At 41.3% G+C, this 115,343-nt stretch carries 89 protein-coding genes and 1 pseudogene (2 of these 90 running past the window's edge); 39 read left to right on the top strand and 51 right to left on the bottom strand.

The annotated features are described in order from the left end of the window. On the top strand, positions 1–1,521 hold the 3' portion of the coding sequence (locus tag A7968_RS00490; protein WP_064664623.1) for a serine/threonine-protein kinase. 450 nt of this gene lie to the left of the window's left edge; 1,521 of the gene's 1,971 nt are visible here — the last part of the coding sequence; its start codon lies off the left edge, out of view; it ends in the stop codon at positions 1,519–1,521. Positions 1,522–1,763: 242 nt separating this feature from the next. Further along, positions 1,764–2,108 carry a PEGA domain-containing protein gene (locus A7968_RS00495; RefSeq protein WP_064664624.1) on the top strand — a complete coding sequence of 115 codons (345 nt, stop codon included), beginning with the start codon at positions 1,764–1,766 and terminating at the stop codon, positions 2,106–2,108. Positions 2,109–2,193: 85 nt separating this feature from the next. Here the strand turns inward: A7968_RS00495 and A7968_RS00500 are convergent, their stop codons facing one another. Continuing rightward, a complete protein-coding gene (locus tag A7968_RS00500) occupies positions 2,194–4,314 on the bottom strand; it encodes a methyl-accepting chemotaxis protein (protein ID WP_064664625.1) in 2,121 nt (706 codons plus the stop codon). Between the two features lie 180 nt (positions 4,315–4,494). Further along, entirely contained in the window at positions 4,495–4,923 is a 429-nt protein-coding gene (locus A7968_RS00505; protein WP_064664626.1) for an organic hydroperoxide resistance protein, read from the bottom strand. A gap of 124 nt (positions 4,924–5,047) precedes the next feature. Between A7968_RS00505 and A7968_RS00510 the strand changes: the two genes are divergently transcribed. Both A7968_RS00510 and A7968_RS00515 read left to right on the top strand, forming a co-directional pair. After that, entirely contained in the window at positions 5,048–5,479 is a 432-nt protein-coding gene (locus tag A7968_RS00510) for a MarR family winged helix-turn-helix transcriptional regulator (RefSeq protein WP_064664627.1), read from the top strand. A 112-nt stretch (positions 5,480–5,591) separates the two neighbouring features. Further along, positions 5,592–6,602, top strand: coding sequence for a zinc-binding alcohol dehydrogenase family protein (locus A7968_RS00515; RefSeq protein ID WP_064664628.1), 1,011 nt, complete (start codon positions 5,592–5,594; stop codon positions 6,600–6,602). 73 nt (positions 6,603–6,675) lie between these two features. Here A7968_RS00515 and A7968_RS00520 read toward each other — a convergent pair whose 3' ends face one another. Both A7968_RS00520 and A7968_RS00525 read right to left on the bottom strand, forming a co-directional pair. Further along, positions 6,676–7,611 carry an acyltransferase family protein gene (locus A7968_RS00520; protein ID WP_371850139.1) on the bottom strand — a complete coding sequence of 312 codons (936 nt, stop codon included), beginning with the start codon at positions 7,609–7,611 and terminating at the stop codon, positions 6,676–6,678. Positions 7,612–7,765: 154 nt separating this feature from the next. Further along, positions 7,766–8,431: a hypothetical protein gene (locus tag A7968_RS00525; RefSeq protein WP_064664629.1), complete on the bottom strand. Its 666-nt coding sequence runs from the start codon at positions 8,429–8,431 to the stop codon at positions 7,766–7,768. Between the two features lie 489 nt (positions 8,432–8,920). On the opposite strand from A7968_RS00525, the gene A7968_RS00530 reads away from it, so the two are divergent. The 3 genes from A7968_RS00530 to A7968_RS00540 all read left to right on the top strand — a co-directional run bounded on the left by A7968_RS00530 (position 8,921) and on the right by A7968_RS00540 (position 11,908). After that, positions 8,921–9,151, top strand: coding sequence for a helix-turn-helix domain-containing protein (locus A7968_RS00530; RefSeq protein WP_064664630.1), 231 nt, complete (start codon positions 8,921–8,923; stop codon positions 9,149–9,151). A gap of 62 nt (positions 9,152–9,213) precedes the next feature. Beyond that, a complete protein-coding gene (astB, locus tag A7968_RS00535) occupies positions 9,214–10,554 on the top strand; it encodes an N-succinylarginine dihydrolase (protein WP_064664631.1) in 1,341 nt (446 codons plus the stop codon). A gap of 358 nt (positions 10,555–10,912) precedes the next feature. Beyond that, positions 10,913–11,908, top strand: a complete 996-nt coding sequence (locus tag A7968_RS00540; protein ID WP_064664632.1) for a DUF4382 domain-containing protein — start codon at positions 10,913–10,915, stop codon at positions 11,906–11,908. 76 nt (positions 11,909–11,984) lie between these two features. On the opposite strand, the gene A7968_RS00545 is transcribed toward A7968_RS00540, so the two are convergent. Then, a complete protein-coding gene (locus tag A7968_RS00545; protein ID WP_064664633.1) occupies positions 11,985–12,839 on the bottom strand; it encodes a mechanosensitive ion channel family protein in 855 nt (284 codons plus the stop codon). Positions 12,840–13,204: 365 nt separating this feature from the next. Here A7968_RS00545 and A7968_RS00550 point away from each other — a divergent pair, with 365 nt between their 5' ends. Further along, positions 13,205–13,885 (top strand): SDR family oxidoreductase, encoded by a 681-nt coding sequence (locus A7968_RS00550; RefSeq protein WP_064664634.1) that lies wholly within the window; start codon positions 13,205–13,207, stop codon positions 13,883–13,885. A gap of 56 nt (positions 13,886–13,941) precedes the next feature. Here A7968_RS00550 and A7968_RS00555 read toward each other — a convergent pair whose 3' ends face one another. The 7 genes from A7968_RS00555 to A7968_RS00590 all read right to left on the bottom strand — a co-directional run bounded on the left by A7968_RS00555 (position 13,942) and on the right by A7968_RS00590 (position 23,027). Next, positions 13,942–16,254, bottom strand: a complete 2,313-nt coding sequence (locus tag A7968_RS00555; RefSeq protein WP_064664635.1) for a beta-N-acetylhexosaminidase — start codon at positions 16,252–16,254, stop codon at positions 13,942–13,944. Next, the gene (locus A7968_RS00560) at positions 16,247–17,203 is read right to left on the bottom strand and encodes a sugar kinase (RefSeq protein WP_064664636.1); all 957 of its coding nucleotides are present in this window, start codon (positions 17,201–17,203) and stop codon (positions 16,247–16,249) included. Before A7968_RS00560 ends, A7968_RS00555 begins: the two co-directional genes overlap by 8 nt. Further along, positions 17,196–18,644, bottom strand: coding sequence for a sodium:solute symporter family protein (locus A7968_RS00565; RefSeq protein ID WP_064664637.1), 1,449 nt, complete (start codon positions 18,642–18,644; stop codon positions 17,196–17,198). Before A7968_RS00565 ends, A7968_RS00560 begins: the two co-directional genes overlap by 8 nt. Before the next feature lie 423 nt (positions 18,645–19,067). Continuing rightward, positions 19,068–19,451, bottom strand: coding sequence for a RidA family protein (locus tag A7968_RS00575; protein ID WP_064664639.1), 384 nt, complete (start codon positions 19,449–19,451; stop codon positions 19,068–19,070). Beyond that, a complete protein-coding gene (locus tag A7968_RS00580; RefSeq protein WP_064664640.1) occupies positions 19,444–20,913 on the bottom strand; it encodes an N-acyl-D-amino-acid deacylase family protein in 1,470 nt (489 codons plus the stop codon). Before A7968_RS00580 ends, A7968_RS00575 begins: the two co-directional genes overlap by 8 nt. Before the next feature lie 2 nt (positions 20,914–20,915). Continuing rightward, positions 20,916–21,767 (bottom strand): MurR/RpiR family transcriptional regulator, encoded by an 852-nt coding sequence (locus tag A7968_RS00585; RefSeq protein WP_064664641.1) that lies wholly within the window; start codon positions 21,765–21,767, stop codon positions 20,916–20,918. A 12-nt stretch (positions 21,768–21,779) separates the two neighbouring features. Continuing rightward, the gene (locus tag A7968_RS00590; protein WP_084447946.1) at positions 21,780–23,027 is read right to left on the bottom strand and encodes an amino acid deaminase; all 1,248 of its coding nucleotides are present in this window, start codon (positions 23,025–23,027) and stop codon (positions 21,780–21,782) included. Between the two features lie 200 nt (positions 23,028–23,227). Here A7968_RS00590 and A7968_RS00595 point away from each other — a divergent pair, with 200 nt between their 5' ends. Together A7968_RS00595 and A7968_RS00600 are read left to right on the top strand one after the other, a co-directional pair. Continuing rightward, positions 23,228–26,167, top strand: coding sequence for a TonB-dependent receptor (locus tag A7968_RS00595; protein ID WP_064664642.1), 2,940 nt, complete (start codon positions 23,228–23,230; stop codon positions 26,165–26,167). A gap of 214 nt (positions 26,168–26,381) precedes the next feature. Continuing rightward, positions 26,382–27,971 carry a carboxylesterase/lipase family protein gene (locus A7968_RS00600; protein ID WP_064664643.1) on the top strand — a complete coding sequence of 530 codons (1,590 nt, stop codon included), beginning with the start codon at positions 26,382–26,384 and terminating at the stop codon, positions 27,969–27,971. Here the strand turns inward: A7968_RS00600 and A7968_RS00605 are convergent, their stop codons facing one another. The 3 genes from A7968_RS00605 to A7968_RS00615 all read right to left on the bottom strand — a co-directional run bounded on the left by A7968_RS00605 (position 27,972) and on the right by A7968_RS00615 (position 30,657). Then, the gene (locus A7968_RS00605; protein ID WP_064664644.1) at positions 27,972–28,691 is read right to left on the bottom strand and encodes an SIR2 family NAD-dependent protein deacylase; all 720 of its coding nucleotides are present in this window, start codon (positions 28,689–28,691) and stop codon (positions 27,972–27,974) included. 9 nt (positions 28,692–28,700) lie between these two features. After that, a complete protein-coding gene (locus A7968_RS00610; RefSeq protein WP_167542944.1) occupies positions 28,701–29,690 on the bottom strand; it encodes a GGDEF domain-containing protein in 990 nt (329 codons plus the stop codon). Positions 29,691–30,027: 337 nt separating this feature from the next. Continuing rightward, positions 30,028–30,657: an NAD(P)-dependent oxidoreductase gene (locus tag A7968_RS00615; RefSeq protein WP_064664646.1), complete on the bottom strand. Its 630-nt coding sequence runs from the start codon at positions 30,655–30,657 to the stop codon at positions 30,028–30,030. A gap of 129 nt (positions 30,658–30,786) precedes the next feature. On the opposite strand from A7968_RS00615, the gene A7968_RS00620 reads away from it, so the two are divergent. After that, positions 30,787–31,671 (top strand): LysR family transcriptional regulator, encoded by an 885-nt coding sequence (locus A7968_RS00620; protein WP_064664647.1) that lies wholly within the window; start codon positions 30,787–30,789, stop codon positions 31,669–31,671. 30 nt (positions 31,672–31,701) lie between these two features. Here the strand turns inward: A7968_RS00620 and A7968_RS00625 are convergent, their stop codons facing one another. Together A7968_RS00625 and A7968_RS00630 are read right to left on the bottom strand one after the other, a co-directional pair. Continuing rightward, complete coding sequence (locus A7968_RS00625; protein ID WP_064664648.1) at positions 31,702–32,559, bottom strand: universal stress protein; 858 nt, start codon at positions 32,557–32,559, stop codon at positions 31,702–31,704. A 10-nt stretch (positions 32,560–32,569) separates the two neighbouring features. Next, the gene (locus tag A7968_RS00630; protein WP_064664649.1) at positions 32,570–34,054 is read right to left on the bottom strand and encodes a SulP family inorganic anion transporter; all 1,485 of its coding nucleotides are present in this window, start codon (positions 34,052–34,054) and stop codon (positions 32,570–32,572) included. A 543-nt stretch (positions 34,055–34,597) separates the two neighbouring features. Here A7968_RS00630 and A7968_RS00635 point away from each other — a divergent pair. Further along, positions 34,598–35,155 carry a DJ-1/PfpI family protein gene (locus A7968_RS00635; RefSeq protein ID WP_064664650.1) on the top strand — a complete coding sequence of 186 codons (558 nt, stop codon included), beginning with the start codon at positions 34,598–34,600 and terminating at the stop codon, positions 35,153–35,155. Positions 35,156–35,185: 30 nt separating this feature from the next. After that, a complete protein-coding gene (locus A7968_RS00640; RefSeq protein ID WP_064664651.1) occupies positions 35,186–35,584 on the top strand; it encodes a ribbon-helix-helix domain-containing protein in 399 nt (132 codons plus the stop codon). Between the two features lie 29 nt (positions 35,585–35,613). On the opposite strand, the gene A7968_RS00645 is transcribed toward A7968_RS00640, so the two are convergent. Both A7968_RS00645 and A7968_RS22780 read right to left on the bottom strand, forming a co-directional pair. After that, positions 35,614–38,535: a TonB-dependent receptor gene (locus A7968_RS00645; protein ID WP_064664652.1), complete on the bottom strand. Its 2,922-nt coding sequence runs from the start codon at positions 38,533–38,535 to the stop codon at positions 35,614–35,616. Positions 38,536–38,811: 276 nt separating this feature from the next. Further along, positions 38,812–39,057 (bottom strand): YfhL family 4Fe-4S dicluster ferredoxin, encoded by a 246-nt coding sequence (locus A7968_RS22780; RefSeq protein WP_084447949.1) that lies wholly within the window; start codon positions 39,055–39,057, stop codon positions 38,812–38,814. A 230-nt stretch (positions 39,058–39,287) separates the two neighbouring features. Between A7968_RS22780 and A7968_RS00650 the strand changes: the two genes are divergently transcribed. Together A7968_RS00650 and A7968_RS00655 are read left to right on the top strand one after the other, a co-directional pair. Further along, positions 39,288–39,578 carry a helix-turn-helix domain-containing protein gene (locus A7968_RS00650; protein WP_064664653.1) on the top strand — a complete coding sequence of 97 codons (291 nt, stop codon included), beginning with the start codon at positions 39,288–39,290 and terminating at the stop codon, positions 39,576–39,578. Continuing rightward, on the top strand, positions 39,568–40,860 hold the full coding sequence (locus A7968_RS00655; RefSeq protein ID WP_064664654.1) for a type II toxin-antitoxin system HipA family toxin: 1,293 nt from the start codon (positions 39,568–39,570) through the stop codon (positions 40,858–40,860). The genes A7968_RS00650 and A7968_RS00655 overlap by 11 nt, the downstream gene beginning before the upstream one ends. On the opposite strand, the gene trhP is transcribed toward A7968_RS00655, so the two are convergent. From trhP to A7968_RS23085, 3 genes are all read right to left on the bottom strand, one after another. Beyond that, on the bottom strand, positions 40,857–42,236 hold the full coding sequence (gene trhP, locus A7968_RS00660; protein WP_064664655.1) for a prephenate-dependent tRNA uridine(34) hydroxylase TrhP: 1,380 nt from the start codon (positions 42,234–42,236) through the stop codon (positions 40,857–40,859). The genes A7968_RS00655 and trhP overlap by 4 nt on opposite strands. A 127-nt stretch (positions 42,237–42,363) precedes the next feature. Continuing rightward, positions 42,364–43,680: a methyl-accepting chemotaxis protein gene (locus A7968_RS23670; RefSeq protein WP_064664656.1), complete on the bottom strand. Its 1,317-nt coding sequence runs from the start codon at positions 43,678–43,680 to the stop codon at positions 42,364–42,366. A 164-nt stretch (positions 43,681–43,844) separates the two neighbouring features. After that, positions 43,845–43,997, bottom strand: coding sequence for a hypothetical protein (locus tag A7968_RS23085; RefSeq protein ID WP_157586605.1), 153 nt, complete (start codon positions 43,995–43,997; stop codon positions 43,845–43,847). A 111-nt stretch (positions 43,998–44,108) separates the two neighbouring features. On the opposite strand from A7968_RS23085, the gene ndk reads away from it, so the two are divergent. The 11 genes from ndk to A7968_RS00720 all read left to right on the top strand — a co-directional run bounded on the left by ndk (position 44,109) and on the right by A7968_RS00720 (position 55,605). Then, positions 44,109–44,540 (top strand): nucleoside-diphosphate kinase, encoded by a 432-nt coding sequence (ndk, locus tag A7968_RS00670; RefSeq protein WP_008111339.1) that lies wholly within the window; start codon positions 44,109–44,111, stop codon positions 44,538–44,540. A gap of 174 nt (positions 44,541–44,714) precedes the next feature. Beyond that, the gene (rlmN, locus tag A7968_RS00675; RefSeq protein ID WP_064664657.1) at positions 44,715–45,848 is read left to right on the top strand and encodes a dual-specificity RNA methyltransferase RlmN; all 1,134 of its coding nucleotides are present in this window, start codon (positions 44,715–44,717) and stop codon (positions 45,846–45,848) included. A gap of 112 nt (positions 45,849–45,960) precedes the next feature. Beyond that, complete coding sequence (gene pilW, locus A7968_RS00680) at positions 45,961–47,895, top strand: type IV pilus biogenesis/stability protein PilW (RefSeq protein ID WP_064664658.1); 1,935 nt, start codon at positions 45,961–45,963, stop codon at positions 47,893–47,895. Continuing rightward, a complete protein-coding gene (locus A7968_RS00685) occupies positions 47,892–48,782 on the top strand; it encodes a RodZ domain-containing protein (protein ID WP_064664659.1) in 891 nt (296 codons plus the stop codon). The genes pilW and A7968_RS00685 overlap by 4 nt, the downstream gene beginning before the upstream one ends. A 5-nt stretch (positions 48,783–48,787) precedes the next feature. Continuing rightward, the gene (gene ispG, locus A7968_RS00690; protein ID WP_064664660.1) at positions 48,788–49,906 is read left to right on the top strand and encodes a flavodoxin-dependent (E)-4-hydroxy-3-methylbut-2-enyl-diphosphate synthase; all 1,119 of its coding nucleotides are present in this window, start codon (positions 48,788–48,790) and stop codon (positions 49,904–49,906) included. A 125-nt stretch (positions 49,907–50,031) separates the two neighbouring features. Continuing rightward, positions 50,032–51,312, top strand: a complete 1,281-nt coding sequence (gene hisS / locus A7968_RS00695; RefSeq protein ID WP_064664661.1) for a histidine--tRNA ligase — start codon at positions 50,032–50,034, stop codon at positions 51,310–51,312. A gap of 16 nt (positions 51,313–51,328) precedes the next feature. Then, complete coding sequence (locus tag A7968_RS00700) at positions 51,329–51,949, top strand: YfgM family protein (RefSeq protein WP_064664662.1); 621 nt, start codon at positions 51,329–51,331, stop codon at positions 51,947–51,949. Positions 51,950–51,958: 9 nt separating this feature from the next. After that, positions 51,959–53,134 carry an outer membrane protein assembly factor BamB gene (gene bamB / locus A7968_RS00705; protein ID WP_064664663.1) on the top strand — a complete coding sequence of 392 codons (1,176 nt, stop codon included), beginning with the start codon at positions 51,959–51,961 and terminating at the stop codon, positions 53,132–53,134. Between the two features lie 94 nt (positions 53,135–53,228). After that, a complete protein-coding gene (gene der, locus A7968_RS00710; RefSeq protein ID WP_064664664.1) occupies positions 53,229–54,695 on the top strand; it encodes a ribosome biogenesis GTPase Der in 1,467 nt (488 codons plus the stop codon). A gap of 186 nt (positions 54,696–54,881) precedes the next feature. Then, positions 54,882–55,262, top strand: a complete 381-nt coding sequence (locus A7968_RS00715; protein WP_064664665.1) for a VOC family protein — start codon at positions 54,882–54,884, stop codon at positions 55,260–55,262. A gap of 106 nt (positions 55,263–55,368) precedes the next feature. Then, entirely contained in the window at positions 55,369–55,605 is a 237-nt protein-coding gene (locus tag A7968_RS00720; protein WP_064664666.1) for a hypothetical protein, read from the top strand. A gap of 24 nt (positions 55,606–55,629) precedes the next feature. On the opposite strand, the gene A7968_RS00725 is transcribed toward A7968_RS00720, so the two are convergent. The 3 genes from A7968_RS00725 to A7968_RS00735 all read right to left on the bottom strand — a co-directional run bounded on the left by A7968_RS00725 (position 55,630) and on the right by A7968_RS00735 (position 58,001). Beyond that, positions 55,630–56,223 (bottom strand): DUF4202 domain-containing protein, encoded by a 594-nt coding sequence (locus A7968_RS00725; protein ID WP_064664667.1) that lies wholly within the window; start codon positions 56,221–56,223, stop codon positions 55,630–55,632. A 54-nt stretch (positions 56,224–56,277) separates the two neighbouring features. Then, positions 56,278–56,754, bottom strand: coding sequence for a TlpA family protein disulfide reductase (locus tag A7968_RS00730; RefSeq protein ID WP_064664668.1), 477 nt, complete (start codon positions 56,752–56,754; stop codon positions 56,278–56,280). 77 nt (positions 56,755–56,831) lie between these two features. Then, positions 56,832–58,001, bottom strand: coding sequence for a lipid-transfer protein (locus A7968_RS00735; RefSeq protein ID WP_157586634.1), 1,170 nt, complete (start codon positions 57,999–58,001; stop codon positions 56,832–56,834). 213 nt (positions 58,002–58,214) lie between these two features. Here A7968_RS00735 and A7968_RS00740 point away from each other — a divergent pair, with 213 nt between their 5' ends. Further along, positions 58,215–58,712 (top strand): hypothetical protein, encoded by a 498-nt coding sequence (locus tag A7968_RS00740; RefSeq protein WP_064664670.1) that lies wholly within the window; start codon positions 58,215–58,217, stop codon positions 58,710–58,712. On the opposite strand, the gene A7968_RS00745 is transcribed toward A7968_RS00740, so the two are convergent. After that, positions 58,709–59,914 (bottom strand): anhydro-N-acetylmuramic acid kinase, encoded by a 1,206-nt coding sequence (locus A7968_RS00745; protein WP_064664671.1) that lies wholly within the window; start codon positions 59,912–59,914, stop codon positions 58,709–58,711. The two genes, A7968_RS00740 and A7968_RS00745, sit on opposite strands and share 4 nt — an antisense overlap. 174 nt (positions 59,915–60,088) lie before the next feature. Here A7968_RS00745 and A7968_RS00750 point away from each other — a divergent pair, with 174 nt between their 5' ends. Next, a complete protein-coding gene (locus A7968_RS00750) occupies positions 60,089–62,830 on the top strand; it encodes a TonB-dependent receptor domain-containing protein (RefSeq protein ID WP_064664672.1) in 2,742 nt (913 codons plus the stop codon). A gap of 128 nt (positions 62,831–62,958) precedes the next feature. Here A7968_RS00750 and A7968_RS00755 read toward each other — a convergent pair whose 3' ends face one another. The 7 genes and pseudogenes from A7968_RS00755 to A7968_RS00780 all read right to left on the bottom strand — a co-directional run bounded on the left by A7968_RS00755 (position 62,959) and on the right by A7968_RS00780 (position 76,482). Further along, a complete protein-coding gene (locus A7968_RS00755; protein WP_227008959.1) occupies positions 62,959–64,476 on the bottom strand; it encodes a glycoside hydrolase family 10-like protein in 1,518 nt (505 codons plus the stop codon). Between the two features lie 68 nt (positions 64,477–64,544). Further along, positions 64,545–67,199, bottom strand: a complete 2,655-nt coding sequence (locus A7968_RS00760) for a TonB-dependent receptor (RefSeq protein ID WP_064664673.1) — start codon at positions 67,197–67,199, stop codon at positions 64,545–64,547. 329 nt (positions 67,200–67,528) lie between these two features. Beyond that, positions 67,529–67,597 (bottom strand): annotated as a pseudogene (locus A7968_RS23920) (hypothetical protein); the annotation flags it as partial. A gap of 124 nt (positions 67,598–67,721) precedes the next feature. Continuing rightward, positions 67,722–68,582 (bottom strand): SMP-30/gluconolactonase/LRE family protein, encoded by an 861-nt coding sequence (locus A7968_RS00765; protein WP_064664674.1) that lies wholly within the window; start codon positions 68,580–68,582, stop codon positions 67,722–67,724. A gap of 13 nt (positions 68,583–68,595) precedes the next feature. Continuing rightward, a complete protein-coding gene (locus A7968_RS00770; protein WP_084447951.1) occupies positions 68,596–69,021 on the bottom strand; it encodes a hypothetical protein in 426 nt (141 codons plus the stop codon). A gap of 273 nt (positions 69,022–69,294) precedes the next feature. After that, the gene (gene proA / locus A7968_RS00775) at positions 69,295–75,159 is read right to left on the bottom strand and encodes an anti-phage protein ProA (protein ID WP_064664675.1); all 5,865 of its coding nucleotides are present in this window, start codon (positions 75,157–75,159) and stop codon (positions 69,295–69,297) included. 360 nt (positions 75,160–75,519) lie between these two features. Continuing rightward, positions 75,520–76,482 (bottom strand): hypothetical protein, encoded by a 963-nt coding sequence (locus A7968_RS00780; RefSeq protein WP_084447953.1) that lies wholly within the window; start codon positions 76,480–76,482, stop codon positions 75,520–75,522. A 606-nt stretch (positions 76,483–77,088) separates the two neighbouring features. Here A7968_RS00780 and curA point away from each other — a divergent pair. Next, the gene (gene curA / locus A7968_RS00785; RefSeq protein ID WP_064664676.1) at positions 77,089–78,120 is read left to right on the top strand and encodes an NADPH-dependent curcumin/dihydrocurcumin reductase; all 1,032 of its coding nucleotides are present in this window, start codon (positions 77,089–77,091) and stop codon (positions 78,118–78,120) included. A gap of 41 nt (positions 78,121–78,161) precedes the next feature. After that, entirely contained in the window at positions 78,162–78,779 is a 618-nt protein-coding gene (locus A7968_RS00790; RefSeq protein WP_064664677.1) for a glutathione S-transferase family protein, read from the top strand. Positions 78,780–78,844: 65 nt separating this feature from the next. Here the strand turns inward: A7968_RS00790 and A7968_RS00795 are convergent, their stop codons facing one another. Then, positions 78,845–79,513: a response regulator gene (locus A7968_RS00795; protein ID WP_064664678.1), complete on the bottom strand. Its 669-nt coding sequence runs from the start codon at positions 79,511–79,513 to the stop codon at positions 78,845–78,847. Beyond that, positions 79,506–80,828 carry a DUF4118 domain-containing protein gene (locus A7968_RS00800; protein WP_064664679.1) on the bottom strand — a complete coding sequence of 441 codons (1,323 nt, stop codon included), beginning with the start codon at positions 80,826–80,828 and terminating at the stop codon, positions 79,506–79,508. The genes A7968_RS00795 and A7968_RS00800 overlap by 8 nt, the downstream gene beginning before the upstream one ends. A gap of 204 nt (positions 80,829–81,032) precedes the next feature. Here A7968_RS00800 and A7968_RS00805 point away from each other — a divergent pair, with 204 nt between their 5' ends. The 3 genes from A7968_RS00805 to A7968_RS00815 are packed head-to-tail and all read left to right on the top strand — an operon-like array spanning position 81,033 to position 84,521. Then, entirely contained in the window at positions 81,033–82,487 is a 1,455-nt protein-coding gene (locus tag A7968_RS00805) for a TrkH family potassium uptake protein (RefSeq protein ID WP_064664680.1), read from the top strand. A 12-nt stretch (positions 82,488–82,499) separates the two neighbouring features. Next, complete coding sequence (locus tag A7968_RS00810; RefSeq protein ID WP_064664681.1) at positions 82,500–83,153, top strand: potassium channel family protein; 654 nt, start codon at positions 82,500–82,502, stop codon at positions 83,151–83,153. A 3-nt stretch (positions 83,154–83,156) separates the two neighbouring features. Further along, positions 83,157–84,521, top strand: coding sequence for a TrkH family potassium uptake protein (locus A7968_RS00815; protein WP_064664682.1), 1,365 nt, complete (start codon positions 83,157–83,159; stop codon positions 84,519–84,521). Between the two features lie 258 nt (positions 84,522–84,779). On the opposite strand, the gene A7968_RS00820 is transcribed toward A7968_RS00815, so the two are convergent. The 3 genes from A7968_RS00820 to A7968_RS00830 all read right to left on the bottom strand — a co-directional run bounded on the left by A7968_RS00820 (position 84,780) and on the right by A7968_RS00830 (position 87,559). Beyond that, a complete protein-coding gene (locus A7968_RS00820; protein ID WP_064664683.1) occupies positions 84,780–85,160 on the bottom strand; it encodes a VanZ family protein in 381 nt (126 codons plus the stop codon). 89 nt (positions 85,161–85,249) lie between these two features. Then, on the bottom strand, positions 85,250–85,576 hold the full coding sequence (locus tag A7968_RS00825; protein ID WP_064664684.1) for a YkgJ family cysteine cluster protein: 327 nt from the start codon (positions 85,574–85,576) through the stop codon (positions 85,250–85,252). Between the two features lie 45 nt (positions 85,577–85,621). Further along, positions 85,622–87,559, bottom strand: a complete 1,938-nt coding sequence (locus A7968_RS00830) for a RecQ family ATP-dependent DNA helicase (RefSeq protein WP_064664685.1) — start codon at positions 87,557–87,559, stop codon at positions 85,622–85,624. Positions 87,560–87,823: 264 nt separating this feature from the next. Here A7968_RS00830 and A7968_RS00835 point away from each other — a divergent pair, with 264 nt between their 5' ends. The 3 genes from A7968_RS00835 to A7968_RS00845 all read left to right on the top strand — a co-directional run bounded on the left by A7968_RS00835 (position 87,824) and on the right by A7968_RS00845 (position 92,983). Beyond that, the gene (locus A7968_RS00835; RefSeq protein ID WP_064664686.1) at positions 87,824–89,128 is read left to right on the top strand and encodes an NAD(P)/FAD-dependent oxidoreductase; all 1,305 of its coding nucleotides are present in this window, start codon (positions 87,824–87,826) and stop codon (positions 89,126–89,128) included. Between the two features lie 126 nt (positions 89,129–89,254). Further along, complete coding sequence (locus A7968_RS00840) at positions 89,255–91,363, top strand: hypothetical protein (RefSeq protein WP_064664687.1); 2,109 nt, start codon at positions 89,255–89,257, stop codon at positions 91,361–91,363. A gap of 114 nt (positions 91,364–91,477) precedes the next feature. After that, positions 91,478–92,983 (top strand): phospholipase effector Tle1 domain-containing protein, encoded by a 1,506-nt coding sequence (locus A7968_RS00845; RefSeq protein ID WP_064664688.1) that lies wholly within the window; start codon positions 91,478–91,480, stop codon positions 92,981–92,983. A 35-nt stretch (positions 92,984–93,018) separates the two neighbouring features. On the opposite strand, the gene eat is transcribed toward A7968_RS00845, so the two are convergent. Genes eat through A7968_RS00860 form a run of 3 tightly spaced genes read right to left on the bottom strand, consistent with a single transcriptional unit; the run spans position 93,019 to position 96,724 of the window. Beyond that, on the bottom strand, positions 93,019–94,416 hold the full coding sequence (gene eat, locus A7968_RS00850; RefSeq protein WP_064664689.1) for an ethanolamine permease: 1,398 nt from the start codon (positions 94,414–94,416) through the stop codon (positions 93,019–93,021). Between the two features lie 47 nt (positions 94,417–94,463). Continuing rightward, a complete protein-coding gene (gene eutC / locus A7968_RS00855; protein ID WP_084447955.1) occupies positions 94,464–95,321 on the bottom strand; it encodes an ethanolamine ammonia-lyase subunit EutC in 858 nt (285 codons plus the stop codon). Further along, positions 95,321–96,724 carry an ethanolamine ammonia-lyase subunit EutB gene (locus A7968_RS00860; RefSeq protein ID WP_064664691.1) on the bottom strand — a complete coding sequence of 468 codons (1,404 nt, stop codon included), beginning with the start codon at positions 96,722–96,724 and terminating at the stop codon, positions 95,321–95,323. The genes eutC and A7968_RS00860 overlap by 1 nt, the downstream gene beginning before the upstream one ends. A gap of 230 nt (positions 96,725–96,954) precedes the next feature. Here A7968_RS00860 and A7968_RS00865 point away from each other — a divergent pair, with 230 nt between their 5' ends. Beyond that, on the top strand, positions 96,955–97,923 hold the full coding sequence (locus A7968_RS00865; RefSeq protein ID WP_064664692.1) for a helix-turn-helix domain-containing protein: 969 nt from the start codon (positions 96,955–96,957) through the stop codon (positions 97,921–97,923). Here A7968_RS00865 and A7968_RS00870 read toward each other — a convergent pair. The 10 genes from A7968_RS00870 to A7968_RS00915 form a co-directional block, all read right to left on the bottom strand. Further along, the gene (locus A7968_RS00870) at positions 97,918–98,664 is read right to left on the bottom strand and encodes a substrate-binding periplasmic protein (protein WP_084447957.1); all 747 of its coding nucleotides are present in this window, start codon (positions 98,662–98,664) and stop codon (positions 97,918–97,920) included. The two genes, A7968_RS00865 and A7968_RS00870, sit on opposite strands and share 6 nt — an antisense overlap. Before the next feature lie 146 nt (positions 98,665–98,810). Continuing rightward, positions 98,811–101,438: a glycosyl hydrolase family 18 protein gene (locus tag A7968_RS00875; RefSeq protein ID WP_064664694.1), complete on the bottom strand. Its 2,628-nt coding sequence runs from the start codon at positions 101,436–101,438 to the stop codon at positions 98,811–98,813. A gap of 67 nt (positions 101,439–101,505) precedes the next feature. Further along, on the bottom strand, positions 101,506–103,101 hold the full coding sequence (locus A7968_RS00880; protein ID WP_064664695.1) for a lytic polysaccharide monooxygenase: 1,596 nt from the start codon (positions 103,099–103,101) through the stop codon (positions 101,506–101,508). Between the two features lie 60 nt (positions 103,102–103,161). Beyond that, entirely contained in the window at positions 103,162–106,341 is a 3,180-nt protein-coding gene (locus tag A7968_RS00885; RefSeq protein WP_064664696.1) for a glycosyl hydrolase family 18 protein, read from the bottom strand. A gap of 446 nt (positions 106,342–106,787) precedes the next feature. Then, positions 106,788–106,988 carry an alternative ribosome rescue factor ArfA gene (arfA, locus tag A7968_RS00890; protein WP_064664697.1) on the bottom strand — a complete coding sequence of 67 codons (201 nt, stop codon included), beginning with the start codon at positions 106,986–106,988 and terminating at the stop codon, positions 106,788–106,790. 120 nt (positions 106,989–107,108) lie between these two features. After that, positions 107,109–107,552 carry an azurin gene (azu, locus tag A7968_RS00895; RefSeq protein ID WP_064664698.1) on the bottom strand — a complete coding sequence of 148 codons (444 nt, stop codon included), beginning with the start codon at positions 107,550–107,552 and terminating at the stop codon, positions 107,109–107,111. An 84-nt stretch (positions 107,553–107,636) separates the two neighbouring features. After that, positions 107,637–110,174: a TonB-dependent receptor plug domain-containing protein gene (locus tag A7968_RS00900; RefSeq protein WP_064664699.1), complete on the bottom strand. Its 2,538-nt coding sequence runs from the start codon at positions 110,172–110,174 to the stop codon at positions 107,637–107,639. Between the two features lie 299 nt (positions 110,175–110,473). Then, positions 110,474–111,124: a UPF0149 family protein gene (locus A7968_RS00905; RefSeq protein WP_064664700.1), complete on the bottom strand. Its 651-nt coding sequence runs from the start codon at positions 111,122–111,124 to the stop codon at positions 110,474–110,476. 68 nt (positions 111,125–111,192) lie between these two features. Further along, a complete protein-coding gene (locus tag A7968_RS00910) occupies positions 111,193–112,149 on the bottom strand; it encodes a sensor histidine kinase (protein WP_064664701.1) in 957 nt (318 codons plus the stop codon). Next, positions 112,139–112,702: a heme NO-binding domain-containing protein gene (locus A7968_RS00915; RefSeq protein ID WP_064664702.1), complete on the bottom strand. Its 564-nt coding sequence runs from the start codon at positions 112,700–112,702 to the stop codon at positions 112,139–112,141. The genes A7968_RS00910 and A7968_RS00915 overlap by 11 nt, the downstream gene beginning before the upstream one ends. Before the next feature lie 287 nt (positions 112,703–112,989). Between A7968_RS00915 and nosR the strand changes: the two genes are divergently transcribed. Together nosR and hemH are read left to right on the top strand one after the other, a co-directional pair. After that, positions 112,990–114,291 carry a response regulator c-di-GMP phosphodiesterase, NosR family gene (gene nosR, locus A7968_RS00920; protein WP_371850140.1) on the top strand — a complete coding sequence of 434 codons (1,302 nt, stop codon included), beginning with the start codon at positions 112,990–112,992 and terminating at the stop codon, positions 114,289–114,291. 88 nt (positions 114,292–114,379) lie between these two features. After that, on the top strand, positions 114,380–115,343 hold the 5' portion of the coding sequence (gene hemH, locus A7968_RS00925) for a ferrochelatase (protein ID WP_064664704.1). It continues 56 nt past the right edge of the window; only the first 964 of its 1,020 coding nucleotides appear in the window; it begins with the start codon at positions 114,380–114,382; its stop codon lies off the right edge, out of view.

A 115,343-nucleotide genomic window follows, 5' to 3' on the forward strand; every position in this document is an offset into this window, starting at 1 on the left:
ATCCTGCAACAACTTGCAGATGCACTGATTTATGCTCACTCACGAAACGTTATTCATAATGATTTAAAACCTTCTAACATTATTTTTGATTCAAATGGACGCTTGAAAGTTCTCGACTTTGGCATTGCTAAACATAAAACAATTGAAGATGCATATGCGTTTAATAATAGTAAAAATGTCGCAGCAGTTGGTGGTTATACGCCAACCTATGCAAGCCCTGAGCAACTTCAAGGGGCTGACGCATCTGTAAAAGATGATATATTTTCGTATGCATGTATTGCCTATGAGCTATTGAGCAGTAAGCACCCATTTGATCGAGTTGCCGCAGATAAGCTTGCCAAAGAGACAACAGCAAAACGCCCTAGTAATTGTCCACTATGGCTTTGGGGTCGTTTACAAAAAGCGATGTCATTGGATGCCACAAAAAGGTTAGGCTCATTACAGGCTGTATCAACTAAACTTACAAGCAATTTTAAACCAGCTATCGCTGCAAGTGTGTGTGTAGTCGCCATTACCGTTTTTATTAGCCAGTTTTATGCCTCAAATTCGACCCAAATAAAGCAGTTAGAGGCAAAGCTGGAAAATGCCAATGCAATTAACCAGCAAGTTGCAACTTGGATGTCCTGGCACGGCCCTGAGGTCCTGGCTAAACTTGCGGAAATCCCTCCTCAGTATGACGTGCTTAAACAGGGGTTATTAAGAGTCAATCAAGCAAGCATCTTACAAGATTTCAATGCTAAAGCTAATCAGTTAAATAATCAGTCTAGTAAATTCAAGGATTTTGATGGCACGATCGGTCTATATTCCGATGCGTTGGAATACTATCCAGATTCTGAAAAGCTAACGGTTCAATTAGAAAGCATCTTAAGAGAGCGCCAATCAATAATCTTTGACATAACATCAAGAATTGACTTGTTATTAGAACAATCACGCTATGATGAACTTGAAAATAACAACATTATTAAATTAATTGATGATTTAAAAGATGTTGATAGTAACTATGTATATCAGCCAAATGAAATACACATCAATAACTTCAAAATCGCCTTAGAGCAATCAATTGAAAATGACAATGTGGTTGCTCAAAAAGTGTTATTAGATGTAGGGAAAGCTATCTTCACAGCTGAGCAGAAGTCTGAATTACAATTTAATGAGTTATTAAAAAGGGAATCAGCAATAGAAGTGCTAAGTCTTTATCAGCAGAAATTAAATTTAGGTGAGCAAGCAACTTTTCCGACTAAAGATGCAATAGTTTTCTATCAACCTCGCTTTGACCGTTACTTTGAAAAGTTAGCAGCAATTGAAAATTATCAAGAGTTATTAGCCTTTGAAGAATTAGTTAATTCAGAGTCAACGGATTTACCGAATGACTTTACTTTGTTAGTCGCTTTTAAAGAAGAGCTTTCTAAGCGTTACATCACAATGGCAAATGGCTTATTAAAGCAAAAGATGTATAAAACAGCTGAAAAATTAGTTGAGCGAAGTGAAGAGATAACTCGCTTGCTTGATAGTTTGCTATAAAAGTACACAGGCTGACACTCACTAATTGCAGCCACTTACTGATATTAATATCTTAAGCTAGCCAGGGCTGTATAGCTCTACTAGCTTAAAAAATATGATTATTCTCACGAATAAAATAACTTACTAATAGACCACTAATTCGATGTAATTAGTATAACGAGAGTCAAGGATGACTTGGAGGCTATCTAACTTCCACTTACTCCTTAAGGGCTTTCAGCATTTTAAATTTATATGGAGTTTTTATGAAAAAGATAAGCACCTTAGCTGCAATATTAATCCTAAGTGGTTGCTCGACTACTGCTACAGTAGACGAAACAGCTCAAGTAACTGAGGATACCACGACAGAAATTCAACCACCTGTTGAAGACGTAGTTGATGTAATTTCTTTAACTGTGGCAACTCAACCTGCTGATGCGCGCGTACGCATTATGAATATCAAACCAAAATATGAAAGTGGTATTGAGTTAAAAGAAGGCAAGTATGATGTAGAAGTAAGTAAGCCTGGTTATAGTACATACCGTGAATGGGTAGTGGTTGATAAGAGAACAATTTTAACCGTTGAGTTAAATAAAGCCGAAGATATTTAGTAGGCAAACGATATAAAATACGCCTTTAAACATGCGACCATACATGTTAAAGGCTATTTTACTCTTACTAAATGCGATTAATTCACTAGGTTTTTAGTTTATTTAGCTCATCATCTTGCTGAGCAACGAGTTGATTCAACATCTGACTGCCATCGCCGGCTTGAGTTGATAGTTCGGCCAGTTGTGATGCAGCATCAGAGATCAGTGTTAAGTTTCGATTGATCTCTTCAGTGACTGAGCTTTGCTCCTCCGCAGCTGTTGCAATTTGAGTGATCTGATTAGTAATTTCTTCCACTTTAACTACCACACTGTGCAAGGCATCAAAGGCTACGGTGGTTTCATCCACGGCAGTTTGTGCCCTCACCACACCTTGCTCAATCACTTTAGAGGCATTGCCCACTTCTAGCTGTAAGTTGTCAATTAAGCCACTAATATCATCTGTCGAGGCACGTGTTTTTGAAGCAAGCGCTCTGACTTCATCAGCAACAACGGCAAAGCCACGACCCTGTTCACCAGCGCGGGCAGCTTCAATAGCGGCATTAAGCGCCAAGAGATTGGTTTGTTCTGAAATAGTGCGGATCACATCTAAGATCTGGGTGATGTCGTTACTGCGTGCGGCAACCTTTTCCACCGCCTGATTAGCTTGTTTTATTTCTTCAGACATAGTTTTAACTTGTGATACTGCAGACGATAAACTTGCTTCACTTCGTACCACGAGAGTATTAATTTCATCGGCTTGTTGCGCTGATTGCTCAGAAGCACGAGCGACCTCAAGTGCGGTCGCACTCATTTCGTTCATTGCCGTTACCACACTTTCAATTTCTTGAAATTGCGCCTGTACGTTCTGTTTTGTATCAACCGCAACATGGGCGGCAATTTGCGCTTGTTCTTTAGTTTGCCCAGAGACATCTTTTAATTGCGCAATCAAGTCGCGTAACTTTTCTAAAAATGCATTAAAGCCAACAGCGAGCGCTATTAACTCAGCATGGCTATCAACACTTAATGTTTGCGTTAAATCCCCTTCACTACTGGCTAAGTTATCAACTCGTAATTGAATTTGTTGTAGTGGCGCCACAATACTTTTTACCACTAAGGTCATAATGATAAATGCAGCACCGGCAATCACTAAACCAGAGATCAAAATCAATCCACCAAGGGTGTTGGCGTTATCTTGCATACTTGCACTAAGCTGTTGTGGACCTTCTAAAGCAAGGGCTGCGGGGACTTCCACTAACAGTGTCCACTTTTTCCCTGCTAATTTAATGTCTATCGGATAGTTAACTAAATACTCACTGCTTACCTTTTGCACACTTGCTTGTTTATTTAAACCGCTATAATGATTAAAAATTGCTGCAGGTACGGCTTCTTTAAGCGGACGTCCTAGTTTTTCTTTATAATGACTACTGCCAACAATCAAATCGAGCGAACTGAGTAATGTCACGCGTGCTTGGCCGTTATATAGCTCTTTTGATAACTGCTCAGTCATAGTTTGAAATACCGGCAAGGTAATATCAACACCGCTTAAACCAATGAACTTGCCTGAACGCAATATAGGCACAGTCAAAGAGGTCATCATTTCTGAGTAGCCTGGCGATATTTCGTAAAGATAGGGTTCCATAATGCAGGGTTTTTGGTTTTCTTTGGCGCATAAATACCATTCGGCTTCCCGTTGACCAAATTCATTTAACGTTGTCACATATTTTTCTTTAGCATCTTCAACTACCTGCTGTTCGATCACGCCATCACGGCTGCGCGTAAAGTAAATTTCTAACGTGCCTTGACCTGCCACTGAATGGTCATACCCATTCATATATTGTTGATCGTTACCATCAAAGCCATTGACTTCAAACTGAGAGTAAATTGACGAGAGTAATGAGTTACCAGCAATGATTGAACGATTGATCTGCTCCACAGATTCGCGGGTTAAAGTATCTGCGGCACTTTGGCTACCTAATGTTGCTGCCAGAGAAAAAGGCACGCGATACGCTTCATTAATAAAACCCGCAATCTTTTCACCATAGGCCGCAGCATTAGTAACGAGTTTATCTTCTACTTCTGCAACAATCAGTTTTTCAGCCTGCACTGAAAGTACTTTATTACTACTTGAAAGTTGCCACCACAGTACACTAGACAACACCAAGACGGTTAAAAATATACTACCTAAAGTGAGCCAAAGTAATTTTTTTGCTAACGCTAACTGCCGCATTCCTGTTTTCCTCTAATTTAACTACATTTAGAGTTTAGTCTAATTATGAAATGATACAGTAGATTATTGAAAAAACTTGATTAACTGAGTAATAAAAACCACTTATGCTAGCTGCATATTTAAGTGAGAGAAGCGAAAGGATACCAACTTAACAAGCTGCTAAGTTGGCATATGAGAAAACTAAATTACTGATAACTCAACCGCAATATTGCCACGGGTCGCATTTGAATATGGGCAAACTTCATGCGCTTTAGCCACTAGTTGCTCTGCAGTGGCTTTATCAACATCACCAACGAACACAGCTAATTTTACCGCAATACCAAAACCACCTTCGATTGGACCAATCGATACTTCTGAGTCAATGCGTGTATCTGCTGGCAATTTTACTTTAGCTTGGCCTGCCACTAATTTTAATGCACCAATAAAACACGCCGCATAACCCGCTGCAAATAATTGCTCAGGGTTTGTACCTTGCCCATCATCGCCACCTAAACCTTTAGGTGTTGAAAGTGCAACATCTAAACGGCCATCGTCAGATTTTGCAGTGCCTTCACGGCCACCTGTTGCAGTTGCGTTAGCTGTATATGCGACTTGTAGTAATTCTTTCATGGTATTTTCCTTGTTTAAGTGAGAATTAAATTTACTTTGCGTGCAAAACAATAGACCAATTTATTGAACATTGCAAATACTTTGCATACAAACTAAAATGCAAATTCACTATTTGAGAGTCGCTATGAAATACCCACAACTAAAATTAGATAACCAGCTATGTCATCGCTTATATATGGCATCCAACTCCGTTGTGCGCGCCTATCGAGATGCGCTCAAGGCACTTGAACTGACCTACCCTCAATACGTGGTGATGATGGCGTTGTGGGAAGAAGATGAAGTAACCATAGCCCAATTACTGCAAAAAACCGCCATAGATGGTGGGGCAATGACCCAAATTTTAAAAAAAATGACCGATAAGCAATTATTAATGGTTATTAAAGATGATAATGACAAGCGCAAGAAACTTGTAAAACTGCAATCACATGGGGTGAAAATGCAACTTCAAGCAGCTGATATTCCGCAGCAAATACGCTGCCAGTTCCCATCTATCAATGAACATGAAGCAATGCAGTTAATTGCTCTGCTCGATAAACTCAATACAGATTTAGCCTAGGTAAAGGCAATTATCAAAAAACATTTGATAGTGATTCAGTCATAACACCCTTTTTCTATTATAAAGCTGCGCTATAGTGTGCATATAGAAATTTGATTCAACGGAGCAACTCATGAAAGCCATTGGTTACCAAGCAGCTACAAAAACACTCAGCGAAGATTCTTTCGAAATTATCGAATTACCAACACCAACGGCACAAGGCCGTGATTTATTGGTCGCGGTAAATGCTATTTCAGTAAACCCTGTTGATGCTAAAATTCGCGCTAATGTCAGCCCAGAACAAGGTCATAAAATCATTGGTTGGGATGCGGTGGGTATTGTTAAAGCCGTTGGTGAAAAAGTTAGTTTATTTAATGTAGGCGATCGCGTTTATTACGCCGGAGATTTAACTCGCGCTGGCAGTAATGCTGAATTTCAACTTGTGGACGAGCGTATTGTCGGTAAAGCACCGGTATCGTTGAGTGACGCAGAAGCTGCAGCACTGCCATTAACCAGCATTACCGCTTGGGAATTATTATTTGACCGCTTGCAAGTATCACGCACCAAAGATGCAAAACCGGCCTCGTTATTAGTAATAGGTGCTGCAGGTGGTGTTGGCTCGATTTTAGTGCAATTGGCAAAGCAGCTTACTAACTTAACCGTTGTCGGTACTGCATCAAGAGCTGATAGTGTGAAATGGCTAAACGAATTAGGTGTTGAACATGTACTTGACCACTCAAAAGGTTTAGATGCACAACGAACTGAGCATAACCTTGCAGAGTTTGACTACGTTATTAGCCTAACTCATACCGATCAACATCTTGATGAAATCATCAAAGTGATCAAGCCACAAGGTAAATTAGCGTTAATAGACGACCCAGCCAGCTTTGATATTTTAAAACTCAAGCGCAAAAGTATCTCGCTGCACTGGGAGTTTATGTACACCCGTTCAATGTTTCAAACCGACGATATGATAGCCCAACATCAGTTACTGACTGAATTAGCAGAATTGGTTGATAACGGCACCATTAAAACCACCTTAGGCCAACATTTAGGGAAAATTAATATAGAAAACCTACACAAAGCGCACGCAATATTAGAGTCTCATCAATCACGCGGTAAACTGGTACTTGAAGGGTTTTAACTAATCCAATTACCGTAGTAGTGCTGTCATAATATTTGCACACTACTCATTGCCTCAGACTAAAGCTTTTATCTCAAAGCTTTAGTCGCGTTTTTATGTTACTCGATTTAGTACTACGTATTAAATTTGCTATAGGTTTTTCAAAGTAGCTATACGACAGATAGGCCACCAAGACACTAGCAAACAGTGAAACTAACAATTTAATTTCTATAGATAAATTAAGTTTGTTCACTTGCACGATAATCGGCATATGCAGTAAATACAAAGAATATGAGACTTTACCTAATAAATCAGTGATCTTATTAGCTAACAAAACGTTATTATTAGGAACCAAAAACACAACGGCAAAAAACACACTACTCATTACCAGCAGTACTTCATAACTTAACCACATCTTACGTTTAGCGTCGGATGTTACTGGCGTAAACTCTGGATACAATAACGGTATCAGACCAAGCGAAAATACAAAGCAATGCTTTTTAAGGTAGCTTGGTATTACTAATGACTTGTAATGTAAACCAAAAATAACCCCTATAAAAAAGAAAGGAAGGCTTCGGATTGAATTGAACACATTGTAGGGAATACCATTTAAATCACCACTTATCCTTGGAAAATTTGTCAAAAACAAGACAATCATCACTGTGATTGTTGATAAATAAATATATCCAACTCGGTTTTTAGCAAAAACCCAAAAAATGATAAAAATCAGATAAAACTGCACCTCTGGCGGGATAGACCAGAGCACGCTTGCGCCATCTAAAAACAATAAGTGACCCAAGAGAATGTTAACGTTAGGTATGTCATACAACAGGTTTTGGTCAAACTGAGTGAATAAATATGAGCCCAATACAACAGCTAAATAAAGTGGTAGCACTCTGCTAGATCGGGCTAAAAAATAATGCTTAACATGTTCTTTATTAAACGCTTTTTCTAAATAGAGGTATGACATTAAAAAACCACTTAACATAAAAAATAACATCACCCCATACGCGCCGGAACCACCACCCAACGCACCATCAAATCAGTTAGTTATATCACTAAAATGGGTTATAAAAACAATCATTGCAGCTATGCCGCGTAAGGCATTTAACTTCCTAATTTCCAAAATTGCTCCTTAGCAACAATGCAACTGTAACAGTCGGTTACAGATAAACCCGTGCATTCTAGTTTGCAGCACGATGATGGGTTGATTGTTTCAGCCATGTTTTGACTGGTACCACCCACTGCGCTAATGGTTTATAAAAAGCGCCATGCTCTTTATCGGTGCTGATTGATATTTCAGTAAAACGCTTCACATCTTTACTACGATCTATTAGCAACTGACAAGAACCCACCTCATCCGAAGTTTCAAATATCGAATAAATATTTCCATACGCCTCTAACTCTGGATTATTTTGTAAGTAACGACCGCAACCAGCCAAAATAATATAAGTTACATCCTTATTCGCCAGTAAATTAGATGTCAAAATAGTAATAGCACCACCTCGGGAAAAACCTATCAATGAAATATTGCCGGCTGGAACACCCTTTGCGATAAATAAACGTACATCGTTTGCTAGTTTTTCAGCAAAAGCTTTAGGCTGAGTGTTTTTAGCCCTGTGATATGCAATCAGATTATAATCAGCATCGGCAAGTGCTGCTTTTATTTCTGGAAATTCATAAGTTCCCCAACGCGAATTAACTGGCCTTGAATTAGTCCCTTCGACAATCAACCCGTGAGAATAAAACACATATTTTTGCTGAGCTTCAATAGTTGATGGGAATGCAGTAAAAACTTCCCCAGCAAAAGATGCGCTAGAAAACAGTAATAAGAATAATAATTTAAACATAATAGGACATATTAATTAGTTATTTAAAAAATGGCTGTACATAAAGCGCCAAATCCAGAGCAAAACATCACCACTAAAGCAACAATCATTAAAAACTCATTTTTATACAATGCGTTAACTAACAACTGTAAGGTTTAATTTATAGTAATGTATATTTACTGTTAATACACTTCTTTTGCTCCAGCAAAGTGCAAAACCATCATTATTTTTCACTACTTTAGTGCTTATACTCAGTCGACATTCAGCAGCAGAAACTCAAGCTGTTGATCTTAATTAACTAAAAATAATTATGCAGGCTGGCACAGATCTTCCTTATAGATAAAGGTAACTCATTAATGGTGAGTTTTAATTTCATTTACCTCGTTTACAGGGAGCGAGCTATGGCTAACTTTTATCACATGTTGTATTTATTATGGCGCTTAGACATCAGTGTTTGGCATGTACATCATGCTAACGATCCACACACAACATCGGAAAAGGAGCGCAGATATGTTAAATAACTACCCGCTCTTAGACGAAGCGCTAAAAAAGCTATCGGTGCATCAATTAACAATCAGCGAAGCATCTGAGCATTATGATTTACCGAAACGCGTTATTTATAAAGCACTGCGTCAACAGCAAGCAAGAATATCGCAACAGAAAACTTATTTACTCGCGGCGCAAAAACGTTTGCAACAGAACTTGCAAACGGTGGAGCTAGAGTTAGCTAATTTTAATTAAACCATCGTAGGTTATTTTCTGTATAGTTTAATCACTTACTATAAGAAAATTACAGGATGATCATGACAGCAGTAGAAGTAAATTTTGATGGCCTTGTAGGCCCGACTCATAACTACGCGGGATTATCATATGGTAACGTTGCATCATTAAGTAATGCAGCCAGTTACTCAAATCCAAAAGAGGCGGTGTTGCAAGGCCTTGCAAAAATGAAAGCAATGCATGATTTAGGGCTGACCCAAGGTGTTTTTGCTCCGCATGCACGACCTGACATCAACGTATTACGACGTTTAGGTTTTACAGGTAAAGATAATGAAGTGATCAGTAAAGCATTTAAGGCTGATCCAGTACTTTTACGTGCCTGCTATTCAGCCTCAGCAATGTGGACTGCAAATGCTGCCACGGTTTCTCCCTCAGCTGATACCCTCGATGGTAAAGTGCACTTTACTGCAGCTAATTTGAATAACAAATTTCACCGCTCGTTAGAGCCGACAACGACAACTCGCTTACTCAAAGCCATGTTCAATAACGACAGCTACTTTAGTCATCATGAGCACTTACCCGAACAGGGCTTTTTTGGTGATGAGGGAGCAGCTAATCATACTCGCCTCACCGATGCACATGGTAAGCAAGGGTTAGAGTTGTTCGTATTTGGTGCAAGTAGCTTTAACAGCGCATTACCCAAGCCAAGTAAATTCCCAGCTCGTCAAACACTCGAAGCATCGCAAGCCATTTGCCGATTGCATCAATTAAAACCATCAAGCCAATTATTACTGCAACAAAACCCTGCAGTAATTGACCAAGGTGTGTTCCATAATGATGTTATTGCCGTAGGTAACGCCAACGTTCTTCTGTGCCATGAGCAAGCTTTTTTAAATCAAATTGATGCCTTAAAGCAGGTTAGAAATGCATACCAAGGTGATGAAACACTTCACATTATTGAAGTGCCCAGTGCAAAAGTAAGCATTAAAGATGCTGTCACCAGTTACTTATTTAACAGTCAATTGGTGAGTTTAAGCAACGGTAAAATGCTGCTGGTAGCGCCACAAGAGTGCCATAATAACAGCGCCGTTAATGCCTACATCAATGAGCTTATTAGTGCTGATAACCCAATTAATCAAGTGCAGTTTTTTGATCTTAAACAGAGCATGCAAAATGGCGGGGGCCCAGCATGTTTACGTTTAAGAGTGGCATTAAATCAACAAGAGTTGGCAGCGGTTAACCCAGCTGTGATTTTAAATGATAGTAAGTACCAACAATTATGTTCTTGGGCAAATAAACACTATCGTGACAAGCTCAGTAATGACGACTTTGCCGATGCTAATTTATTGACCGAAAGCTGGCAAGCGCTTGATGAACTCACCCAAATTTTAGATTTAGGATCGGTTTATCCATTCCAACTTTAGTGCGTACTGAGTAAGACACCTTGATCTAGCTACAAATAACCCCAGCTTCACTCAGCAGGGGTTATTAGTTGGGATAAGTGACTAAAATTAGGCTGTTATCTAAACTAGCTGAGTTTTTTAGCAATAGTCATTGCCAAGTTACCAAGCAAATGTGGAACAAAAATGGATAAACTTCATTAAGTTAGTAAATTATCAGGTGAGTTACTTTTCATCTGTCATGCATTTATTTCATAAAGTCACCGCATCAAAATGTCCAGTTAAACTTTCCAACTTCCGCAACAATTCATTAACTCCAATTCAAGTTGCGTTAAGTATGACCCTCTATACTTACGCCAACACTGAGAAAAAAGGTTAAATTATGAATATCAAAACAACACTATTAAGCAGCGCTATTTTAGTTGCACTCACTGCATGTGGTGGTTCAGATAACAATGACTCACCTACACCACCGCAATCTGCAAAATTTAGTTTAGGCGTCTCTGATGCACCTGTAAGCGGCTTACGGGAAGTGAATGTCGTATTTAACTCTATCACTCTCAAACAAGCTAATGGTGCAGAAGATATTACCTTTGAAACACGAGAAGCAGATGACGAAACCAAACCAGAAATGGTAAACCTGCTTGACTATACTGGCGACGATATTTTCTCATTATTAGATGATGAAGACGTGCCTGCAGGCGAATATTCATGGATCCGTGCCGATATTATTAATGGCGATGCGAACGACTTAACTATGACCTCGCACGTTGTTTATGAAGACGGTAGCATTGCACCTTTGGTTGTTAAACGTAAAGGTAATGACGGTATCGGTGAGATCCAACTTGACGGCTTTACCCTAAATCAAACTGATAATGATTTTGTACTTGAATTTGATTTGAAAAAGTCGCTTGTCGATCCACAAAATAGTGATGAAATCTTCTTAAAACCTCGCGGCGTTCGTTTAGAGAACTTAGCTGAGTCAGAAGATATTGAAGGTACTGTAAGTGATGCGCTTATCGCCAACTGCGAAACAGATAATATCGCACTAGCCGCTGAAGATGGCTCATTTGGCCATGCTGTGTATCTTTATAACAGTGATGTAGCAGAGCCATTGGATATTTACGAAGTAAACGAAAATGAAACACCTGCTGATGCCCCGCTGGCAACAGCAAATGTGGTATTTGATAGTGACGACAATCAATATGAGTTTGAGCTTGCCTTCATCACTGCTGGTGATTATCAATTAGCTTATACCTGTGCAGCACATATTGATGACGCTGAAATACAAGACGAAGCATTTACGCTTTACCAAGTTAAACCTGTTACGGTAACCGCGGGTGATGATATTGACGTGACTTTCACTGTTAGCCAATAGGTTATTAGTACAAATAGTATAAAGCCACTCAGTGTTAGCTGACTGGCTTTATTTAGATACATTTACAAGCTACGTTTTACACATCTTTATTAACGGTTACCGCCGATGCCATAGACTCAGCGATATGCAAAGTTCGTTGCGGAAATGGAATAGTCAGACCCGCTTGCTCAATAGACTCTTTTACCCGTTTATTAAGATCCCACACAGTTTGCCAATAATCGCCGTTCACCGTCCATGCACGCAATTGAATATTCACCGCACTTTCACCAATTGAAGCCACCATAACTTTTGGCGCAGGCTCTGGTAATAATCGGCTTTCTGACGCGGCGATTTCTTTAAGTACATTTAAGCCATCGTCTATTGAGTCTGCAAACGAAATACCCACTACAATATCCATACGTCTTTTGCCATTGCGAGTGAAGTTTTTAATATTCCCCCCCCACACTTTACCATTGGGTGAGGCGATATACAGGCCATCATTAGTTTTAAAAATGGTGGTAAAGAGGTTTATTTCACTAACTGAACCGACAGTGCCACTGGCGTCAACAAAATCACCTACTTTAAATGGCCTAAGTATCAGTAACATGATACCCGCAGCTATGTTACTTAAGGTATTTTTAAGTGCTAAGCCTATTGCAAGGCCAGCCGCCCCCATCAGCGCTATTAAACTTGCTGTATTAACGCCAAAAATATCTAAAATAAACAATCCAGCAATGATATACACCAAGTAGCCTGCCACACTCGATAGGATCGGCAGTAAGGTTTTATCCACATTCTTAAGTGGTGACTTAGTGTTTTTAATCGCTTTTTTAACAGAGCGCGCAATAAGTGCACTGGCAATAACAATAGCCAACGCTAAAATCAGGTTATAACCTAAAGTCATTATGGTTTCTGAATGGTTTTGCCAAAATACTAAAAGCTTATCTTTCACGTTTTATTTCCGATAATAATTGCTGTAATTAAGCAAGGTTAAACATAGCTTATACAAGATATAATCACTGTTATAAGCCAAAAGGTTTGAGCCGATATAACCCGTTGCGATTTGTAGCCTGCTAAAAAATAAGCCTGCCTCAAAGCGAAACCGCGCGATTATATAGCATAATATATATAAACCTAACTTTTTATTTTATTATTTAAAAACAATTAAAAATCAGCAACTTAAGTTAACAACAAAGTAAAAAACCAATTGAAATATGTTTATATAACATACATTCAATAGAGGTTAATCCGCACCTGTTAGAGTCATAACCAAAGGAGAGCAAACTCATTATCCGCTCTCTAATCTAGGAGAAAGTCATGAGCAAAGAAAAAGTCGTACTAATTACAGGTGCTTCCAGTGGTATTGGTGAAGCAACAGCAAAAACCTTAGTAAACAACGGTCATAAAGTAATTTTGACCGCGCGCAGTGAAGATAAACTCAATGCGCTGGTTGAAGAATTAGGGGCTGATAATGCATTAGCCGTTTGCGCAGATGCCACTGATTTTTCATCGCTTGAAAAAGTAGTTAATGCAGGTGTAATACACTTTGGCCGACTAGATGTAGCATTTGCCAATGCTGGTATGAGTGTACAAACCCCAGGAGTTGAAGAAGGCGAGCCAAAGCAATGGCAAACAATGATTGATATCAACATCAACGCACTGCTTTACACTGCAAAACTTACTCTACCACACCTTAGAAAAACCACTGGGCACTTTATTTTAACCAGCTCCGCCGCAGGGCGTATAGCGCTAAAAGGCTCTGTGTATGGTGCAACAAAATGGTTTGCTTACGGCTTTGGACAAAACCTCGCAGAAGAAATGAAAGAGTGGCAAGGCCGCTGTACTACAATTGCCCCAGGCATGGTCAATACGCCATTTTTTGATGAAGCCAAACCCGACAAACTCGACCCAACAGATGTAGCTGATGCCGTGCTATTCGCAATCGAAGCAGACAAACGCTGTAATGTTCGAGAGCTCTTTTTAATGCCAAGTAAGTAAAATTAAGTCTTTTAAATGCCCTAAATAGGGCATTTAATTTGAGCATCAATAATCAGTTAGTGACTGCAACTTAGCCGCGCTTGCTTTAACAAACTTATTGATTGGATAACTTGCGCAATCATGCCATTATTTATTTCTATACTCTGTGGTTTATTTAGCTCATCCTTATTTTTCAGCGCCGTCATGATTGCCAAATAACTGGCTTGCCATTCATTGATTGTTAAAAACAACTGGCGATTATCGGTAAGTACTTGCTGCCATCTAAGTAATTGCTTTTGCAGTGTTGCAAGCTGTTGACTGTCGCACTGTTGTTGGTAATCAGCAACCGCATAATCAAACTGTTTAAGAGCTAAGCTCTCTACCGGTAATACATCCACTAATTTGTTTAGTGGCGCTTGTTGATGGTAGTCACCCCTTAAAAACGCTAAATGGTGCAAAGTATAATAATGCACAGGCTCAATTAACTGACTAAAAGTAAGTAAAGCATTCACATCGGCGTTTGTTACTGCTGGTTGCTGTCTTAGTCGTTTAATAAACTGTTGTTGGTGTAATAAACCAAGTTGTTGATCTGCGAAGTTGTCCATTACTACTAGGCGTTTATACATATCTCGCTCGTCGGTTACACTTACAGGCGACCAAAAACGTTCCCCTATCGCATAAAGCCTTGGCCAAATACGCGAGTCTAAATTATCACTGGTTATAAGCTCAGCCCAAGCAGTGGCTTCACCACCGAGCACATTACCTGGTTTTTTACGTTGTTGCTGTTGCGTTAATGCTTGATTTAGCTGCTTAACTGAGGGGCTAGTAATAACCGCCGCTGTAAATTTATAAGGCGTATTCCCGACCAGCGCCGCTTCATTTGATGCTTTATCAACACTCACAGCCAGTTTTGTTGGTCCCATCCAAGTATCAATCTGTAACTGGTAGTGATCAGCAAGCTTATCCACATTTGCTGTAATAAAACTGCCTTTGCCTTTAATACTTACTTTGCCATATAGCTTATCCTGCTGATTAGTAAAGATAGTGGCCTTGCCAACGACAGCGCTACCTTTTAAGCGAGTCAGAGTAAATTCCACCGTGCCTAAAATATTTTTTGCCCTTACAGCGGCTGGTGTGGGTTGAATAGGATGATTACGGTAGTGATAGCTAGTCCACTGCGGTTGATCGATATAAAAACCACTTGAGAGTAATCCATCATGACCAGCACTGGTAATGTCACTCAGCGAGTGATGGCCGCGCCATGACTGTACTAAGGTATTTTTTGGTAAACTAGGTTGCAGCACTTCATCCCAGCCAATCATTTGCTTATTATATTTTGCTAAAATTTTAGCAACCCGTTGATTAAAATAGGCATGTAAAGCATGGCTATCAGCTAATTTTTTTGAAGCCATATAGGCCTGTATTTTAGTATTTTTTTGCCAGTCGCTATCATCGACTTCATCACCACCAATATGCAAATACGGATCAGGAAACAGGCCTGTGAGTTCTGCAACCACTTCATCAATAAACTGATAAACCTTAGGGTTACTTGGGTCAAGTAACGGCTCGAACACCCCCCAACGTCTTTCAATTTCAGTAAGGGTTGTGCCACTACCCAACTCAGGATAAGCAAGCACAATGGCGCTTGCATGGCCTGGCACATCAAACTCTGGCACTACTCGAATACCTAATTTAGCAGCATAAGCCACCACCTCTTTGATTTCGGCTTGGGTATAATACAAACCATCTGAGGCATTTTGATGCAGTTTAGGGTAACTATTTAATTCAATTCGCCAGCCCTGATCGTCAGTTAAATGCCAATGAAAAACATTAAACTTTGCAGAAGCTAAACCACGTAGCGTGCGTTTTACATCATTAATGGGTAAAAAGTGACGTACGCCATCAAACAGTAACCCTCGCCATGGATAGGTGGGTGCGTCGGTTATTGTGAGGTTTGTCAATTCGCGAGGCTGCTCAGCACTAAACAACAACTGTGATAAGCTCGCAAGACCTCGTAACACGCCATATTGATTACTACTGCTGAGTTTAATCGTGTTATTAGCAATCACTATTTCATAGCTTTCATCCATCCCTAAATAAGGCAAAGGGGCTGCGCTTTGGCTGATACTTATGTGTAGTTGTGCATTATTTGCATCTTGCCACTCAATATTTGTAAACTGCTGGGCAAACGATGAATTTAAAAGCAGTGGCATTAATAACGCTTGCTGCTGTTGACTCATATGCACCCCCAGCTCAGTAGTTAATTGGGTTTTACCTTTGAGCATTTGTATCTTTGCAGGCATTGGCATAAGTGCAGGTTGGGTACTGGCAATACTTGGCAGTGCATAGTTGAGCATGATGATGCAAATCAAATAAATAAACTTATTCATAGTCAGTGTCCTGTTCGCTCGGGCTTAGTTGATTGCTCGTCGTTATTGTAAGTGTTGTGGCAACAATGGCGCCGGTTGCAGCAATAACCTGTGCGGCAAGTTGTTGCGCGGTATTAACAGCGGGATCACACTGTTGCGTTATTAAATATTCAGCCAAAAAGCCGGCTGCAAAAGCATCCCCTGCGCCAGTTGTATCAACAACACGCGCTGCAGGCTGCACGGGGTAATTCTTTAACTGCTGCTGTTGCAAAACTAGGGTGTCGTTAACGCCTTGTTTGATGATCACTAAACTGTGCGCATAGGGTTTATAGAAATCCAACAGCTGTTGCGACGAAGCAAAACCAAAAACACCAAAGTGGTCGTCATCCGTGATCAATAAAATATCAGCACGGGCATAGGCTTGTTTATAACATTTTTGCGCGATAGCCTTATTTTGCCAAAGCACCGCGCGGTAATTGCTGTCAAAAATAACCTTGCCACCTGCATCTTTATAAACAGTGATCGCAGCCATCAATAGCTGCCGGCTTTGCTCATCTAAAATAGCGAGGCTAATAGCCGAAAAATACAGGTAATCAAATTCCTTCTGCTCTAGAGCTGCTAAAAAGCTTTGCTGTGGTGCCAGCTTAAAATACTCTCTGGCGGCGCTATTTTTACGTTCATAATGAAAAGTCCGCTCGCCGCTCTCATCAACAACAATGCCATAAGCGCCTAACGTGCGAACATCACTGTGCAATAAATACTTTAAGTTAAGCCCTTGATTTTTAAATCGGTTATAAGCCTGTTTGCTTAATTCATCACTGCCGATTGCCGATACAAAATAGACCTCAGCGTTACTCATTAATAACCGCTTAAGATACACTGCGCTGTTGTAAGTATCACCACCAAAACACAGCTCATTGTTTAGCGACAACTCATGCATCGCTTCGCCAAAAAATGCCACTTTAATCATGCTGCATCTCCTCACGCTGGGCTTGTAAAATAGCTAAAGCCTGTGCTGAAGTGTGCTTTTGCATTGGCGTAATTAAGGTCACGATTGCAGCGCATAATGCAGAAGCTAAGGTCGCGGGCATAATTGGGTTACTCCAAAATGCTAACCAATTTGACGTAACAATAATCGCCAATGAAACCAGTAAAGACACCACGAGCGCCGTGATTGCTCCTTGCCAATTAAAGCGCGGCCAAAAATGACCAAACAATACACAGACACACAAACCTGACATTAACGTAGCAATCATATTAGTGATATAACCAATTACATCGTTTGTTAATAACGCCAGTAATAAAGCAATGCCGATGGTCATTACCAAACCAATACGCGAGAGGATCACTACATCCTTAGCATGTGGCATACGCTTGAACACTAAACTGTAGATATCGCGAATTAACACGCTTACCGCAGCGATGGCATCTGAGCTGGCACTGGAAATAGTGGCAGACAGCCCCGCTATAATCACCAACGCGGCTAAGCCATACGGCAAGAGTTCAAATGCCATGTATGGGAACGAAAATGCACTGTTTTCTAAGGCAGGATTAAGCGCATAGGCAGCCATCCCGATAATGGCAGGCACAATGGCAAACACTAAATATAAGCCGCCAGAGAGATAAAATGATTGGCGAATACTTTTAACATGTTTACCGGAATAAATGCGCTGGCGAAACGAAGGTGCGACCAACACACCAATTAACACCGCAAAAAACAGCGATAAACCATGCACAGCACCTATTTTATCCAGCGATAAAAAGCTACGATTAAGTGCTGGTTGAGCATTGGCAATCTCAGCCATACCACCCACTTCATACAAGGCGACACCTGCCATTAAGAAAAACCCAACAAATAACACTAATGCTTGTATTGAGTCAGTCCACACCACAGCAACATAGCCACCAATCACCACATAAACACTAAAGCCTAACGCAATAAGTAACTTTGCTGAAAATGGCGACAGTCCTGTCAGCCACGCTAAGTACATGCCACCACCAAGAATGTGCGCACCTAACCAGCCAATACTGGCAACAAAAATAAATACCGCGATGGTATTTTTAACCACCGGATGAGCGCCAACATAGTAGGATATCTCTTCACTCATGGTCATAAATTCGTGATCACGCACGGGCGCAAACAGTTTTGCCAGTAGTAAAATGCCGCACGCACCACCTAAGCCATAAATCATCCCGGCCCAGCCATTTAAATAGGCAAAACCAACCGCCCCCATCGATGAGCCTGTGCCCACCATAGTGGCAACGGTTGTACCAAGGGTGAGTAAAAAAGGCAGGTTACGTCCGCCCAGTAAAAAGTTATCACCACCTTTGGCATTGCGGCTCACCCACCAGCCAAACCAAATCATAAATCCTAAGTAGCCTAAAAAGGCCATTAATAATTGCCACTTCATAAGACACCCTGCTGCACCAATCCACGTCGCGCTTTGTTATGGCGCTTATAATTATTAATTACGCGGTTGGTGATAATTATTATTCTGTTGATGACCTAAGAGCCGTTATTATTTTGTTTGCTCTCGTATACCCAAACCACCTCAAGATCCGAGTTTCAGTTGGAATTAAAAGCGACTTAGGCAAGGCATTGATTGCAAGCAATAGTGGTTCCATTGTTAAAATCAATAACGCAGTATAAATCGCTTTTAAACCAACCCATTGGGCGCTTCACAGGCACTTACTCTCATCGTTGTTACTTCTTAAAAGGGATTGCCATTCTTGCAAAGTAACGCCTTGATATTAAGCCCCTGAGAAACGCTGAATTCTGCATATTGAGGTGGCTTGAGTATAATGCCAGCGCTGTCATTAAAACGCTGAAAAAGTTAAGGTGCCTTATAACAAGTAACATCCACTTCAACTTTGCAGTCGACAACTAAATCCGCAACCGCACATATACGTGCTGGTGGATTAGCGCCAAAATACGCTTTAAATACTTTATTGAACGACTGGAAATAACGCGAGTCAGTTAAAATAACCGTCACATGCACCACATCTTCGAGGCCGTAACCGGCTTCTTTCATAATGTCGAGGCAGTTCTCAATCGCCAATGTTGATTGCTCAATAATACCGCCTTCAACCACTTCGCCGTCTTTCATTGGGGTTTGCCCAGAGACCATTAACCAGCCACCGGCTTCTACTGCACGGGCAAATGGTAAATGTTGACCTCCAGTGCCTTTACCGCCCTCAATACCAATTCGTCTAATCATGTTTACTTGCTCCTAAGGATGTTAAAAATTGACCCGAATACGCGGGTAAAACTCGTTTATCTTTAAATGTGGTTTGGCCATTAGTCCAAACCTGATGAATACCCGATGCCGGTAAGGCAGATTCAACAAAGGTCGCGTTATCAATAATTTCATCGGCATCAAATAATACTAAATCAGCAAAATGACCCACCTTGATCACCCCACGGTTTGCTAACCGGTAATTTGCTGCGCTTAAACCGGTCATTTTATGAATTGCTGTAGCCAAGGAAAAAATGCCTTGCTCACGGCTATAATGACCTAAAACCCGAGGAAATGAGCCCCATAAACGCGGATGCGGATGGGGATCGCACGGTAAGCCGTCGGAGCCAATCATGGTTTTATCAAACGCGAGAATGGTTTTTACATCGTCTTCATTAAGGCCATGATAAACCGCTCCCGCGGGTTGCAGTTGTTTAGCTGCATCAAGCAAACTAATCCCCCACTGCTTAGCAATATCGGCCAGTAATTGTTCCGCCATTTCAGGATGAGAATCAGACCAGGTTATAAAAATATCAAAATCATCGGTCACTTGGTTTAAATCTAAGGTGCTGGAACTTGCGGCATACGGGTAAGCGTCACAACTGCATTTTGAATGCTCACCTTGCTCAGAAAATTTAGCCAATAATTCAGGAGCCCGCCCCCAGTTATTTTTACCTGCGCATTTAAGGTGCGAAATAATCACCTTAATATCGAATGCTTGCTCCATCGCAAAGGCTTCGTCCATTGCATCAAGTACTGCGTCAAACTCGGTGCGTAAATGTGTGGTATACAGCGCATCGTGTTTTTTCAACACTTCACCAAACGCGTGCACTTCAGAGGATGGCGCCTGATTAGCATTTTTATAGGCAAGGCCAGTACTCAAGCCTAATGCGCCTTGACTCAGTGCAAGGTCAAGTTGCTGCTGCATTAAGGTGATTTCTGCGGCTGTCGCTGGGCGTAATAAGTCGGCCATCACATTATTTCTAAGCGTGGTATGGCCAACTAAGGCAGCCACATTTACGTTGGCTTTTTGCACCTTGTAGGCGTCGATATAATCGCGCAGCTGGGCAAATTTAAATTCAGCTTTTTCACCTAAGAGGTTCATTGGATCTGGCGCATCATTGGCTAACTCGGCAGGTGCTGCACTAATGCCACAATTTCCTGTAATAACGGTAGTCACTCCTTGGCTTATTTTAGCCGCCATTTCAGGGTTTCTGAGTACTTCTAAATCATCGTGAGTATGTACATCAATAAAGCCTGGCGCTAAACACAATCCATCGGCATTCACTTCCTCTGTTGCTTGGTATGCTGATAACTCCCCCAGTGCGACAATCTGCTGCCCTTTAATTGCAACGTCCATGTGCACTGGCGCATTACCTAAGCCATCAAATACCTTTGCTTGATAGATGATTGTGTCTACTGGTTGCGAGATATCGTACTGCATTGTTAATCTCCAAGCGGTGCGCGGTCAGGTCCTTGACGGTACTCATCTAACTCATGTTTAATACGTCGCAGTTTTTCACGAGATTTTTTCTGCGTTAAAATAGCGACTTCGCTGGCCAGAATATCGACCGCAGCAAGCATGGCGTAACGTGCGGTACTTGGTGTAAAAATATAATCTGATTCATTGGTTTTAATTGGTAAGTGAATTGTCGCTATATCGGCAAGCGTACTATCAGGGCAAATAGCGATTACTTTTGCACCATAATCTTTGGCAATACTTGCGGCATCAATCAGATCTTTGGCAAGCCCCGTTAACGACAACACCATAACTACATCACTCACGTCAACACTGGCTGCTGTCATGCGCATCATCACTGGATCGCTATAGGCATTACTCAGTACATCAAGCCTAAATAGTCGGTTATGGCACTCTTGCGCAACTACCGAGCTGCCGCCGCCAACACCAAAAATGAGTGTATGACGACTACCAGCAATACAACGTGCGGCTTCTTCCACTAAAGACTGCTCAATCAGCCCGGCATTAATATCTAAAATATCGTGGATTGCTTGGTATATTGCTGGAATATCTTCGCGTACTGAGGCGTTTTCACTAATAAAACGCTCGCCAACTGCCAGTGACTGCGCAAGTTGTAGTTTCATATCTCGCACATTATCGCAGCCTAAGGCTTTAGCTAAGCGGGTAATTGACGCATGACTCACTTTAGCGCGCTGCGCTAAGTCGCTAATACTTGCTGAAGCTGCATATTGCAGATCGGTTAAAATTAATTGTGCAACGAGTTGCTCTGATTGACGTAAATGGCCTAAGCGCTCTTTAATTCGCGAAACAATATCCAATTATTTACTCTCCTAAAAATACGTATCAAAGATCTCAATAACGTTATAGTCATCATCTATGACGTTAATAAAACGCCATTTATCGAATGTAAGGCATGGGTGCGAAGTTGCAAATGCTATAATATCGCCCACTTTTAGTTGTTCTGTGCCGGTATAAGTCAGCATCGCGTGCTGATCCATTATTTTTTCTACTTTCCAATCGGCCCCCGCAGGTTTTACGGTGCCTGATTGATCCACATGTAAATTGGCAATGGGTAAACCGGCATCGAAGGCGACATCTCGTTTACCCATACCAATAATGGCACGACCAGGCTCTGGCAATGATTGCACATACGCCCAAATCTCTAGGCACGACTGTAAGTCACTACCAATATTGCATGCCAGCGGATTGCGCGCTAATACTTGCTGCTGTGCGTGCTCATATATTCCTTGATCATGGGCAACGTAACATCCAGGGCGGATCACAGGTATCATGTTGTCTAACAAGTTGTGCGGTGCAAATGCATCACACACTAAGTCATACCAAGCAGAGCCACCAGCGGTAATGATCACTTGCTCTGTAGCAAAAGCCTGCTTTTCAATCAAAACTTTACATTTTGCTACCGCATCTGCTAAAAATGCAGTCACTTCACTTTGTGTACTCAATACGCCTTCATACACTTCAATACCCGCAAGCTGTAATGAAGCAAACTGTTGAATATGCGCAGCCAATTGCTGAAGAGTTTGATTATCAACAACACCACAACGTCCGCCAGGCACTCCTAGCTCAATCAGTAATTTAAGCTGTAAACCTTGTTCGCTAAAAAACTCACCAAGCCTTGTTACATTACTAACATCATCCACTAAACAATAAAAATCAATCTTATACTGTTTTAATAAATAGCTAAGCTGCTGCATGTTGGCTTTGCCAACTAATTGATTCGCCATAATAATACGCTTTGCACCAGCGCGAGCAGCCACCACAGCCTGTTGTACCGTTGCAATAGTGATCGCGTAAGCACCTGCATTTAACTGCTTTTTAAAAATACCCGGTGCCATAGTGGTTTTACCATGGGGTGAAAACTCCACCTTACTTTGCTGCGCAAACTTTGCCATCCACGCAATGTTATTATCTAACCGAGTTTGGTAAATACATGCACAAGGCAAACTGACTTGCTGCAAAGCAACATTGCAATCCTCATGTATGAGTGCCTCATCATTACCTAAGCCTTTATTCACACTTGCGATATTTTCAGCACTTGTTGTGGCTAACTTTTCCATAAATAAAACTCTTATTTTAAATCATTACCTTAGATAGCAACATTACATTAAGAAGCAAAAAATTATCAAATGTTAATGTAATTGTTATTGCATTTTGCTTAAAAGTGATGTTAATTAATAACAGAACAATAGTCAACAATTGTTACAAATTAACAAAAAATAATAATCAACGTCTAAAATACAGGATGAGGTACATCAACATGAACATTAAAAACCGTCGCCAAGCCACACTAAACAGGAGCGCAATAGCAAAAACTGTGGCTGCTATTATCTGTGGTTATTCAAGTCTAGGGGTTTATGCCGCTGACGAGACACCCGTTGCAAATGATAAAATAGAAACCATCGAAGTACGTGGTATTGCAGCCAGTAACAAACAAGATATTAACAATAAACGTTTTAGCACCGGGGTAATGGACTCTATTACCGCAGAAGACATAGGTAAACTCCCTGATGTAACCATTGCTGATACGCTGCAACGTATCCCTGGTATACAAATCCGTCGCTCCGCCGGCGAAGGCTCTACCATTAACGTAAGGGGTATGCCGCAAGTAACCACTCTTTTAAATGGTGAACAATTTCTAAGTGCCGGTTCAATTACAACTCTACAACCAGATTTTACTGATGTGCCTGCCGCATTACTCTCAGGCATTGATGTGCTTAAATCACCTCAAGCAGACACGCTAGCCGGTGGTATTTCTGGTACTCTCGATTTAAAAACACGCAGACCCTTTGATCTTGACCAAGGCACTACCTTCTCACTGACAGGGGAAGCCACCCGCGGCAGCTTATCTGAGCAAACAGATCCTAAATTGGTGGCGTTTGCCGGCTACAACAATGACAAATTTGGTATTATTGTCACAGCCGCCTATGACGAAAGTACCTTAGCAAACTATCGTAATGGCACAATTTTAACCTCTTCAGAAATACAAAATGAAACCGACCGCGATTTTAATGGTGACGGTGATTTTAACGACAGCTTTTATAGCCAACGCTTTTATGGCGTGATGGACCGTGAAACCGAGCGTGATCGTCTTGGTTTAAACACGACTATTCAATATCAAATTGCTGATTCGCTAACATTTACCGGTGACTTGTTTTACACCAAAATGGATGACGCCGATCGTAAACAAGGGGTGATGGTTGATAATGCCCGTGGTTCTATTTGGGCGTATTCTGATAACTTTATTCCCCGTTTAGATAATGAAAATGGCGGACAAATATACACAGTCAATGAAGCTAATTTAAAAGTTCGCCGTGTTAGTGCCTACTCTGAAAGTTTAACGAACGATCGTGAATCAACCAACGCCAGCTTTTTATTCGAATACCAAGGTGATGGCCCACTTTCAGGGGAGTTTAGATATATTCATGGCGAGGCTGAGCGCAGTCATACTGAAAATGTAGCCCACGGCTTTTTAACCTCTGGTGCACAACATGGCTTATTAAAAAATCATGGTGATGGCATTACCCCTGTTAACCCTAACGGTTACGGTCCAGAAGACGTTGATGTGAGCTTTTCTCGCAGTGGCGAATACCTCACCCTTGGTTTTGCTGAAGGGTTTGGCAACGATATAAGCCAATATAATCTGGTATCAACCTACTCTGAAAATAACTTTGAAGAAGAAGCCACACTTGATGTTGCCCGTATTGATGGTCATTACGCCTTTGACACAGATCACCTACAGAATTTTGATTTTGGTCTGCGGGCATCAAAACGTGACGTAGAGCGTGAAACCTATATTCTCGTAGCACCATTTACCACTGGCGATATTAGTGCCGATGTAATGTGGAAAGATTCTGGCGCATCACTAGGTGATACCAATGGCGACGGTGAAAATAGCGTAGCAGGTGGTGATTTAACCATAGGTAAAACCAACTTTTTTAGTGATATGCCCGCAGGTTGGGTCAACCAAGTCAATGGTTTAGGCCCTGGCGGCGCTGGACATAGTTTTTACTTAATCGATCCGAAAGTGATGGACGACCCAATGGCATTCCAAAATGCTATTTACCCGGGTAATAAACGCTTGGCTAACCCGTCTCGTACTTATCAAGTGAAAGAGCAAACCCAAACCGCCTACTTTAAAGCTAACTTTGCTGGCGAATTAGGTGATTTGAGTTATACCGCTAATATTGGTGCGCAATACATTAAAACTGAACTCGATATGCTGCAAAACCAACTCGGTTCAGAGCGTCCTTGTTCATTATGTACGGCGAGTGAAAAAACCGGTGAAAAATGGCTAAATCGCGATTACTCCGACTTTTTACCATCAATGAACTTTAATTTAAACCTCACCGAAAATGTTATTTTACGTGCAGGTTACGGTAAAACCATGACCACCCTCGATATTGGAAAGCTCGCCGGAGGGGTAAGCGTTGGTCGTACCCGCGCAGGTGATGTACTTGCCGCTGAGCTTGGTGTGAGCCCTGATTTATTAGTTGCCGTGCAGGGTCGTCAAAATGGTAATCCTGATCTAGAGCCATGGCGTTCAAGTAACTATAACTTATCTGCTGAGTGGTATTTTAATGACAGCGGCTTACTAAGTATTTCCGCCTTTTTGATGGACATAGAATCCTTTGTTGAAAACGGTATTGTCATGCAAGGCTTACCTGACATTGATGGCGTTATTCGTCGTGAAGTGCCTGTAACCACAGAAATAAATGGCCAAGGTGGTGACATAAAAGGCTTTGAAGTTGTTTATCAGCAAGCATTCGACTTTTTACCAGCTCCCTTTGATGGCTTAGGCACATCAGTTAACTTTACTTACGCACCAAGTGACAGTGCAAACGTGGATGTTTATGGCGAAAGTTTACCAATTCAAGATAACTCAGAAAAGTCAGCCAACGCGGTGCTTTGGTATGAAAAAGGCCCATTACAACTGCGTCTTGCAGCTAACTACCGTAGCGATCGCTTAGACAGCTTAAGCTCACCAATGGGTGAAGGCGTAGTGCCATTTTGGACCGACAGCACACTATATTTTGATATGTATGCAGGCTATGAATTTGCCGAAGATATAAGCATTTATACCTCGGTAAGCAACTTAACTGAGGAAAAAGAAGATATTTACGCACAATGGTCAGATCATGTGATCACGCAAAATATCTTTGAGCGTCGTATTACGTTTGGTATTCGTACCCGTTTTTAAGCTTTTCTATCATTGCTAGAGCAACAAATTTGGCACACTTCTGCCCAGGAGATTAAAGGTTTTAAATTAGCCTTTTGCCAAATACTTAACCAAGGTGGTTATACCCCCTATATAATCACCTTGGTTTATTTACGCCTTTATCTATCCCATCATTTTTTATGCTAATATCGATTGGCTCTCAAATACGACACGCTCATCTATATAGAGGTTAACCATGCTATTGCGCTCACCACAAACACTTGCTTTTTTGACTTGCTTGACGCTTACAGCAATTACATTACAAGGCTGCTCAAAAGCCACATCAAACACCACCGTAGATGTAACGGGTGGTGTAGTGCAAGGAACCGAGTCTGGTAAAATAATAGCATTTAAAGGCATTCCTTATGCTGCACCTCCTGTAGGTGATTATCGTTGGCGAGCGCCACAACCTGTGCCTAAGTGGCAAGGCGTTAAGCAAGCTGATCACTACGCATCCGACTGCATGCAAAAACCATTTGCAGGCGATGCCGCACCACTAGGTACTCCACCGGCAGAAGATTGCTTGTATTTAAATGTAATAAGACCCGCTAAACAAAGCGATGCTGGCTACCCTGTGGTAGTGTGGTTTTACGGCGGAGGTTTTGTTAACGGCGGCGCGTCTCCAGAGGTTTATTCAGGCGCAAGCTTTGCTAAACAAGGAGTGGTATTTGTTAGTTTTAATTATCGTTTAGGTCGATTTGGTTTCTTTGCCCACCCTGCACTGAGCAGTTTTGAAAATGACGCGCTTGGCAATTACGCAATAATGGACCAAGTCGCTGCTTTAAAATGGGTTAAAGATAACATCTCTGAGTTTGGTGGTGATCCAAGCCAAGTAACCATTATGGGTGAATCCGCTGGTGGTAAGTCAGTACATGCCATGCTGCAAACGCCCAGTGCGCAAGGGTTGTTTCATAAAGCGATTATTATGTCTGGCGGTGGCCGCGAGTTATTTAATCAATTACCACTTCACAGTGATGATCCAGGCACATTATCAGCCGAGCAAGTAGGCGTTAACTTTGCCGCCCAACATCAAATAACCGGCAGTGATAAAAGTAGCCTAACAGCACTGCGTGAACTCCCCGCCCAAGCTATTGTTGATAATTTAAACCTCAGTAACTTAGGCCAAGTGAATAATGCTGTTGTCACTTACTCTGGCGGGCCAATTTTAGACGGTACACTCATAACTGGCAGCACCAGCGAAAACCTACTTAGTGGTCAATTTAGTAAAGTGCCGTTGATGGTTGGTACCACTAATCATGATATCGGCTATGCAAATTATGACACTAAGCAGGCTTTATTTAACAGCTTTGGCGATAATGCCATACAAGCTCAGCTTGCCTATGATCCTGAAAATAACAAGCCACTGGCATTATTAAACTACCAAGTTGGCCAAGACCAGCGAATGCAAGAACCTGCTCGTTTTACTGCCCAGCGCTTTAGCAAAAATGGTCAAGATGCATACCTTTATCGATTCGCTTACGTAGCACAAACATTAGATGCGAAAGGGGCTGCACACGCAACCGAAATCCCTTACTTTTTTAATACCGTGGCAAGCAAATACGGCCATGTTACTACTGAGCAAGATAAACAAGCGGGCAAAACCATGCACCGCTATGTGACTAATTTTATAAAATCAGGTAATCCAAATGGTCCTGGTTTAATCAATTGGCAAAGCTTTCAACAAGCGCCTGAGTCAATTTTAGAATTAAATAGTTCAGGCGTTGCTGAGTTTATTACTGATCCACTCGGTTTGCGACTTAATGCAACGCAAACCAAAGCACAGTAGCTAACCTTCAGCTTGAATGTACTCTAATGCAGTCATTTTTTTATAACTGACATTAGGGTGCATTATGTGCGCAGGCTCAGGATCAACCACTTCAATTGGAATATCGTAACTGCGGGCTATCTCCAATGCCATTTGGGTAATATTTACACTAAACGAAGTGCCCATAAATACGATTTTATCGGCAGCGAGCATTCGCTGCTGTGCTTGTGTGATCCGATAAAGCTCAGTGTAATATTCATCAAATAACAGCACATACGGTTTAAAAGAATGGTTAAGCTGCGGTTGCTGGTTTTCAATATGGAACAACTCAAGTAACGAATCATGCAAACGGCTTTCGTCTACGTTATCCCAAGGAGTGGTTTGCGGTGTAACGTCATCACCTTGATGGTGAAACAAGGTCATTTGATCAAGACGACCGTGAATTGCAATGTAGTTAGCATTCCCTGCTTTGCCGTCTAAGCCATCAATATTTTGCGTAATTAAGTTTTTATCACTCAGCCAATGATGCACCTCATTAGGGCCATGATGTCGATAAGTGGCAAAGCGGTGATAATACCAAGCTAAAAATTCTCGCGGGTTATTTTCATACATGCCACGTGTAGCCATTTCCATCGGCGTATAATTTTGACTACCGATAGTCCAATAGCCATCTTCACCACGAAAAATAGGAATACCGCTGGCTGCACTCACACCCGCACCTGTAATATATAAAGTATTCATTGCGTTCCTTTAAACACACGTTTGATTTTTGCCTTGCTCCTTAGCTTGATAAAGCAGTTCATCAGCTTTGTGCATCGCTTTATCAATAGACACAGCCGTTGTTAATGTACTAATACCCATACTCACGGTAACAGCCAGTTGGTTTGCACCTATATCTAAACGATTGTGTGATAAAGCAAGGTGGATCTCATTGGCAAATTGTGTAGCTTGCTGTTTATTTTTATGGCGTAGAAAAAATAAAAACTCTTCTCCCCCCCAGCGCGCCACCATATCATTTTCACCTAACTGAGCAACAAATAAATCAGCCAGATGTTTTAGTACTTCATCGCCAACTAAGTGACCATATTGATCGTTAATCTTTTTAAAATTATCTACATCCGCAATAATGATACTCGCCGTTTGCTGCTGCTTTGCAAATTGCTCAAGTTCCGCCATAGCATAACGTCGATTAGGTAGGTTAGTTAAAGGGTCGCGAGTCGCTAAATATTCATTTTTGTGTATTAGCTCAATCAAACGTTGGCTGTAAATTTGCCGAAAATATTCATAAAAGCCACTCAATAAAGCAACAATGATAAAAGAAGCAATAATCCGAGTTGGAAAATAAACCGAATAACCACTATAAAATTCCCAGTAATTCGATAAGTAAAAAGCACCGGTAACACAAGTTACAAAAATAATTAAATCAATAATGCCACGTCTAAAACCGCGAACAAAAAAAGTAACTGGGGATACAATGAAAATCCAAATAGGCCCTGTACCATGGCTTCCACCTGTAAGCACTAAATAAATCATTAGGGTATATAAGGTGTATAAAACGATTAAGGAGGAAACAGCGACTCTATCACCAAGACAAAAAGGAGAAGCAAATAAAGCCGATGAGCCTAATAACGAGCAAGCCAAAATAAATTGATTATTATATAAAGCGATTATCGCCATACCAAGGGTTGTCACCGAGCCAATTACGGAGAAGAACCTAATGGTGAGTTTTCGTTCGGCCAAATCGGAATAGCTAATCATCAATACAGTGCGTCACTTCTAAAGTAGTGAAGGCAATCTTTGCATGAATAAACTGATTATAAGATTGCACTAAAATTATAAATAATTAATCAGTTACCTGTAAAAATATAGTCTAAACATAAGATCATTGTAAAAGCGAAGGAAGAAATAATTGCTAAAGATTAGCTTACATACGAATAATATGTTCGTATTACTGAGCTGAGCCAATGGGCATTTTAGCCCACGTTTATCGGACCACAGATGCAAAAATTAGGCTTTTAATCATTATCCACCAGTCATGTCTGATTGACAGTAATGCTTTAAAAGCCCGACAAATAGCTTAATAAGCCACACTGATGCGCTGATTAATATGCGCTGCATTTTGTGCTTCATCCAGCATCGCAATAGCGTAATCGGTGACCGAAATTTTACTTTCACCTTGCTCATCAGTGAAAAAAGCATCGCCACCAATACGATACGCACCTTCACTCGTGCCAGGGTAAATAACCGCAGCAGGACTTACAAACGTCCATTGTGTTGATGTGCTTGTTGATCTGAATACCTTTAACGCCTCACCCTGTGCTAATGCTTCAGCTTTATATTCAGCAGGAAAATCGGGGGATGATACTAAAGTTACGCCAGGAGAAACTTCTAAGCTTCCCGCACCACCAACCCACAATAGTCGCGTGTTACTTCCTGAAAGTGCCGCTAATAAGCGCTCTGCAGTGCGGGCAACGAGATCATGATCACCAGCAGCACGGCCACCAATCGAGGCAATTACTACATCGGCGCCAGTTAATACCTCTAAAATGTCATGTTCAGATTGCAAATCAAACTCTTTTATCGCTGTACCATCCGTTACTTTACCTGCATCACGAACAACCGCCGTTACATTGTGACCGTTTGATTTCGCCTGCGTCATAATGTGACCACCAATCCAACCAGTTGCGCCTAAAATAGTAATGTTCATATCTGTATCCTTAAAAAGTATTTATCATCTGACTGAGTAGCACCTCAGCTGTTGATAATCAGTTTACTTGCTTACTAATTGATGATAAATAAACCTTATAGATACACATTAGTTCACTTCAGGATACTAATGGACAAAATAACTGCAATCCAAAGCTTTGTTGAAGTTGCCCGCTGTGGCAGCTTTACAAAAGCTGCTGACAACTTAGAGCTGAGCCGCTTACAAGTCACCCGCCACGTACAAGACATTGAGCAGTGGCTGAGCTTGCGGCTGTTTCACCGTACCACCCGTAAAGTGAGTTTAACCAATCAAGGCGAAGAAGCACTTGCCTACTGTAAGCAAATACTCAGCAGCGTATCTGATTTACAAAGTAGAGCCCATAGCCATAATAATGAGCTAGTGGGCACAATTAGGGTGGCAGCGCCTATCGGACTTGGGCAAAACATGCTATTTGATGCAATCGAAGAATTTGTTGCAATGCACCCAAGTACGCAGTTTCAACTGGTGCTCTCTGATAGCCTGTCGCAATTGGTCGATGAGCGTGTAGATATTGCCTTGCGTTACACTCATCAACCCAATGAACAGCTCATTGCCCGTAAATTAATGTTTATAAATACAGTTATGTGCGCATCCCCAGAGTATTTAAATAGCAAAGGTGACATCACAACTCCGCAAGATTTATTGCAGCACAACTGTTTGCTACACACTGGGAGTGCAACATGGCATATTTTAGGCAAAAATTCGGATGAAAAAATCAGCGTTAAAGGCAATATTAGCGCCAATGACATGTCGGTAGTACGCAAGGCTGCAATCAGAGGAATGGGGATTGCCAATTTACCTTGTGATTTAGCACAAGAATATTTAGCAACAAAACAATTGGTTAAAGTACTGCCTAACTACTCAACTCCAGGAAGCCATTTATGGGCCGTTTATTTATCGCGTAACTATCAACAAAACTTGGTCAGAGCGTTTATTGATTTTTTAGCCCAGCGTTGGCAACACGATATACTATAAACCTCCAGCAGCCATAAGCTGCTGGAGAGGTTAACCATAGCGCAAAACGAGTAATGGGAGTTGGCTATTCTCAATCATTTTCATGGTATTACTACCAAGCAGTACTTGCCTAAATTTAGAGTGCGAAAAAGCGCCAATCACCACCATATCAACGGCATAACTTTGTTTATAAGTAATCAGTATTTCAAATATATCACCCGTTAAATAACTGGCTTCCACATCAAAACCATGTTCAAGCAACAATGTTTCTGCGGCTTTAAACTTGCTGTACTGATCGTCTTGGTTATTTTTTACCGTCACTAAATGGCATTTCAAACCTTTTAATAAGCCCCCTTCAACGATGCGCTGCAACGCCTTATCGGCAGTTTCTCTGCCATCGTAGCAAAGTAAAAAGCTTTTTGGCTGAATAAAATCTTGATTAGCAATTAACACCGGCGTATGAACTTGTCGAATAACATGTTCAATATGAGAACCAAGCGCTTTAAACGATGCGCTATCCCCTTGCCCACATCGGCCGAGCACAATTAATCGAGCATCCGTTTCAAGGTCACAAATGGCATCAGTGATCGTGCCATGGCGCTGCGTACTTTCGACCTGGTCATGGCCCTTAGTAATAGCTCGTTGCTGTGCATGTTCAAGCAATTCTTTACCTAGTTGCAGCGCAAGCTTGCTATGCTGTTCGTCGAGTTCGGTCATTTGTTCTAACAATGCTGATTTTGCGCCAAACCCTATTGCACCACTGAGGTTTTCATTATGTACTTTGCGGTCTTTTTCAATGGCATGTAAAAATACCAAAGGGGCACTTAATTTATCTGCAGCCCAAATGCCTGCGTTACACACAGCATCTGTGAAATTTGAGCCATCAATACAGGTAATTACTTTATTCATGTGTCACTCCTTAATGGCCAGCCATTAGCTTTTCAACTTGTTGTGGATCGTTATGAATTGCAAATTTGTCAACCATCGTTGCAGTCGCCTCACTCATACCAATGATTTCAACCTCTGCACCTTCACGTCTAAACTTGATCACCACTTTATCGAGTGAAGTAACCGCCGTGATATCCCAAAAATGTGCATGAGTTAAATCAATCACTACTTTATCAACCACTTCTTTAAAATCAAACGACGCGATAAACTGCTCGCTCGATGCAAAAAACACTTGGCCTATCACGTTATAGCTACGCTGGTTATTACTTTGCTGGGTTTGCACCACCATAAAGCGGCCAATTTTATTAGCAAAAAATAATGCCGACATTAATACTCCAACAAACACACCGATGGCTAAGTTATGTGTTGCCACCACGACCGCAACAGTCACTATCATCACCAAGCTACTCGACAATGGATTTGTTTTCAGATCCCGTATTGAGCTCCATGAAAAGGTACCAATTGAGACCATGATCATCACAGCAACCAATGCAGCCATCGGAATTTGTTTTAACCATTGATCTAAAAACACCACCATAAATAACAAAAACACCCCGGCAATAAAACACGATAAACGCCCTCGCCCGCCAGATTTAACGTTTATAATAGATTGACCTATCATGGCACAACCTGCCATTCCACCCATTAAACCTGCGCCAATATTAGCGATACCTTGGCCTTTACACTCTTGGTTTTTATCACTTGGTGTATCGGTTAAATCATCGACAATAGTTGCCGTCATCATTGACTCTAATAAACCAACCACAGCTAAGCCAATTGAATAAGGCAGTATAATCATTAGCGTTTCAAGGTTTAGCGGCACATCAGGCCATAGGAAGATCGGTAATGTGTCAGGCAGTTCACCCATATCACCGACGGTACGAATATCCATGCCCATAAACATAGCAAATATGGTAAGCGTCACAATGCACACCAGTGGTGATGGAATTGATTTACCAATTACCGGCAAATACGGGAATAAGTAAATGATGCCTAAACCAGCGGCAGTCATCGCGTATACGTGCCAAGTTACATTGGTAAGCTCAGGTAATTGCGCCATAAAAATGAGGATAGCCAAAGCATTCACAAAGCCAGTAACCACAGAGCGCGATACAAAACGCATTAAGCTACCAAGCTTAATAAAGCCTGCAATTATTTGAATTACACCGGTCAGTAAAGTCGCAGCCAGTAAATACTCAAGGCCATAATCTTTTACTAAAGTCACCATTAATAAAGCCATCGCACCGGTTGCTGCAGAAATCATCCCAGGGCGGCCGCCCACAATAGCAATGATCACAGCAATACAAAACGACGCATACAAGCCCACTTTAGGGTCAACCCCTGCAATAATAGAAAACGCGATAGCCTCAGGAATTAACGCTAATGCAACCACAATACCCGCAAGCAGATCGCCACGAATGTTGGCGAACCACTCGAGTTTAAATTTTTCGAACATAAAAAACCTTGTTTGTTTTATGTGTTATCAACTTCATTATGTGAGGCTCATGCCAATTAAAAGATCACCTACAAAGTCATATCCGCTTTGATAAGAAAATCATTTAGCTTTAACTAAAAACATAATTGAGATTGATAAAATCTGATAAACCACACAGTCAACACAACAATACCTAAGTAAAGTGTCTAGTAAGTTGAACAATGTTGTTTAAGTATTTTTGATGGTGCATAAAAGCACCTGCTGCAAGGCAGCAATTGATAGCCATTTAAATTATGGCAATTTAGAGAGGGGAAAACCTAGGGCGGCGTAATGCGCAAAATAACGAGCCTTATCAGTAATAGTTGCTGAGATAGTAGGCTAGTTTTTTATTAAAATCAATCGCACTAAACAATCAATCTCGATTTTAATAACCTAAAATGGCTTGTAGTATTCCTATATTACCCGCTCAATAATTAGCTATGCTCTACTAAATACTCAGTGCATTAAAGCGCGTTACAAAGCAGCACGAAAATACATTTGCACACTCAATACAAGGAGCAAAACATGGCTAAAGTACTTATGATCACCGGTGACTTTGTTGAAGACTATGAAAACATGGTGCCTTTTCAAGCATTATTGGCAATGGGCCATCAGGTTGATGCTGTATGCCCTGATAAAAAAGCGGGTGACACTATCGCAACGTCGATTCATGATTTTGAAGGCGACCAAACCTATACCGAAAAACGCGGTCATAATTTTGCACTTAACGCGACATTTGCCAACATTAATGCCGCTGATTACGATGCCTTGTATTTACCCGGTGGCCGTGCCCCTGAGTATTTACGTTTGAACGCGAAAGTAATCGAAATAATTCAACACTTTGCTACAGCGGATAAACCAATTGCCTCTATTTGCCACGGCCCGCAAATGCTCACTGCTGCAGGTGTGATCACAGGTAAAAAAGTATCTGCCTACCCTGCGTGCCAACCTGAAGTAAAAATGGCGGGTGCCGAGTACGTTGAGTTACCTATGGATGGCGCAATTACCGATGGCAAATTAGTCACAGCCCCTGCTTGGCCTGCGCACCCAGCCATGTTAAAACAGTTTGTAGCCTTGCTATAATCGTAATTTAGCAGCATCACGAGGTAACCTATGTGCCAACTTTTTATTAATGCCGACAGTCGATTGTGGACCTGCCGTACCAAGTCTTTACGCATTGATGGCGTGGTTACCTCAATTCGTCTCGAAGAATTTTTTTGGGATATTTTAGAAGAGGTGGCTTTTCGCGATCAAATGACCGTAAATCAAATGATCACTAAGCTCTACCTTGAGTCTCTTGATGCTGATCATGATATCGGTAACTTCACCTCATTTTTGCGAGTGTGTTGTTCTCGTTACTTATCGCTAGTGGCCGATGGCAATCTCAGCCGCGAAGATACCATACCGTTAAATGATATCGACGCTAGTCACGTTTTAGAACAAGAAAAACTGCGTACCCGTGTGCGTAAAAGCCAATATACCGATGTATCAATTAGACCTTCACTCAATTAATTTTGTTGCAGTCATCACTCATTCCTGCTTTAAAAACTGTAATTAAACCCAGCGTAATAGCGACGACCTGAGTAACTGGTATTCAACAAACGAGCATCGGTATCTTTACCCAAACGGGTTACCGACTCTGATTGCGTTAAATTAATTACCGCTGCGGTAAAGCTAAAGCTATCGGTAAAGTTATACGCGGCATTTACATCTACTTGCTGGTAAGGGTCTTGATACACGTTTAAACCACTATTAATACCGAGCACGGTTTCGCCTCGTTTATTGTATGACGCGCGAATATTAAAGCTATCCCCTTCATAATAAACCGAAGTGTTATATTGATAGTCAGCGCTGCCTATTAATGGCGATTCAGCAAACTTTTCACCAGCAACCGTTACATCAGCCTGATTGGTATTGTTATATGTGTAGTTGGCATAAATACCAAAGCCGCTCTCAAAGGCATGTTGAATAAACACTTCCACCCCTTTAGAGACGGCATCGCTGCCATTACCTACCGTGCTATAAGGTGAAATAGTGATAGTACCAGCATCAACAACGCCTGCTTGGCCTGCAAATTCACGCTGTGAATCAATCACCAATGGCACCACAAAGTTATCCACCTTTTTATGAAATAACGCCACACCTAATGCAGAGCCTGGCGCATAGTAATACTCAACAGATAAATCGGCTTGTACTGACTCAAACGCTTTTAAATTTTTATTACCCCCACTGCCGCTAAACCCGGGTTGCTCGTTAAACGCAGCACGATCAGCAGCCCATTCATCAGATACGAAAGTAATACGCTGTTGACTGCCTAAATCACCATAATCGGGGCGCGACATCACTTTAGCAAGCGCGCCACGGACCACCACATCATCACTGGCATCCCACGCAATATTTAAACTGGGTAATACGTGAGTGTCTGTTGTTTGTTGTGTGATCAATTGGTATTGCTCAATTAAGCGATCATCACCTGTGATCGGCTCGCCCGTTTCATCATCGGTTTCATCCAATAAAAAGGTATAGAGATCAGTTGAGGCGCTGGTGGTTTTAGTTTGCACTACCCGCACACCTAAATTACCGCGCAGATCACTGTATTCAAAATCCCCTTGCAAATAAAACGCGCTAATTTGCTCAGCAATATCATAGACAAAGTTATCTTCAATGCGGGTATACGGCACATAGTTACTGTAAATATAATCGCGATATTTATGCCAATTGATAGTCGGCATGAGGTTGATATTAAAACCACCAGCAATATTGCCCTCGCCCGCGCTGTTAAACACATCTTGCGCTGCTGGCATACCGTTATTCCATTGGTAACTATCAAATTGCGTAATGCCGCCGGCGCTTGCCTCACCTGCAGCAATATCAAAACTCGGATCAAGGAAAAAGTTGTTGCCCGTTTCGCGGTGCAGTGACGCATCACGGTATTTTGCACCAGTGCGAATAGTGGTCAATATGCCCCAATCAACATAAAAATCAACGTCAGCTTGGTAGTAGTTTTCTGCTAAGGTGCTACGTGCAAAACTTGAATTCGATGAGCCGGCATCACGACCACCGCCAACACCTGCGAGTAAGTTATTCAATGTGTTAGGGTCAATCTGCATCGAAATACGGTCATCACTGATTGACCAAGCAGCACTTTGCGCTGCGTTCTCAATGTTACTTTGCCCTTCACCCGCGTTTGAGCTTTTATACGCTGCTTGCCAGCTTTCTTTTGGCCCGCCTTTGGCTTTAGTTTTACCCGCCACAAAACGTGCTTTAAAATTATCGCCTTCGTAGCTTAAGTTAAAATCAAAAGTATCAGAGCTAGACTCTTCATCTACATAACTGCCACGTAACCACGGCAATTGCATATCTTTTTCAACACCACTGGCCATGGCGCTATAGTCCATGCCATTGACAATTGTGCCACTTTCATCAAGTGTAATACCTGTTAAAAAGTCCGGATTTAGCGCCCATTCAGGCATATCAACGTGCGATTCGCTGCGCTGTTGCTGTAAACTAAAACCAAAGTAATTAAAACCCAGTTCAATGCGATTAGTTGGTCGCCACTGAGTTGAAAACTGCACGCCTTCACGCTCACGCTTTTCATTTACTACAGAGCTGCGCACCACTTGCGGAAACCATATATTCTCATAACCTTGCCTGTTGGCATCAGTCACAACGCCCCAGTCATTACTGTTATTAACCGCATTGCCATTCACATCACTGGGCTGCGCGCCATTGTAGCGCCATACATTAGCATCAGTACCACCAGAGAGCGTACGATTGGTACGCTCTTGGCGCGTATAGCCAAGTAAAAAACCAACGCTATCACTATCGTTTTTCCATGAATACAAACCAGTAAACTGAGGCTCATAATCTTCTGTTACATCGGCATAAGTAGTTTCAACATTAAAAACCCCCGAATTAGCCTCCATATCCAGCGGTTTGCGGCTATGCATTAATACCGTACCACCCACGCCACCTTCATCAAGGCGCGCTTCAGGTGATTTGAATACTTCAACACTTGCGATCATCGCCGATGGTAACAAAGCATAATCGAATGAACGCGATGGCTCCCCCGGTGATGAGGCAATAAAATTACCATTTAACTGCGTGTAAGTTAGATCAGACGATAAACCACGAATGCTCACCGTTGAACCTTCACCGCCTTCGCGGTCAATCACTACACCCGGTACTCGTGCTAATGAATCAGCCACGTTTTTATCAGGGAATTTACCAATGTCTTCAGCAGTAATAGCATCCACAACAGAACTAGATAAACGCTTAACAGCTAAATTTTCAGCCATACTTGAGCGAATACCTCGCACCTCAATCACTTCCATATCTTTTTCAGCTGGCGTGTTTGTTAACTGCTCGGCAGCAGCTACATTCATAGCACTAAAAACCGATAAACTAAGAACAGAAAAACGCAGCGATGCTGCTAAAGGTGAGTAACACGTTGAGGTTGCCATTGAATGTGCGGGTCCATTACTGGTTAACAATTGTAAAGGCGGCAATTGTACACAGCCAGACTTAATGGATTGTTAACCATAACTTGCAAGTAACTGAATAGTTGAGTGAATTATGGTCATGCAGTTAAATTTAAATCAATACCTAACTTGATAAGGATTGCAAACGCTCGATACAATAACTTGTACAATTTTGCAGACACTGTCTGCAAAATTTAAAACCTGTCATAAACGTATCTACAAAGCGTTTAAATTTTTCGGTAATAATGGGCAGTATTTTTAACCCATCAATCTCACATACTTTTCGGCCAGTTCATCTATACTTTCACGATGATTCGGATCGGGCTTTATACAATCAATGGGGCATACACTCACGCAAGTAGGCTTATCATAATGACCAACGCATTCAGTGCATTTGGCAGGATCGATTTGATAAATTTTAGCGCCCATGTAAATAGCTTCATTGGGGCACTCGGGATCGCACATGTCACAGTTAATGCATTTACTGTTTATTAGTAAAGCCACTCACTAACCTCATTTATTAGAGCTAGTACTTCTAGCATAAATTTGCAGCCGTAAATTATGCATTTTATTCTGTGTTGCTTTGTTGATCTTAATCAATAAAAATTATATTAGGTAATTCGCATTCAACCATTAACTTTACAACCAAGAAATGGACACTATAATATCCATTAAGTTCATAAAAAAGCAACTTTGGATACAGTAATGTCCAACGAGGTTCGTGAGGTTCTATTATTAATTATCTATTATTAAGCGAAGGTGATGTGCAACTGGCTTTTGCCGAGCACTTAAAAGGGCTTCGAAAAAAAGCAAAAATGTCACGCGAGGCGTTAGCTAAAAAAAGCACAGTACCTGCTTCTACAATAAAAAAGTTTGAGGTTACAGGGCTTATTTCATTCAGACAGCTATTGCTTTTGTGGCAAACACTCGACGACTTAACTCGTTTATATGACTTAACAAAAGTGCCAGCTCAAAATAAAAATGCGCCAACGTCTATTGATCAGGTGTTAAACAATGGCCTTTAAACCCATAGATAAGCTAGAAGTAAAACGAACATTATCAGATTCATCAGAGTTAATGGTGGGTGTACTTGCTCAAAATAGGCAAGGTATTTACTTTCAATTCGATCAAAGCTATTTAGACACTTACGGTAATCTTTCGCCATTTTCACTCGCCTTTAATAGAGAGGTTCAGTTAGCACCTAAAACCCCACATAATGGATTGCATGGGGTATTTTCTGATTGTTTGCCTGATGGGTGGGGGTTACTACTACAGGACCGTGTATTCAGACAAAATAATATAATGCCTAACTTTGTGACCCCAATGGACCGCTTATCTTTTGTTGGCCACTCGGCTATGGGCGCATTATCGTTTACACCTGAAACTCATTATGATGGCACAAATGACGATGAGGCTGGTCTTGCTACATTAGGTCAACAAGCCCAAGCAATATTTGACGGGCAAACAGAAGAAGTGCTTTCTGCGTTAGTGGCTGCTGGCAGTTCCGGCGGTGCACGCCCTAAAGCTCAAATTTATTTTCCTGACAATAATATACAAGAATGTAGAACAAAGCCTAAAACGGGCGATGATGCTTGGTTAATCAAATTCACATCCAAAAACCTCGCTTTAGGGCATGAGGAAGGGTTATGTGAAGCTGTATATTTGAATTTAGCTGAACAAGCGGGATTAAACCCACCTCAGAGATTGCTAGTACCCGCCCCAGAAGGAACCGGTGCAAAGCAATGGCTTGCCTTAAAGCGATTCGATAGGTTTAAATTAATGGGTGGTAAAATGGGCTGCAAACATATGCACAGTGCATGTGGCTTACTAGATGCTGATTTCCGTACGCCCACGTTAGATTATGAAGATTTAATTAAAGCGAGTCGTGTTTTATGCAAATCACCTGCTGCAGGACAATTACAATTTCGTCGAGCGATGTTTAATTTATTTAGCTGTAATCAAGATGATCACAGTAAAAACTGGGCTTTTTTACAAGAAGATTCAGGTGAGTGGGATTTAGCGCCTTTTTATGATGTAACCTTTAGTCCTCATCCCTTTAACGAGCATGCGACTTCATTTGCCGGATTTGGAAAAAATCCACCACTAAAAGCGATTCAAAAGCTGGCCTCTGCAGCAGGTTATGCAAATTGGAAGCAGGTACAAGTGATCATATCTGAAATAGCAGAGATTATTTTCAACTTTAAAGACACAGCTAAAGCGCTAGACGTAAATAAGCAAACGATTAACTTAATAGAGCAACAGCTTGATAATACGTACGCCATGAATAAGCATTTAATCGGTAGTTAAACAGCTTGCTTAAACGGATTGCGGGTGTCTTGGTTTTCATCCAAGTTACGCATTAATATCGCATGTTCTAAATCGATATTATCTGGCAGTGGAATTTTGACAATATGCCCTGAACCTTTGGCATCTGTGATGTTTTCGCCTTTTTTGTTTTCCATGCATTCAAGGGTAAAGCTAATATTACCTTTAGGGGTCATTAGCTCTAATGAATGACCTACACAGAATTTGTTTTTAACATCAATCTCAACCAAACCACTGTCACTACGCCCTAGTACCTCACCTACAAATTGTTGTTTATCGGACACCGAATGACCGTATTCATAATTTTGATAATCTTGATGGGCGTGGCGTTTTAAAAAGCCTTCGGTATAACCGCGATGTGCTAAGTTTTCCAGCGTTTTAAATAAATTAGTATCGAATGGGCGCCCCGCTACGGCATCATCTATGGCTTTACGATAAACCTGTGCAGTACGCGCTACATAATAAAACGACTTAGTGCGGCCTTCTATTTTTAAGCTGTGTACGCCCATTTTTGTTAACTGCTCTACGTATTGTACGGCGCGTAAATCTTTTGAATTCATGATATATGTGCCGTGTTCATCTTCAAACGCTGGCATGTATTCACCAGGGCGGCCTTGCTCTTCAAGCATTACAATATCATCGCTCGGCGCGCCTTCGCCTAGGGTTGGAATAACCGTGCTTGGGTCAAACTTGTGCACTATTTCGCCGGTTTCGTTTTCAGTGCCAGGTTTTACATCATAATTCCAACGGCACGCATTGGTGCAAGTGCCTTGGTTAGGATCGCGCTTATTTATATAGCCTGAAAGTAAGCAACGCCCTGAATACGCCATACATAATGCGCCGTGCACAAATACCTCTAACTCTGTTTCTGGGCATAGCTGACGAATTTCAGCGATTTCTTCAAGCGATAACTCGCGCGATAATATTACTCGTTCAATACCTTGTTTTGCCCAAAACTGAACGCTTGCGTAATTAACTGCATTGGCTTGGACTGATAGATGAATGGGCACCTGTGGCCACTTTTCACGCACTAGCATTATCAGCCCAGGATCTGACATGATCAGGGCATCGGGCCCCATCGCAATTACCGATTCAATATCGCGTAAGTATGAGTTGACTTTAGCATTATGTGGCGCGATGTTTGATACTACATAAAACTTTTTTTTCAGTGCGTGCGCTTCATCAATACCGACTTTAAGTGTTTCAAGGTCAAACTCATTATTACGTACCCTTAGGCTGTAACGAGGTTGCCCGGCATAAACGGCATCTGCACCATAAGCAAATGCGTAACGCATGTTTTTTAAACTGCCAGCAGGTGAAAGTAACTCGGGGATAAACGGGGTGATAATTGACGACATGCGCGCTCCATACATAAAACTGGGGTCAAGCCAGTGGCATGAAAATAACCTGAAAGTCAGATCAAGTAATAAAGCGCGACAGTATAAGGTTAGTTAAATTTAGATGTTTTGATCGAAATCATAAAACTCACTTTAATTGATTGGCAAATTGACTTACTGCATCAACCACTTGCTGGGCACCTTTTTTAATATTAGTCATCACAATGCCAGACTCGTTTGACAGCTCTAACCCTTCTTGTGCTTTATCTTCACCTTGCTTAATGGCTTTCACACTTGACTGCGTTAAGGATTGATTTTTTTGTACCACTTCAACAATTTCCTCTGTGGCTTTACTGGTTCTAGATGCTAATTGACGCACTTCATCGGCGACTACCGCAAAACCTCGCCCTTGCTCACCTGCTCTTGCGGCTTCAATCGCAGCATTCAATGCTAACAAATTAGTTTGATCGGCAATGCTACTAATGCTTTGTACTATGCTTGCTATTAACTGTGATTGTTTATCCAATGCTGATATTTCATCCCCTGCTTGCGACATTTGCACCGCAAGTTCGTTCATCACTTTGACTGCTTGCTCAATAACCGCAGCCCCTTGGTCGGCAAGGTGATCAGTTTCAATTGAAGTGCTATACGCAATATCAGCTGCTTCAGCTATAGCGAGCTCGCGCTCAACTTGCTCAGTAATAACAGTCGCGAATTTAACCACTTTATACAGTTCGTTTTGCTCATTGAAAATCGGGTTATAAGAAGCTTCAAGCCAAACCGTTCTCCCATAACTATCTATGCGTTTAAAACGGCTTGAAACGTACTCGCCTCTTTTGAGCTTTTTCCAAAAGGCATCATATTCAGCAGAGTTTGCCTCTTCAGGCTCACAAAAAATACGGTGATGTTGACCAACAATCTCTTTAAGTGAATACCCCATGCCAGCTAAAAAGTTTTCGTTTGCAGTTAATACAATGCCATTGGTATCAAACTCAATAACCGCCATGGCCCGATGCAAGGCTTTGATTAAATCTTGATGCTCGCGAGAGGTTTCAATCGTGCGCGTTAACACATTTGAATGCAAAGTAAACTCAATAGGCTTGCCTTGTTCGTCCACAACTGGTTGCAAAATACTTCTTAACCACTCTTGTTCGCCATTGACATTAACAAACTGCAATGCACCAACCCAATGTTCACGCTGCTCTATTGCTTTTTTTAAGCTTTTAAAATGCCCAGTATCTCTGGCGTTACTTGGCACAAAATCTAGTAGCTTTTTTCCAATAAGTTGCTGTTCAGAGTAACCTAGCTCGTCTGCAAAGTTCTTATTTTGTGCTGTGACTAGCCCTGTTTTATCAATGATTAAAACCAGCATCTCTTCGTCTAAGCTTTTTTTAACCTGCTCTTGCTTAAAAAGCTTACTTTTTAATTCAGCATTCTCACTTTTTAGCGTTTTATTAAAAAACATACTCACTTCCTGATATAAACATTGGTCACTTGAGCCAGAACAGCCGCCATACAAACTAAATATACGTTAGTGTAGTCTAAGTTGTTCACTTTGATACTCGTTTTAGGTAATTAATAATTAAACCAAAAAATAATAACCGCTTATTTTGCTCTATCCCAACACCTTTAGTTTTCAGAGATTAATAGTTCCGTCGTTTCAAGCAAGATTTGCTGCTCATCAATGCCTATCTCTATATAAAATATATGGCTACTTTCAAATTCTGGTGCCTGATTGAGTTTTAAATTAAAGTAACGAGGCGCGCTTTTCCCCTCATCCATTAAAATACAGCACACGCCTCATGAATAAAATTAGGCATTTTTGTTTAAAACGCGTATAATTCGCGCCCGTTAATATTCACACTTTTACTTAAAAATTATTGGAGCATAAAGATGGCTTTAGAGCGTACTTTCTCAATCGTAAAACCTGATGCAGTTGCTAAAAACCACATCGGCGCTATCTACAACCGTTTCGAAACTGCTGGCCTTAAAATCGTTGCAGCTAAAATGGTTCACCTTTCACAAGAGAAAGCGGAAGGTTTCTACGCAGAGCACAGCGAGCGTCCTTTCTTTGGTGCTTTAGTATCTTTCATGACGTCTGGCCCAGTAATGGTTACCGTTCTTGAAGGCGAAAACGCTGTTCTTAAAAACCGCGAAATCATGGGTGCTACTAACCCTGCTGAAGCACTAGCTGGTACTTTACGTGCTGACTACGCTGATAGCATCGACGAAAATGCGGTTCACGGCTCTGACGCTGTTGAATCTGCTGCTCGCGAAATCGCGTATTTCTTCGCTGACGAAGAGCTTTGCCCACGTACTCGTTAATTCGAGTTTCACAGCTAACACTGTGACGCAAAGTAAGAAAAGGGCTTTCGGGCCCTTTTTTAGTCATTAACTAAGCAATTAAACAGCTGTTTAGCTAATGACTAAGCTGGTCGAATTGTGTACAATTCATCCCCGTAAATTTTTATCACCACCGTCACTGATTAAGGTTGTTTCATGACCACTGAGCAAAAAAAGATTAATTTATTAGATTTAAACCGAGATGCAATGCGCGAGTTATTTGTATCGTTCGGTGAAAAGCCATTTCGTGGCGATCAGGTGATGAAATGGATTTATCATTTTGGCGTTGATAACTTTGACGATATGAGCAACGTTAATAAAAAGCTGAAAGAAAAGCTTAAAGCAGAATGTGAGATTGTAGCACCCGAAATTTCAGTTCGTCAGCAAGCAAGTGACGGTACCATCAAATACGCATTAGTACTTGATGGAGGCCAAGAAGTTGAAGCTGTATGGATCCCAGAAAAAGAGCGCGCAACCTTATGTGTATCTTCACAAGTAGGCTGTGCATTAGAGTGTACTTTTTGCTCGACCGCACAACAAGGCTTTAACCGTAACTTAAAAGTATCTGAAATCATCGGCCAAGTATGGCGCGTAGCAAAAGACATTGGCCTTGACGGCAATAGTGAGAAACGCCCTGTCACCAACGTGGTAATGATGGGTATGGGCGAGCCGCTGCTTAACCTTAAAAACGTTGTTCCAGCAATGGAACTGATGATGGACGATTGGGGTTTTGGTTTATCGAAACGCCGCGTTACTTTAAGTACTTCTGGGGTGGTGCCTGCACTTGATTTATTGAAAGAAAAAATCGATGTAGCACTGGCGATTTCTTTGCACGCTCCTGATAACGCGTTACGTGATATTTTAGTACCCATTAATAAAAAATACCCGATTGAAGAATTTTTAGCGGCGTGTCGTCGTTATATTGATGGCTCTAAAGCAAATAAAGACGTGACCATTGAATACGTGATGCTTAATGGTGTTAACGACAGCACTGATCAAGCACATGAACTTGTTAAAACATTAAAGGGTACACCGTCAAAAGTGAACCTTATTCCGTTTAACCCGTTTCCAGGTAACGAGTACACACGTTCAAGCAACAGCCGAATTGATCGTTTCTCTAAAGTATTACAAGCTGCTGGCATTACCTGCATTGTACGCCGTACCCGAGGGGATGATATTGACGCAGCCTGTGGGCAATTAGCGGGCGATGTTGTTGACCGTACTAAGCGTTTGGCGAAAAAGAAAATGCGTGCGGATAATGCGATTGCCGTAAATATTCAGCAAGCCTAATTTTTTAATCCCCTCCAAAGCCCTTAGTGCCTATTTATTTTTGAAATAAAGGATGCAACATAAGGGCTTTTCGGTAATATAGCTGCATGGACACTAATAAAGAGACGAAGTAATGCGATCTTTACTTGCTATAACTATCAGTGCACTCGCTTTAACAGGGTGTGTAACTGAAAATAGTTATGATGGCAATGACAAACCCGTTGTTGAAAATAAAATCAATAATACCGGCGCAGCTCGCACCCGTATTGCCTTAGCACTAGAGTATTTGAGTACAGGGAACAGCTCACAAGCAAAGTATAACCTAGAACGAGCCGCCGCATTCTCTCCCGATCTTCCTGAAGTCCACTACTCGTTTGCATATTATTATCAACAAGTCGGCGAAAACGTACTGGCAGACAAAGCCTATCAAAAAGCGATAAAAATTGATCCCAACGATCCGAACACACGCAATAACTATGGGGTATTTTTATGCGGTATTGGCGAGTATGACCGTGCCACTGAGCAACTGCTAATAGCCATTGAGATCCCAAGCTATATCCGTGTTGCTGAAAGCTATGAAAACTTAGCGTTATGCGCCATTGAATTTGATGACTTTGATAATGCAGAAAACTATTTTAAATCAGCGATTAACCACAGCTCAATGCGTGCCTCATCACTGATCAGCTTAGCCGCCTTGTATTACGCAAAAAGTGACTTACACAAAGCAAAAGAAGTGCTGCTGCGTTATGAAAACAGTGGCCAAGTATCCTCTCGCTCATTATTACTCAGCTATTTAGTTGAACAACGCATGGGCCATATTGAAAAAGCAGAAACCACAGCCGCCACCATATTACAAACTTACCCGACCTCAAGTGAAGCAAGGCTTATTCGTGAACAACAAACTAAACGCAGTGAGTTTGAAATGCTGCGCTCGCAATATCGCCAAGCAAAATTAGATGAGTTACAAGCAAATAGCCCTGCGGGAGAGGTGAACTCAGCACCGCAAATACGCATTATAAAAAAGAAAAAAGCGCCAACAACTAGTACGACGGCGCAAGAAATAGCGGCTCAAACAACAGCCACAACTCAGAGCACAGCTAATGCAAACAGTGCTGAGTTAAACGCCAGCTTAGTAACACCTGTGATTGCAGAGGTTCAAAACAGCACAGTGAAAAGTACGGCTATGCAAACATCTGCAAACCCTGTAGATACTGGCTCTGTCGTGGCCGCTTTAAATACGGCGACTGTCGCTGTAGCACTGCCAAGCAGCGCTGACACAACAACCAAGCAAACGGTACAAAGCAATGATGCGGCAGCGGTGATGTCTGCGCTGGAAATTGTGCAAGTACCTGCTAAAACGACCACAAACGATGCGCAAATGATAGATATTGCGTCACTCTCATCTGATGAACAGGTTGAAAAAGCATTAGCCGTTCCAACCGTGCATTTAGCAACAACGCCGTCATCGCAGACGTCAACTCGCGTAAATAAGTCACAAGACGGGGTTAAAATTGTGTCTTTTGGTGCGGCTGCCGACAATCTAAGCATAGCAAAAAACAGCCAACCGATAGCAACAAATCAATCCCAGTTTGGCAATGATTTAAGCGACGGTGAAAAAGTTGTTTTTTATCAGCCACAACGAGATGCGGCCGTGTTTTCTGGTTCAAACAGCAGCTCTCAACCTGAGGTCCGCTTTCAAGATCCACAACAAAATACCCAAGCGCCGTTGCTAAACTCGCAGATCCCGCAATTGACAACGCCTTACCATGTTTTACAAGATGGTGAAAACCTATTTAGCATTTCAGTGCGATACAATGTTAAACTACAAAAATTACTGCAATGGAATGCGTTGAAAGAATCTGATCGGGTGATCAATGGGACAAAAATTTATCTCAATGATCCAAATATATATTACGAGATTAACACCGGCGATACCTTATACAGTATTGCCACCAAGCGTCGTTTGTTAATTGATCAGTTAATGCGATGGAATAAATTAAGCCCAGATGTTGCACTTAAACCTGGGCATAGACTATTACTAGTGGACCCTGAATCATACGCATTATGAATGATGAAAATACGGAAACAACCAGCTTAACCCTTGGCCAAACTTTAAAAAGTAGTCGAGAGCAAGCGGATGTCAGTCTTGAAGAGCTGGCTAAAAATTTAAAATTATCGGTGTTGCAATTACAACGTCTTGAAAATGACGAACACCACTTAATCGGCCCTGCGACTTTTATTAAAGGCTATGCTAAAAGTTATTGTCGTGAGTTTAATCTAGATACAGCGGTCATCATGGCCTTGTTTCCAGAGCCGCAGGAAACCTTTAAAAAAACCAATATGCAAAGCTTTTCTAAGCGAACAGAAAAAGAAGCGCACGATAATCGCTTAATGCTAGTAAGTTACGCTATTTTAGCGATTGTTATTGGCTCTTCAGCAGTGTGGTGGTGGCAAAACTCGGCTCCTATTGATAAGCAAGTTGTGACACCGTCAATAAATAATACGCCTGAAAGTACAGTCACTTTGCCCGAGCAGAAGCCTGATACAGTGCTTGTTTCACAACTTGAGCAAGCGGGTCCCGATGAGGCCATTGATGACTTTGCAACCCCAGCTGATGAACAACTCGATGAGCAGCTAGATGAGCAGCAAGCAACTCAAGCCGATACAACTGAACCAGCAATAACAGCGAGCCAGCCGAAAGCGGATGGAATCGGCACGATTGTTATGCATTTCAATGAAGAAAGCTGGGTTGAGATCCATGATGGTAAAGGAGATAAAGTGGCGTTTGGTGTCAAAAAAGCAGGCTATGAGATGACTGTCACTGGACATCTACCTTTTTCTGTCGTATTGGGAAAACACCAAGCTGTTGATATCACCCTCAATGGTGAAAAAGTTGATATTTCAAATTTCCCGAAAAACCGTTTAGCAAAATTTAATTTACCGTTAGCAGAGTAGTCGTTATGTTTTCAGAATCTCCAATTAAACGCAGAAAATCAACGCGTATTAACGTCGGCAATGTCCCTATCGGAGATGGTGCACCAATCGCTGTGCAATCAATGACCAACACCGACACTATGGATGTTGATGCCACCGTTGCACAAATTCAAGCAATCCAAGATGCCGGCGCCGATATAGTGCGTGTTTCTGTACCAACTATGGATGCTGCCGAAGCATTTAAAAGTATTAAAGAGCAAGTGACTATTCCATTGGTTGCAGACATTCACTTTGATTACCGTATTGCGTTAAAAGTAGCAAAATACGGGGTTGATTGTTTGCGCATCAACCCAGGTAATATTGGTAGCGAAGAACGTATTCGTGCGGTGGTTGATGCTGCCCGTGAGCACAATATTCCAATTCGTATTGGTGTCAATGGCGGCTCATTAGAGCGCGATTTGCAAGAGAAATATGGCGAACCAACACCTGAAGCCTTACTTGAATCAGCCATGCGCCATGTTGATATACTGCGTCGTTTAGACTTTGATCAGTTTAAGATTTCAGTGAAAGCGTCCGACGTATTTTTAGCCGTGGGCGCCTATCGTCTGCTTGCCAAAGAAATCGACCAACCGTTGCACTTAGGTATTACTGAAGCGGGCGGCATGCGTTCAGGCTCAGTAAAATCAGCCGTTGGTTTAGGTATGCTATTAGCAGAAGGGATAGGTGATACTTTACGTGTATCACTCGCGGCAGATCCTGTGCAAGAGATCAAAGTCGGTTTTGATATTTTAAAATCACTGCGCATTCGTTCGCGTGGGATTAACTTTATTGCTTGCCCAAGTTGTTCACGTCAAGAGTTTGATGTAGTCAGTACCATGAACCAGCTTGAAGAGCGCTTGGAAGATATCATCGAACCAGTGTCAGTTTCGGTGATTGGCTGTGTGGTCAATGGCCCAGGCGAAGCGTTAGTAAGCGATATTGGTCTAGCTGGTGCAAACCGTCGTTCTGGCCTTTATATTAATGGTGAACGTCAAAAAGCCCGAATTGATAACAACAATATTGTTGATCAACTCGAAGGTTACGTGCGCGACTTTATCGCTCAAAAAGAAAAGCAGACCCCAATCGACATTAAAATCGTCGAATAAAGTTAATATAGTCGGCAAACTGGGTGGTTTGCCGCACGCATGCCAGCTATAATAGCGGGTCAATTTTTAGTATTCTTGTTGTGTAGTCTTTTTTATTACACAAACACAGTTTTTAGGATTTAGCAGTGGCAAAACAAATTCAGGCAATACGTGGAATGAACGATTGTCTGCCGGGCGATACTCAAGTTTGGCAGAAAGTAGAAAACATCTTACGCGAGACTGTAGCCTCATTCGGTTATCAAGAAATTCGTTTTCCAATTGTAGAATCAACCGATCTTTTTAAACGCTCTATTGGTGAAGTTACCGATATTGTTGAAAAAGAAATGTACACCTTTGCTGATCACAATGGCGACAGCTTAACACTGCGCCCAGAAGGCACCGCTGTGTGCGTACGTGCTGGTAATCAAAACGGTTTACTGTATAACCAAGAGCAACGCCTTTGGTATATGGGTCCGATGTTTCGCCATGAACGTCCACAAAAAGGTCGTTACCGTCAGTTTCACCAATTTGGTCTTGAGACCTTTGGTATTGCCAGTGCAGATATTGATGCTGAAGTTATTTTATTAACGGCTCAGTTATGGAAGCAATTTGGCATCAGCGAACACGTTCGTTTAGAGTTGAATTCTTTAGGCTCGAATGAAGCGCGCGCTCAGTATCGCGATGCACTGGTTGTTTACTTAGAACAGCACGTTGATGCCCTCGATGAAGACTCAAAACGTCGTATGCATACCAATCCACTGCGCGTACTAGATAGCAAAAACCCTGATGTACAAGCTATTTTAACTGATGCGCCTAAACTGTCTGAGCACTTAGATGCTGAATCAAAAGAACATTTCGAAAATTTATGTGAACGTTTAGACGCAGCGGGCGTCATATACACGGTTAACGAAAAGTTAGTCCGTGGTCTTGATTACTATAACCGCACTGTTTTTGAGTGGGTAACAGATAGCCTTGGCGCACAAGGTACTGTATGTGCCGGTGGCCGCTACGATGGTTTAGTTGAGCAGCTTGGTGGCAAAACAACGCCTGCGGTTGGCTTTGCTATGGGCCTGGAACGTTTAGTGTTAATGTTACAAGCATTAGAATGCGTGGGTGACATTCGCCGCAGCGCTGATGTATATTTGGCTGCGATGGGTGATAAAGCCAGTATTCAAGCACCTATTATTGCCGCTAAATTACGCGCTGAAGTACCTGGCTTGCGTATTATGGTACATGCTGGCGGTGGCAACTTTAAGAAACAACTTAAACGCGCAGATAAAAGTGATGCGCTAGTTGCACTGATTATCGGCGAAGATGAATTAGAACAAGGCGTAGTGACAGTTAAGTATTTACGTGAGCGTAAAGAACAAGTCACCTTAGAATTAGAACAAATTAAAACGCTTTTAGCTGAGCTTGTGAACAGCTAAAAAAGACGAGGTAAGAATGGATATTTATTCAACAGAAGAACAACAAGCAGAAGCGATCAAACGTTTTTTCCGTGAAAATGGTTTATCACTAGCATTGGGTGTCGCCATTGGTTTAGGCGGCCTGTATGGCTGGAAAGCTTATAACCAAAGTCAAATCACAACTGCTGAAAACGCCTCTGATGCGTACACTCAGCTTGTTGAAGGTGGTGCCGTGTTAGGTGCAGCCGATACGTTTATCGCCGAGCACAAAGACACTAATTACAGCGTACTTGCAGCTTTTGTTGCAGCAAAAGAAGCTGTAGAAAAAGACCAACTTGATGTAGCGAGTGAAAAACTTAGCTGGGTTGTAGAAAACGTAAACAACGCAGATTTAAAAGCAACCGCGACTACTCGCTTAGCACGTGTGCAAATTGCCCAACAGCAATACGACCAAGCATTAACGACGCTAAATGGCGAGTTGGCAAAGTCATTTGCAGCGACTGTTGCAGAGCTTAAGGGTGATATTTACACCGCTCAAGGCGATGTAAACCAAGCGCGTACAGCATATCAAGCGGCCGCAGATGCGGGTGGTCTTGAAAATAACCCATTATTGCAAATCAAACTTGATGACTTAGCAGTAACTAGCCCAGCGGCGTAAGGGGTTACCATGAAAAAATTAACAGCGGCAAGTATAGCGTTATGTATGGCCACCTTAGTAGGTTGTTCATCAAGCGATGAAGAAGAACTCGTCTTGCCTGAAATCGTTAATCAGTTTGAAACCAACGTTGTCTGGCAAGAAAGCATTGGCGATGGTGTTGAGCACTATTTTTCACGCTTAACACCAGCGGTATATAAAGACCGTGTTTTTGTAGCAAGTCGTAATGGTGAAGTAGAAGCACTATCACTTGAAAATGGCGACACTATTTGGGAAACCGATATCCGCGAAAACTCAAGCTTTTGGCCTTGGGAAAGCGATATCAGTGCCAAATTATCAGGCGGTATTTTACAAGCTTATGGTAAAATTTTTATCGGTTCAGAGCATGGTTATTTACTCGCCCTTGACCGCGAAACAGGTGAAATTGTTTGGCGTAAAAAAGTGCCAGGTGAAGTACTCGCAAAACCAGCTGCGGGCGATGGCCTTATATTCGTTAATTTAGGTTCAGGTAAATTACTCGCGCTGCACCCAGACACAGGTGAAGAGCGTTGGAGCCATGAGCAAGAAGTACCTCCATTAACATTACGTGGTCAAAGCTCACCTATCGTTGCTAATGGCGGTGTATTAATTGGCCTTGAAACCGGCAAATTAAGCGTACTCATTTCTGATAGCGGTTACTCTGCATGGAGTGCTGAAATTGCAACACCCAAAGGCGCGTCGGAATTCGAACGTTTAGTAGATGTTGATACCCAGCCTTTGATCAGCGGCCCATATGCCTATGCTATTGCCTATAATGGTAACTTAGCAGCGGTAGACATTCGCTCTGGTAACGTCGTGTGGAAACGTGAGTACAGCAGTTACCGTGAAATTGCCATGGACACCCAAACTATCTATGTTGTAGATAGTGACGGCGTTGTTTACGCACTAGATAAAACCTCTGGCATTGAACGCTGGAGCCAACCGGCCCTTCGTGGTTGGTACTTAACAGGGCCTGCGGTAGCAGGAAATTATTTAGCCATGGGCGACCAAGAAGGTAACTTACATTGGCTAAATAAAGAATCAGGCGAGCTGGTATCGCGTGAAGACTTCGACAGCTCAGGCTTTTTTATTGAGCCAGTTGTTGCAGACGATAAACTGATTTTATACACCCGAGACGGTGAAATTAGCGCGGTAAAAATACCAAACTAATTTGCTAAAATAGCTATAATTTATTAATAGCTAATTTATTTTTTGTAAGGCTTCGCTATGCGAAGCCTTTTGTTGTTTTTTTAAGAGGTAGTTTATGCTTCCCGTGATCGCTCTAGTTGGGCGACCCAATGTGGGCAAATCCACATTATTTAACCGTTTAACACGTACTCGTGATGCACTCGTTGCCGATTTCCCTGGCTTAACTCGAGATCGAAAATACGGCCAAGCTAATTACGATGGCTATGAATTTATCGTGGTAGACACGGGCGGTATTGATGGTTCTGAAGAAGGCATCGAAATCGAAATGGCTGATCAATCGCTACTGGCGATTGAAGAAGCTGACATCGTATTATTCTTAGTTGATGCCCGCGTAGGTATGACTGTAGCCGATCAAGCTATTGCCAATCATTTACGTAAACAAGAAAAGAAAAGCTTTGTTGTTGCCAATAAAACCGATGGTATTGATGCCGATTCGAACTGTGCTGAGTTCTATCAATTGTCATTAGGCGAAGTACACCATATTGCAGCCGCTCATGGTCGTGGTATTACCTTATTACTTGAGCACACTTTACAGCCTTTGCTAGCAGAGCTGAGTGCACAAAATGATGATGGTAAAGGCGATGACGACGAGTTAATCGATTTATATTCTGAAGATGATGAAGACTCAACTGCGCATGAAGCATTTGCGGATAAGCCAGTAAAGCTCGCTATTATCGGCCGTCCTAACGTAGGTAAGTCAACGCTAACTAATCGTATATTAGGTGAAGAACGCGTTATTGTTTACGATATGCCAGGCACAACGCGTGACTCGATTTATATCCCAATGACTCGTAACGAGAAAGAATACGTACTGATCGACACCGCAGGTGTTCGTAAACGTAAGAAAGTCAGTGACGTGGTTGAGAAATTCTCAGTGATCAAAACCCTACAAGCAATCGAAGATTGTAACGTAGTGCTGTTGGTTGTTGATGCCCGTGATGGTATTTCAGATCAAGACCTCAGTTTACTTGGTTTTGCGCTGAATTCAGGCCGTTCACTGGTTATCGCGGTAAATAAATGGGATGGCCTTGATGACTACGTGAAAGATCGTATTAAATCAGAGCTTGATCGCCGCCTAGGCTTTATCGACTTTGCTCGCCTGCACTTTATCTCAGCACTGCATGGTACAGGTGTTGGTCACTTATTTGAATCGATTGACGAAGCATACGAATCAGCGACTAAGCGTATTAGTACCGCGATGCTGCGCCGTATTATGGACATGGCACAAGCCGATCACCAGCCGCCATTAGTGCGTGGTCGTCGTGTTAAGCTTAAATACGCGCACGCTGGGGGTTATAACCCACCACGTATCGTAATTCACGGTAACCAAGTACATGATTTACCAGACAGCTATAAACGCTACCTGATGAACTACTACCGTAAAGCGTTAAAAATTATGGGCACGCCAATCAAGATTGAATTTAGAGAAGGTGATAACCCATTTGCAGGACGTACTAATAAAGTGACTCTTTCGCAAAAACGTAAGATCCGCGCATTTAGTAAAGAAAACCGTAATAAATGATATAGCTGTAAGCTGTAAGCTGTAAGCTGTAAGCTGTAAGCTGTAAGCTGTAAAATTGAACCTTGTAGAGTTGGCCTTTACAAGGTTTTTTTATGCCTGCATTTAAGCCATTTAGTTAAGCCTTGTGTCGCATAACAGCAAAAACTGTGCTTTATTTATAGAATGAAGAACGGCAGAGAGTAATTAATGGAGTTAGTGAATCAGGTTATCTACGTAGATAACGTTGAAGAAACTTTAGACTTTTACTATCAAGCATTTGGCTTGAGTACCTCATCAATCAGTGATAATGCCGAATATGGTGAGCTTGCAACAGGTGCTGTCAAAATAGCATTTGCTAATCACCCTTATGCACAAGCTCATTTTAAACAAGGCTACATTCGTGCTCACCCAAAACAGCCAGCGCTTGGTTTTGAACTGCGCTTTAGCTGTAGTGAGCTCAGCGAAAGCTATGATAGAGCGGTATTGGCGGGTGCTGAGCCACTTTGCCCACCAAGCTATAGAGAAACTCAATATTATGCCTATGTGCGTGCAATTGAAGGTACCTTGATTTGCTTATTACAAGCCTAGCCCTTCATCAAAACAGTACTAAAGTTTAACTTTGTAGCAATATAAGCCACACACAACTGTCATCAATTTTCCTTATCTTAGCGGTAATTTAAATAAGGAGATGGCGATGAATACACTACTACTGACATTACTGTTACTAAGCCCTAGTGAAGTATTATTAAGTGAGCAAGTAAAACTACAAACAACTGAAACTCTTCACGTTATGCAGAATGAAAATAAAGCAATGTTGAAAAAGCAAATCACCACGACATTAGAGAATATGGAACTGGTATTGCCTGTAATTGTTGATCAGCAAACTTTAGCGAAAGTACAAAATGTAAAACAGCAACTTAGCCAAGACTAAGTTGCTTTAAAATCCTTGCTCATATCAATTGCCAGCTAATGCCTTTTCAATTAAAGGCACCAGTGGCGCAGGGAGCGTAACATTTCCAGCAAGTACAAATTCATGCGCCTGTGGTGACATTTTTTGCCACGTACGTTGTAAAATTCCAATCCATTTTTGTTCATCATAATCAGGTTTAGTTTGCGCAAACGCCAACATGTAATGTTCGATAAACACTAAACTTGCGATATCTTCAACTAACTGGCTGTCAGGGTTACGCTTAATGTGCTTTTTTGCCACTGCATTATAAACGCGTTGCTGCAGGGCTTCAGAGCAGCCTGCTTGTTGCATTAATGCAACGACTGTTTCAGCATGGAAAATATAAAGTGCACTGCGCCATTGATGATAGCCTTGCTTATTCATCGGAAAATCACTACGCGGTGAACACCAGCGTTTAATGTGTTGCGCTCGAACTGCTATATGCATTAACTCGTCGGCATCAGGCTGAAAACGATTGAGCATATCTGTCATCCGCTCTGAGTATAAGCGCTCTTTAGGCCAAACATTATCGTTATGCTGCTCTTGGTTTGGATCTTGATTGTTTACTTCATCAATTAACGTTATTACTTGCTCAAACATGTCGGTACTCTTATTTGCTTAATTATTTTTCATTATTCTAAATCACTTCGATGATTATTTTTTAACAGCGCTCGATTGGCTCAGATCATGGGCTAACGAGTGAGTTGGCGTTTCAACCACTCGGGTAAGCTCTTCACCTTCGTCCAACACAATAATAGTCGGTGTATACTTTAAATTATAATGCGCAGCTATTCCTTGCGGATCACGCTTATCGTACCCAACTGCAATCAATTTTAAACTTTTAATGTTCACTTTAGATTGATCAAGCAACTTAAGTAAACGAGGTACTTCACGTTGGCTGTCATGGCACCATATACCAAACAAAACCAGTAACTCTTTTCCGGCTAGTTGTTGCATTGCGTTTAGTTCATCAGCACTTGGCGAAAACGCCTGATACTGCTGTGCAAACTTAGGGTGTTCAGCAATCAATGACGCTGTTGATAACTCTCCACTAAATGGTTTTACCGTATTCGCGTAACTTACTGCTGAGATACAAAGTAGCGCAGATAAAAATATTAATTTTTTAAACATTAAAAACACTTCCTTTAAAATAAATGGCACGGTAATCACCGAGCTGTCTAATTGGTTAGGTGTTTACCTTACGAAGCTTACTGACCATAAATAGTCACCACTACAGCGCCGCCTAAACCAATATTATGCTGTAGCGCAAATTTTGCGCCTGTTACTTGGCGTTTACCGGCCTCACCTCGCAAATGCCAACATAATTCAGCACATTGCGCTAACCCTGTTGCCCCAATGGGATGGCCTTTCGACATCAGCCCCCCTGAGGGACCAACCACAAATTTACCGCCGTAGGTATTATCATTTTTTTCAACTAACTCTATTGCTGCGCCTTCTGCACACAGACCTAAGGCTTCATAATTAATTATTTCGTTAGGCGTAAAGCAGTCATGTAATTCAATAACATCTATCTCTTGTGGGCCAATACCCGCACTATTATATGCTTTATTCGCAGCGCGCTTAGTCATATCAGCACCCACTGAAGAAATTGGATCTTGCCATGACACTTGCGTGTCTGTCGTCATGGTTTGAGCTAGGATCTTCACGCCATGCGATAGGCCATTTCGTTTGGCAAACGCTTCGCTACAAATAATCGCAGCTGCCGCTCCACAGGTTGGTGGGCAAGCCATAGTACGCGTTAAGTAGTTATCAAAAATAACTTTATCATTGAGTACATCAGCCATTGTTAATGGGGTATTAAACAACGAGTACGGATTATTGACAGCGTGAGCGCGAGATTTCACAGCCACTTTGGCAAATAAGCTCGCATCTACATGATATTTTTCCATATAATGACGCCCCGCACTGCCAAATGCCCTTAAAGCGATAGGCCCTTGTGGTACATTAAATTGCTCATAAACAGGCTCAACGCGATCAAATGGGCTTTCTCTATCTTGCCAATGTGACACTAACGCCCCCGGTTGCATTTCTTCAAAACCGAATGCAAGTGCACATTCAACTTCACCAGACAACACAGCTTGCCTTGCTAAATATAGCGCTGATGAACCACTTGAACAATTGTTATGAACGTTGACGATTGCTATACCACTTTGAATAACATCATAAAAAGCATGCTGTCCAGATGTACTATCACCATAAATATAAGCTGCGAATGCTTGCTCGATTTGTTTGGCGGTAATACCTGCATCTTTCACTGCCATTTTAATCGCATTGGCAGCCATGACACGATAAGGCTGATGCTGACCTGGCTTTTGAAACTTGGTCATGCCTACACCTGCAACAATTACGTGGCTCATCATTATTCCTGTTTATTATTTTTGTTATTTGCAGTGTACTATTAAAATGAATGATTGTGACTAAAGATAAAACCACTGCTTTAGAATAAAAAATACAAATTTTAATTATTTTCACCATAATCTATACCACCATAGTTCCAGTCATAATTCTGCAATCTAATTAATGGATAATTTATATTCAATTTAACTTATTGTGAAAGATGACTAAACGAAATGAGCAACCCTTTAGTGCGATTAAACTTTGCACTGCAATCTTTTGAAGATCTATTATCTGCAGCTATGTCACACACCACGGAGTATGACACGTTGCATTTGCTTGCCAATGATCGCCACGAGATCAGCCTACTGTGCGTTTTACCCGAAGACGCGCATGAAGGAGATATCATTTCATTAAGTGTTACTCATCTGGTTGCCCGAGATGCACGTTATTATGTAGAGCGCCCTCTTACATTAGCAGATATTGAAAAAGGCGAAGTGCAGCTTGTATTAGTTGAGATTGGTTTTCATGATGATAGCAATGAATATGTATTACAGCTCATGTTGCATGGTCTTCACGCTACCCTAAAAGATAGCGCTGAGTTTGATGTATTGATCACCCCTTATGAAAGTGGCTTTGTGATCCCTGTGATCGCTGCTAAAAAAACCACAAAGAGTCATGATTTTCGCCAGTATCTAGCAAGCTTTAGCAGCTCTTTTTTATCACTTTTTTAATCAGCAAAGCTCACTTTACCCATAGTGATAGTGGGTATGCCTTGCGCTTGATTACCAAAACGTTGCTGCCCTCCCGCTAAACATTCGTTTGCTAAAATGGCAAATAACACCGCTTCTTTGGCATCGGGATCAATGCCTAATGACTGAGTATTATTGATCGTCTGCAACTGCGGGCATAAAGATAAAATATGCTGCATAAGTAATGGGTTATGAATTCCACCGCCACTTGCATAAACAGCAACATTATCAAGCTTAGCACTACAATCATTAATAGCGTTAGCTATCACTTGAGCTGAAAAGCGATTGAGTGTGGCCATAATATCGTGATGGCTCAGCTCGGTAGTATTTGTTGCAGCTTGCGCTCGCGCTAGGTATTGCAAGTTAAATACTTCAGGCCCGGTGGTTTTTGGAAACGCCAAACTAAAAAACTCATTATCACAAAGTGCTGTTAGCAAAGCTTGATTAACCGTACCTTGAGCTGCAACTTGACTGTCTTTATCATAATGCAGTGGCGCAAAGTAACGCTGAATATACGCATCCATAATGGTATTACCAGGCCCAATATCGGAACTAAACACCGCACTGGCATCGGCAGATCTGGGCAAATAGGTTAAGTTTGCAATACCGCCCATATTCAGCAAAATACGGTTTTCATCAGCACTGGTAAAAAATAAGTAGTCGCCATACACCGCTAAAGGTGCCCCCTCGCCGCCAGCAGCAATGTGTTTTTGGCGAAAATCGCCAATCGTGGTAATACCGGTTGTTACTGCTACATGGTCGCTATCACCTATTTGCAAGGTACCGTGATTAAAATCAGCGTGGCTATGTTGGCTGTTCGGGCAGTGATAAATGGTTTGCCCGTGACTGGCAATTGCATCAATGTCATCCGCGGCTATATTCCATTTTGCTAAACACTGGTTCACCATTTTACCGTGTAACGCACCTACCCAAGGGTGCAATAAAGTGACCAGTTCAAGGTCACATTCACGCTTAGCAAACACCTTTTTTATTTTTTGCTTATAGTCATCGTCATAATCAACAGTTTCAAAGGCCAAGACTGCAATTTGGGTCTCCATACCTTGGCCTGAAATCTGGCATAACGCAACATCGAGGCCATCAAGTGATGTGCCACTCATCAGACCAATTATCAATCTTTGTTGCTTTTTAGCACTATTATACAGCTTTAATATATGCTGATGCATTATATTTACCTTTTAAATCAATATATTATTTTTTATAACCGTGTCAAACCACAAGGAATACTTTATACCTTAACTTTAAATATTGAAAGAATAATTATTGCAAACACGTTAAAAATGCTTTAAAACTAATCAACACTCATAATAGCAAAAAATACATAACCACGGGAATCGACAATGAAATACTGCAAACATAACTCAATACGGCCACTGCATTTACTGTCTCCTATTGCATTGGCAATTATTACTACAACCAGCCCTGCATTAATAGCCGCGGAACAAGCTGTTGAGCAAAAGAAACCTGAAGTTATCACTGTGACAGGTTCGCGTATTCAACGCACTGAATTAGTGTCTAGTAGCCCTGTGGTGAGTGTTGACGAGACACAAATACATTTAGATCGTGCTGTAAATGTTGAAGACATTACCGCTAAGTTGCCACAAGCAGCAGCGGGTGCAAATAGTACCGGCGCTACAGTGGGCGATTCATTTGGTTCATCAACCATTGATTTACGTGGCCTTGGTCAAAACCGTACGTTGGTGCTTATTGATGGCACCCGTGCAGTACCGTTTAGTTTTCGTAACTCAGTAGATGTTAATACGATTCCTGCTGGTTTGATCAAACGTGTTGATGTTTTAACGGGCGGCGCTGCTGCGGTATACGGTGCCGATGCGGTTGCAGGGGTGGTCAATTTTGTACTAGATGATGATTTTAGCGGCGCTGAATTTTCAAGTAGCTATGAAACTGCCGACGGCGGCAATGAAAAACTTAACTTTGAAGCCATTTTTGGTGGCGATATTGCCGATGGCCGTGGCCATATTACAGGCTACCTAGGCTATTCACAGCGAAAAGAGTTACTTGCTGGTGAACGTGATTATGCCTTAGAAAACGGCGCAACTATGATCAATAGCGGCGGGTTTTACACCGATGTTGTCAGCGGCAATAGTTTAGCAATTAATGACGCAGGGCAAGTCGTGAGCGACCGTCAAACCAGTGACTTTACCGGCGACCGTTACCTAACTCAGCCAATGGATAGATTTTCTGCTGGGTTATTATTTGATGTTGATGCCAGCGATAGCGCCATCATTTACGGCCGTGCTATGTATTCAAAAGTTACCGTCAATGGCGCCGGCGCTAGCGGCCAAACGCCTATCCTTGTTAACGAGCAAGTGACGCTAACTGAAGATAATCAATATATTCCTGATCAACTACGCCAACAACTAAGCTTTGATGCTGATGGCAATGCACTGGTTAATGTTGAGCGTAACTTAGGTTTAGGTGTACAAAACACCGAAGCAGTGCGTGATTCACTGCAATTTCAATTAGGTTTAAAAGGCGATATTACCGATTACTTACGCTATGACATTTATGGTCAATACGGTCAAACTGACGAAGTCGCTACAATTTACAATAATGGCTATAAAATCGATAACAGTGGTAATAGCCGCTTTGCCAGTATTGCCAATACCATGGACATTTTTGATCCTAATTTAGATTTAAGCGAATTTAGCGATCCACTCCTTTACACCACCCGCGAGCGTACCCAAAGCGTGTTTGCCGCCACTTTATCCGGCGATTCAAGTGCCCTTTTTGAACTACCAGCAGGTTATGTAGACTTTGCGATTGGTTATGAATACCGCAAAGAAACCGGCAAACAAACCCCAGGTGATGCGTTTAGAAATGGCACTAGCTTTGCGTCAGTTAGCGCGTTTGATATGGACGCCAGTTTTGACAGTAGCGAGTTTTATGCAGAAATTTTAGTGCCTATCTTAGTTGATATGCCATTTGCCAAAGAGCTAAGCTTTGAAGGTGCTTATCGTATTTCTGATTACTCAAACACCGAAGCCGAAGACACTTATAAGCTTGGTATTAACTGGGCTATTAATGACGACATTCGTATTCGTGCTAATAAGCTCACGGCATTTAGAGCGCCAAATTTAGGCGAATTCGCAAGTCCGATCACAGGGTTATCATTGGCTTTATTTGACCAAAATAGTGACCAATTTGTACCACGCTTTGCTGGTCGTTTTAATGGCGATCCATGCTTGCTAGGTACGGGGGACGCAGCGCAATGTGCTGCATTTGGTGCACCACCAGTAGGCACTGAGTATGATTCAACCACGGCCGAGTATACTTACGGCGGTAACCCAAATATCAAGCCTGAACAAGCAGAATCAGATACTTTAGGAGTGGTTTATACCCCAAGTTACATTGAGGGCTTTGACCTATCAGTTGATTACTACAGCATTCGTGTAACTGATGCGGTAAGTCAAATTCAACCTGCTGCGGCATTACAAAGCTGTTATATCGACGATCCAAATCCAAACAACCCTTTGTGTGGTGCTGTGCTTCGCGATCCAAACACGGGCTTTATCAGCACTGCGATTGTAAACGATTTTAACCTTGCTGCAATTGAGCAAGAAGGTATTGATCTAGCTGCTAACTATGTAATTGATGCGCCAATGACGTTAGGCGGTCGTTTTCGATTCTCATATCAAGGCAACTTTGTAACCAAACAAACTCGCCAAAATAACAGCACGGTTGCCGAAGTTGATTGTAAAGGCACTTACGGAAGCGCCTGTTCAGGGGATTTTGCCAGCATTTTACAAGCTGACTATAAACACCGAGCGACCTTTGATTGGCAGCTAGACACGATGAATTTCCAATTAGGCTGGCGCAGAATTGGCGAAGTCGACTATGCTGTAGATAGATCAGAAACAATCGATGCGCAAGATTACATGGACTTTGCCGCATCGTGGCAAGCAACCGACAGCATCGCGGTTAACTTTGGTATCGATAACCTGTTTGACAAAGCACCACCAACACCTGACATCGGCGCAAACCATTTTAATACCGTCAGTGATTACAGCGTTATTGGCCGCACCCTTGGTGTTGCCGTTCGTTACTCACCGAGTTTTTAGTTAATCCCAAATTGCTATTAGCAACACAGGATTAAACCCTCAAAGCGCACCCTGCCCGGTGCGCTTTTTCTACTTTAACTAGCATTGCAAGTAGCCACTGCAGATAGATTTATTATCCAGAGTTCGGGTTACTTAAGCTGTACTTCCGCAGGCTCACTAAGCACTTCATCACGGCTTACTGCAACAACTCGGATATTTGTCAGTGGCTGTCCATTGTTGTTATTTTCAACTGTGATTGAGCGCATCATTGCTGGATAGATTTTATACTGCCAATCATCGCCATATTTAAGATAAACAAGGGTTTTAAATACATGCTCAGGTTGCGCATGATGCCAACTCAATTTTGTTTCCTGTGCATACTGGTTATAGCTAACGGTAGGTTTACTCACCTGCTGAGCTGGTAACCAATTTGATAGCGGCAGTAATGCTTGATGTTGAAACACACCCTGCTCTATTACCTGAGAAAAGTCGGGGTTTTCTAATGATTTTACATTCCAAAATACAACGCCAGGCGAGTTATTAAGCATCGCCCGATTGATCATAATTTGGTTAACGACTTCGTCTATTCCGGCATCCGTATTTGCTATCAGTGTGTTGATACCAGGCCATAAATGACGCTGTTGAGTATTTTGTGATTGCCACCATGCAAGTAACACAGGGTAGCTCTGTGAATATTGATTAATTGACCAATATAATTGCGGAGTAAAATAATCAAGCCAGCCTTCATTTAGCCACAGTTTGGCATCGGCATAGAGCTTTTCATACTGATCTAAACCACGGATAGTAGCCGGCTGCTTAGGACGATAAATACCAAATGGGCTAATACCCACTTGTACATGTGGCTTGAGTTGTTTTACCTGCTCGTAGAGCGTTTTAGTAAATTGATTTACCGCAGCTCGGCGCCAGTCACCTTTAGTTAATTTACCTCCTTGCTGTTGATAATTTAAATATTGGCTTTGATCAGGAAAGTCTTCACCTTCGTTGTATGACGGATAGGGATAAAAATAATCATCATAGTGAAGGCCATCAATGTCATAGTTTTTTACCAATTCTAGTAACGTCGCAATACTATAATCGATGACTGACTGATTAGTTGGAATAAACCAGTGCATACCATTTTTAAGCTGCACGACATCTTCTGCCATCTGCATACTCATTGACTGCTCGCTGACACTGCCACCCGATGGGTGATGAACCCGGTAAGGGTTGAACCACGCATGTAGCTTTAAACCGCGCTTGTGTGCTTGTTCAATCCAAAATTGCAACGGATCATAAAAAGGTTCCGGCGCTTGCCCCTGCTTAGCAGTTAAATAGTAAGACCATGGCTCAGTAGAGCTTTGATAAAGGGCATCTGCTTGAGGCCGTACTTGAAAGATCACTGTATTAAAATTATTTGCTTGCAGTGTATCTAATATATTTATTGCTTGGCGTTTTTGCTCTTCGACAGGCAGACCAGGTTGCTGCGGCCAGTTAATATTTGCAACAGTCGCGACCCATGCGGCACGAAATTCACGAACAACGTCTTCTGTATGAATAGTTGCAAGCAACGGGTTAGCTTGTTTTTTAGTAGTAGGTGTTAACGGAGCGGACTGGCAAGCGATTAAAGTAACAGCTATGAGCAGAGAAAGAATTACTCGATGCATCATTTATTTCCTAACATGTGAAAAAACATAGCCGATAGTGGGGACTATCGGCTATTTATAACGGGGGGGAATTAAAATTTATACTGGGCGCCGAGTAAGAATCTACGACCATAATTATGAATAGCAAGTGGACGATTGCTATCTGACATACCAGTGCTGTTACTTGACATTGAACGCTGGTCTTCATCTGTTAAATTAATTGCTTGAAATACCACATTCAGGTTATCTGTCACATTGTAGCTAAGGTTCAAATCATATTGACCAAAGTCATCAATATACTGGTTTAACCCTAAATAAGTAGTATAGAAGTATTCAGAGCGATAAGTATATGAAACCCTTGCACTAAAGCCCATATTCTCGTAATACACTGTGGCATTAAAAGTATCTTCTGAATTATTAGGCAGCACAGCCTCTTCGCCAGCGGCAATTTGCTCTGCTGTTTGCTCAAGCTCTGCATCAGAGTAGGTATAGTTTGTTTGAATGCCAAAACCATAACCTAGCTTTTGCGTATAATTAACTTCAAAGCCTGAATTTTCGCCACCCAAACCATTTACTGGCTGAGTGATCAAAAAGGTACGTAGCTCTTCAAGACCTGTATCAGGATCTGTCCACATCCATTCTTTATCAACGGTGCTATTGGTAATGTATGAATCTATATCTTTGTAGAAGTAAGCTAATGATAAAATTGATGACTCATTGAAATACCATTCAGCAGATAAGTCATATTGCGAAGCGCGATATGGTTTTAAATCAGGGTTTCCTTCATTTCCCTTACAACCGCTTGCTGCGGCACAATAACCACTTTTACGAGCGGATAAAAAGTCATAATCAGGGCGAGACATCACTTTTGCTGCTGCAAAACGTAGGATGAACTCATCACTGTAATCATAAGCGATATTTAAACTGGGTAGAAAGTCGTCATAACTAGTAGAAAAACCAACTTCTTCAATATTTTGCGGATCAAAACTACGCCCCGTATATTGTAGAGACTGCGAGTCAACATCGGTTTTGACTGCTCGTACACCTAAGTTACCGCGAAAATCGCTGAATGAAAATAATGCTTTCACGTAACCTGCAGTAATGGTTTCTTGTAAATCGTAAGTATAATCTAGGTGCTCATACGGCGCCGTTGACGGTTCGGTTTCTGCAATCCATTTACTGTAAGCTGCATTATCAAATTGCCATAAAATGGCATTATCACCGCCCATAAAGTCATTAACTGTGGTAGTTGCAAACTGGCCTAAATTATTGGTACTGCCGTCAGCCCCCTTTTTAGGGTAATTTGCTTTAATTAAATTTGCAGCTTTACTGTGCTCACGGTATTTAACGCCGGTTTTGATCGCCGTAAAGTAATCATTATCGAGCTGATATTCAAAATCAAATTGCACATATTTCTCATCTGAATCATTCGCGATATCATTTTTATGATTGTAATCTAAGCGATAATCGGCTGGAGTAAGGGTGTCTGATAATGTAACCTCAGGTGTGCCATTTTCAATGCTGTACGAGGCGTCTGTGTTCGCATAGTATTCTGAATATACGTCACTTACAGCACCTTCAGCTTTACTATAGCCAAACTGGGTTGTCAGTGTGTAGTTATCTTTTGCATAGGTAACTTTAATATCGTGAGCTTGAGTTTTAAATTCACCTTGGTATCCGGCATTGCCATAATAACCTAAATTACTATGGGCAGGTAACGTCCCAGCAACAACAGTACCATCGACAATATCGGCTTGCTCGATATTGCCAATGTTTTGTAAGATAAAACCACTTGAATAAGTACCGTACGACTCATGCTCAGATTTTGAATACAAGTTATTAAATACAATATCTAGATTTGCTGAAGGTGCGTATTGCAAGGTAGCCGTAAGCGTATTTAAATCCGAATCACTGGCGTAGCGGTTATAACCGACCGCCCCAGGGTAATACTCATTATTGCCATCACCATTGGCATCTGTACTACGGTAACCAAATCTTACCTCTTTACTGTCTCTTTGGGTGGCGAGTTCTTTGCGCACAAAGCCCACATTAAAACCAAAGTCTTCTGCTTCATTTTTCCAAGAATATAAACCTGAAATATAGGGTTTAGTTTCATCGGCATTTTCAAAATGAAATGCTTTCACTGACAATGCGGCATAGTTAGATTCACTGTCTAACGGCTTGCGTGTTCTCACCACCACAGTGCCACCAATAGAACCTTCATCAACATCAGCTTCAGCTGACTTAAACACTTCTAAAGTATCAACTAATTCTGCAGGCAAAAGTGAATAGTTAAAACCACGTGATGGACGAGTAATAGATGCCGATGCCGTCGCTGATGCAACACTCTGGCCATTTAATAAGGTAATGTTTAGATGGGGTGCTGTACCACGAATACTGACTCGATCACTCTCTCCGCCAAGATCTTTTTCAACTTGCACACCAGGGATGCGCTGTAGGGCATCGGCTACGGTTTGATCCGGAAATTTACCGATATCTTCTGCAGATACAGCATCAACAACACTGTTAGCAAAGCGTTTCATATTAAGGCTCTTCTCAACAGACGCTGCGTAGCCTTTTACTTCTATTCGTTCGATATCTTCTTTTGTTAATTGTTCTTTTGCTAATTGTTCTTTGCCTAGCTGTTCAGCATCATTAGCAAAAGCCGTACTAGAAGCCGAAATAACCAACGTGGCGAGTAATGATTTTTTGAATTGAGTTGTAATTGTGTGGAATTTATTATTCATAGTATAAGCATTTAACCTTTATTATATTTCAAAGTACTTGTACAGCTACTACTGGTTTAAAGTTGTTAAACCAAGACATAAGTTATCGTTTATCTTTACAGAGTGTTAACTTAGTCATAAAAACACATCAAGTCAATATAAATTATTCCTTGATACGTTTAATTTTGAAATTTATAATTCCCCAAAATGCTATTTCTTCGCGCTTATGTGAAACAAAAGAAAGGTATAAAATCATTTGAAATAGGCAGCCTCAAGCTGCTTTTGCTACGATGGTTTTTGCTTTACGAGGCGTAAAACGCTGTAGGTATGAGTCATCATCTAGCGATTTTTTAGCCATCAATCCAGCGCCAACAAAGCGCGACTTTGACAGATTCTTGCCAGTTCATAGACTGATGGCCTGAACTTTTTTATAAATTCATAGCCAAAATTCGCTGCAATGAAGGTGACTTTCTGCAAGCCAACTATAAAAGCGCTCTGTGGTTGCAAAAGACTTGATATTAGACGGTTTAATGTTTGCCATTTTTACAACTCAATCACTTCTATCGCGCCACGTTTTTGCATAGTGACAAACAGCTTAGTTTGCTGCGCGTTAAATGCCACATTCGTTGGATGCTGTCCTGTTAACGTATAGGTTTGCAATACTTTACCTGCGGGGCTAATTTTTAATATTACACCTGCGCCATAACGCGCCACAAACAGGTTACCTTGGTTATCAACACGCATGCCGTCCATACCATGATCAGCAAACTTAATTAACGGCTGTTTATTGCTGATGTTTAAATCACTATCAAGATCGTATTGCCAAATAACCCGCTGTACACTCTCATTCACGTAGAGCTTACTATTATCGTTATTGACCGCCACGCCATTGGTGGTGCCCATATTGTCTTCAAGTAATTGCGTGCTGCCATCTGCATTAATGCGCCACAATTTACCGGTACTGTTTACCCAATTTGGATCGCTGGCAAACAACGCGCCGCGTTTGGTTATGGCAATGTCATTAGGCTGGTTCATGGTTTTATTATGAGCAAAAACCTCAACGCTTTGACTATTAGCAGGCACTTTTAAAATATTATGATTAACATAATCAGCTATATATAAATTGCCTTGGCTATCAAATTGCAAACCATTACCAACGCTGTCATTTGGTAGTTTAATAAATAACTGGGCGTTACCATTACTATCTACCTTACCAATCGTGCCTTGCTCAGCAAAATTAACCGCATATAAATGTTGTTTATAAAATACCGGCCCCTCTACGCCTTGAGTAAAAGTATTATCAGCAACAAAGTCGCGACTGCTATTAGTTGTTGTATTAGTTGCTAAACTGGCGGAACTTAATAAAAGTGCCGCCCAGCTCAAACCACAGATCATCGCTTTCATTTTATTATTATTCCTAATTTAAATTATTACTGGTGAAGATACTTAAGATCGGGTAATTATCTTCGCCAAACGACAACGTTAATGTGCGTTGTTCGCCATCATCTAGTTTAATATTATCAGCCAGTGCCATAGGTGCTACTCGCCTGCCATCGGCAAATAACGCCATAATATGCTCGGCCTGTAAAATACGCGAACCCGAGGCATCATTACGGATTGTTACCACTGCGACTCGGCGGCCTTGTTCACTGCTCATCAGCACAGAGTTAACCACACTAAAGTCACTATTTTTTGGCCTTACTTTGGCATCATTTTCAAAACTGAACGGCATTCCTTGCAACGCAACCTGATCAACTGACAATACTTCGTCATTAGCTTGCGTGGCAAAACAACTTAAGCCACAGCTCATCAAGGCTAACACCATAAAAGGTTTTATTTTCATTTCATTCCTTCGTTAACAGCATCAATTTGAAGTCCAGTCATATGTGTCTCAAGGTACTCAAAGCGAAAGCTTGGATCGGAAACAAAGAGTTATTACCATATCTTTTCGTACCATCTGGAACAATTTTTATATTCCCATCTTCAATTTGGTCCGCACAATTACAATGTCGGTTAAACCAAATTTTATCTACAAACTCGTCCATTGCGTTGAGAATTTCACTTAAGCCACGAGTTTCCTCTGGACTTTCCTTAAGTTCGTTTTGTTTTGAGCTGCCTATTCAACTAACAAAAGCCACTGCTCAAATTGCTTAATAGTAGTTTCATGCTTTCTTTTTAAGCCCAATTCAGAGCACATCTCTTCTACTGGATTTGAGCTATTATTAGTTTTAGCAAAAGTAGCTAACCCAAGCGCTTCCTCATAAGCTAGCTCTTTCCAGTTTCTCTCGTATCCAAACGCATTTAGACCTCGCCATTGTATTAATTCACACGTATCTTCAGGTGATGGCCAAATCGTTGGCGAATAGCCTTCATTTTCTTTAATTCCTGCCCATGGGGTTAAAAGCTCACGAATATAATCAACTTGCTTTTTACTTGTTCGAGTTAACCCATGTAAATTTGCAACCTCTAAAGCAAGCGTATGCAAGGTGATGCCCGGCCTTTCTTTTAATGTTTCCTTCGCTATGTTTATTAAGCGAGCCTTATATTCCGTTTTAAAATAATTATTTGCATCGAATTCATCATTTACCAATTGTTCTGTGCTTTTAGATGAAAAACTTTCGTTTTCATTCGATATGATAGTGCCGCGCTCCATTTTCATTTTTTCATCTAAATTATGGCTCACTTCTGCTTCTGCTTCTGCTTCTGCTTCTGCTTCTGCTTCTGCTTCTGCTTCTGCTTCTGCTTCTGCTTCTGCTTCTAACAGTCTGTCTTTTTCTCTTTCAATATCAAGTATTTCATTTAACTTAAAATCTAGCTTTTTAATAGCTGCTGCCGCATCAACAAAATAATCTGTCGACCATAGTCTAACGATATTCCAGCCTAAGCTTTCGAGTATAATTTGCCTAACTCGATCTCTATCCCTAGCAGCTGGGGAACTATGGTATGTCGCACCGTCACACTCAACTCCAGAAATGTAGCAACCGGCTTTGTCTGGATGAAGAATACCTAAATCAACTTTAAACTTACTGACACCAACTTGTGTTTGCACTTTCCAACCCAACTGGCGTAAGTCGTTTGCCACTGCTTGTTCAAAATCACTATCAAATTGATCAACTCCATATTGAGCAGTGACAGTTTCTGCAAGTGATATTGGGCCTCTTTCAGCAAACTCTAAGTAATGTTTTAGATGCTCAATGGCTGTGGAAGAAGTACGGCTCAAATCAATCATTGAAGAGCTGAAGCTACTAAATACCACGACCTCAGTTGTTGCCCGAGTAATAGCTACATTTAGCCTACGTTCGCCACCTTGTTTATTTAGCGGACCAAAATTCATACTCATAGTCTTCGCATCAGGCTCAGTAGGACCGTACCCTAAGCTAAGCATGATAATATCTCGCTCATCCCCTTGTACTGACTCTAAGTTTTTAACAAAAACAGGTTCACTTATTTCAGATTCATGGAAAAACTTTTCAATATCAGGGTTATTTCGCCTAGCATCGTCTAACAAATCTTCAATAGTGCGTTGTTGCTCACTATTTAATGTTACGACACCTATTGATTGTTTTTGTGATTGCTTATCAAGTAAACGTCTTGTAATTTCGTGAACAACGGCTTGTGCTTCTTTAACATTATTTCTGCCTTTACCTTTTGCATATAGACCATTAACTTTATGCAAGGAGACTGCGGATTTTTTGGTTTCTGATGAGGGATAAGTCACTAATGAGTTTTCGTAATACTTACTATTTGAAAATGCAATAAGAGTCTCGTGTTTGCTGCGGTAATGACCCATAAGCCTTTTAAGTGGTAATCGTGCAGCTAAAGCTTGATCTAAAATAGACTCAAGATCTTCTTCATCAGGGGCATCAGATGTACCAGCTGAGAAAAAATTTGTTGGAGGCATTTGCTTTGGATCACCAACAATAATAACATTTCGGCCTCTTGCAATAGAGCCAACTGAATCCCATGTTGTCATTTGCGACGCTTCATCAAAAACAACTAAATCAAACCCTTTGAAGTCTGCTGGTAAAAATTGAGCTACTGACAGTGGCGACATCATCATGCATGGTGTTAGCTCTAGTAATGATTCGCCTAACTCATTGATTAAAGAACGAATTGGAATGTGCCGTGTTTTCTTCTGAATCTCTTTTGCTAAAACACCAAAACGCTGATCATTTTTAGAGTCTTTAATTTCCTTACTAGGTGCTCTATTCGAAGCAAGTGCAATAATATATTCACTGGTTATCTTTGCTATTTTTTCATCTAACTTACAAAAAGCTTCAATTGTTGCTTCATGGGTTGAAGCTTTAAACTCTCTTAGTATATGACTTTCATCAATCATAAGCGGAGCCAACCAGCTATAATAAGCCAACTGAAATTGCTCAGATAACTCTGAAGATGTTACAACACCTGTGCTTAACGCTTGCTCAACTGTCTTAAGACCAACACTACAAATATCAGCTCGTGCGCTGTTCCACTCACACCAGCTTTTTAACTTTGTTTGATTTTTAGTGACTTTAGCTAGTGACTCGCTCAGTTCAACCAAATTTGAATCCAAAGAAACGACAATATTAAAGTCGACCAAATCTTTTTGTACTTTTTCAAATTTATTATATGCAGAGTTAAATTCACCTAATGCTGAAGCCAACAGTGAATTATCTAAATAATCTCTGCCATCTACGAAATGTTTATTTATGAGGATAAGAATATTTGTTGGATCATTTGAAAGAGGAAAAACTTCGTTTAACTTAGCTTTCACTAATCGACCAAATTCAGCTATATCTACTAACTCTTCTGAAGTTGTTGACCAACCTTTCCAAATATTCATATTTTCAAGCTCAGTTACATCTTTAATAATTCCTTCAGCAATATCTTTGGCTTGTAAGAGAGTCGGTAAATCGGATAAATTATTAAACTTATGAACCCCTAGGCTTTTTGCTTGTCCATTAATCTTCCACTTAGCAAAAACAGTTTTAAACCAACTATTACCCGCAGTCTCATACTTTGAGTTCCACTCTCTAATTGGGGCAGTTAATAATAGCTTTTCCGTTATCGAACTACCTTGCTTACTAATTAATTCATCTAGCTTTTCTTTGCGTGTAGCAATATCTTCAATTAACTGCAATCGTTCATTAAAACCCGACTTCAAAACAAAAGAAATATTACGGGCTTTAGCTAACTCTTTTAACTCATGTAATGACTGTAAGGCGGACAAGCTGTTACCGATTATATCTGGAGCTTTTAACTCTAAAAGCGCTAAAATAGCATTAAATTGCGTGGAGATCCCCTCAAATTCAGTGTTCCATTCACCAATTTTTTGCACAAGCTGACTTTGCCAAGTATTTGACCATGAGGAAGCATTCACACAGGAAAAGCTTGTAGTATCAAGTTCATGAACATCATCAAATGCAATCTTAAGCTGTAAAACAGCATTATTTAATGCATCTAGGTCATTTTCTAACGTTTTATCAGCACCTAGTTCAAGAGGCCAATCTAAGCTGAACTTAATATTATCTTTGTTCAAAGCAAGTTTAGAAATTGCGTCACGAACAGAAATACCAGACTTGGATTTTTTATGAAGCTCCCTGACATAATCATTTAATTTTTCTTTTTTATTTTTTAGATCAGAAATATACGTAGCCCATGTATGAGGGTTTAAGCCTTCTCTGAACTCCCACGCTTGACCCAGTTGATCTAATACGGCTTTTTTGTTCGCTTTATTACTATGTAACTCTAAACAAAGATGATCCAATCCAACCTTTTGCAGCCTTTTATATACTACGTTCAAGGCCGCCATTTTTTCGGCAACAAATAATACTTTACGTCCTTTACCTATATTATGAGCGATAATATTAGCAATGGTTTCTGACTTACCTGTTCCCGGGGGGCCTTCAAGAACAAAATCTTGCTCTTTTGCAGACGCATCAACGGCAACTAATTGCGAACTATCACAATTTAGAGGAGTAAAAACTTCAGCAGGATCTATAGCATCGTCAACTTTATGCAGTTCAACAAACTCTGCTGTTTGAATATACGCTTCTTTCGGATTGTCGACTAAATGCTGAACAAATTGATTTTCTTTTAAAACTTCTAACCGATCTCTTAAATCTTTCCACATTAAATACTTTGCAAATGAGAAAGAAGATAGAACTAACTCTTCGACAACTTCAAAACCCTGCTGCTCACTAATTGCTTGTCTAACCTTGTTCCAAATGAAAGGAACATCAACCCCGCTTTCATCTTCAGGTAATTCATCCTTAAATTCGTTTAAGTTAATATCATGCTCAGATAATAAAAACTCAATCAAAGTAAGATTAAAAATCGGATCTTCACCTTGTACTTGCTCTATATAGATAGGTGCACGTGCACTTTTACGGGTTAAATGCACTGGAATTAGTATCAATGGAGCCTTAAAGCTTCGGCTATCGTTTGGGTTTTCCTTCCATTTCAGAAAACCCAGTGCTAAAAATAAAGTATTTGAACCACTTTCTTCTAAATCATTTTTTGCTTTTCTGAAAAGCTCAATCGCACTTTTTTCCACTCGCTTTGGAGGCTGATTAGCTAACAAAACTTTATTTTTCAACTGATTTTGAGCGTACTCTTTATGAATTTCTGAACCTGTTTGGAAACGAAATAATTCACTATCACGAGCTGAATCAAAATACGGACTTTCTTGCGTTGATAAAAACTTAAACTTTGTTCCATCCGCTAACATATCTTCCATACTAGCAATATCTGGACAATATAATTTAATGGATACCGATTTATCGTTAAAATTTAATAAACGGTTACGTTTAGTGAGGTCAAGTAACTTTCTACACCATGAATCAATACGTGTCTCGGGACTATCTTCAATTATCCGCTCTTCAGCTCTAACAGGTGGTAAAGGAGGGATTTCAGGCAAAGTGAGTTCGATACTTAAACTCTCGGATTCACTTTCAATTCGTGCTTCCTCAATTGTAGATAGTGGCTTTATTGATTGTGATCTTGCCTGAGCAATATCTAAAACCATTACAAACTCTTCTTCTTTATCCTCGTCTAATAATCGACGAGCATGTTCTTTAGATTGCTCAAAGGTCACAGCTGATGCGTTAGTAACAAGCGTAGTTTCAAACAATACTAAGTCTCTATTATCAAAACGCTTTCTTATATCTTGAGGATCATCATTACAAAGGATGGGGAGTTTTTCATCGATGAGCCATGCACCAGCAAAGGCATGGCCGTGAGTAATGGCAACAACGGGATTTAAACCCATAGCTTCAATACAGCTGGCAAATAAAATAGATGAATCTAAACATGCTGCCATCTTAGATTGACTTATATCAACAGCTAAGCGAATTCGTTGGCCCGTTTTAGCAAAACCTTGTGGTGGGCTAACATATGCAAGTTTTTCCTGAAAAATAACGTTCCAGAGTGCTGCCAACATTAAATAAGGCTTCTCTCTAGTATTAGTCTGATACCCATCAACAGAACGCCCATGACCGCTATTTTCTAGAACTAAAGCTACCTTTCGGACTATAGACTCTACATATAATCCATTAGGTTTTACAAAAGCAGCGAGTAAATCTGGCTGACGAGTTTCACCACCCCAAAAGTTCGCAGGTAATACGCTTACGCTATGCACACTCTCACTTAAGACTTGCCCATCACTATCTACCAATTCAAAATTAAGGTGTAAAAGAACTTCTTCTGTTAAACCAAATAATGTCTCGAAAGGAAATTTAAGCTCTTTAAGCGGTAACTTAATTGACTGACCAAAAGTGACTTCATCAATAAGCCATTCAACCGTAGTTAACCAGCCGTCAATAGCACATAATCTCAATTTAAGGTTTCGATGAACTGATTTGTTATCAGACTCAGGTACCGTGATTTGGATGTCACGCAGCACTGAATATGCATTTTGCTGAGCAGCTAATGAAAATGTTGAAATAACATCAATATTTAATTCAATTTGATCTAGTTTGCCTGAATCAGTTTCTTCCATGAGAAGTTGTAATCCTTTGTTCTTGCTTGAATAGCAATAGTATATTTAACCAATGTAACTAGAACATTGTAATAGGTCAAGAAACGTGCGACATACACACTGAATACTATCTCAAAAAGTAAAAAACAATTAAATTAAGGAAATATTTTTTTGGAATGCAAAAGCGTTTAGGGAAAGCAAGTAAGTCCAAAGTGAATACTGAATATTGTGATTTTATATGTAATTAAACGGTTTAAGTCAGTTTTATCAACTACTGACTATCGCCTGAGCTGTGCGACTCCTAAGTGCCAATAGCGGACAATGGTACGTTTTGCTAAGGGACAATTACTTGTAAGCTTACGTACGAATTTCAGCAACTTGTTATGTGTATTTATACCCAATACGCCGAGATGACAATCTTTCTCCATTCCCATAAACCTGAATGACAGAATGGTTCTTTGACCCTACAAGAGAGTCGAAAAATACGGTATAAAATTTATCCTTCGTAAACTCCCCAGTGTCCATATTAAGATCGGCTAAAGTACCAGCTAAATAGTCAGGAATTCGAATTAACTCATCATATTTACCACCCTCAAGCTCTTCTTTCACAGGAAAAATAAACTGAGGTTTATGAAGAAGCGTTTTTGTTCCATCTTTGTCACCAACCTCCTGACTCACTTCACTTAAGAATAGAAAGTAGGACAAATCATATATGAATCCATCATATCGCTTACTTATTGCATCCCGATCGGAAACCCATTTTATATGTGATGGATTTTTGATTCTGTTCAGATAATAAAATACTAAGCTAACAAATACAGAAACTAGATAAATCTGACGAGACAGCTTTAAGTTTATATTTTTACTCTTGAAATCTCTTTCAAACTCATATGATCTTTTTATTACGGATACAGTGAATCCGTCATCAAAACTAGAGTTCTTATCTATTTCAGAAACAAACTCTCTGAAATATGAAAGAAAATCTTCCATATTTTCCTTTGTAGCATAATCCTTCATATATTTTGTTTTTCTATCAATCATGAAGGTTATGTGGAATATTACAGGCGAGTTTATATATTGAATGAACCCTTCTGAAACAGTTCTCGTTGACTTTATATCTTTTGGGGCAAATGCCCGTATGTATTCCTTAATATTTTCAATCTTGTCGTGATTCAACAAGATTGAAAAGCTGACAGTATCACTATTCTTTGTTTTGTCACCAAAACAATAGTCTGATACCACGTACCACGCAGCATCATCAGGGAGTTCACTAAACCAACATTCCATCTCCCTAAGAGAGGTTTGTTCAAACGTAGTTTTAATTGGCTTTGATAAATCCAACACTAGCGAGCGTCCTTACACTAATACACATAATGCTTATTATGTAGACATCTCAGCAATGTGACAATGACGAGATGCTAAATTTATTTAACGTCCGCTCCTCGCTCAAACCTGCCTATAAACTTTAAGGGTCTAATTAATTCATTCACAACATCCCGCATAAATGTAGATCGCTCCCGATGCTGTATTAATTGCAAAAAAAGATATAGTATTGACTCAGTGTTTATGGGTTTCATGTATCAAGCTATTGGTAGCTCAACACGCTGATTCTAAACCCTATCAAAAAAAACCAAATAGGGAACGAGAGTACCTCCTCTGTAGCCCTTGCTAAATATGGCTCTGCATTCCAGCCTTGTAAGAAACCATTCCAACTTTGGAACAGAAAGAACAACTGGTTCCCAAATGGCAGTAAATAGTGTCACTGTTGCATTGCTGCAAAAGTGATTCTCCGTATAGCGATAAACTAATCTATGCTAAGTGTTGAATTTACTAAGCACAGCCCTAAGTTCATTACTTAAGCATTTAACTCGCTGCAAATACCATGACGGCTGAGCATTTAGATTTACAGTCGTTATGCAGCATTTTCTTAACTCGATACGGAAAACAATTATGCAAGCTATCTCAAACAAACAATTTACTCTTAAATCTCGCCCGCATGGCGCGCCAACAATTGATAACTTTGAACTTAAAAGCGAACAACTGCCGGAACTACAGCAAGGTGAAGTATTACTGCGGACTATTTATTTATCACTCGACCCTTACATGCGTGGCCGTATGAGTGATGCAAAATCATATGCTGACCCTGTTGAGATTGGCGATGTAATGGTGGGTGCAACCGTGTGCCAAATTGAACAATCAAATAACGACAAGTTTGCAAAAGGCGAGTGGGTATTAGCGTATACAGGCTGGCAGAAATATGCGATTTCAAATGGTGAAGGCTTAATGCCATTAGGTAAAGAGCCAAGTAACCCATCGTATGCATTAGGTATTATGGGTATGCCTGGCTTTACTGCTTATATGGGTCTACTAGATATCGGCGCACCAAAAGCAGGTGAAACCGTGGTGGTAGCCGCAGCAACGGGCCCAGTAGGCGCAACTGTTGGGCAAATTGCAAAACTCAAAGGTTGTAAAGTTGTCGGTGTGGCAGGCGGTAGTGAAAAGTGCCAATACGCCGTTGAAAAGCTTGGTTTTGATGCCTGTATTGATCACCGAGCTGATGATTTTGCAGAGCAATTAGCCGCAGCCTGTGATGCAGGGATTGATGTTTATTATGAAAATGTGGGCGGAAAAGTCTTCGACGCCGTATTACCCTTACTAAATACAGCAGCTCGCGTACCACTATGTGGTTTAGTGTCGCAATATAATGCCACTGAGCAACCACAAGGGCCAGATCGTATGGGCGCGCTAATGGGGCAAATTCTCACTAAGCGAATTCGTATGCAAGGCTTTATTATTTTTGATGATTATGGCCATCGTTATGATGAATTTGCCACTGATATGCAAAAGTGGCTTAGCGAGGGGAAAATTCATTATCGCGAACATGTAGTAACAGGCTTTGAAAATACCGTATCTGCGTTTAACGATATGCTTGACGGTAAGAACTTTGGCAAAACGGTAGTACAAGTAAATAATCCACTTTAAATTTACCCTGCGCAGCTACGGCTGCGCTTTTAAGGACAACCATGATCAAATTACATCATTTAAATAAATCACGCTCAAAACGTATTATTTGGCTTCTTGAAGAGCTAGACATTGACTACGAAATCGTTGCCTATCAACGTAATAAAGAGACATTTTTAGCGCCAGACGAACTAAAAGCAATACATCCACTTGGTAAATCGCCAGTGATTGAAGACAATGGTCAAATTATTGCTGAATCAGGTGCTATCACTGACTATTTAATTTCTCAATACGGTAATGGCAAGTTTGCGCCAAGCCGTGACAGTAAAGACTATATTGATTATCAGCAGTGGCTACATTTTGCAGAAAGCTCTGCAATGGTGCCATTTTTACTGAAGTTATTTATTACCAAAGATGGCTGTAAAACTAATTTTATTGCCGACTACGCTGCTCACGAAATTGGCAAAATTTTAAGTTATATCAACCTAAAACTAACTGGCAAAAACTATCTAGTAGGCGAGCAGTTAACTGGCGCCGACTTTATGCTGTCTTTTGTGGTTGAAAAAGTAGCCGAAACTGGCGCTATTAGCCACTTCCCTGAAATTGCCCGCTACTTAGAGCAATTAAAAAGCCATGAAAAGTACCATACAGCAGATGAGCTAGAAGCAAAATACGGTTAAGCCCTTACCAGCGCTAGCTTAAAAGGGGTGTAAAGCCCCTTTACGCTTTATATACCCAAACCACCTCAATCAACTAATCGGTAGCCTACCGCCGGCTCTGTAAGTAAATGCTTTGGAGTTGCGGGATTCGCTTCAAGCTTTTGCCTTAGTTGAGCCATATGCACACGGACATATTCAGGGCGGTTAATATACGGCTCCCCCCATACATGACTTAATATCGTATTGTGAGTAAGCACTTTGTCTTTGTTTTGCAGCATTAACAATAAAATTGCATATTCTTTTTTGGTAAGTTTAACTTCTTGCTGCGCGAGTGTAACAGTGTGTTTATGTGGATCAATGGTAATATTGCCGCAGGTTAAAGCTAAACTCGTTTGCGTATTAGTGCGTAATAACACGCGAATTCGCGCTAGTAATTCATTAGCACTAAAAGGCTTGGTGAGATAATCATTAGCGCCATTATCAAGGGCGGTGACTTTTTCAACTTCACCATCGCGTGCTGAGAGTACCAGCACTGGCAACTGGCTCCACTGCCTAAGTTCCACCAGCCAATCTTGCCCGTCCATATCTTGTAAGCCTAAGTCAAGTAACACTAAATCAAAACTTTGTTCGCTTAAAAGCGCAAAACCATCAAGCCCTTTAGCACTCACACTCACTTGATAACCACTGGCAGCTAATAACGTTTTTAAAAAGCTCTGCAGTGGTAGTGAATCTTCTAAAGCTAAAATATTAATCATTTAACTTACTCCATACTAAACAGGCAGTAGCACTTTGTTGTTGCTCATTAATATCTAAAGTAAAACTTCCGTGGTGAAATTTAGCCACCACATCACAAATGACACTGCCTAAGCCAACACCTTGGTCAGTGCTTGATTGCAGTGAGCTTGCTAAGCGATTAGTAATGCACAGTTGATAGTCAACTTGCTGCGCATGTTGCCGATAATGAAAGCTGAGATCCGCGTGACCATCACCATAACGGCTGGCATTCTCAAACATATTCGCTAAAGCAATTTCAAGCAAGGTGATATCCCCTTCGCAGCTGTCTTGTTCACTTACTTGAGTGACGAGCTGAAAATCAAATAACAGCTGCTGACGACGCGCTTGCGCTTCGCTGATCAAAGTTTGCAAGCTAATGGCTTGCCACTTTAAGTCTTCTCCCATTTTATTGACCCGACTAAGCTCCATCACTTTATCAAAATGTTCGTTAAGAATTTTACTTTGCTCATAAATATTACGCGCTTGCTCTGCAGCCATTGCCTCAGTGAGTACAATGTTTTCATCCGCGAGCATGCTCGATGCGCCCATGATCGTTGCAAGTGGGGTTCGTAAATCATGCGACAAACTGCGCAATAAAGCATTTTTAGCTCTCTCAAGTTCTGCTTGCACAGAAATAGCCGCCGATTGCTGGCGTAACTGCGTGTTCTCATGAGCCTGATATAACACTGAAATTGCGGTATTTAAAAATGCACTTTGTTCCTCATCAAGTTGCTGCGATGCAGTAAAACCGCCCCAACGACTATCAACTTCACCGATCGCAAAGTAATTTACTGGTAGCCCTTGCTGAGCTGGTATAGGTTGCAGCCAATCAAGTTCAATCTGTAAATGTTGCTCAATCGTCGTTTGAAAATAGCCGCGCTGACGGTCAATTTCATCGAGGCCATTTAACCCTTTAGCAAGCTCATACAAACAACTGGTGTTACTGGCATGATGTTTAATATCACTAATTTTACTTGTAAGTTGACCTGCTAATTGGCTTATCACCAATCCCACGATCAGCATGACCGCAAAAGTCACCATATACTCAATATTTTCGATATGAAAAGTGAAATACGGAGTAACAAAAAACCAATCGGTGCAAGCCACACTGACTAAGGTGGTAATCGCCGCGACGCGACGATTACTGCGCAGCGCCACTAAAGTAACCCACAATAGTTGCAGCATCACAATATCTGTGGTGGTAAACCAGTCACGCACTGGAAAAATAGCCAGCACAATCAGTATTGGCATTAGTACACTCGCAGCAATTGCAGTGAGGTATTGTTTTATCTTCATTTTATCGCTCTTCAAAGACTCCCTCTTAGCTTACTGTGATTACTAGGCAGGGACTATAAAGTTTTTATAAAGTTTTTTGCTCTAGATATTAAATCTTTATAAAGCTTTGCTTTGCAGCGCTGACTTTACTATTTCCTACCGTATATTTAGCGCCACTTTAGTAATTGCTGCTTACCTAGTGTAGGTATTTGATAAGGCGTATTGATGATAAATTGGAAAATCACCTTAAGACTACTCGCCTTTCCAATTATTTGGATGGGGGTTGTACAATTGGTATTTGCCGCCCTTTCATTGTTTATTTTTAAAGATCGGGTTATTGGGGCTTTTCTTATTCCTGCTGCAACAATGATCTGCGTTGCTTTAGTGCTACTGATCAATTTACGAAAAACGGATTTAACCACAGCAACATTCAGAGATGCACTCATATACGCCACCGTAACCTGGATTATAGTAGGTGTGTTGGGGGCCATTCCAATTTTAGTCGTCACTGGCGTTAACTTTAGTGATGCGCTATTTGAATCGATCAGCGCTTTAACTACTACTGGCGCAACTGTGTTATCGGGGCTAGACAACATGCCTCCAAGCTTTTTATTGTATAGACAATTTCTACAATGGATGGGCGGGTTAGGCATTGTAATTTTTGTAGTGGCTATTTTACCTATGTTGAATATTGGTGGCATGAAATTATTAAAAGCAGAAACCCCCGGACCAATTAAAAACGAAAAACTAACTCCGCGTGTTGCCAGTACCGCTCATTATTTATGGGGTGTTTATTTAGCCATCACCGTACTTTGTAGTTTAGCTTATTATGCTGGCGGAATGAGTTTTTACGATGCAATTGCCCATGCCTTTACCACTGTTTCAACTGGTGGTTTTTCGACCCACGATGCCAGTATGTGGTATTACCAAAGCCATTTACTGCTGTGGATAGCTAATTTGTTCATGCTTGCAGGAGCTATTAACTTTGCCTTGCACTTCAAAGTGGCGCATAAAAGAGCCATTGCTAGTTATTATCATGATGAAGAAACACGTTATTTTATTTATATAGTGGCGCTTTTAGCGGTTATTTTAGCCGCTATGCTACTGCTTAAAGACAGCTACTCAGATGTACTTGAAGCATTTAGTTTTTCTACTTTTCATATTATTTCTTTTATTACCAGCACAGGTTATGGCGCAGCAAGCTTTACTGACTGGCCAACTGAGGCCGGTTTTTTACTGGTTATTGCAGGCTACCTTGGGGGTTGTGCAGGTTCAACCGCTGGCGGAAATAAAATAATCCGCAACATTATTGTTGGCAAAATGATTAATAACAATATTAAGCAGTTACTTCACCCAAGAGCAATATTTACACTTAAATATCAAGGCTCGCCCGTTAAAGAAGATGTACGTCATGCAATTATGGCATTTATGACCTTTGCCGCTGGTTCAAGCTTATTATTTACATTAATGCTTATGGCAACTGGCCTTGATTTTTGGAGTGCATTTACTGCGGTAGCAGCATGCGTCAATGTGCTCGGCCCTGGGTTTGGTGAAGTGGGCGCTAACTTTCAACCCGTTTCAGATACAGGTATTTGGATACTCTCGGTCGCTATGATCGTGGGTCGGTTAGAATATTTTACTGTTTTTGCACTTTTTACTCACAGCTTTTGGAAAAAGTAACGAAGGAATACTATGGCACATTTTACAGTTATCGGTTTAGGCCGTTTTGGCATTGCAGCAAGCTTGGAGTTGATCCATTTAGGACACACAGTGACTGGCGTTGATAGCAACCCAAAACTCGCCGAAAAATATGTTGAGCACTTATCTGAAACAGTGGTGTGTGACTCAACGGATGAAGCGGCGTTAAAGGAGCTAGATTTAGCAAATAGTGAAGCAGTACTGGTAGCGATTGGCGAAGACATGCAATCAAGTATTTTGTGTACTTTAGCATTAAAGAACTTAGCCGTTGCACAAATATGGGTAAAAGCAGGCACTAAAGCACATCACACAATTATTTCAAAATTAGGGGTTAGCCGCATTATTCACCCAGAGGAAGAAATGGGGGTCCGTGTTGCGCAAGCGCTAAACTATCCAATGGTAAACGATTATATTGCTCTGGGTAATGGCTTATATGTAGTCGAAGTTCATATAAAATCGAACTTACAGGATGTAACGTTAGGGCAATTACTAAAAGATACTAAAGGCGAAATCGATCCGGTGCTGGTAAAACGGGGTAAACAAACATTCATTAAACTCGAGCACGACTTTAGATTGCAGGAGCACGATAGTTTACTATTAGCTGGTAATCGGGCGGAGTTAAAATACATTGCTCCAAGGCTGGTATAAAATATGGTCCAATGGCACCCCTTAGCAGCCCCAATTGAGCGAAAACCACGGGGCAATAGAAAACTAAATGCCGCACCGCCGGTTATTTTAAGCGCTGGTTTTATTGTTTTGATAATACTCGGTGCAATACTGCTCAAACTACCCTTTGCAGCACATATTCCGATCAGTTGGCAGCAAAGCTTATTTACAGCAACCTCTGCGGTTACTGTAACTGGACTCGTCGTCGTTGATACTGGTTCAGCTTTTACAGTATTTGGACAAGCAGTTATTGCTCTACTTATACAACTTGGCGGGCTAGGGCTAATGACCTTTGCTGTAGTGACCTTAATTGCGTTAGGTAACAAGGTCGGGTTTATTCAAAGAACCGTTACTAAAGCGGCATTTAATCAAACTGATACGTCAACCTTAGTCAGCACCGCCAAGTCCGTATTGCTGTTTTCATTATTAGTTGAAACCTTAGGTATTATTATTCTAACCTTGTATTGGGGCAAAGAGCTGGGCTGGTTAAAAGCCTTCTCGCACGCCGTATTTTATACCATTAGTGCTTTTAATAATGCTGGTTTTGCCCTGAGCCCTAACAGCTTGATGGACTATGTTGCCGATCCAGTCGTCAACCTCACTATTACTGGTTTATTTATTGTCGGTGGCCTTGGTTTCACTGTGTGGATGGATTTATACAAATCAAAGCGCTGGGCGGGGCTGTGTACTTACAGTAAGTTAATGATCATCAGCACGGTAGTCATTAACGTAGTTGCGCTGTTGCTTATTTATGCCATTGAATACAACAATCCCAATACCTTACAACCACTAAGTGAGCTTGGAAAATGGTTAGCGGCATGGTTTCAGGCAGTAACCCCCCGTACCGCTGGTTTTAATACCCTCGCAATCGAAGAGCTACGCAATGCCAGCACTGCACTGACTATGATGTTAATGTTTATCGGCGGTGGCTCACTCAGCACCGCCAGTGGTATCAAAGTGGTAACCTTTGTAGTATTAATTTTAGCGACCTACAGCTACTTACGCCGCGATAAAGGCGTGACAGTGCTGCGCAGAGAAATTGATAAGGAAACCATTTACAAAGCATTAGCATTAACTATTATTTCAGCGGGAGTCACTTGGTTAGCTATTTTCACTTTACTCTTGGTAGAAGATGCGCCGTTTATTGATATAGCGTTTGAAGCAGTGTCAGCAATCGGCACGGTGGGTTTATCCCGTGGGCTTACCGGTTCGTTATCGCCGATAGGAGAATTCATTATTATGTTTTTAATGTTTATAGGCCGCATTGGCCCGCTCACTATTGCTTACTTTTTAGCAAGTCCAAGAAGCAAAAAACTCAGATATCCCAGCACCCCATTATCAATCGGCTAAATAGCAGAGCTGGGTGAGTCTCAAACTAAATCCCAGCTAATGCTCGCTCAGTGACGTACTCGCCTGATGTCATTTAAAATTCGCCACATACTAACAAACGATTTTCAGAGATTACTAACGTAGAAGGTTAATAACGCAAACACCTACTATTAACTTATGGCACACAGCCAAAAATTAACCATGATAGTTTAAGCGCTTGCTACGCAGGGAAAAGCTGTTCATTTGCAGTAATCAACTAATGTAAGCTAACAAGACTCGTCATCGCGAAGCTTTATTTATCAGCTTGGTTATCAAACTAAAAGTGAGGATACCTAAAGCATCAGCAAGTAGATCAGCGATGTCTAACGTTCTGCTAGGTATGAAGTATTGGCTTAGTTCTTCCAATAAAACGAATAGAAACACGACGCTCGAACCAATATACAAATTGCATGACAATACTGAATATGATTTTAGCTTAAACGCAAAATTAGCACCTAAAGCAAGCAAACCAAATAAACAAAAGTGCCCTACTTTATCGCCATAAGGGATACTTCTAACAAGCTCAAAGAAAATACTATGTTGCCCCGTATTAGCTTGATATATGACCCATATAATAAAGCCAAGAAAAGTAACTGACACAATAGTGATTAATTTATGCATGATTTTTTAATGTTTTTATTGAGTTACCAACCATAGCCGAATAGCGATTATGATTCAATAACTTAGTGATGTACTGCAAAAAGCAACCATCAGATCCCTGCAAGGTCACGCTCGGTAACGCACTCGTCCGATGCCATTGCAAATTCGCGGCATACCAACGGGCGGTTTTCGTAGATTGAGCACATTAAGGTATTGCGGTCGAGTGCTTGGCACCAGCCATCATCTGCGCGTTTCATCACTTCACTGCCCCATTTATCATACTCAATATAATGAAATGGCACACCAGTGTCGGTCACAATACGCACTTCTAACTGACAACAGCATGCTTGGCAATTAGCACAAGTAACAGGCTCAGGGGCTGATGTAACATTTTTTATTGCAATGATGGTTTCATCGGGGTGAACAATCTGGGGCATAAAGGCTTACTTTTAAGAATAAGCCACTAGCATACCTGAGTGAATTTAACGCGCCAGTAATTTCGTTTTTATTTCGCTGTAACGCTGCTGCTCACATAAGCCAAAGCCGCTGAGTTGACGCACTTTGTTACGCGCAAATAACGGTACGCTCATACCCGCTAAAAAGCGACATTGGGTTTCAATACCTACATTACTTATGCCCTTACTGGCGAGGTGGGTAAGTAACTCATCAACCTTTTGATAAATTACAGCATCGTCAACAAAGCGATGCTCCAACGAATACTCAAGTGTTACGGCTTGGCCTCGACATACCGAGCAATGGCCGCATTGCTGCGGTGCTTGGTTGTCATCAAAATAACGAGCAAGGTTATAGCTCAAACATGTTTTAAGCTCGAAAAAGCGAATAAGTGCCGCAATACGCTTAATTTCAGCTTGCTCTTTATCAACAAAGTAATCGTGTAATTGCGGTGCTAATTCAGGATTATTAATAACATCGCTATGGACTTGATAAACTTGAGTAATACGTTTGGTTTCAAGGGCTATCAGGTTTTTCTCAGCTAAATAATCAAGGGCTGCAACAACCCGTTTGCGATCCACTTGAGCACCTTGCGTTAGACTATCAAAATTTAATGTACCCCATACTTTTTTAAATTGCGTATGGCTGAAGATTAAGTTTAAAAACTCTTGGCGAGCAGCATCAAAGTGATTTAGCAGCGTGGCTTTATCTTCTAAAAATTTATATTTAAAATCTGCGTAATAAGCATATAGCGGCGTTATTGCACCTTGCATTTCCAACTGTACGAGTAAGGTTTTCAGCGCTAATTGGCGGATATTACTGTCGCTCGAGAGACTGTATTCTTGCATCTCCCAGTGCTGTTGTTGATCGTGATGTTGGCGAATGTCATTTATAACATGCTCAATACCGCTAAGTTCTGGAGTATCGCCGTAAACAAAGTTTTCAACCGTGTTTAAGCCATCTAAATTAGCCAACGTAAAGCATTGTGAAGGCTGCCCGTCACGCCCAGCACGGCCAATTTCTTGGCTGTAGTTTTCAATCGATTTTGGTAAATCATAATGAATAACAAAGCGAATATCTGATTTATCAATCCCCATTCCAAACGCAATAGTGGCAACAACTACATTAATTTTACCCGCCATAAAGTCATCTTGAATACCATAACGCAAGGTGTCTTCAAGCCCAGCATGATAAGCAACAGCCTGTAAGCCTTGGCGGCTAAGCGCTTCAGCAACTTGCTCAGCTGTATGCTGTAAGGTCACATAAACAATACCAGGCCCTTGTTGCTCACGTACAATATTAGCAAGTGTTTCGCTCTTATCAGCACTTTTTACACTCAATACCGACAAATCTAAATTACTACGATAAAACCCTGTTTGCACAATACATTCTGGGGCAATTGCAAACCGTTCGCTCATATCGCGTTTAACTTTTTTAGTCGCGGTTGCAGTTAACAGCAACACTAAGGGAATATTAAGTTCTTCTCGGTAGCGGGGCAGCTTTAAATAATCAGGCCTAAAGTTATGACCCCATTCAGAAATACAGTGCGCTTCATCAATCACCAACATAGAAATAGCAATTTGATTAATAAATTCACGAAACCGTTCGTTTTTAAAACGCTCTACCGACACCATTAAAATTTTTACTTTACCAGCACGCACATCGCCCATCACTGTATGACTTTGCTCTGCTGTTTGGCTTGAATCTAAACTTGCCGCATAAATCCCTTTGTCATTTAAAAAGCTGATTTGATCTTTCATCAAAGCCAATAATGGCGAAACGACTAAAGTTAAATTAGGTAAATGTAAGGCAGTCAGCTGATAACATAACGACTTACCAGAGCCAGTAGGAAAAATAGCAAGTGATGACTGGTTATTTAACAGCTGCTCAATGGTCTGTTGCTGGCCTTGACGAAATTGTTTAAAACCAAAGTGCTGCTCAAGCGAGGAAAGTAGCGTTGCGCTCATAATATTCCCTTTATTAAAATTCCCTAATAAAGGAAATCATAGTTTGAAAATTCAATATTCGCCATGGTAACTTTTTTTTAGTTTAGTTTCTTGGCTTATCTAGTTGTTCCCATTAATTTTACTGACAAATCAATTAAAAAGGCGCATTATTAAAGCGTTGCTTGAAAAGGTGTTTTAATGCTTTTTTCTGCTCAATACCTAAGTGTTCTCTGCCTTTGTAACGTCATTAGAGCATTTAAGTATAATTCTTTTGAGGGCAACGTAATGATAACTACACATCCTAAAATCGTGATCATCGGTGGTGGCGCTGGCGGATTAGAGCTAGCAACACAATTAGGACATAAACTAGGAAAGAAAAAACAAGCAGATATTCTACTCATAGATAAAAATCGCACTCACATTTGGAAGCCGTTACTTCATGAAGTAGCAACGGGCTCTATTGATGCCGATTTAGACGGTGTAGTTTACTCAGCCCATGCTGCAAAGCACCATTATAACTTTCAGCTGGGTACTTTCTGCGACCTCGATAACATTAATAAAACCATTACGTTAAGTGCATTAAATGACGAACTTGGCCACCAAATTTTGCCAGAGCGTACCGTTCACTATGACTACCTAGTCATCGCCATTGGCAGCGTCAGTAACGATTTCAACACTCCAGGTATTAAAGAGCATTGTTTTTATCTTGATTCAAATCAACAGGCTGAACGCTTTCAACACGCGCTACTCGATAATTTTACTCGCCTACATCAAGACGACGACCCACAGCATGCATTAAATATTGCCATTGTTGGTGGTGGCGCAACGGGAGTCGAGCTTTCGGCTGAGCTGTATCATGTCTCTGACCTATTAAAACTGTACGGTCTTACCAATATGTCAGCTAAACGCTTACATATTCATTTAATTGAAGCAGGCCCACGAATACTGCCTGCCCTACCAGATAGAATTGCTAATTCAGCAAAACGCGAACTGTTAAAGTTAGGTGTAACCGTGCGTGAAAATACCCAAGTTAAACAAGCCACTGAACAAGGTTTTATCACCAAAGATGATGAACAGATAAACGCCGATATTATGGTCTGGGCAGCAGGTGTTAAAGCCCCCGACTTTGTTAAGGAGCTAGGAATTTTTGAACTCACTCGTAATAACCAAATAATGGTCAATGATTACTTACAAAGTAACTGTGACGAGCGAATTTATGTGCTGGGTGATTGCTGCGCCTTTACCCAACAAGACGGCAAGCTCGTACCACCGCGCGCGCAATCAGCTCACCAAATGGCACAATGTGTTGAAAAAAACCTAATCGCGACGTTACGCCAACAGCCACTGCGCGGATTTGAATATAACGACCATGGCTCATTAGTTAACTTATCGCGCTACAGTACCGTAGGCAGTTTAATGGGTAACCTCACCAGCAATAGTTTTTTCATCGAAGGACGGATCGCTCGGTTTATGTATATTTCACTGTATAGAATGCACCAACGCGCTATTCATGGCAGCGCAAAAACCTTTGCGTTGTGGATCAGCGAGAAAGTACTACGGGTGGTAAGACCGAAAATGAAGCTACATTAGACTTGTTATTAGTAAGTGAAGCCGCGGCTTCACTTACCTAAAGTTATTTATCGAAAATTGACAACAACTTAGACTTTCCGCAATATACTTATAATTAGTATTATAATAAACAATGGATTAAATTGAATGAAAAAGGGCATTTTCATAATCGTTGCAATAATTTGTTGCGCTACCTATTTGTTTATTACACAAACAAGTGCTCCAAATGAGCAACCTAGTAATGATGATAGCGCGAACCTAAAAAGCGAAGTCGTACCGCAAATCAATGAAAGCCAATCTGATAACGCATCCCCTATAGAAAAAGTACTTAAGCTTGAAAATGCAGTGCAGCAATGCCAAAAACGCCCAAATAACTATAGCGCGCAAGTAAATGAAGTTCATCAAATACTCATAAAAGCATTAAAAACAGAGTTAGCAAATGGCACATCTATTCAAACACTCCTAAGTTACTCCGATTTATATCAAACATTTTATAGCTCTTATGACGATTTATTACGTAAGGCAATCATTAGTGAGCGAAGAACTAATTATGATTTTGCACAATCAGCAGCCATTTTAGCTAAGTGGCAGGGTCTTGAAGTACTTGAAGGCTTTAATAAAGAAAAAATAGCAATGATAGTAGAGCAAATGAATACCCTTAAAAATGCTCCTGGACTAAGTATAAATATTTCATTAGCCGATAATATAAAAAAAGAAAGCCTTTACGCGCTACTTGATAATACCGACAATTTCACAACTTACTTTGAGAGTCCTTTGCACGTGCAGGGTAGCCCCGCTATTTCACCATCAATTTTATTTACTTTAAATGCCGAAAAGTTATCACTTACTGAATTTGAACAGGCAATTAGCACAAATAATTTCACTGTTAATGAAGTTGCTCTGGCGATTGAGCAAGAGATAGAAAATGACTATATTCTTGCCTTGCTAAATCAGGTTTCATCTGTCAACGATATGCCTATTTATAGCCATTTAACTAACACGGTCTTTTTTAATTTAGCCGATTTAGCAGTAAGTAAATTTAATTTACCCATCTTAAAAGCACTTAGTAATTTAGCTGTTACGCCAACTAACCAACAAGGTTTATTAACGCCTCTAGATATTGCAATTGCGAGCTTACCAAAAAGTGGCAACCTCACTTTAGGCGAATTAAATAAAAATCACACAGACATGTTAGAGCATTTAATCGCCAATGGTTACAAAGTACACGGTGGCTTTGAAAACCATGACGACATGGGTAAAGGACTGTTCTTACACAGCTCTTTTAATACGACACAAGGGATCTATATCCAACAAAATACAAATTTTGATGGGTACCAATATTTCAGCCAATTCCCCGTTGTAAAACAAAACATGTTGGCCAAATTATCCGAAACTGATAACTCTGCGGTTGCTAATGCATTAATGGAAGTAAAACAAGCTAAAACCGCCTTAAACAAACACTCTGAACAATGCCAACAGTTAACAAGCGAACTTCTTGCAGCTAAAGAGCTTAAAACCACTCGTCAAGGCTACAAAGAAGTGCGATTAATAAAACAACAATACGGCAGCGACTTTGAACATGTATTACAAAACATTGATCCCGTTCTAGTTAACTATTGGTGGAATAGCTTAAGATTTTCTCTTGAAACAGGCCCTGCAAATGAAAACGATAGCCAGTTTATCGGGGCTTTAGCTAACCAAGAATTACAAAAAGCATATGAATATAGTCTTGCCCACCCTTTGAGCCAAGGGGAAACTGATTACCTGTTCAAGCAACTAACCATAGCCCCTAACGATTTAATAGCGATCTGGAATAATCGTGTATTGGCTAAACAACCTACAACGCTAATAGCGCTGCAAAGAATCCCTCTTAAGCAATGGCAGCAACTTGCAATCGCAGGCTTTGATTTTTCGCTGACAGATATCCATGGCAACGATGCTTATTTAACTGCAGCCTCCATTTCAAGCGATGCAGTAAAGTTTTTAATTGATAAAAATATTCCTACAGACTCGCAAAAGCTTGGTGTAGATACACTCGATTTAGCATTAGAACAAAGCTATAAAAACGCTTCAGTTAGCACATTATTGCCACTGGCTTTAAAGTTGACTAAAAACTTTGAGCAGAATCATTTTGCACGCATGGCTCGATTAAGAACGTTTTATCCTGATATTTATAATCAAATCATTACTGAAAATCCAGCGCTAAAACCAGCCAAAGATACTGAGTTAAATCACTATTTATTTAAATACCATTAGGGCCATGTCAACGGACGCATTCGCAGCATCAATAAATCATTACTTTTAATATTGTCTTCAAATTTTAATATTTCCCCTGTAAATTAGGAGAAACCAACTAAAAGGAATGATGCTATGACGGCTAAAACGCTGATTTTCAACTTTGATGGTACCGGCAGTGAGCCCCGTGATGCTGAGCAGTTCAGTTCTGCACATTTTAAAGAAGACGCCAGTATCTCTAATATTCTCAAGCTACACTTACTATTTGGCGGTAGCTTAAATTTAGCACCCACTACCGTGTTTAGCTCTCAACTTAGCTTTTATTATCAAGGAATTGGCACTAAAGGAAGTCGTTTAAAGCGATTACTTAATCAAACCCTAGCCCCACGCGATGATGACGTAGCCAGTATTTTAAAGCATGCGATCAACGATTTTAAGCAACACTACCAGCTAGGTGATACAGTATTACTTACAGGTTTTAGTCGCGGTGCAGCACTTGCGAGGCGTTTTGCAAAGTGCTTAGAACCACTAATAAGTAATAGTATCTATTTATGTGTATTTGATACCGTTGCATCCATTGGTTTATCCAAGGTTACCAAGGCCACCCGTGGCGCTGAGCACGTTATTTTTGAAAACCATACTTTAGCCACGAATATTGACCAAGCCTTGCATTGTGTCGCATTAGATGAAAAACGCCGTGCATTTGAACCCACACTTATCAACCACCAAAACAATGCACAAGAAGTGTGGTTTGCAGGGGCTCACTCTGATATTGGCGGTGGTTATTATCGAGATGGCTTAGCCGATATCTGCTTACGTTTTGCAATGGAATGGTTACTGGAGCAGCCCCTCTCTCTTGCTTTTTTAACAAGCCAAGCAATTGATTATTCATCGCTATTTCCTGGAGGTCACAACAGCGTAATTGCGCAAGATGATATGACCATCACTCCTGATCCATTAGCATTAAGTCATCAACAAAATTACTTTTGGTTTAATCCTTTATTTAAATTAATTGATCGAGAATGCACAGTATTAGTCGATGATGAGCAAAGTAAATTGCTGCCAACTATCCACCACAGTGTTGCTACCCGTATTAATAAATTGACCAGCTATCGCCCAGAGTCAATTAAAAATCTTGCTTACCAACTGCTATATGCCGACCAAAGCACGCTTGAGTTTAATGGCTTATCTGCGCATATCGCACTACAAAACCAAAATATGTCGGTGCTGCAAATTGGTCAAAACCAAGACGTATTGGTATATGCCTCAGAACAATACAATGCGACAGGGCTGATGCTAGAGCAAGGCGCAACTTATCGGTTTAGCCCTTACCCCGAGCAACTTTGGTATGACGATGGCGTAAAATGCGGACCGCAAGGCTGGCATCGAGACAACCTGCAACTAGGGGTTAAAGAGATCCCGATGGCTTTACTTGAACCGTTTAGGCGCCTACCTCATGCCAACTGGTTTGCCTTAATCGGTGCTATCGCCCAAAGTGATAATGATGCATTTGAAATTGCTGATGGCGGCGACTTTAAAATGACCCATTCAGGTGAGTTCACACCATTTGCAAATGATTTAATGCGTTTTTACGGGGCAAACGCTGGGCGAATAAAAATTAATGTAACTCGACTTGGGTAATTAGTAGGCCGTATAAACGGCCTACTAAAAGCATATCATTTTGTTGCAAGATCTGCTTCAGCTTGTGCAAGCATCGCAAACTCTTCATCTGCACTGTGCGCAACTAAGTGCCTGTTACTGTAAGCAAAATAATAAATAGCGCCAATCAAAAATAGCACCACTGTAAATAAAAACGCCCTAGGGTCAAATGCATACACGCCTGTTAATGCCACCAAGGATAAAATCAGTGCCACCGATGAGGTGACCACACCACCGGGAGTTTTATAAGGGCGGACGAGTTCAGGTTGTTTGATGCGCAACAAAATATGGCTTAACGCCATTAACGCATAGGAAACCGTTGCTCCCACCACAGCCATTGCTAACATTAAATCACCTTCGCCACTTAACGATGCTATAAAACCAAACACTCCCGGTACAATCAATGCTCGCGCTGGCACTTTTCGTGCTGTGGTAACTGACAAGTTTTTTGGAAAATATCCAGCTCTTGAAAGTGCAAATACAAGGCGACTATACCCATAAATAATCGAAAAGAACGATGCCACTAATCCCGCTAAACCAAGTATATTGACTAGGGTCGCCAAGTTTGGATTATCTGTTACGTTTAGGGCATCAACTAACGGCACCGCACTTGCTCCCATTGCACTGGCGCCAGCCGCTGCGGGGATCAATACGACAACTAACAACGCGGTAAATAATAAAAACAGCATGGCACCGATGATCCCTTTTGGTACATCTTTGCCAGGATCTTTTGCTTCTTCTGCCGCAAGCGGTACACCTTCAACCGCCAAAAATAACCACATTGCAAATGGTAAAGCAGCCCACACGCCATACCAACCGAATGGCAAGAATTCAGAAGCACCCACCGCATCAGTCATAGCTATATCAAACAAACGTGAAGCATCAAAATGTGTGATCAGTGCGATCGCGGTGGCAATAATCGCAAAAATAGCTAAACCACTTATCACCATCATAACTTTTAGCGCTTCACCCACCCCCGCTAAATGAATACTAATGAACACAATGTAAAACAATGCATATACCCACGGACCATTAAAACCTAAGAGCGCTTCAACTGCTGAGCCAATAAAAATAACAATCGCTGCAGGCGCTAATGCATATTCGATTAACACTGCCAAACCAGTTAGATAACCACCAGCGGGGCCCATCGCTTGGCGCGCAAAACTATATCCTCCCCCCGATGCAGGGATCGCCGCAGACATCTCTGCCAATGATAACACCAAGGTTAAATACATCACAGCCATTAACACCGTAGCCACTGCAAAACCACCCCAACCAGCTTCTGCAATACCAAAATTCCAACCTGCAAAATCACCCGATATCACATAGGATACGCCTAATCCTGCGAGTAAAATCCAACCTGCTGAGCCTCGTTTTAACTGTCTTTTTGCAAGGTACTCTTTATTATCTGACATTTTATTCTCCTGCTGTTTTTATTGTAACTATCTATTTTCGTTATGCTTTATTCTGAGAGTAAAAAGTTTTTAGTGTGGATTTGGTGCTCTATCACATCATCTTGGCTACGATCTTTTAATCCCACCCCTGACAGGTTTAAGCGCCGTGCTTCTTGTAAAAGGTATAAAGTACGTTGTGCTGCATCTTGGTAAGAGAGCCCCGCTGGGCGAATATTAGAAATGCAGTTACGGCTTGCATCATTAAGGCCTGCCTTTGGCTGCCAGGTTAAATACAACCCTAAACTATCAGGCGAACTTAAACCCGGGCGCTCACCAATTAATACCACCACCACCTTGGCATTCAATAACTGTCCTATATCATCACCAATCGCAACCCGCCCTTGCTCTACTAACGTAAATGGCGCCAAACGCCATGCTTGAGGCTGCTCATTAAGTAATACGAGTAACTGCTTAATGAAGGCGGTGGCATTTTTTTGCACCGCTAAAGACGATAAACCATCGACAATCGTAATAGCGATATCATGTTGATGTAGCGCACCAGCACTAACATTACTCATAAAATCAGTTAACTTATCGCGCGACGCTATATCCAATTTTCGGCCTAAATCAGGGCGCTGCAAATAATGGCTTCTATCTACAGCTTGACTGTGTAATTGCAGCACTGATTCACCAAAAGGCTGTAACTGCTCACTCAATGCTGCGAAATCCAACGGAAAATTCACCGCATCACGCGCTTGAGCATGACTAAGCTGAAATGCCAACATTTCGTTTGTCGGTAAACTAATACCAGCCCGACCTAAGCCAATACGAGCATCGGTGAAGCGCCGTAACTCCCGCCAAGGGTTATCTACAACTTTACCGTTATCTTTGTGTTGCTTTATGCCTTTAGAGGCTGAATTACTCATCACTGCCCACCTGATATAGCTTTTAAAGAACGCGCAAATTGCGACGGTAGCGTGTCAGCCAATATATGCTGCTTTGTATCAGTCATAATGTTCATTTTTGCTAACCATAGCTCAAATTCTGGCGCAGCACGCAGACCAAGTACTCGCCTTGCATATAGTGCGTCATGAAAAGAAGTGGTTTGATAATTAAGCATAATATCGTCAGAACCAGGAATTCCCATCACAAATGAGCATCCGGCAACGCCAAGTAAAGTCAGTAAATTATCCATGTCATTTTGATCTGCTTCAGCATGATTGGTGTAACACACGTCACACCCCATAGGCACGCCTAGTAATTTGGCGCAAAAATGATCTTCAAGGCCAGCTCGGGTAATTTCTTTACCATCAAATAAATATTCAGGGCCAATAAAACCCACGACCGTATTGACTAATAGTGGTTTAAATTTGCGTGCGACAGCATAGGCACGTGTTTCGCAGGTTTGTTGATCTAAGCCATGATGGGCATTAGCAGACAAGGAACTGCCTTGCCCTGTTTCAAAATACATAACGTTGTCGCCTACAGTGCCACGCTTTAAACTAAGCGCTGCGGCTTGTGCTTCAGCAAGAGTATTTAAATTAAAGCCAAAACTACTGTTTGTGGCTTCTGTGCCACCAATAGATTGAAAAACTAAATCAACCGGAGCACCGGCATTAATACATTCGATAGTATTGGTTACATGTGTGAGTACACAGCTTTGCGTTGGTATTTGATATTTTTCAATAACCTCGTCCATTAACTGCATCAGCTTAATCGCTTGGGCAACATTGTCAGTGGCAGGGTTGATACCGATCACAGCATCGCCACTGCCATACAGCAATCCATCTAAAATACTGGCAGCGATGCCATTGACATTATCAGTAGGGTGATTGGGCTGTAAACGGGTTGATAAATGCCCAGGCAAACCTATGGTATTTCTAAATGCAGTTGTTACATGACACTTTTTGGCCACTAAGATCAAATCTTGATTGCGCATTATCTTACTTACCGCAGCAGCCATCTCCGGTGTAATACCTGCTCTTATCGCAGTGAGAACACTGCTTGTAGCATGATCGCTCAACAACCAATTGCGAAAATCTCCCACCGTTAAATGCGCGATTGGAGCAAATGCATTTTTATCATGTTCATCTATTATTAAACGGGTAATTTCATCATCTTCATAGGGGATCAGCGCATCGTTTAAAAATGTTTTTAAAGGCACTTCTGCCAAGGTCATTTGCGCAACCGCACGCTCCTCAGCGCAACTAGCACTGACTCCTGCTAAACTGTCACCAGAACGCTTGGGAGTTGCTTTAGCCATTAATTGCGCAAGACTTTCAAATTGATATGTTTTACTTCCGAGCGTGTAACGGTACGATTTACTCATAAACTACCTTGCTGACAAAATGTGTGTTAAAGAGGTTAGGCATGGCGATTGCTTCAAATAAAATAGCAACTAAATCCATGCGACAACTCTTTTAAGGTAGCGTATTGCATACCAAGCAACTATCAAGTTTTGGCAAACCTTACTAAACCAATAATAATCAATTAGTTATAGCGTTAATTTAATAGGGAAATTTTACTCGCAATAAATAACCAGAGGTACAATGCGCAACGATGCAACATAATTTACTGACTAACGCACCAACCAAGTGCACTTTAACAACCACAGATGTGGATCAGCAGGCGGATAATCTGACCAATTGGCAGCAAAAGTATGACCAAGTCAGTGATGGCTGCTTTTATGGCTGTATTGATGAAGTCGCTTTTAATGACTTGCAAGTATTTAAAGAGTTTACTCAGCGTGCGTTACGACAGCAGTGTAAAGTGTGGCCTAATGCGTTATGGCTTGGTATTCCTGCACATTCGCAACAGAGTAAAATAAATGGTCTCAGCATCGCTGAAAATCAACTGATGTGCCGGCCAAGTGATTGTAATTTTGAGCTGATCACCCCTGAGCAGTTTAATATTTATGGCATGGTGATCAACCAAGATGCATTGCAGCAAATTGCCCAGCAACAAGGACTGTCACTATTAGGAATAACTAACCAAGGTTCACCTCGTATAACCACATCACATCAAGCCGTGATCCGCGCTCGCCAATGCATTGAACAGGTAATTTATGCTCACGGCTGTGGCGCCAGTGCAGCTCTACAGCATGATATTTTATTGAACTTGGTACTGCAGCTATTACAATCAAAGCAGCCGCAGCAAAAAGTAACCCCCAGCTATAAGCACCGTAAACTGGTTGTCGATAGAGCTAAAGAATTTATTGTTAATCACCCTGACAATGTGGTGACTATTACTCAATTGTGTGAATTTACATATGTATGTCGACGTACCTTGCAATACAGTTTTGAAACGATTTTAGGCATTAACCCGCTGCGCTTTTTACGTATCACGCGGCTTAACCAAATTCGCCGTGAATTGAGTGATCCGCAAATAAATAAGCCTATTGCTACGGTTGCAGCTAACTGGGGTTTTTGGCACCCTGGGCAGTTTGCTAAAGACTATAAACAACTATTTGGCGAAAATCCTTCACAGACACTTAAACGTGCTCAGCTCTTTGGCCGTGAAAATTTATAATTTAAGCGTATAGCTGGCTATAATTTTTTCTATCTCAGCTTGCACATTAATAATCGCGCTGTTAATTGCGTGCATGTTTTCAATCGTGACTGTTTTTTTACTGAGCATAAAATGAATTGGATTATCGTGAATAACATAAGGGTGCAGTGTAATACCGGTGATTTCCTCTTGCCTGATAAGATACTGGCCTGATATTTCATCGTCTATCATAAAATCGACCCGTTTTGCTTTTAACATATGCAGCCGGTGCGAGAGCAGAGGCACGCGAACAATTGACTCTTTGTTGTCACTCGTTTGGCTTAATTGTTCAAACTCTTTACCGTAATAGCCACCATTATTAACCGCTATAGTTTTATCTTTTGCTAATAATTCAGCTAAACTGTGTGTTAAGTATCTGGGATCTTCATACCAAAACAACCGCATTCTCTCGCGTCTGTAAGGCGTTGAAAAATGACTATATTGCGCTCTTTGTTGGGTAAAGCTGGCAGCAGATAATACATCAACGCGCCCTTTTTCTAGCTCAACTAAGCCACGTTTTGAGGTTGGAAAGCGTACAAAATAACTGCAAAAACCAGCTTCTGTTAACACTAATCGGCTAATATCAATATCTATCCCAGTCAGAGCCTGATCGCCATCAAAAACAAAAGGTGGCCAAGGTAACACAACGCCTACACGTAGCGTTTTTTCACAACTAGCCGCGACTGGGCTTAATAATACGAGTAGTAAATATAGATACTTGATAAATACAACCTGATTACTTAATGAAAGGTGTTTTTATAGTATGGGACATCCCTTGCAAAAAACAAAAAAAGCAGCTCGAAAGCTGCTTTAAAATCGGAGTACTACTTTAACTTAGGGCCTAAGAGTAGGCTCAGGCCACAATTAAATTAAAGTGCTTTCCATACATCCGCTGCGCCTGGCTCATCTCCTTGAGTCCACCACTTCGCTTGGAATTTTGCTCCCTGATGTGTTACTTCATCACCTGTATTATAAACACCAGCTGATTGCCATACCGCACTACCCGTTTCATCTGTAGGTTGCGTTGTTGCTTCCCATACTCCGCCTAAATCAGGACGATCACCTTGTGTCCACCACTTAGCTGTGTATGTTACACCGTTATAAACAACCGTATCGCCACCAACATATACTTGGCTCGCATCCCATGTGCCGGTAGGTGGCGTTGTAGTATCAGTGTTAGTCACAGTAACGGTAAAGCTTTGTATGCTGGTCAATTGACCGTCACTTACCACAACAGAAACTGTCAGGTTAGTATCTGCATCAACTGCGCCTGCCATTAAGCTTACATTCGCACCGCTGCCAGTTAATGTAAGGCCTGCAGGTACATTCCATGTGTAAGTCAGTGCATCATTTTGTGCATCAGTTGCTACTACAGCGACACTCGCTGATGTACCTTCTTCAATCGCGATATCAGCAAGTGCATCAACTACAGGAGCCGTGTTGTCGCCACCTGAATTAGGCGCAATCACATTAACTACCACGTTTTTGCTTACAGTCGCTTTACCATCAGTAACGCTAACTGTTGCCGTAAACTGGCTATCTTGTGTTACAGCAGGTGCTGTAATTGCAAGCGTGTTTGTTGCCCCGCCAGATACGGTAAGCTCTGCTGCTGCAGTCCAAGAGAATGTAAGTGCGTCATTATCAGCATCTGTTGCCGTTGCACTAACTGACACTGATTCACCAGCATTAACTGTCACTGAGCTTTGTACGCTTAACACTGGCTTTTGGTTAATTGGTTGAACAACACCACCTAAACCATCGTGCATTGCATTTAGAATATCGCCATTATCAGCATCGATTTCCCACGCAAATAAACCACCTAGGTTATGCTGATTAACGTAAGCACCTTTAGCAAGTACTGATTCACGGCTATCATATGTGATTAGTTTACCGGTTGAACGATTCCAAACATACGCAGCTTGTGCTTGGTCATCGTAACCAACTTCAAAACCATTTACGCCAGTGCCAGATGCACCAATCATATGCGTTTTAATACCTTTATAATCAATAACACCGTCTTCCCACACACCTTGCGCTGTTGAGCCTGTTAACGGGCCAGAGCCAGTTGCAGTCATTGGGTTACCGTCAATAGTTGTGCCTGTTGGATAAACACCTTCCCAACCACGGCCATACATAGCAGCACCAACAACGATTTTCTTCGATGGTACATTTTGCGCTAGTAATAATTGTACGGCGTTATCTGTGGTATAAGCAGGGCCTTTACGTGGCTCGCCATTTTCATCCACACCGGTACCATTACATTGACCTGCACTCATGTGCTCACCGCAATAAAGCGCAGTTTGATGACCCGTCACGCCGCTCCATGCGCCGTAGAAGTCATAGGTCATGGCAAAGATGTAATCCATGTATTGACTAGCTGCTTGATAGTCAACATCTTCTATTTTATCGTAACCTGCACCAATCGCTGATGTTAGCTCGTAAGTACGGCCTGTTTCAGCTTCAAGTTTATCAAGCATCGCACGAAGTTCTTGCATTAGAGCAACATACGCAGGACCATCATTCACTGGGTCGCCAATATCTGGGTTCGGGCCATCGCCACCTGGGAATTCCCAATCGATATCAACACCATCGTAAAATTTCCACGTTCTTAAGAACTCTTCCATTGATGCTACAAAGGTGTCGCGGTTTGCTTTATTAGTAAACCCACCAAATGGGTCTGATAATGTCCAGCCGCCCACTGACGGTAAAATTTTCAGATCAGGGTAACGCTGTTTAAGCGCCATTAACTGTGAGTAAGTACCACGGATTGGATCGTTCGCGTCCACACCTGGTAATGCTTTTTGTACAGCAGCCCAAGGATCGTGAATAACCACTTCATAATCAGCAGAGCCTGCACAGGCAGTTTCAAGTGCACGCTTAGGACCACCTGATAATGATGCATTTTCACCACAAATTGGAATAAAGCCATATAGAATGTGGCTTAAGTTTTGTGCTGGAATATTTGTTACGTCATAATCACGACCGTAAATACCCCACTCCACAAAATAAGCACCTGTTACTAAGCCTTGCTTAATACCAATATCACGGTTATTAGGATCATAGTCCATCGGCAATGGCGCTAAATGGCCACCGTCTGTATCAGCGATAACAATGGCCTTACCTTCACTTCGCGCACAGGTAGTCCCGCCTTCACATAGCTCAACATACATAGTATGACGACCCGCTTTATCATACGGGAACGAAATGGTGCCTGTTTTTGATCCAGCAGCAAGTGGCCCTTCGTTTACTAACATATCGTCAAAGTAAACTTTATAGCTATCACCGCCGTCGCCGCTCCAAGCACTCCATTTTATGTTAATGCTAACCTGCTCTACACGTGTAACAAGTTGCTTATAAGAACCATTACCTTCAAGGTCTACCTCAACAAATGAATATTGTTGTGGTTCCCAGCTGATGCTTGGAGTAGATGGTGCAGCAGATACTGAACTGGCAAATAAAGCAACACCAATGGCTGCGGTTAACTGTTTGATATTCATATTTCTCTCTTATCCATTATTAATGTAATTATTTAATAAGTTTGAACTACAAAACTTAGGCTTCTAATTAAAGTTTCGTCCATACATTGGCTTGTCCAGGTGTATCACCTTGAGTCCACCATTTAGCGCTATAGCGCTGTCCTTGATACGTTACTTCGGCGCCAGCTTGATACGCTTTGCCTTTACTCCAGTCATTGCTTACGTCTGCAGTCGATGTTCCTTGCCACGCATTAGAGACGTCAGGTTGTTCGCCTTGACTCCACCATTTAGCGGTGTAAACAACACCTTGAAAACTCGCTTGATCACCCGCCTGATAAACCGCACTGCTACTCCAAGGCGCAACAATAGGATCAGTGATAACGCTGTCATTTACGGTAACGGTAAAACTGGTTTCGGTACTTAGTTGACCATCCGATACCGACACTGAAACGGTGTAATCTGTATTAGTCGATACTTCAGGAGCAGTAATGACAATATTGGCATCACCGCCAGTGAAGCTCAGTGGTGCAGGCACTGACCAGCTGTAAGTCAATTGTGTTTGTTCATCATCAAATGCATGTAGATGCAAAGTGGTACTGCTGTTTTCATCCACCACCAAATTATCTGGTGTATGTACGATAGGCGCTGTATTACTCGGCGCTGCTTGTACACTTAATGTGTAGGTGTAGTTTGCATTACTGCTATAAACTTGATTAGTTAGTACATCATTACTATTAAATACCACTTCACCGGCTTGATTTTGCACACCAATTTGCACTAAGTGGGCGTAATCTAAGTTCAATTGTGCAGCGAGTACTTGTTGCCAATTTGCTTGGTTTTCAGTCGTGATTTTTAACTGCTGATTAATCACTTCTTGGCCATTTTCATCAAACAAACGTGCCCAAACACTCTCACCAGCAATGGCATCCTGTCCTTGGCGAACAAAATAACCGACACTTGTCCAAACACTCGGATCGGTTGGGCCTGCATCGGTAACAATGGTTATATCGCTACAGTTATAAAAACCTTCACCCACCACATCGTTACGTTGCCAGCGGCTATACAAAATGGCATCGCCGCTGCGCCCTTGTGGGATAGCAACACTCATTTCGTAATAGCGTTTTCCATCTGTATCTTTAATCACTTCAATATTGTCATGATCTTGAACCAGCTCTAGATCAGCCCATGTCAATACATCGGTTGCCGTATTAAAACTGGGTTTGGTTAAGTAAAACTGCCAAAAGCTTGGGTTATGCGGCGTTGCTGCAAGGTAGCGAATTTGAATATCACCATTGGCATTAGGCACCACGTCACTACGTTGCCAATGCGGAGAAGGTAAATCCATACCGCGTTTCGCATTGTCACCACCGGCGCATAAAGAGCCATTAGGTACACTAGCCTCTACTGCCGCTTGATTTAAATAGTCTGGTGTATTAACTGAAAATTCAATATCTTGCACAAACTGTACTGTGCCAGATTCTAAAAATGCTGCACGGCATGCTAAATTTGGAATATTAGTGCCATCTTCAGGCCACCAGTAACCGCCATCCGCTTGGCAAATAGCTTGGCGTGCTTTCGGACTGTCCATATAGCCGTGTGCGTTTACATCCGTAGGCATTAGCGTTAGTAACACGCTACTTGCTACTGCTGATAGCGATAATGTTTTTAATTTAATTGATGTCATTGTGTTGTCCTTAAAAACGCAAATTTAGGGGTAATTCAATACCCCTATTTTGTTAATTACTTACAAGCTGCAACTCTTCGTCCAATCAGCCGTTGTACCTGGCTCTGAACTTGTCCACCACTTCGCTTTATAAACCGCGTTGTTATGAACCATTAAGTCACCACCTGTGGCATGACTTGTATTGCCAGCCCAATCTGTTTGTGGGAAGTTTGGATAAACAGCTATTGCAGTAACGGCTACACCTTCACACGTGCCTGAGGTATCGCCACCACCATTGCCAGTGCCGGGATCTGTTGTGTTACCACCACCAGTTGTACCGTCTGGAAGTTGTGGGTACTCAAATTTGAATGCGTAAACTTTGCCGTCTTTTTCGATAGTAAAGTTACTAGGGCCTGTAATTGGCATGTAATACATCACTTGCGCATTCACTGTTTTGCCAGCACTAAAGTCTTTTGGCTGACCGCCCCACTCATTGTTAAGCGTAATTGAAAAACGATGGAACTCGTTCTCGTAACCGCCCATATTATTACCTGCAGCGTTAGAGCCATCCACTTCTACTGCCATGCCCAGTTTTTCTTGGGCATTCCAGTTAGATTTGAAAATTGCAGAGGTCGATACCGGCACATCAAATGAAATTTTCGCACCACTTAAATCAAGGCTAGAATTATTAGTAAACGCAAAGGTCGGACTAATTGGGTAGTTATCATCGCCAACTGGGAAGTCTTTTGCCGCAAATGTTACATCTACAGCTTCCGTTGGTACTACAAAGTTTGGGTTACCTGGATGGGTGTCATACGCCACACCGCTTTGGTTAAACTTGTCATAAGCGAGCGTCGTTAAAGTAGAGCCCATAAAGTACTCACCTTTTGCCGCATCAAAAGCATAGTCACCAGCAAGTTCCCAGAACATGATGCCACCAAGACCATTGTTGATCACATAGTCAAGTTTTGTTGCCATTGACTGTTCATCTTCAATCGATAGGAATACTTTTTTCTCTGCATTCCATAACCACGGTGCAACTGCAACATCATCGTAATGACGAGTATATGTACCCGTTAATTGATCATCTGGATCGGTATCAGGTGTTAAACCATAAACACCTAAGTACGAACCAACAATGCCATTTTCAAGATTTTTAACATGCCATAATGGGTTTGAACCTGCTGGCATCTCTTGCCCTGCATCGTTCTTATCATGCCAAAGGTTATCAATCCCTAATGCACCATTACCACATTTGTTCTTTTCACCAACGCCAGTGCCTTTAGCACATTCAGCTTGATTTGGCAGTGCCGCTTGGCCCCATAAACCATTAGTGCCACCGCTTACGTCTTTAAAGCCACGAGTATAATATGGTAGACCAATGTTGATCCGTCCAGCAGATACTGCACCACGGAAGTAACGTACTGCCCAATCGGTATTTAAATAACCAATACCTTCAAATTCAGCCGTCGAATACACACCCCATTGCGCAAGCTCAGAGTCTAAACCTGTGTCAAACAAGGCAGCATTGTGACCAACATGTGAGTTCCATGCACCATGTAAGTCGTAAGACATGATGTTTACGTAATCTAAGTATTTAACTGTTTGGAATGTTTCCATTCCACGTAGTAGGTAGCCTGAAGATGGCGATGCAATCGTAAGTAGGTAATGTTTACCAGCGGCTTCACCGGCACGATCTAGTTCTTCACGAAGCTTTTTCATCAACACTTGGTAAGACGCGTTTAAACCAGCGCGACGTGCATTTGAAATTGGGAAATCATCAGGATGACCTGAGTCTTTCATTGACGATGGATATTCATAATCGATATCAACACCGTCAAAACCATATTTTTCAATGAATTCAACAGAGCTTTTTGCAAATGCATCAATGCCAGCTTGGTTTACTGAGCCATCGGCATTGGTTGTCATAGTATAAAAACCACCACTTTCAACACGGCCCGTTTCATCAAAGTAACCACCGGTTTCCGCCCAACCACCAACAGAAACTAATGTTTTTACATGAGGATGTTGTTTTTTAAATTTATTTAATAGATTGAAGTGACCTTTATAAGCGAAGCTTGGGTCCATTTCTGCGCCTGTGACACCTGGCCATTCCATATTGGTAGCGGGGTTGCCTGCGGCATTAGGATCACCGATTGACACTTTATTATTGGCATCTACGTGGGCAAATGCATAATTGATGTGGGTAATTTTATCCCATGGAATATCGTTTACTAAGTAGCTAGGTTGACCATTTGCGCCATTACGCCAGCTAGTAAAGTAACCAATCACACGACGAGGATGATCAGCGCCCATGATCTCACGACCATTGCGGTCATAAACTGTACAATATGGTGTATTGACGCCCGGTGTTTGATATAAACCTTGTGGACGACAATCAGTGCCTGTTACAGGCCCGGTGTTTTCTTCAACCACAGTAAGTACTTTCGATACTTGCGCTGTTGCACCTTCGTTATCGGTCACTGTTAACGTAAACGTGACTTGTCCTAATGCGCTTGCTTGCCATGCGTAGCTACTAGATGCCGTACTTGCTTGATGTACGTCAGTGCCATTAGCTGCAAAGCTTAATCCCGTTACTTGACCATCGCTATCAGTACCTGATAACGCAAATACCACTTGAGAGCCAACAATCAATTGATCTGGCAAAGTGCTAAATGAGATAGTCGCCACAGGTGCTTGATTAACTGGATCTACTACAACCTCAGACACACTGATGGTATTAATTACTTGTGTTGATGTGGCCCCTTTATCATCAGTTGCTACAGCACTGATCTGATGCGAACCCGCCAAAGCCTGCCAGTTCGTTGTAAACGGTGCCGAGCTATCAACAGCGACAGAACTTCCATCAACAAAAAACTCAACAGATGCAACAGCGCCATCAGCATCAGTTGCTTGCGCACTAATGACAACGCTGTCTTTGTCGTTAAATAAAGAATTATTCGCCGGTGTTAACGAAGTGATTACTGGCACTTGGTTTTCTGTGACAGCGCTGTCACAAGCACCCAAAAGTTTCCACTCTTGGTATTGACCAGCATTCTCTACCGGGTTTGACTGTGTCCACCATTTAGCTTCATACGCACTATCTTGTGCTTGTACTTGGCTGCCACCGGTGTGTGTTTGACCTGCTTGCCACTGTGTTAATGCAGTACAATCGATCGCTGCATGCGCACTTAAGCCAACAAAACTTAGTGACAATACACTTAGCTTAAACGCATTTTTTATTATCATTTGTGAGCTCATCAGCTCCTCCGCCCAGGGTTGAAATATAACATTAATTTTACAATTCAGTTTTAAAAGTATCATAGTTTCCACACACGTCAACTTAATTTAAACAGTTGAGTACTGAAAACAGGTATTTTAATAGTAAAAAACAACTACAAAACCACTCTTAACTAGCTATTTATTATTAAATAAAAACACCCAGTGTAAAGAATGGGTAATTTCGCACATAAAACATGAACACAAGGTTAATTTATAGTTAAAACATTAAAGGCGAGTATTTAAGCGGCGCGCAGCCCTTTTACGGGAACGTAAAGTGGAACGAAAATGAATAAAAATTAAAAATTATGGGCTATATAACCACAAAACCCCGCTTAGAAAAAAATTATCTAAGCGGGGTTTTGTTAAAATTGACAAGCTTGCTATTTTTGTAAAAAACTCAAAAGCCCTATTTGATCACAGCTTGATTAAGCAGCGATTAAATAGGACTCTTGTCCTGAATGTTTTTGGTTACGCTTGTATGCCCCCTTCCCTTTTTTAGCCTTAACAACTTGTGGTTTAAAAATTTTCGATGTAACCAATGCCGCTAATGCATTGTCACGGATCACCCCGCGACCTGTATCGACCGTCGTATTTTGAGACTGTTTGCCTCGGTGTTGTTTTTTCATAATGTTTCCAATTTAATAAAAAATTAATCAGCAAGTACGCTATCGTACTTGCTGCGGATTGTAGGAGTTGTAGGTGAATTTGCAAGCAGTTTTTATCAGTTTGACCGTTTATTTTTAAACTCAAATCAATTTAAAATCACCTTGCATTACAGCAAAGTGACCAGGGAAAGAGCAAAAGAATTTATAAGCTTTATCGGTACTTAATTGCGCGGTTGAAAATTCAATAGTGGTTGAGCTACCGCCACCAACAACTTCCGTTGCGGCGAGTACCCTAGGATCGCCTGCTGGCACATAGCGATTCTCTACACCTGCTTGCATACCAGCAATTGCGATGTCTTTAACATCAGCGCTGGCTGTTAATACCCAATTATGGCCCATTACATTGATTGGTAAGTTACCTGAATGAGTGAGGGTCAGCTTAACGCTCTTGCAGCTTTTATCAACTTCAAGAGATTGAGTTGAAAACTGCATTGCATCATTTGCAGCAATTCTAAGCTCGCAATTGCCGGCGTTTGCAACAACAGAAAAAGCCAAAGAGCTAAGTAATAATAAAGATCTAAGCATGAAAAAACCTTAAATGAGAATAATTAACAACAGTTTATATTGATATTAATTCTCATTCAAGGCTTGTTGTATTAATTGTACTATTTAAAAGCTAAAGCTAACTTTAGCGTAATAAGCCATACCATCAAAGCCATATGGCAGAGCTCTAACTGGGTATTTAAAGCCTTGATTTGTAATAAAATCTAGCACTTCGTCTTCACCAAGTTCATCTGGCGTGACATCAAATAAGTTATCCACACCAACGTTTAATGTTAGTGACTCGGTTAGCTGGTAGCCAAAATTAACGTCAACTAACACCGCAGATTCAACCACACTGGTATCTTTAAACTCACCCGTTGGTGAAAGCTCATCTGGTAAACCAATGTGGTCATTACCAAAGTACTTAACGTCTGTTTTACCAAAGTAGTTAAAACGCAGCATGGCGCTCATTGCATCACGTTCGTAATCAAATGTCAGTGTACCGCGCTCTCCTGGCTGACCATCGGTTAAAAAGCTGCGTTGAATATCATCTAAAGCAATATTTTCTGGGATCCCAGCAGGCGCATTTACATCATCAATTTTCGTGCTATTTAAATTCCCAGCAAACGTCGCCGAGAAACTACCGTCATACAGATCAGTACGATATGAAGCGATAATATCAACCCCTTGCGTGGTTGAATCTACTGAGTTTGAGAAGTATGCCGCTTGATCAGCGCCAGTTTCAGCTAATGCAGCCACAGCTGCAGGGCTAAACGCCACGTCACTTGCCGATAAGAAGCTGCCTAAAGTAATGCGATCTTTAATTGCGGTATGGTAAAAATCAACAGTCAGTGATAACTCGCTACTTACATCATAAACAAAACCAAAGCTCAGGTTTTCAGAGCTTTCCAGCTCTAAGCTTTCTACCCCCAGCGCCACAGGAAAGGCAGATCCAGAAGTGGCTATAAATGATTGTTCCAGTACGCCACCGGCGCCTAAATTAGTGGTATAAGCTGTGTAAGCACTTTGTTGTAATGAAGGCGCTCTAAAACCAGTCGATACAGCACCACGAATAGCAAAATCATCATTAAATTCATAACGAGTGGCAAGCTTACCAATTAAATCGTCTCCCGCATCTGAAAAGTCTTCATAACGCATCGCCGCACTGATATTCCAGGCATCTGTCAGCATGGTTTCTGCATCAATATAAAATGCGTAGCTATCACGGCTTTGCTTATTTGACGCTTCAGGTCGTAAACCGTTATATGCTTGAAAGCCACACTCTGCAAATTGGTTAGGATCGTTCACCGCAGGATAAGAGGTATCCATATTAGCTAAACCACAAGCATACGATGCTTCTTCCCCTGGTACTATTTGGTAATTTTCTTTACGGTACTCTGCGCCAAATGACAGATAAATAGGTTCACTGCGGCCTATATCAATAATGCCATTAATATCAGCATTAACTGTGGTTTGATCAAACCTAAAGCCACCCGAGTAACCGCCATTAGGGCCTGAGTTTGCAACAATATCAGCATCACTTGCACTAGGATTATTCGCTACATACTCTGCAGCATAAGAAGCATTAATGGTATTACGTGAAGTAAAATCATATTGGTTTTCACCGTAAACCGCGGATACATCGTAGCCCCAGTCAGTGTTTATCTCACCTTTAATACCCAGTGCCAGTGAAATATCCTGCGCCTCATTATAAATACGCGGTAAGAAGCCATCACCGTATACTTGTGTTACATTCTTGCTGGCTTGATCAAAGTTACGATAAAAGCCGTTACCCAGAGCAGTACGCTCAGAGTAGCCACCAAATGAATAAAGTTCAGTCGCGCCCATTGGCAATGACATATTGTAAAACAGTGAGGTAAATTCACTTTCAGAATTACCTTGTCCCCAACGCACATCGTCAGACAAAGTGCCATACGGTACATCAACCGAGCCGCCAATATCACGCTCAGCACGGTTAGTACCATCAGCATCGCGATATTCAGCAGAGAAATTAATAAACCCGCCTTCATCATCTAAATCAAAACCACGGTTTAAACCCACTGATACTGTATCACCGTCGCCCTCACCTGTACTGCCGGCTTGCACATAACCGGTTGTGATCCCTGTTGAATCATTTAACGATAAGTTAATCACTCCGGCAATAGCATCTGAGCCATATTGCGCCGCGGCGCCATCGCGCAATACTTCAACGCCTTTAAGTGCAGATAGTGGAATGGCATTCATATCAGTACCCGCAGCCCCTGCGCCCACAGTACCCACTAAGCCAAAAATAGACTGATTATGACGACGCTTGCCATTCACCAGTACTAAGGTTTGATCCGGCTGTAAGCCACGTAAGGTCGCAGGGCGAAATAAATCTGAGCCATCAGAAACCTGTGTACGAGAAAAATTAAACGACGGTGCCGTCGCTTGAAGGCTTTGACCAAGCTCTGTAAACCCTCCTTTATTGAGGGTATCTGCATCAATTAAATCAATTGGTGACGATGATTCTGTAGCAGTACGGTTGGAAACCCGCGAACCTAAAACGGAAATTTGTTCTATATTTTTTTCTGCTTGAACCTGTGCTTGCTCAGCAAAAACAGCTGAGCTACTAAAAGCAAGCCCGATGGCGATAGCCAATGTATTTAAACGAAGTGTTGTCATGTGTGTTCGACCCTGTTGACTCTTTACTTGCTAATGCAATTGCAATAAGAAAAGAATGCATAAAAATTATAATTAATTGTCTGAGCATTATTTACAAAGATAACGCCATGGCAAACATCCTAGCAACATAAGTGTACAAAAAGAAACATATTTAACTGCGACAATGGTAGAAATATGCAATAATTAGCCAATTTTTATAATAAAAGACAATTCTGATTGAATTTTAGACAAAAAAAAGCATGATTATTCAAATCATGCTCATTGTTAAAATTTTGTAGTGCGCTAAATAGTATAAATGATCAGCCTTCTTCTTCCCACAGCGCTAACTTTTCATCTTCAAGCATTAATGCCATTGATGCAATACTGGTTAAGCTTTCATCCAAGCCTTTATAAAGTAATGGGAAACCAGCGCTGAGCTGCTCAGGTTCAGGGTGCTCTTTAATTGTATCCGGCCACATTGCAAAGGTTGCAAGTAAGTTTAAGGTGGCTTCAAAGTTATCAATAAACAACTGTCCATCTTCTTGATTTTCTACTTGTTGTTTATCTGCACTAAGTAAAAACCCAAAGTCGCTTTGCCATACTTCTTGATTAACCATATACGCGGCTAAGTAACCCACACACCACTGTTGCAGTTGCTCACTTGGCGCTTTCGCATCATCTGCGTGGGGATAAATAGCGCTCAGTAAATGTTGCTGCGCTACCTGCGCTTCGGTCACATTATCTAATAAAGTGATCATTGCTTCATGTTCAGCAGAGCCGGTCATTAAGCGGGTATAAATAGCTTCATTTTTATCGGCAATGTAATTTGCTATTTCTGACTCGCCATAAAACTCAGAGCACGCCAATAAACCACTAATAAAACCAATGATGCTGTCAGTGCTCACCACTTTTAGTTCAGGGTGCTGACTTAAATAATCACTAAGAACCAATTTACTCTTTTCATTAAGCATTATACACCCTCAGGTCGTTATACAATTTGTCTATACACTAACCAACTATTGGTTTTTTTAAAAGCAAATTATTCATGCCTTAAAATTGGGAAAAAACAGTGTATCTGTGTGCCTCGCCCTTGCTGGCTATCAATTTCAATTGTCCCTTGGTGATCATGAACCATAGCGTACACTAACGTCATTCCCATACCAGTGCCGGTACCAACGGGCTTAGTGGTAAAAAAGGGATCAAAAATATGCGCTTTGACATGCTCACTCATACCGCAGCCATTATCACTGACAGTAATGCATATTTGCTGCTCAGTAAACGCCACTGTAACAGTAATTTTTGCTTGCGTATCACTAAGCTCATCACAAGCATGCTTGGCATTTATTAGTAAATTCACCATTACTTGATTAATGGCAGCTAAATTACACCAAGCCATTGGCAATGCTTGATAATGGCAATTAACCTCACAGTTACTCAATTGATTTGACAACAATTTAATAGCATTTTTTACTGCATCTGTCATATTAGCCAATTGTTTTTCATTGTCTTTTGGTCGGGCAAAATTGAGTAGATTGCGCACAATTGTATTTATGCGCCTTAGCCCTTCACGACTATCCTCAACAAGTTCTTGAATTTCGTTACTCATCGCAGTAAAAGACTGCGCTTTTTGTAGTTGCAGTAAGGTGTCTTTTAGCTGCGCTGCACTGAGTTTACCTGATGTAAACCGCTCGTTTAATAACAGCAATTTGTCTACAGTTAACCGTGTACTTTGTAAGCATTCAAGGTTACTCATTGCATACGCTAACGGATTATTAATTTCATGGGCAATGCCTGCCGACAAAGTACCTAAGGTGGCCATTTTTTCAGCTTGAATAAACAACTGTTGCTGATGCTCAAAATCAGCCACTTTTTTTACCAGCTCTTCATTTAATGCATATAAAACCCGGCTTTTATCCTCTATTAGCTGCTCAGCCTGAATCCGCGCAGCACGCTCGCGAAGGTAGGCTTGTTTATACTCGTCGTTGTTACTCGGCATTTGTATTTTTGACCAATGGGTTATAGTAAATATCTAATACGCAAGCCTCATCACCGCGATGTTGGCATTTCGGGTGTTTAATTTTAACCTCCACCTTAAAATGCTCTGCAGCCCCATAAATTAATCCTTCAGCTAAAATACATAGCCTTCGCTGTGAACTGTAGTGCATTTCAATATGACCAGAGCTAATCATCATACAACGCATAATTGGCAAGTTAGCGCCTTGATGCAACTTATTTACCTCCTTGTGAATCACATTAGTTATATTTAAAATTAACGCTTCAAAGTATTGAAATAGGCTAACAACATGATAATGCTGCATTAAATGGGCAAATAAATGACGACCAAAAACAGTTAATACCACGTTGGGCTCAAGTTTTAATTCTTCACAAATATCTACCACTAATGCATTAAGCTCAGCATCAGGGTAATTATTTACAGACACATAACAACGACCCTCAGGTGTCTTTTTAGCCAGTAAAGCGTTCCAATATCCCATGTCTCTGTACTGTAAAACTAAGCTCTCTAACGCGTGAAAAATACTACCTTTCATCTGTTTTTTGTCTCTTGTTATGAAACGAAATTGTAATAGCACTGGATGGCTTACGGAGCAAACCCCAAAAAAAACCAATAAGAGAGCAATTCATCAGTAATAGTTATTTTGCTGCCTCACCAACAGATTTGCACAAATAAAGCCTTGAGTTGTCAGCAGCGGACTAATATCTATTTTGTAAAAACGATTACTTTTTATAAAATTAGCACAATTTATTTTTTTCACACGTTTTCATTAGCATAAACACACGCTATGTTTAAAGGGTATGTTAAATAATGGGGTTATTTGTGGATAAATCAGCAGTTCATATTCTCTGTGTTGACGATGACGAAATAGTCCTTCGCTCATTATCGCGACTCCTCAAGGGTCAACAATACCATGTAGAGACATTCGCAGATCCACTAAAAGCCTTAGAGCGCATCAAGCAACACGAGTTTGCCGTAATCATCAGTGATATGCGGATGCCGCAAATGGATGGTGCCGAGCTTTTTAATCAAGCTAAAAAGTTATCACCAGACTCGCAGCGAATTTTAGTCACGGCCTTTTCTGACATAGACACCACCCTCAGCGCCATCAATAAAGGTCAGATCCATGGCTTTATCCAAAAGCCTTGGCAAAACAATTTACTGTTAAGCACAGTTACTGACGGTATTGAAAAATACCAATTAAAAAAACAAAACCAAGCGTTACAACAACAGATCAATGCACAAAATATTGCTTTAAAAGAACTCAATAACTCACTAGAACAACGCGTAGAAAAACGCACAAAACAAATAAAACAAGTACTTAAACAACTTGAAGTCGCTAATGCCAGTGAAAAAAATGAACACCGCTCAACCGTTGAATTACTCTATAATTTTATTAACGCCAACCCCTATTTAGATGGCAGCAAAGCAGAAAATATCGCTAATACTTGTACCCAGATAGCCAAGCAACTGCAGCTTCCCAAGAAAAATATCGACATGGCCGCTATGGCTGGCTATTTAGCACAGATAGGGTTGCTAGCTATGGACCCGCAACTATATGAGCACCCTTTACACGAACTGAGCGAGCAACAGCGCAAACGCTATTACACTCACCCTAGCACAGCGCAATTGATGCTAATGCCAGCAACTCATTTACACGATGTGTCTGATGCTATTTATCATCAATACGAGCATTATAATGGTAATGGTTTGCCGAAAGGACTCAAAGGTAATGATATTCCTCTGAGTGCAATGATCCTTGCCTTAGCACGTGATTATTGGGATGCCTATGAACAATGCCAACAATCCGAGGAGCAGAAGCACCAACATGCTTTAGAAACCGTCACACAATTTAGTGGTGCTTACTACCACCCTAAATTGGTACGCGCCTTAACTGAGTGCAGCATCAAATGTATTAAGCAACAATCAAAAGGCGGCTCCATGCAAATCATCAGTGCTCAGCAACTTGCGGTGAATATGGTGTTAGGGCATGCTTTACATAGTCATAGCGGTATTATGTTGCTGCCAAAAGGCCATCTTTTTAGCGCCAAGTCGATAGAAAAACTGCAACAGCTTGAAGCTAAAAAACCATCGCCTTTTCGGATCATGATCAAATCATCATAAATCAGTGATCCTATTTGGCCTTTGATTCGTTACAATAGGCCAATAATTATATTTTCCATAACTGGTTATTTTTCTTTAGGAGCAGTGTGTGTCGCGATTTTCAGCCGTTACTGATAACCCTCATGATCAGCGTTTTCATCAAAAAACGGGCGTTTTACTGACCAACTTAGGGAGTCCAGATGCACCCACAGCTAAGGCATTACGTATTTACTTAAGAGAATTTTTATCTGATCCGCGCATCGTTGAGATCCCCCGATTAGTTTGGATGATCATTTTGCATGGCATTATTTTACGAGTACGCCCTCAGCGCTCGGCAAAATTATACCAAAGTATTTGGACCGAAAATGGCTCGCCATTAACCCATATTACTCGCTTACAACGAGACAAACTCGCCGCTCAGTTAAAAAGCCAAGGTTATGAAAATACCGAAGTGGTGATGGCGATGCGCTACGGTAACCCCTCTATTGAAGCAGGCTTAGAAGAATTACGCGACAAAGGCTTTACCCGTATTGTCGTGCTCCCTTTATATCCTCAGTATTCAAGCCCGACTACTGGCTCAACCTTTGATGCAGTAGCAAAAGTGCTGAGAAAATGGCGCTGGGTGCCAGAGCTACATTTCATCAATGGTTATCATAAAAACACCACCTATATAGAATCACTCGCCAATAGTATAAGTGAAGACTTACAAACCAATGGGGTGCCACAGAAACTAGTATTCTCGTATCATGGAATGCCAAAATTGTTTTTAGAGCGCGGTGATCCTTACTATTGTTTATGTCTACAAACCACCCGCTTAGTGGTCGAAAAACTAGGCCTTGATAAAGACTTAGTGGTCAGTACCTTTCAAAGCAGGTTTGGTAAAGCAGAATGGTTAAAACCATACACTGACGCTACTTTAGAAGCATTACCAAGCGAAGGGATCAAAGATATTGCCATTATCAGCCCAGCTTTTAGCGCAGATTGCCTTGAAACACTTGAAGAATTAGAAAGTGAAAACCGTGAAATTTTTGAACATGCCGGCGGCGAGAAATACCGTTATATTGCAGCCCTTA

The organism is Pseudoalteromonas prydzensis (genome assembly GCF_001661495.1).
Lineage (GTDB): Bacteria > Pseudomonadota > Gammaproteobacteria > Enterobacterales > Alteromonadaceae > Pseudoalteromonas > Pseudoalteromonas prydzensis.

What these genes read in the sequence shown, in the direction of transcription:
- A7968_RS00495 (WP_064664624.1), top strand. Translation starts at nt 1,764, where the DNA reads ATGAAAAAGATAAGCACCTTAGCTGCAATATTAATCCTAAGTGGTTGC.
- A7968_RS00500 (WP_064664625.1), bottom strand. Translation starts at nt 4,314, where the DNA reads ATGCGGCAGTTAGCGTTAGCAAAAAAATTACTTTGGCTCACTTTAGGT.
- A7968_RS00505 (WP_064664626.1), bottom strand. Translation starts at nt 4,923, where the DNA reads ATGAAAGAATTACTACAAGTCGCATATACAGCTAACGCAACTGCAACA.
- A7968_RS00510 (WP_064664627.1), top strand. Translation starts at nt 5,048, where the DNA reads ATGAAATACCCACAACTAAAATTAGATAACCAGCTATGTCATCGCTTA.
- A7968_RS00515 (WP_064664628.1), top strand. Translation starts at nt 5,592, where the DNA reads ATGAAAGCCATTGGTTACCAAGCAGCTACAAAAACACTCAGCGAAGAT.
- A7968_RS00525 (WP_064664629.1), bottom strand. Translation starts at nt 8,431, where the DNA reads ATGTTTAAATTATTATTCTTATTACTGTTTTCTAGCGCATCTTTTGCT.
- A7968_RS00530 (WP_064664630.1), top strand. Translation starts at nt 8,921, where the DNA reads ATGTTAAATAACTACCCGCTCTTAGACGAAGCGCTAAAAAAGCTATCG.
- astB (WP_064664631.1), top strand. Translation starts at nt 9,214, where the DNA reads ATGACAGCAGTAGAAGTAAATTTTGATGGCCTTGTAGGCCCGACTCAT.
- A7968_RS00540 (WP_064664632.1), top strand. Translation starts at nt 10,913, where the DNA reads ATGAATATCAAAACAACACTATTAAGCAGCGCTATTTTAGTTGCACTC.
- A7968_RS00550 (WP_064664634.1), top strand. Translation starts at nt 13,205, where the DNA reads ATGAGCAAAGAAAAAGTCGTACTAATTACAGGTGCTTCCAGTGGTATT.
- A7968_RS00555 (WP_064664635.1), bottom strand. Translation starts at nt 16,254, where the DNA reads ATGAATAAGTTTATTTATTTGATTTGCATCATCATGCTCAACTATGCA.
- A7968_RS00560 (WP_064664636.1), bottom strand. Translation starts at nt 17,203, where the DNA reads ATGATTAAAGTGGCATTTTTTGGCGAAGCGATGCATGAGTTGTCGCTA.
- A7968_RS00565 (WP_064664637.1), bottom strand. Translation starts at nt 18,644, where the DNA reads ATGAAGTGGCAATTATTAATGGCCTTTTTAGGCTACTTAGGATTTATG.
- A7968_RS00575 (WP_064664639.1), bottom strand. Translation starts at nt 19,451, where the DNA reads ATGATTAGACGAATTGGTATTGAGGGCGGTAAAGGCACTGGAGGTCAA.
- A7968_RS00580 (WP_064664640.1), bottom strand. Translation starts at nt 20,913, where the DNA reads ATGCAGTACGATATCTCGCAACCAGTAGACACAATCATCTATCAAGCA.
- A7968_RS00590 (WP_084447946.1), bottom strand. Translation starts at nt 23,027, where the DNA reads ATGGAAAAGTTAGCCACAACAAGTGCTGAAAATATCGCAAGTGTGAAT.
- A7968_RS00595 (WP_064664642.1), top strand. Translation starts at nt 23,228, where the DNA reads ATGAACATTAAAAACCGTCGCCAAGCCACACTAAACAGGAGCGCAATA.
- A7968_RS00600 (WP_064664643.1), top strand. Translation starts at nt 26,382, where the DNA reads ATGCTATTGCGCTCACCACAAACACTTGCTTTTTTGACTTGCTTGACG.
- A7968_RS00605 (WP_064664644.1), bottom strand. Translation starts at nt 28,691, where the DNA reads ATGAATACTTTATATATTACAGGTGCGGGTGTGAGTGCAGCCAGCGGT.
- A7968_RS00615 (WP_064664646.1), bottom strand. Translation starts at nt 30,657, where the DNA reads ATGAACATTACTATTTTAGGCGCAACTGGTTGGATTGGTGGTCACATT.
- A7968_RS00620 (WP_064664647.1), top strand. Translation starts at nt 30,787, where the DNA reads ATGGACAAAATAACTGCAATCCAAAGCTTTGTTGAAGTTGCCCGCTGT.
- A7968_RS00625 (WP_064664648.1), bottom strand. Translation starts at nt 32,559, where the DNA reads ATGAATAAAGTAATTACCTGTATTGATGGCTCAAATTTCACAGATGCT.
- A7968_RS00630 (WP_064664649.1), bottom strand. Translation starts at nt 34,054, where the DNA reads ATGTTCGAAAAATTTAAACTCGAGTGGTTCGCCAACATTCGTGGCGAT.
- A7968_RS00635 (WP_064664650.1), top strand. Translation starts at nt 34,598, where the DNA reads ATGGCTAAAGTACTTATGATCACCGGTGACTTTGTTGAAGACTATGAA.
- A7968_RS00640 (WP_064664651.1), top strand. Translation starts at nt 35,186, where the DNA reads ATGTGCCAACTTTTTATTAATGCCGACAGTCGATTGTGGACCTGCCGT.
- A7968_RS00645 (WP_064664652.1), bottom strand. Translation starts at nt 38,535, where the DNA reads ATGGCAACCTCAACGTGTTACTCACCTTTAGCAGCATCGCTGCGTTTT.
- A7968_RS00655 (WP_064664654.1), top strand. Translation starts at nt 39,568, where the DNA reads ATGGCCTTTAAACCCATAGATAAGCTAGAAGTAAAACGAACATTATCA.
- trhP (WP_064664655.1), bottom strand. Translation starts at nt 42,236, where the DNA reads ATGTCGTCAATTATCACCCCGTTTATCCCCGAGTTACTTTCACCTGCT.
- A7968_RS23670 (WP_064664656.1), bottom strand. Translation starts at nt 43,680, where the DNA reads ATGTTTTTTAATAAAACGCTAAAAAGTGAGAATGCTGAATTAAAAAGT.
- A7968_RS23085 (WP_157586605.1), bottom strand. Translation starts at nt 43,997, where the DNA reads ATGGATGAGGGGAAAAGCGCGCCTCGTTACTTTAATTTAAAACTCAAT.
- ndk (WP_008111339.1), top strand. Translation starts at nt 44,109, where the DNA reads ATGGCTTTAGAGCGTACTTTCTCAATCGTAAAACCTGATGCAGTTGCT.
- rlmN (WP_064664657.1), top strand. Translation starts at nt 44,715, where the DNA reads ATGACCACTGAGCAAAAAAAGATTAATTTATTAGATTTAAACCGAGAT.
- pilW (WP_064664658.1), top strand. Translation starts at nt 45,961, where the DNA reads ATGCGATCTTTACTTGCTATAACTATCAGTGCACTCGCTTTAACAGGG.
- A7968_RS00685 (WP_064664659.1), top strand. Translation starts at nt 47,892, where the DNA reads ATGAATGATGAAAATACGGAAACAACCAGCTTAACCCTTGGCCAAACT.
- ispG (WP_064664660.1), top strand. Translation starts at nt 48,788, where the DNA reads ATGTTTTCAGAATCTCCAATTAAACGCAGAAAATCAACGCGTATTAAC.
- A7968_RS00700 (WP_064664662.1), top strand. Translation starts at nt 51,329, where the DNA reads ATGGATATTTATTCAACAGAAGAACAACAAGCAGAAGCGATCAAACGT.
- bamB (WP_064664663.1), top strand. Translation starts at nt 51,959, where the DNA reads ATGAAAAAATTAACAGCGGCAAGTATAGCGTTATGTATGGCCACCTTA.
- der (WP_064664664.1), top strand. Translation starts at nt 53,229, where the DNA reads ATGCTTCCCGTGATCGCTCTAGTTGGGCGACCCAATGTGGGCAAATCC.
- A7968_RS00715 (WP_064664665.1), top strand. Translation starts at nt 54,882, where the DNA reads ATGGAGTTAGTGAATCAGGTTATCTACGTAGATAACGTTGAAGAAACT.
- A7968_RS00720 (WP_064664666.1), top strand. Translation starts at nt 55,369, where the DNA reads ATGAATACACTACTACTGACATTACTGTTACTAAGCCCTAGTGAAGTA.
- A7968_RS00725 (WP_064664667.1), bottom strand. Translation starts at nt 56,223, where the DNA reads ATGTTTGAGCAAGTAATAACGTTAATTGATGAAGTAAACAATCAAGAT.
- A7968_RS00730 (WP_064664668.1), bottom strand. Translation starts at nt 56,754, where the DNA reads ATGTTTAAAAAATTAATATTTTTATCTGCGCTACTTTGTATCTCAGCA.
- A7968_RS00735 (WP_157586634.1), bottom strand. Translation starts at nt 58,001, where the DNA reads ATGAGCCACGTAATTGTTGCAGGTGTAGGCATGACCAAGTTTCAAAAG.
- A7968_RS00740 (WP_064664670.1), top strand. Translation starts at nt 58,215, where the DNA reads ATGAGCAACCCTTTAGTGCGATTAAACTTTGCACTGCAATCTTTTGAA.
- A7968_RS00745 (WP_064664671.1), bottom strand. Translation starts at nt 59,914, where the DNA reads ATGCATCAGCATATATTAAAGCTGTATAATAGTGCTAAAAAGCAACAA.
- A7968_RS00750 (WP_064664672.1), top strand. Translation starts at nt 60,089, where the DNA reads ATGAAATACTGCAAACATAACTCAATACGGCCACTGCATTTACTGTCT.
- A7968_RS00755 (WP_227008959.1), bottom strand. Translation starts at nt 64,476, where the DNA reads ATGATGCATCGAGTAATTCTTTCTCTGCTCATAGCTGTTACTTTAATC.
- A7968_RS00760 (WP_064664673.1), bottom strand. Translation starts at nt 67,199, where the DNA reads ATGAATAATAAATTCCACACAATTACAACTCAATTCAAAAAATCATTA.
- A7968_RS00765 (WP_064664674.1), bottom strand. Translation starts at nt 68,582, where the DNA reads ATGAAAGCGATGATCTGTGGTTTGAGCTGGGCGGCACTTTTATTAAGT.
- A7968_RS00770 (WP_084447951.1), bottom strand. Translation starts at nt 69,021, where the DNA reads ATGAAAATAAAACCTTTTATGGTGTTAGCCTTGATGAGCTGTGGCTTA.
- proA (WP_064664675.1), bottom strand. Translation starts at nt 75,159, where the DNA reads ATGGAAGAAACTGATTCAGGCAAACTAGATCAAATTGAATTAAATATT.
- curA (WP_064664676.1), top strand. Translation starts at nt 77,089, where the DNA reads ATGCAAGCTATCTCAAACAAACAATTTACTCTTAAATCTCGCCCGCAT.
- A7968_RS00790 (WP_064664677.1), top strand. Translation starts at nt 78,162, where the DNA reads ATGATCAAATTACATCATTTAAATAAATCACGCTCAAAACGTATTATT.
- A7968_RS00795 (WP_064664678.1), bottom strand. Translation starts at nt 79,513, where the DNA reads ATGATTAATATTTTAGCTTTAGAAGATTCACTACCACTGCAGAGCTTT.
- A7968_RS00800 (WP_064664679.1), bottom strand. Translation starts at nt 80,828, where the DNA reads ATGAAGATAAAACAATACCTCACTGCAATTGCTGCGAGTGTACTAATG.
- A7968_RS00805 (WP_064664680.1), top strand. Translation starts at nt 81,033, where the DNA reads ATGATAAATTGGAAAATCACCTTAAGACTACTCGCCTTTCCAATTATT.
- A7968_RS00810 (WP_064664681.1), top strand. Translation starts at nt 82,500, where the DNA reads ATGGCACATTTTACAGTTATCGGTTTAGGCCGTTTTGGCATTGCAGCA.
- A7968_RS00815 (WP_064664682.1), top strand. Translation starts at nt 83,157, where the DNA reads ATGGTCCAATGGCACCCCTTAGCAGCCCCAATTGAGCGAAAACCACGG.
- A7968_RS00820 (WP_064664683.1), bottom strand. Translation starts at nt 85,160, where the DNA reads ATGCATAAATTAATCACTATTGTGTCAGTTACTTTTCTTGGCTTTATT.
- A7968_RS00825 (WP_064664684.1), bottom strand. Translation starts at nt 85,576, where the DNA reads ATGCCCCAGATTGTTCACCCCGATGAAACCATCATTGCAATAAAAAAT.
- A7968_RS00830 (WP_064664685.1), bottom strand. Translation starts at nt 87,559, where the DNA reads ATGAGCGCAACGCTACTTTCCTCGCTTGAGCAGCACTTTGGTTTTAAA.
- A7968_RS00835 (WP_064664686.1), top strand. Translation starts at nt 87,824, where the DNA reads ATGATAACTACACATCCTAAAATCGTGATCATCGGTGGTGGCGCTGGC.
- A7968_RS00840 (WP_064664687.1), top strand. Translation starts at nt 89,255, where the DNA reads ATGAAAAAGGGCATTTTCATAATCGTTGCAATAATTTGTTGCGCTACC.
- A7968_RS00845 (WP_064664688.1), top strand. Translation starts at nt 91,478, where the DNA reads ATGACGGCTAAAACGCTGATTTTCAACTTTGATGGTACCGGCAGTGAG.
- eat (WP_064664689.1), bottom strand. Translation starts at nt 94,416, where the DNA reads ATGTCAGATAATAAAGAGTACCTTGCAAAAAGACAGTTAAAACGAGGC.
- eutC (WP_084447955.1), bottom strand. Translation starts at nt 95,321, where the DNA reads ATGAGTAATTCAGCCTCTAAAGGCATAAAGCAACACAAAGATAACGGT.
- A7968_RS00860 (WP_064664691.1), bottom strand. Translation starts at nt 96,724, where the DNA reads ATGAGTAAATCGTACCGTTACACGCTCGGAAGTAAAACATATCAATTT.
- A7968_RS00865 (WP_064664692.1), top strand. Translation starts at nt 96,955, where the DNA reads ATGCAACATAATTTACTGACTAACGCACCAACCAAGTGCACTTTAACA.
- A7968_RS00875 (WP_064664694.1), bottom strand. Translation starts at nt 101,438, where the DNA reads ATGAATATCAAACAGTTAACCGCAGCCATTGGTGTTGCTTTATTTGCC.
- A7968_RS00880 (WP_064664695.1), bottom strand. Translation starts at nt 103,101, where the DNA reads ATGACATCAATTAAATTAAAAACATTATCGCTATCAGCAGTAGCAAGT.
- A7968_RS00885 (WP_064664696.1), bottom strand. Translation starts at nt 106,341, where the DNA reads ATGAGCTCACAAATGATAATAAAAAATGCGTTTAAGCTAAGTGTATTG.
- arfA (WP_064664697.1), bottom strand. Translation starts at nt 106,988, where the DNA reads ATGAAAAAACAACACCGAGGCAAACAGTCTCAAAATACGACGGTCGAT.
- azu (WP_064664698.1), bottom strand. Translation starts at nt 107,552, where the DNA reads ATGCTTAGATCTTTATTATTACTTAGCTCTTTGGCTTTTTCTGTTGTT.
- A7968_RS00900 (WP_064664699.1), bottom strand. Translation starts at nt 110,174, where the DNA reads ATGACAACACTTCGTTTAAATACATTGGCTATCGCCATCGGGCTTGCT.
- A7968_RS00905 (WP_064664700.1), bottom strand. Translation starts at nt 111,124, where the DNA reads ATGCTTAATGAAAAGAGTAAATTGGTTCTTAGTGATTATTTAAGTCAG.
- A7968_RS00910 (WP_064664701.1), bottom strand. Translation starts at nt 112,149, where the DNA reads ATGCCGAGTAACAACGACGAGTATAAACAAGCCTACCTTCGCGAGCGT.
- A7968_RS00915 (WP_064664702.1), bottom strand. Translation starts at nt 112,702, where the DNA reads ATGAAAGGTAGTATTTTTCACGCGTTAGAGAGCTTAGTTTTACAGTAC.